101 protein-coding genes, 1 tRNA gene and 1 pseudogene (1 of these 103 cut by a window edge) are annotated in these 113,456 nt (G+C 70.7%); 44 read left to right on the top strand and 59 right to left on the bottom strand.

The genetic code is table 11. From position 1 onward, the window contains the following. The first annotated feature begins 320 nt into the window (after positions 1-320). Together RBJ65_RS27185 and RBJ65_RS27180 are read left to right on the top strand one after the other, a co-directional pair. Entirely contained in the window at positions 321-731 is a 411-nt protein-coding gene (locus tag RBJ65_RS27185; protein ID WP_372341408.1) for an ATP-binding protein, read from the top strand. Between the two features lie 97 nt (positions 732-828). Beyond that, positions 829-1,305: a hypothetical protein gene (locus RBJ65_RS27180; protein WP_306322534.1), complete on the top strand. Its 477-nt coding sequence runs from the start codon at positions 829-831 to the stop codon at positions 1,303-1,305. 7 nt (positions 1,306-1,312) lie between these two features. On the opposite strand, the gene RBJ65_RS27175 is transcribed toward RBJ65_RS27180, so the two are convergent. Beyond that, positions 1,313-1,519, bottom strand: coding sequence for a hypothetical protein (locus tag RBJ65_RS27175; protein WP_306322631.1), 207 nt, complete (start codon positions 1,517-1,519; stop codon positions 1,313-1,315). Between the two features lie 165 nt (positions 1,520-1,684). Further along, a complete protein-coding gene (locus RBJ65_RS27170; RefSeq protein WP_306322533.1) occupies positions 1,685-2,377 on the bottom strand; it encodes a DUF899 domain-containing protein in 693 nt (230 codons plus the stop codon). A 175-nt stretch (positions 2,378-2,552) separates the two neighbouring features. Here RBJ65_RS27170 and RBJ65_RS27165 point away from each other — a divergent pair, with 175 nt between their 5' ends. Beyond that, on the top strand, positions 2,553-3,521 hold the full coding sequence (locus RBJ65_RS27165) for an endonuclease/exonuclease/phosphatase family protein (protein ID WP_306322532.1): 969 nt from the start codon (positions 2,553-2,555) through the stop codon (positions 3,519-3,521). Between the two features lie 54 nt (positions 3,522-3,575). On the opposite strand, the gene RBJ65_RS27160 is transcribed toward RBJ65_RS27165, so the two are convergent. Then, positions 3,576-5,447: an FUSC family protein gene (locus RBJ65_RS27160; protein WP_306332175.1), complete on the bottom strand. Its 1,872-nt coding sequence runs from the start codon at positions 5,445-5,447 to the stop codon at positions 3,576-3,578. 175 nt (positions 5,448-5,622) lie between these two features. Here RBJ65_RS27160 and RBJ65_RS27155 point away from each other — a divergent pair, with 175 nt between their 5' ends. After that, positions 5,623-6,159, top strand: a complete 537-nt coding sequence (locus tag RBJ65_RS27155) for a 2'-5' RNA ligase family protein (RefSeq protein ID WP_306322286.1) — start codon at positions 5,623-5,625, stop codon at positions 6,157-6,159. Here the strand turns inward: RBJ65_RS27155 and RBJ65_RS27150 are convergent. Next, the gene (locus RBJ65_RS27150; protein ID WP_306322285.1) at positions 6,144-6,935 is read right to left on the bottom strand and encodes a nucleotidyltransferase domain-containing protein; all 792 of its coding nucleotides are present in this window, start codon (positions 6,933-6,935) and stop codon (positions 6,144-6,146) included. The genes RBJ65_RS27155 and RBJ65_RS27150 overlap by 16 nt on opposite strands. Before the next feature lie 9 nt (positions 6,936-6,944). Continuing rightward, a complete protein-coding gene (locus tag RBJ65_RS27145; protein ID WP_306322284.1) occupies positions 6,945-7,382 on the bottom strand; it encodes a hypothetical protein in 438 nt (145 codons plus the stop codon). Positions 7,383-7,864: 482 nt separating this feature from the next. Here RBJ65_RS27145 and RBJ65_RS27140 point away from each other — a divergent pair, with 482 nt between their 5' ends. The 4 genes from RBJ65_RS27140 (at position 7,865) to RBJ65_RS27125 (ending at position 11,883) form a co-directional block, all read left to right on the top strand. Then, positions 7,865-8,059 (top strand): hypothetical protein, encoded by a 195-nt coding sequence (locus tag RBJ65_RS27140; protein WP_306322283.1) that lies wholly within the window; start codon positions 7,865-7,867, stop codon positions 8,057-8,059. Between the two features lie 343 nt (positions 8,060-8,402). Beyond that, entirely contained in the window at positions 8,403-10,139 is a 1,737-nt protein-coding gene (locus tag RBJ65_RS27135) for a DNA/RNA helicase domain-containing protein (RefSeq protein WP_372341399.1), read from the top strand. Positions 10,140-10,219: 80 nt separating this feature from the next. Continuing rightward, positions 10,220-10,921 carry a hypothetical protein gene (locus RBJ65_RS27130; RefSeq protein ID WP_306322282.1) on the top strand — a complete coding sequence of 234 codons (702 nt, stop codon included), beginning with the start codon at positions 10,220-10,222 and terminating at the stop codon, positions 10,919-10,921. A 65-nt stretch (positions 10,922-10,986) separates the two neighbouring features. Next, complete coding sequence (locus tag RBJ65_RS27125; RefSeq protein ID WP_306322281.1) at positions 10,987-11,883, top strand: GNAT family N-acetyltransferase; 897 nt, start codon at positions 10,987-10,989, stop codon at positions 11,881-11,883. Positions 11,884-11,916: 33 nt separating this feature from the next. Here RBJ65_RS27125 and RBJ65_RS27120 read toward each other — a convergent pair whose 3' ends face one another. Next, complete coding sequence (locus RBJ65_RS27120; RefSeq protein WP_306322280.1) at positions 11,917-13,383, bottom strand: NCS1 family nucleobase:cation symporter-1; 1,467 nt, start codon at positions 13,381-13,383, stop codon at positions 11,917-11,919. Positions 13,384-13,579: 196 nt separating this feature from the next. Between RBJ65_RS27120 and RBJ65_RS27115 the strand changes: the two genes are divergently transcribed. Further along, positions 13,580-14,284, top strand: a complete 705-nt coding sequence (locus RBJ65_RS27115; RefSeq protein ID WP_306322279.1) for a GntR family transcriptional regulator — start codon at positions 13,580-13,582, stop codon at positions 14,282-14,284. A 31-nt stretch (positions 14,285-14,315) separates the two neighbouring features. Continuing rightward, a complete protein-coding gene (locus RBJ65_RS27110) occupies positions 14,316-14,732 on the top strand; it encodes a (2Fe-2S) ferredoxin domain-containing protein (protein ID WP_306322278.1) in 417 nt (138 codons plus the stop codon). On the opposite strand, the gene pip is transcribed toward RBJ65_RS27110, so the two are convergent. Genes pip through RBJ65_RS27085 form a run of 5 tightly spaced genes read right to left on the bottom strand, consistent with a single transcriptional unit; the run spans position 14,729 to position 20,658 of the window. Continuing rightward, a complete protein-coding gene (gene pip / locus RBJ65_RS27105; RefSeq protein WP_306322277.1) occupies positions 14,729-15,727 on the bottom strand; it encodes a prolyl aminopeptidase in 999 nt (332 codons plus the stop codon). The genes RBJ65_RS27110 and pip overlap by 4 nt on opposite strands. Positions 15,728-15,773: 46 nt before the next feature. Continuing rightward, positions 15,774-16,982 carry a NarK/NasA family nitrate transporter gene (locus tag RBJ65_RS27100; RefSeq protein ID WP_306322276.1) on the bottom strand — a complete coding sequence of 403 codons (1,209 nt, stop codon included), beginning with the start codon at positions 16,980-16,982 and terminating at the stop codon, positions 15,774-15,776. Positions 16,983-16,991: 9 nt separating this feature from the next. After that, positions 16,992-17,726, bottom strand: a complete 735-nt coding sequence (locus RBJ65_RS27095; protein WP_306322275.1) for a uracil-DNA glycosylase — start codon at positions 17,724-17,726, stop codon at positions 16,992-16,994. Between the two features lie 20 nt (positions 17,727-17,746). Then, a complete protein-coding gene (locus tag RBJ65_RS27090; protein ID WP_306322274.1) occupies positions 17,747-19,300 on the bottom strand; it encodes a YfcC family protein in 1,554 nt (517 codons plus the stop codon). Beyond that, the gene (locus RBJ65_RS27085; protein WP_306322273.1) at positions 19,297-20,658 is read right to left on the bottom strand and encodes a M20/M25/M40 family metallo-hydrolase; all 1,362 of its coding nucleotides are present in this window, start codon (positions 20,656-20,658) and stop codon (positions 19,297-19,299) included. Before RBJ65_RS27085 ends, RBJ65_RS27090 begins: the two co-directional genes overlap by 4 nt. A 148-nt stretch (positions 20,659-20,806) precedes the next feature. Between RBJ65_RS27085 and RBJ65_RS27080 the strand changes: the two genes are divergently transcribed. Next, positions 20,807-21,229, top strand: a complete 423-nt coding sequence (locus RBJ65_RS27080) for an RNA-binding S4 domain-containing protein (protein WP_306322272.1) — start codon at positions 20,807-20,809, stop codon at positions 21,227-21,229. Positions 21,230-21,313: 84 nt separating this feature from the next. Here RBJ65_RS27080 and RBJ65_RS27075 read toward each other — a convergent pair whose 3' ends face one another. Continuing rightward, entirely contained in the window at positions 21,314-22,009 is a 696-nt protein-coding gene (locus RBJ65_RS27075) for a bifunctional 2-polyprenyl-6-hydroxyphenol methylase/3-demethylubiquinol 3-O-methyltransferase UbiG (RefSeq protein ID WP_306322271.1), read from the bottom strand. Positions 22,010-22,117: 108 nt separating this feature from the next. Between RBJ65_RS27075 and RBJ65_RS27070 the strand changes: the two genes are divergently transcribed. Then, a complete protein-coding gene (locus RBJ65_RS27070) occupies positions 22,118-22,417 on the top strand; it encodes a DUF6343 family protein (protein WP_306322270.1) in 300 nt (99 codons plus the stop codon). A gap of 10 nt (positions 22,418-22,427) precedes the next feature. Here the strand turns inward: RBJ65_RS27070 and RBJ65_RS27065 are convergent, their stop codons facing one another. From RBJ65_RS27065 to rpsA, 6 genes are all read right to left on the bottom strand, one after another. Next, positions 22,428-22,790 carry a tetratricopeptide repeat protein gene (locus RBJ65_RS27065; RefSeq protein ID WP_306322269.1) on the bottom strand — a complete coding sequence of 121 codons (363 nt, stop codon included), beginning with the start codon at positions 22,788-22,790 and terminating at the stop codon, positions 22,428-22,430. A 97-nt stretch (positions 22,791-22,887) separates the two neighbouring features. Further along, positions 22,888-23,280 carry a DUF3592 domain-containing protein gene (locus tag RBJ65_RS27060; protein WP_306322268.1) on the bottom strand — a complete coding sequence of 131 codons (393 nt, stop codon included), beginning with the start codon at positions 23,278-23,280 and terminating at the stop codon, positions 22,888-22,890. Continuing rightward, on the bottom strand, positions 23,277-23,885 hold the full coding sequence (gene coaE / locus RBJ65_RS27055; protein ID WP_306322267.1) for a dephospho-CoA kinase: 609 nt from the start codon (positions 23,883-23,885) through the stop codon (positions 23,277-23,279). The genes RBJ65_RS27060 and coaE overlap by 4 nt, the downstream gene beginning before the upstream one ends. A 132-nt stretch (positions 23,886-24,017) precedes the next feature. Then, positions 24,018-24,953 (bottom strand): PAC2 family protein, encoded by a 936-nt coding sequence (locus RBJ65_RS27050; protein ID WP_306322266.1) that lies wholly within the window; start codon positions 24,951-24,953, stop codon positions 24,018-24,020. Between the two features lie 116 nt (positions 24,954-25,069). Continuing rightward, on the bottom strand, positions 25,070-26,596 hold the full coding sequence (locus tag RBJ65_RS27045; RefSeq protein WP_306322265.1) for an FAD-dependent oxidoreductase: 1,527 nt from the start codon (positions 26,594-26,596) through the stop codon (positions 25,070-25,072). Between the two features lie 312 nt (positions 26,597-26,908). After that, complete coding sequence (gene rpsA / locus RBJ65_RS27040; protein WP_306322264.1) at positions 26,909-28,423, bottom strand: 30S ribosomal protein S1; 1,515 nt, start codon at positions 28,421-28,423, stop codon at positions 26,909-26,911. Positions 28,424-28,798: 375 nt separating this feature from the next. Between rpsA and RBJ65_RS27035 the strand changes: the two genes are divergently transcribed. Next, the gene (locus RBJ65_RS27035) at positions 28,799-29,626 is read left to right on the top strand and encodes a class I SAM-dependent methyltransferase (RefSeq protein WP_306322263.1); all 828 of its coding nucleotides are present in this window, start codon (positions 28,799-28,801) and stop codon (positions 29,624-29,626) included. A 24-nt stretch (positions 29,627-29,650) separates the two neighbouring features. After that, on the top strand, positions 29,651-32,560 hold the full coding sequence (locus tag RBJ65_RS27030; protein WP_306322262.1) for an ATP-dependent RNA helicase: 2,910 nt from the start codon (positions 29,651-29,653) through the stop codon (positions 32,558-32,560). Here the strand turns inward: RBJ65_RS27030 and RBJ65_RS27025 are convergent. From RBJ65_RS27025 to RBJ65_RS27015, 3 genes are all read right to left on the bottom strand, one after another. Continuing rightward, entirely contained in the window at positions 32,550-33,554 is a 1,005-nt protein-coding gene (locus tag RBJ65_RS27025) for a DUF3068 domain-containing protein (protein WP_306322261.1), read from the bottom strand. The two genes, RBJ65_RS27030 and RBJ65_RS27025, sit on opposite strands and share 11 nt — an antisense overlap. A 41-nt stretch (positions 33,555-33,595) precedes the next feature. Beyond that, positions 33,596-33,730 carry an SPW_0924 family protein gene (locus RBJ65_RS27020; RefSeq protein WP_306322260.1) on the bottom strand — a complete coding sequence of 45 codons (135 nt, stop codon included), beginning with the start codon at positions 33,728-33,730 and terminating at the stop codon, positions 33,596-33,598. A 209-nt stretch (positions 33,731-33,939) separates the two neighbouring features. Further along, positions 33,940-35,667 (bottom strand): lytic transglycosylase domain-containing protein, encoded by a 1,728-nt coding sequence (locus RBJ65_RS27015; protein ID WP_306322259.1) that lies wholly within the window; start codon positions 35,665-35,667, stop codon positions 33,940-33,942. Positions 35,668-35,922: 255 nt separating this feature from the next. Here RBJ65_RS27015 and RBJ65_RS27010 point away from each other — a divergent pair, with 255 nt between their 5' ends. After that, a complete protein-coding gene (locus RBJ65_RS27010; RefSeq protein WP_306322258.1) occupies positions 35,923-36,735 on the top strand; it encodes a DUF4184 family protein in 813 nt (270 codons plus the stop codon). A gap of 457 nt (positions 36,736-37,192) precedes the next feature. Here RBJ65_RS27010 and polA read toward each other — a convergent pair whose 3' ends face one another. Continuing rightward, a complete protein-coding gene (polA, locus tag RBJ65_RS27005; protein ID WP_306322289.1) occupies positions 37,193-39,862 on the bottom strand; it encodes a DNA polymerase I in 2,670 nt (889 codons plus the stop codon). A 226-nt stretch (positions 39,863-40,088) separates the two neighbouring features. On the opposite strand from polA, the gene RBJ65_RS27000 reads away from it, so the two are divergent. Together RBJ65_RS27000 and RBJ65_RS26995 are read left to right on the top strand one after the other, a co-directional pair. Next, positions 40,089-42,377: an FdhF/YdeP family oxidoreductase gene (locus RBJ65_RS27000; RefSeq protein WP_306322257.1), complete on the top strand. Its 2,289-nt coding sequence runs from the start codon at positions 40,089-40,091 to the stop codon at positions 42,375-42,377. 62 nt (positions 42,378-42,439) lie between these two features. Next, positions 42,440-42,910, top strand: a complete 471-nt coding sequence (locus tag RBJ65_RS26995) for a hotdog fold thioesterase (protein ID WP_306322256.1) — start codon at positions 42,440-42,442, stop codon at positions 42,908-42,910. A 32-nt stretch (positions 42,911-42,942) separates the two neighbouring features. Here RBJ65_RS26995 and RBJ65_RS26990 read toward each other — a convergent pair whose 3' ends face one another. Continuing rightward, positions 42,943-44,883: a Xaa-Pro dipeptidyl-peptidase gene (locus RBJ65_RS26990; RefSeq protein ID WP_306322255.1), complete on the bottom strand. Its 1,941-nt coding sequence runs from the start codon at positions 44,881-44,883 to the stop codon at positions 42,943-42,945. Positions 44,884-45,116: 233 nt separating this feature from the next. On the opposite strand from RBJ65_RS26990, the gene RBJ65_RS26985 reads away from it, so the two are divergent. The 6 genes from RBJ65_RS26985 to RBJ65_RS26960 all read left to right on the top strand — a co-directional run bounded on the left by RBJ65_RS26985 (position 45,117) and on the right by RBJ65_RS26960 (position 51,735). Continuing rightward, positions 45,117-45,734: a hypothetical protein gene (locus tag RBJ65_RS26985; protein WP_306322254.1), complete on the top strand. Its 618-nt coding sequence runs from the start codon at positions 45,117-45,119 to the stop codon at positions 45,732-45,734. 342 nt (positions 45,735-46,076) lie between these two features. Beyond that, positions 46,077-47,303, top strand: a complete 1,227-nt coding sequence (locus RBJ65_RS26980; protein ID WP_306322253.1) for a branched-chain amino acid ABC transporter substrate-binding protein — start codon at positions 46,077-46,079, stop codon at positions 47,301-47,303. 136 nt (positions 47,304-47,439) lie between these two features. Next, positions 47,440-48,369, top strand: a complete 930-nt coding sequence (locus RBJ65_RS26975) for a branched-chain amino acid ABC transporter permease (protein ID WP_306322252.1) — start codon at positions 47,440-47,442, stop codon at positions 48,367-48,369. A 5-nt stretch (positions 48,370-48,374) separates the two neighbouring features. Then, entirely contained in the window at positions 48,375-50,177 is a 1,803-nt protein-coding gene (locus RBJ65_RS26970; protein ID WP_306322251.1) for a branched-chain amino acid ABC transporter permease, read from the top strand. Positions 50,178-50,182: 5 nt separating this feature from the next. Then, entirely contained in the window at positions 50,183-51,022 is an 840-nt protein-coding gene (locus RBJ65_RS26965) for an ABC transporter ATP-binding protein (protein ID WP_306322288.1), read from the top strand. Further along, positions 51,019-51,735 carry an ABC transporter ATP-binding protein gene (locus tag RBJ65_RS26960; protein ID WP_306322250.1) on the top strand — a complete coding sequence of 239 codons (717 nt, stop codon included), beginning with the start codon at positions 51,019-51,021 and terminating at the stop codon, positions 51,733-51,735. Before RBJ65_RS26965 ends, RBJ65_RS26960 begins: the two co-directional genes overlap by 4 nt. 77 nt (positions 51,736-51,812) lie before the next feature. Here the strand turns inward: RBJ65_RS26960 and RBJ65_RS26955 are convergent, their stop codons facing one another. Continuing rightward, complete coding sequence (locus RBJ65_RS26955) at positions 51,813-52,469, bottom strand: ANTAR domain-containing response regulator (protein WP_306322249.1); 657 nt, start codon at positions 52,467-52,469, stop codon at positions 51,813-51,815. A 98-nt stretch (positions 52,470-52,567) separates the two neighbouring features. Here RBJ65_RS26955 and RBJ65_RS26950 point away from each other — a divergent pair. The 3 genes from RBJ65_RS26950 to RBJ65_RS26940 all read left to right on the top strand — a co-directional run bounded on the left by RBJ65_RS26950 (position 52,568) and on the right by RBJ65_RS26940 (position 55,629). Beyond that, positions 52,568-52,650: transfer RNA gene (locus tag RBJ65_RS26950), tRNA-Leu, on the top strand. 84 nt (positions 52,651-52,734) lie between these two features. Beyond that, positions 52,735-53,523 carry a helix-turn-helix domain-containing protein gene (locus RBJ65_RS26945; RefSeq protein WP_306322248.1) on the top strand — a complete coding sequence of 263 codons (789 nt, stop codon included), beginning with the start codon at positions 52,735-52,737 and terminating at the stop codon, positions 53,521-53,523. Between the two features lie 132 nt (positions 53,524-53,655). Continuing rightward, positions 53,656-55,629, top strand: coding sequence for an alkyl/aryl-sulfatase (locus tag RBJ65_RS26940; protein ID WP_306322247.1), 1,974 nt, complete (start codon positions 53,656-53,658; stop codon positions 55,627-55,629). 84 nt (positions 55,630-55,713) lie between these two features. Here RBJ65_RS26940 and pyk read toward each other — a convergent pair whose 3' ends face one another. Together pyk and RBJ65_RS26930 are read right to left on the bottom strand one after the other, a co-directional pair. Further along, a complete protein-coding gene (pyk, locus tag RBJ65_RS26935) occupies positions 55,714-57,150 on the bottom strand; it encodes a pyruvate kinase (protein ID WP_306322246.1) in 1,437 nt (478 codons plus the stop codon). 134 nt (positions 57,151-57,284) lie between these two features. Beyond that, positions 57,285-57,980, bottom strand: coding sequence for an SIMPL domain-containing protein (locus tag RBJ65_RS26930; RefSeq protein ID WP_306322245.1), 696 nt, complete (start codon positions 57,978-57,980; stop codon positions 57,285-57,287). 124 nt (positions 57,981-58,104) lie between these two features. Here RBJ65_RS26930 and RBJ65_RS26925 point away from each other — a divergent pair, with 124 nt between their 5' ends. Then, the gene (locus tag RBJ65_RS26925) at positions 58,105-59,898 is read left to right on the top strand and encodes a 5'-nucleotidase C-terminal domain-containing protein (protein ID WP_306322244.1); all 1,794 of its coding nucleotides are present in this window, start codon (positions 58,105-58,107) and stop codon (positions 59,896-59,898) included. Between the two features lie 8 nt (positions 59,899-59,906). Here RBJ65_RS26925 and RBJ65_RS26920 read toward each other — a convergent pair whose 3' ends face one another. The 5 genes from RBJ65_RS26920 to RBJ65_RS26900 form a co-directional block, all read right to left on the bottom strand. Continuing rightward, positions 59,907-61,358, bottom strand: a complete 1,452-nt coding sequence (locus tag RBJ65_RS26920) for a lysine N(6)-hydroxylase/L-ornithine N(5)-oxygenase family protein (protein ID WP_306322243.1) — start codon at positions 61,356-61,358, stop codon at positions 59,907-59,909. Next, complete coding sequence (locus RBJ65_RS26915; protein ID WP_306322242.1) at positions 61,355-62,800, bottom strand: aminotransferase class V-fold PLP-dependent enzyme; 1,446 nt, start codon at positions 62,798-62,800, stop codon at positions 61,355-61,357. Before RBJ65_RS26915 ends, RBJ65_RS26920 begins: the two co-directional genes overlap by 4 nt. A 273-nt stretch (positions 62,801-63,073) precedes the next feature. Beyond that, a complete protein-coding gene (gene pepN / locus RBJ65_RS26910) occupies positions 63,074-65,563 on the bottom strand; it encodes an aminopeptidase N (RefSeq protein ID WP_306322241.1) in 2,490 nt (829 codons plus the stop codon). Positions 65,564-65,674: 111 nt separating this feature from the next. Further along, on the bottom strand, positions 65,675-66,142 hold the full coding sequence (locus RBJ65_RS26905; RefSeq protein WP_306322240.1) for an HIT family protein: 468 nt from the start codon (positions 66,140-66,142) through the stop codon (positions 65,675-65,677). A 32-nt stretch (positions 66,143-66,174) separates the two neighbouring features. Continuing rightward, positions 66,175-66,540 carry a chorismate mutase gene (locus RBJ65_RS26900; protein WP_306322239.1) on the bottom strand — a complete coding sequence of 122 codons (366 nt, stop codon included), beginning with the start codon at positions 66,538-66,540 and terminating at the stop codon, positions 66,175-66,177. Positions 66,541-66,674: 134 nt separating this feature from the next. Between RBJ65_RS26900 and RBJ65_RS26895 the strand changes: the two genes are divergently transcribed. Further along, positions 66,675-67,601, top strand: a complete 927-nt coding sequence (locus RBJ65_RS26895) for a hypothetical protein (RefSeq protein ID WP_306322238.1) — start codon at positions 66,675-66,677, stop codon at positions 67,599-67,601. Between the two features lie 59 nt (positions 67,602-67,660). On the opposite strand, the gene RBJ65_RS26890 is transcribed toward RBJ65_RS26895, so the two are convergent. Both RBJ65_RS26890 and RBJ65_RS26885 read right to left on the bottom strand, forming a co-directional pair. Beyond that, positions 67,661-68,605: an SDR family oxidoreductase gene (locus RBJ65_RS26890; protein ID WP_306322237.1), complete on the bottom strand. Its 945-nt coding sequence runs from the start codon at positions 68,603-68,605 to the stop codon at positions 67,661-67,663. Position 68,606: 1 nt separating this feature from the next. Then, positions 68,607-69,359: an SDR family oxidoreductase gene (locus RBJ65_RS26885; RefSeq protein WP_306322236.1), complete on the bottom strand. Its 753-nt coding sequence runs from the start codon at positions 69,357-69,359 to the stop codon at positions 68,607-68,609. Positions 69,360-69,454: 95 nt separating this feature from the next. Here RBJ65_RS26885 and RBJ65_RS26880 point away from each other — a divergent pair, with 95 nt between their 5' ends. Genes RBJ65_RS26880 through RBJ65_RS26860 form a run of 5 tightly spaced genes read left to right on the top strand, consistent with a single transcriptional unit; the run spans position 69,455 to position 73,883 of the window. Then, positions 69,455-70,225 (top strand): enoyl-CoA hydratase family protein, encoded by a 771-nt coding sequence (locus tag RBJ65_RS26880; protein WP_306322235.1) that lies wholly within the window; start codon positions 69,455-69,457, stop codon positions 70,223-70,225. Further along, positions 70,222-71,076, top strand: a complete 855-nt coding sequence (locus RBJ65_RS26875; protein ID WP_306322234.1) for a CoA transferase subunit A — start codon at positions 70,222-70,224, stop codon at positions 71,074-71,076. Before RBJ65_RS26880 ends, RBJ65_RS26875 begins: the two co-directional genes overlap by 4 nt. Continuing rightward, positions 71,073-71,837 (top strand): CoA-transferase subunit beta, encoded by a 765-nt coding sequence (locus RBJ65_RS26870; protein ID WP_306322233.1) that lies wholly within the window; start codon positions 71,073-71,075, stop codon positions 71,835-71,837. The genes RBJ65_RS26875 and RBJ65_RS26870 overlap by 4 nt, the downstream gene beginning before the upstream one ends. A 41-nt stretch (positions 71,838-71,878) precedes the next feature. Then, on the top strand, positions 71,879-72,928 hold the full coding sequence (locus RBJ65_RS26865; RefSeq protein WP_306322287.1) for a nitronate monooxygenase family protein: 1,050 nt from the start codon (positions 71,879-71,881) through the stop codon (positions 72,926-72,928). Between the two features lie 43 nt (positions 72,929-72,971). Continuing rightward, on the top strand, positions 72,972-73,883 hold the full coding sequence (locus RBJ65_RS26860; protein WP_306322232.1) for a tyrosine-protein phosphatase: 912 nt from the start codon (positions 72,972-72,974) through the stop codon (positions 73,881-73,883). Between the two features lie 206 nt (positions 73,884-74,089). Here RBJ65_RS26860 and RBJ65_RS26855 read toward each other — a convergent pair whose 3' ends face one another. The 7 genes from RBJ65_RS26855 to hsaA form a co-directional block, all read right to left on the bottom strand. After that, entirely contained in the window at positions 74,090-75,682 is a 1,593-nt protein-coding gene (locus RBJ65_RS26855; RefSeq protein WP_306322231.1) for a DEAD/DEAH box helicase, read from the bottom strand. Positions 75,683-75,815: 133 nt separating this feature from the next. Next, positions 75,816-76,019: a cold-shock protein gene (locus RBJ65_RS26850; RefSeq protein ID WP_306322230.1), complete on the bottom strand. Its 204-nt coding sequence runs from the start codon at positions 76,017-76,019 to the stop codon at positions 75,816-75,818. Positions 76,020-76,166: 147 nt separating this feature from the next. Next, complete coding sequence (locus RBJ65_RS26845) at positions 76,167-76,778, bottom strand: TetR/AcrR family transcriptional regulator (RefSeq protein WP_306322229.1); 612 nt, start codon at positions 76,776-76,778, stop codon at positions 76,167-76,169. A gap of 19 nt (positions 76,779-76,797) precedes the next feature. Continuing rightward, positions 76,798-77,355, bottom strand: coding sequence for a flavin reductase family protein (locus tag RBJ65_RS26840; protein WP_306322228.1), 558 nt, complete (start codon positions 77,353-77,355; stop codon positions 76,798-76,800). Beyond that, on the bottom strand, positions 77,343-78,257 hold the full coding sequence (locus RBJ65_RS26835; RefSeq protein ID WP_306322227.1) for a VOC family protein: 915 nt from the start codon (positions 78,255-78,257) through the stop codon (positions 77,343-77,345). The genes RBJ65_RS26840 and RBJ65_RS26835 overlap by 13 nt, the downstream gene beginning before the upstream one ends. 32 nt (positions 78,258-78,289) lie before the next feature. Next, positions 78,290-79,177 (bottom strand): 4,5:9,10-diseco-3-hydroxy-5,9,17-trioxoandrosta-1(10),2-diene-4-oate hydrolase, encoded by an 888-nt coding sequence (gene hsaD / locus RBJ65_RS26830; RefSeq protein ID WP_306322226.1) that lies wholly within the window; start codon positions 79,175-79,177, stop codon positions 78,290-78,292. Continuing rightward, positions 79,177-80,373, bottom strand: coding sequence for a 3-hydroxy-9,10-secoandrosta-1,3,5(10)-triene-9,17-dione monooxygenase oxygenase subunit (gene hsaA, locus RBJ65_RS26825; RefSeq protein ID WP_306322225.1), 1,197 nt, complete (start codon positions 80,371-80,373; stop codon positions 79,177-79,179). Before hsaA ends, hsaD begins: the two co-directional genes overlap by 1 nt. 221 nt (positions 80,374-80,594) lie before the next feature. Between hsaA and RBJ65_RS26820 the strand changes: the two genes are divergently transcribed. Next, complete coding sequence (locus tag RBJ65_RS26820) at positions 80,595-81,488, top strand: IclR family transcriptional regulator (protein WP_306322224.1); 894 nt, start codon at positions 80,595-80,597, stop codon at positions 81,486-81,488. Between the two features lie 4 nt (positions 81,489-81,492). Here RBJ65_RS26820 and RBJ65_RS26815 read toward each other — a convergent pair whose 3' ends face one another. The 7 genes from RBJ65_RS26815 to RBJ65_RS26785 form a co-directional block, all read right to left on the bottom strand. Further along, a complete protein-coding gene (locus RBJ65_RS26815; RefSeq protein WP_306322223.1) occupies positions 81,493-82,305 on the bottom strand; it encodes an SDR family oxidoreductase in 813 nt (270 codons plus the stop codon). A 97-nt stretch (positions 82,306-82,402) separates the two neighbouring features. After that, entirely contained in the window at positions 82,403-83,410 is a 1,008-nt protein-coding gene (locus RBJ65_RS26810; protein WP_306322222.1) for a ferredoxin--NADP reductase, read from the bottom strand. After that, a complete protein-coding gene (locus RBJ65_RS26805) occupies positions 83,397-83,600 on the bottom strand; it encodes a hypothetical protein (protein WP_306322221.1) in 204 nt (67 codons plus the stop codon). The genes RBJ65_RS26810 and RBJ65_RS26805 overlap by 14 nt, the downstream gene beginning before the upstream one ends. After that, the gene (locus RBJ65_RS26800; RefSeq protein ID WP_306322220.1) at positions 83,597-84,790 is read right to left on the bottom strand and encodes a Rieske 2Fe-2S domain-containing protein; all 1,194 of its coding nucleotides are present in this window, start codon (positions 84,788-84,790) and stop codon (positions 83,597-83,599) included. The genes RBJ65_RS26805 and RBJ65_RS26800 overlap by 4 nt, the downstream gene beginning before the upstream one ends. 7 nt (positions 84,791-84,797) lie before the next feature. Further along, positions 84,798-85,850, bottom strand: coding sequence for a 4-hydroxy-2-oxovalerate aldolase (dmpG, locus tag RBJ65_RS26795; protein WP_372341400.1), 1,053 nt, complete (start codon positions 85,848-85,850; stop codon positions 84,798-84,800). A 17-nt stretch (positions 85,851-85,867) separates the two neighbouring features. After that, positions 85,868-86,776 (bottom strand): acetaldehyde dehydrogenase (acetylating), encoded by a 909-nt coding sequence (locus RBJ65_RS26790; protein ID WP_306322218.1) that lies wholly within the window; start codon positions 86,774-86,776, stop codon positions 85,868-85,870. Between the two features lie 17 nt (positions 86,777-86,793). Continuing rightward, on the bottom strand, positions 86,794-87,582 hold the full coding sequence (locus tag RBJ65_RS26785) for a 2-keto-4-pentenoate hydratase (protein ID WP_306322217.1): 789 nt from the start codon (positions 87,580-87,582) through the stop codon (positions 86,794-86,796). A gap of 191 nt (positions 87,583-87,773) precedes the next feature. Here RBJ65_RS26785 and RBJ65_RS26780 point away from each other — a divergent pair, with 191 nt between their 5' ends. From RBJ65_RS26780 to RBJ65_RS26770, 3 genes are read left to right on the top strand one after another with little or no spacing between them, the layout of a single operon-like run. Continuing rightward, the gene (locus tag RBJ65_RS26780) at positions 87,774-89,384 is read left to right on the top strand and encodes a FadD3 family acyl-CoA ligase (protein WP_306322216.1); all 1,611 of its coding nucleotides are present in this window, start codon (positions 87,774-87,776) and stop codon (positions 89,382-89,384) included. Positions 89,385-89,398: 14 nt separating this feature from the next. Beyond that, positions 89,399-90,454 carry an acyl-CoA dehydrogenase family protein gene (locus RBJ65_RS26775; protein ID WP_306322215.1) on the top strand — a complete coding sequence of 352 codons (1,056 nt, stop codon included), beginning with the start codon at positions 89,399-89,401 and terminating at the stop codon, positions 90,452-90,454. Between the two features lie 32 nt (positions 90,455-90,486). Beyond that, positions 90,487-92,109 (top strand): NAD(P)/FAD-dependent oxidoreductase, encoded by a 1,623-nt coding sequence (locus tag RBJ65_RS26770; RefSeq protein WP_306322214.1) that lies wholly within the window; start codon positions 90,487-90,489, stop codon positions 92,107-92,109. On the opposite strand, the gene RBJ65_RS26765 is transcribed toward RBJ65_RS26770, so the two are convergent. The 7 genes from RBJ65_RS26765 to RBJ65_RS26735 form a co-directional block, all read right to left on the bottom strand. Then, entirely contained in the window at positions 92,099-93,103 is a 1,005-nt protein-coding gene (locus RBJ65_RS26765) for an alpha/beta hydrolase (protein WP_306322213.1), read from the bottom strand. The genes RBJ65_RS26770 and RBJ65_RS26765 overlap by 11 nt on opposite strands. Continuing rightward, positions 93,100-93,915 carry a glucose 1-dehydrogenase gene (locus RBJ65_RS26760; protein WP_306322212.1) on the bottom strand — a complete coding sequence of 272 codons (816 nt, stop codon included), beginning with the start codon at positions 93,913-93,915 and terminating at the stop codon, positions 93,100-93,102. The genes RBJ65_RS26765 and RBJ65_RS26760 overlap by 4 nt, the downstream gene beginning before the upstream one ends. Before the next feature lie 61 nt (positions 93,916-93,976). Further along, the gene (locus RBJ65_RS26755) at positions 93,977-95,563 is read right to left on the bottom strand and encodes an FAD-dependent oxidoreductase (protein WP_306322211.1); all 1,587 of its coding nucleotides are present in this window, start codon (positions 95,561-95,563) and stop codon (positions 93,977-93,979) included. A gap of 209 nt (positions 95,564-95,772) precedes the next feature. After that, entirely contained in the window at positions 95,773-96,930 is a 1,158-nt protein-coding gene (locus RBJ65_RS26750; protein WP_306322210.1) for an acetyl-CoA C-acetyltransferase, read from the bottom strand. A gap of 6 nt (positions 96,931-96,936) precedes the next feature. Beyond that, complete coding sequence (locus RBJ65_RS26745; RefSeq protein ID WP_306322209.1) at positions 96,937-97,569, bottom strand: TetR/AcrR family transcriptional regulator; 633 nt, start codon at positions 97,567-97,569, stop codon at positions 96,937-96,939. Beyond that, complete coding sequence (locus RBJ65_RS26740) at positions 97,566-98,357, bottom strand: SDR family oxidoreductase (protein ID WP_306322208.1); 792 nt, start codon at positions 98,355-98,357, stop codon at positions 97,566-97,568. The genes RBJ65_RS26745 and RBJ65_RS26740 overlap by 4 nt, the downstream gene beginning before the upstream one ends. Further along, entirely contained in the window at positions 98,354-99,496 is a 1,143-nt protein-coding gene (locus RBJ65_RS26735) for an acyl-CoA dehydrogenase family protein (RefSeq protein ID WP_306322207.1), read from the bottom strand. The genes RBJ65_RS26740 and RBJ65_RS26735 overlap by 4 nt, the downstream gene beginning before the upstream one ends. A gap of 47 nt (positions 99,497-99,543) precedes the next feature. Here RBJ65_RS26735 and RBJ65_RS26730 point away from each other — a divergent pair, with 47 nt between their 5' ends. From RBJ65_RS26730 to RBJ65_RS26720, 3 genes are read left to right on the top strand one after another with little or no spacing between them, the layout of a single operon-like run. Next, positions 99,544-100,404 carry an enoyl-CoA hydratase gene (locus tag RBJ65_RS26730; protein WP_306322206.1) on the top strand — a complete coding sequence of 287 codons (861 nt, stop codon included), beginning with the start codon at positions 99,544-99,546 and terminating at the stop codon, positions 100,402-100,404. Next, entirely contained in the window at positions 100,401-101,540 is a 1,140-nt protein-coding gene (locus tag RBJ65_RS26725) for an acyl-CoA dehydrogenase family protein (protein WP_306322205.1), read from the top strand. The genes RBJ65_RS26730 and RBJ65_RS26725 overlap by 4 nt, the downstream gene beginning before the upstream one ends. Continuing rightward, on the top strand, positions 101,540-102,484 hold the full coding sequence (locus RBJ65_RS26720) for an acyl-CoA dehydrogenase family protein (RefSeq protein ID WP_306322204.1): 945 nt from the start codon (positions 101,540-101,542) through the stop codon (positions 102,482-102,484). The genes RBJ65_RS26725 and RBJ65_RS26720 overlap by 1 nt, the downstream gene beginning before the upstream one ends. A 444-nt stretch (positions 102,485-102,928) precedes the next feature. On the opposite strand, the gene RBJ65_RS26715 is transcribed toward RBJ65_RS26720, so the two are convergent. The 3 genes and pseudogenes from RBJ65_RS26715 to RBJ65_RS26705 form a co-directional block, all read right to left on the bottom strand. Then, positions 102,929-103,501 (bottom strand): HutD family protein, encoded by a 573-nt coding sequence (locus RBJ65_RS26715; RefSeq protein ID WP_306322203.1) that lies wholly within the window; start codon positions 103,499-103,501, stop codon positions 102,929-102,931. An 11-nt stretch (positions 103,502-103,512) separates the two neighbouring features. Continuing rightward, positions 103,513-103,806, bottom strand: a complete 294-nt coding sequence (locus RBJ65_RS26710; protein ID WP_306322202.1) for a DUF397 domain-containing protein — start codon at positions 103,804-103,806, stop codon at positions 103,513-103,515. Continuing rightward, a pseudogene (locus RBJ65_RS26705) lies at positions 103,788-104,333 on the bottom strand (DUF5753 domain-containing protein); the annotation flags it as partial. The gene RBJ65_RS26710 and the pseudogene RBJ65_RS26705, both read right to left, overlap by 19 nt. A 303-nt stretch (positions 104,334-104,636) precedes the next feature. On the opposite strand from RBJ65_RS26705, the gene RBJ65_RS26700 reads away from it, so the two are divergent. The 4 genes from RBJ65_RS26700 to RBJ65_RS26685 all read left to right on the top strand — a co-directional run bounded on the left by RBJ65_RS26700 (position 104,637) and on the right by RBJ65_RS26685 (position 111,251). Then, a complete protein-coding gene (locus RBJ65_RS26700; protein ID WP_306322291.1) occupies positions 104,637-104,828 on the top strand; it encodes a hypothetical protein in 192 nt (63 codons plus the stop codon). 356 nt (positions 104,829-105,184) lie between these two features. Next, on the top strand, positions 105,185-110,452 hold the full coding sequence (locus tag RBJ65_RS26695) for a caspase family protein (protein ID WP_306322200.1): 5,268 nt from the start codon (positions 105,185-105,187) through the stop codon (positions 110,450-110,452). After that, positions 110,449-110,796 (top strand): hypothetical protein, encoded by a 348-nt coding sequence (locus RBJ65_RS26690; RefSeq protein WP_306322199.1) that lies wholly within the window; start codon positions 110,449-110,451, stop codon positions 110,794-110,796. The genes RBJ65_RS26695 and RBJ65_RS26690 overlap by 4 nt, the downstream gene beginning before the upstream one ends. 8 nt (positions 110,797-110,804) lie before the next feature. Continuing rightward, complete coding sequence (locus RBJ65_RS26685; RefSeq protein WP_306322198.1) at positions 110,805-111,251, top strand: hypothetical protein; 447 nt, start codon at positions 110,805-110,807, stop codon at positions 111,249-111,251. Between the two features lie 143 nt (positions 111,252-111,394). Here RBJ65_RS26685 and RBJ65_RS26680 read toward each other — a convergent pair whose 3' ends face one another. Together RBJ65_RS26680 and gltB are read right to left on the bottom strand one after the other, a co-directional pair. Next, positions 111,395-112,858 (bottom strand): glutamate synthase subunit beta, encoded by a 1,464-nt coding sequence (locus tag RBJ65_RS26680; RefSeq protein WP_306322197.1) that lies wholly within the window; start codon positions 112,856-112,858, stop codon positions 111,395-111,397. Beyond that, positions 112,851-113,456, bottom strand: the final stretch of a protein-coding gene (gltB, locus tag RBJ65_RS26675; protein ID WP_306322196.1) for a glutamate synthase large subunit. It continues 3,993 nt past the right edge of the window; only the last 606 of its 4,599 coding nucleotides appear in the window; its start codon lies off the right edge, out of view; it ends in the stop codon at positions 112,851-112,853. Before gltB ends, RBJ65_RS26680 begins: the two co-directional genes overlap by 8 nt.

Here is a 113,456-nt window from a genome sequence, read left to right as displayed (position 1 = left end):
GCCCGGGGAGGAGTCTCTCACCGGGCGTTTCCCTGCGATGAACCCCAAGGGGGGCCACGTGGCGCGCTGTTGCGAGCAGTCTGCCATGTCCGCTCCACAGGGCATACGCCACTCTGCACTTTTCAGAGTGACCCTTGCCAAGTGTTCATGACGGGGAGATAGTGGCAAGCGTGACTCCGTCTGCGCCTTTAGGAACAGAAGCCGGCGAAACTACGCTCGGTGACCGTTCGGGTACCCCGACAGGGGCCCACCCGGCGGCGGTCCGCCGCAGCAGTTTCGAACTGGCTCCCCATCCGGGCTCCGCCGCTCAGGCCCGGCGCATGACGCGTACCCACCTCAGTGCGTGGGGCGCGTGCGACGACACCTGTGACGCGGCGGCTCTCGTCGTGTCCGAACTGGTCACGAACGCGATCGTGCACACCGCGAGCCGGCGGATCCACTGCGAGCTGCGCGAGTTGCGCGACGACGCCGGTGACCGCCTGCGCATAGCGGTCCGCGACGAGGGCTGCATCCCCGGTGACAGCCGCCGCCGCGTCGCGCCCGAGGAGGAGCACGGCAGGGGGCTGCTCCTCGTGGCCGCGGTCGCGACGGCGTGGGGCGCCCAGGAGACCGGCTTCGGCCCCGGCCTCCTCGTCTGGGCCGAGCTGCCGCGCGACGGTCTGGGCGCGGAGCCGGTGGACCCGGCAGCCCAGGCCCCCGGCGCTTCGGACGGCGCCGGATGGGCCTGGTGAAACCCCGGACGGGCCTGGCGAGGCCTCGGACGGGCCTGGTGAAGCCCCGCCCCCGCCGGGCGGGCGGAGCGACGACGAACGTGCAAAGCGGGATCGGATGGGCGTGGTGACGACGGGCAAGCGGACGATGCACTTGAACTCGCTGGCCGGACTGGCGCGGCGACGCCGCGCCCGGCTTCCGGAGCGCCCGGACCCGTCGCGCCCCGGCCACACCCCGCCGACGCGGATCAGGGTGCCCGCGGGCATGACCGCTCCGCTCGGCTGCGACGCGGTCGCGGTGCCCGAGGAGTTCGGCCGGGCGATGGCGAAGCGGCTGCCGCGGATGGGCTGTGTGTACGCGGACGGGGCGCACTGGTGGTGGCTCGTGCCCGCGGACTCGGACGTGGCCCTGGAGTGGCCGGCGCCCGCCCGCTACACGGCGGGCGCCCTGGTGCTGGACGCGCCGCGGGCGCCCGTCCTGGTGCACTGCCCGGAGGGTTCGGTGCCGTACACGCCGCCGATCCCGCTGTACCTCGCGCTGTGCCGGGTCACGGGGACGACGCCGGAGTGGTCGCGGTCGGTGCGCGCTTCATGATGAGGCGTCAGCCCACCGGGGCGGCCACCGGAGCGGCAACTGGGGCGGCCACCGGCTCCCGCACGATCACGAGGAACGTGTCCGTCGCCAAGTCCATGACGACCTCGGCCGGTTGACCCTCCTGGCGGCGCAGGCTCGCGTACTCCTCCGCGGGCCAGGAGCCGCGGGGTCCGCCCGCCGGGAAGCGTTGCAGCACCACTCGTCCGTTGATCATCGTCGTCCCTGCCCCCGTGATCGTGCCGACGTACCAAGTACGTCGCGCGGCGCCCGGTGCGTCCGGGCGCTTCATGAGGGAGAACGCTGACAGGGGCCGTTCCGACTCGCAACGTGACAAGAATGACACCGAGTTGATACGAGGTCAGACCGCTCGCGCTCGGCCTCAGTCGACGTATTCGTCGTGATAGCGCACGCGCGCACTGCCCGCCGGAGCCCCGAGAGCCGATGCCCGTCCCTCCGGTTTCTCCCACTCCTCCTGGCGGCCGAGGGCGGTGAGGTCCAGGAGGTTCGGGGTGAACCCGATGTGGTCCATGCCGCGGGCGAAGGTCGAGTACGTGTGGAAGACCCGCTCGCCCTCGCGCAGGAAGCAGCTGATCGCGGGCCGCTCCTCCAGGCCGCCGTCCTCCCCGGCCACCGTGGCGCCGAAGTCCGTGTTGAAGTCGCTGAGATGGGAGGAGTACCAGGGCACCGTCCAGCCCATCCGCGCCTTGAACGGCAGGATCCTGGTGAACGGCGCGCGGGACACCGCCACGAACTCCGTGCCCCTGGCCCGCAGATGCGCCAAGTGCCCGATCTGGTCGAGGAATCCGGAGCAGCTGCGGCAGCCCGCTTCCCAGTCCGGGGCGAACATGAAGTGGTAGACGACGAGTTGGGCGCGCCCGTCGAACAGGTCGAGCAGCTCGGACTTGCCGTCGGAACCCTCGAACACGTACGACTTGTCGATCTCGACCATGGGCAGCTCGCGCCGCCGTGTGTTCAGCTCGTCCCGCGCCCGGGTCGCCGCCTTCTCCAGGGCGAGCAACTCCTCGCGGGCGGCGCGCCATTCGTCGCGCGTGACCACCTTCGGCAGCCCCATGGTTCCTCCTCCGGTCGGGTCTTACGCAGGGGTGACCGGCGGCCGGTACGGAACTCATCGCAGCGGCGGAAGTTTTTTACGGACGAGTCCTGGAGGAGTCCTGTCCTCCCCCGCGACGCCGCTGGCACGCTGGCCGCCCCGGCCCGTCCGGGCCGGCCCTAGGACGGAGCACGCCATGCTCGTCGGTACCTGGAACCTGGAGAACCTCTACCGCCCCGGCGGCCCCTACGGCCCGCGCGACAAGGCCACGTACGAGGCGAAACTGGCCGCGCTCGCCGCCACCGTGAACGCGCTGCGGCCCACCCTGCTCGGCGTGCAGGAGGTCGGTGACCCGGCGGCGCTCGACGATCTGGTGCAACTGCTCGACGGCCGCTACGAGGTGACGCTGTCCCAGTACCCGGACGAGCGCGGGATCCGGGTCGGCTTCCTCAGCGACGTCGTCGTGAACGTGGTCGCGGACACCGCCGCGTTCCCGGACGCGCTGCGCCCGGTGCAGGTCGACGACGGCGGCAGGACCGCGGACCGGGCGGGCCGCGGCGTGCTCGCCGTGCACTTCTCGACGCGGGCGACGTGGCTGACGGCCGCCGTCTGCCACCTCAAGTCGAAGCTGCTGAGCTATCCGGGCGGCCGGTTCGTGCCGCGCGACGAGGGGGAGCGGGCGCGCTACGCGGCGTACGCCCTGGAGCGGCGCGCGGCGGAGGCGGCGACCGTGCGGGCGCTCGCCGACACGCTCATCGGGGAGGACGGCCGGCGCGAACGGGTCGCCGTCCTGGGCGACTTCAACGACGAGGTGTCCGCCGCGACCACCCAGATCCTCCAGGGCCCGCCCGGCTCCGAGATCGGCACGCCGGGCTTCGACCACGCCGACAAGGGCGACGCGCACCGGCTGTGGAACGTGGCGCCGCTGATCCCCGAGGAGCAGCGGTACTCGCGGGTGTACGCGGGCCACCGCGAGCTGATCGACCACGTCTTCGTCTCGCACGAGCTGCTCGGCCACGTGGTGCGCGCCGGGACCGGGGTGCCGCAGGAGGAGGACGCCGTGCTCGAACCGCTGCCGACGGTGGGCGCGGACACGTCTCCGGAGGAGCGCCGGGACGCGCCGGCGTCGGACCACGCGCCGGTGTGGGTGGATCTGCGGCCGTAGCGGAGCCGTGGCAGAGCCCTGGCGGAGCCGTGAACGGGTACCGCGGAATCGGCTTTACGCGGCCAGCTCCGCGAGCAGTACGCCGATCCGCTCGGCGTGCTGCTCGGGCACCCGCCCGGTGTCGTCGACCTGCACGGCGCACGCGGTCGTCGCGTCGACGAGCCGTTCCAGTACGACGGTCTTGTGCCGCGAGCCGTCGGAGTGCCGCGCGAGCACCGGCAGTTCGGCGGCGGCCAGGTCGACGGCGGCGCGCGCCTGCGCGAGCGTCCGGTACGCCTCGCGCCGCAGCGCCCACCGCCCGTGCCGGTCGACGCCCTTGGCACCCGCCGTGCCCTTCACAGCCCTCGCGTCCCTCGCGTCCCTCACATCCCTCGCGTCCCCCGTGCCCCTCGTGTCCCCTCCGGACTCGCTGAGCACATGCCGTACGTAGGCGTGGGCGGCGTCGTGCGCGACGGCGAGCCGCACCCGTACCCCGCCGCCGCGGTGCCCGCCCGGCAGCGGCAGATGCCCGGCGACCAGCACGATCGCGCAGGCGAGCAGCGTTTCGGTGATCCGGCTCCAGGAGGCCTGCGGCTCCCCGCCCACCATCACAAGCGACAGCACGAGGACGGTGACGACGGCGGTCTGCGCGGCGAAGTGCCTGGTGGCGATGGGTATCAGCGCCCCGCACACGGCCACGAGCGCGACGAGCCCCAGCGGGTCGGGCAGTACGGCGGCGAGCCCGGCGAACAGCACGGCCCCGGCCACCGTCCCGGCGGCCCGGCACAGCGCGCGCGAGGCGAGCGGCCCGAGGTCCGGCTTCACGAGGAACACGGCGGTGGCGGGCAGCCAGTACCAGTGCAGCGGGTGCAGGGCCTGCGCGACGGCGGCGCTCGCCCCGAAGGACAGTCCGACCCGCACCCCGTACTCGCGCCCCGCGGGCCCGGCCACCCTCCGCAGCAGCTGGCCGGCGGACGCCCGCCGCCGCGCGGACGGCTCCTGGTCACCGGCCCCGTCGAACGCCTCGGCGGCCCGCAGCAGCGCCTCGTCGAGCGCGCGCAGCCCCGCGTCGGCGCGCACCGGAGCCGGGAGTGCGCCCGGCGCCTCCCCGGACCTGACGGCGGCGGCGAGCCGACGCGGCCCCTCCCCCGCCCGCGCGGGCACCGGCTCCCCGGCCCAGGCGAGCGCGGTGGCGGCCTCGGCGAGCGGGAGGGCGGCGGCGTACTGGCGGCGCAGTCGCCGGGTGGCCTCGGAGCGGCCGCGCCGCAGGGCGTCCTGCGCCTGGTCGAGCGCGGCGGTCAGGGCGACGCGCCGCGCCTGGGCCTCGGCCCCGCCGACGGCGTCGAGCAGCCCGGCCACGGCCTCGTACACGGAGGCGACCCCGGCGCGCTCACCGTCGTACAGATACCCGAGCCCCTTCGTCCGCACGGGAGACGGCAGCACCACCCGCAACAGAATCAGCCACCCGGCGCCTCCCGCGAACAGCAGCGCCCGCTGCCATCCCGGCTCCGGCAACGGCATCCCGGCCCCGATGGCGACGGTGACCAGGAACTGCGTCCCGGCGGACGACGCGACGGGCCCGACGGCACTGAAGGCACCACCCAAGAGCCCGAGCACCGCGAACACGCAGGCGACGAGCACACCGGTCGGCAGCGCACCGCCGACGAAACTCCCGAGGGCCATCCCCACCGCCCCCGCGAGCGCGGGCCCGCCGAGCCGCGAGACGGCGGCGAGCCGCGGTCCCGGCCGGTCGATGACCCCGGCGAGCAGCGTCCCGAGCGCGAGCAGCACCCCGCTGGACGGCCGCCCGGCGAGGACGGCGACGAGCAGCAGCGGCCCACCGGCCAGCGCGCCGCGCACGACACCGGGCCACGGCACGGGCGCGCGCTGGGCGCGCAGGGCGTGGCTCAGCCAGGGCGGAAGCGAGTGCGGGAGGCGGCGGCGCATGGGTCTGGTCGGACTCCTGTCGTACGAGCACGGGTCGAGCACGGGTCGGGCACGGGATTCGTGCACGGTGCGGCGGTGCCGGACGACATTGGCCAGCCTGGACTGGTGCTACCAGCGTAAGCGGAGTGGTTGGAGGGGAGGAAACGCCCAGGTTTCGCCAATGTGACACTTGACCGTGCCCACGACTCCTGCTTCAGATGCCGGCTGGCCTGACGCCCCCGGCGACACGGCCCTGACGATCCACATCCCGGAGGCGGACGCGCTGGTGCGCACGCCGTCGCGGGCGCATGTCACGGTCCTCTACCCGTTCCTCCCGCTGGACCGCGTGACGGACGCCACGGAGCGGGAGCTACGGACCCTGTTCGCGGCGACACCGGCATTCCCCCTCACCTTCGCCGCGATACGCCGCTGGCCGGGCGTCCTCTACCTCCCCCCGGCCCCCGACGACCCCCTCCGCGCGCTCACGAAGTCCCTACGGGAACGCTGGCCGGAGGCCGTCCCCTACCGCGGCGTCTTCGGCGACGAGGGCCTGGACCCGCATCTGACGCTGGCGAGCGGCTGGGGCACGGACGACATCCCGGAGTCGGAGTTCACGGGGGCGCTGCCGCTGTACGCGCGGGTCGAGTCGGTGCGCTTGATCGTGACGGAGGCGGCGGGCACGGGGTGGCGGGACATCCGCACGTACCCGCTGGGCCCTCAGCTCCCGGCCTGAGCGTCGGCGACGGCGCGCGCCATCAACTCCCGCGCACGGCCGACGAGTTCACCGAGCGGCAGCCCGGCGTTCGCGACAATCCCGTCGACGCCCCGCAACCCGGCCCGCTCCAACAACCGCTTCTCGTTGGTCACCCACTCCCCGCGCGCGGCGAGCACGGCATGCGCCGCCTCCATGGCGGCTACGGCCACGGCCCCGACGACCTCGGTACGCCCGCCGAGGGGCGCGTTGTTCGCCTTCGCGTAGTCGAGCGTGAGGGAGGCCCGCCCCCACCACGCTTCGGGCGCGGCTTTGCGCAGGGCGGCGGGGTAGCCGTCGGGCCTGGGGGTCTGCCCCCGCAGCACCCGGTTGACAGCCAGCTCAGCGACCACGAGATAACTCGGAATCCCGGCGAGATGAAACATCAACGGCTCGACCCGAACCCGCCCGGCCTCCGCCTCCCCCAACTCGTGCTCGACGACATCCAGATCCCGATAGTGCACGTCGACGCGCCGCCCATCGACGCTGAGCCAGGCCCCACCATTGAAGACCCCACCGCCCCAGCCCCCGATCTCGGAGACCTCGCCCTCCCACCCCACGTCCCGCAGGTGCCGCGGCGCGAAAACCCCCTCGCTCCCCCGGTAGTACACGGCGGTGTCCCAGTCGCTCGCCTCGGCGTGCGTCCCCTGCGCCCGCGACCCGCCCAGAGTCACGGCGTGCACCCCGGGCAGGGCATCGAGCCGGTCGGCGAGGCGGTCGAGAAAGGTGTCGTCGTCGGTGACGGGCGTACTGGCCATACGGCCACGTTAACCCTGCGGTGGCCGCCCGTTCTCGATCCGCCCCACGTGGCCGGCCTGGATGGTGAACTGGTGGGTGCCGCCGCTGATCTCGTTGTGCGTGTGGTAAGTCACCGACGGCTCCGCGAGCCCGCCACCGTCCAACTCCCGCAGAATCCGCCGCAGTTCCTCGGCCTGCTCGGGGTTCCTGCCCAAGGTCCGCCGCATCCGCGACCGCCACTCCGCCGCCACGTCATCGGCCGCCGCCTCGTCCCCGGCCTCCCGCGCGGCCAACAACTGCTCCCGCGCCTCATCCAACTCCCCAACAACCGCCTCTTCTTCACCACCGCCCCCACGCCCCAGCACCCGCGCGATCCGATCCCGCATCCGCGTCCAGGCGTCGGTGGTCATCTGCTGTACGAGGGTGGTGGCGACGGTGGTGGCGAGGGTGGTGAGTTCGGCGTCCATGGCCCCATACGGTATCGGCGCACCGATCGCCCGGTCACCCGATTCGGGCAGCACCGCCTCCCGAGACGGACACGAAGCGTCGAACTGGCCCTCGGCCGGGTACCGCCCGGCAGGCACAGGCCCCGAAAATTCGCAGCGCCAGATCCATGGCCACAGATTCCGGAATCCGTGCTAGTGTTCGGTCGCAGTTTTGTACGGACCGACAGGCATCCGCTCCAGGAAAGCCTCCCCCGTCTTCACATCAGGTCAGGAGACCTCGCATGTACGTTCTGCGCGCCTCAGCGCTCACCATGGCCATTCTTCGGCCCGATTCATACAACTCCCCCTCCGCCAGGGAAGACGACGACTTTTTCGCCGGCACTCTCATCGGCCGCGCCTCGGTCTGACCAGACCCCGCGCCAAGTCAGTCGACAACCGTGCCCGGCTCGAGGCGAATCGTTCCTTCGCCAATCGTCCGGCACCTCTTCCCCAAGGATGTGCTCGTGCCGACCCAACAGGCGACCGTCGTCGCCCTCGCTGTCGCGTTCACCGTCACCGCGTGCTTCACCCTCGCCTGCCTGACCAGCATCGCCAAGTCGGCGCTGAAGGGCAGTCGATCCGCTGATCGAGCGCGGATCCTCAACGAAGTCGCCACCATCCTGCGGCACTTGCCCGTATTCCGCCGTCGCCACAAGTAGGCGGCCCGGGGGGCGGGCCGACCACCACAAGCGGCCCGCCCCGCTCTGCACCACCTGACGAAAGACACAAAGGGAGCCTTTATGAATCCGGATATAGGCTTCAGAGAACCACTGATGCGGCCCACCGGGCTTCCGCTCCAGGACATGCCCTCACCCGCGCAAGCCATTTCGTGTTGCCCGGGAGCCAGTCTTGCTGCGTGAAACCGTTTCGGAGGCCCATGCCCAGGCCCACAGTGGGGCACTGTTCCTGCGGCTGTCCGAGGCTTTCGTCCACGATCACGGGCACCGGCCGAGCGCTTCGGAGGCCAGATCCTGGGAGAAGAGCCTGCCTGCGCTGCTGAGCGTGCTCACCGCGGCACGACTCGATGACGTCCACATGATCTTCGAGCACCAGCTGCCCCTCACCAGCAAGCGCACAGATGTCATCCTGGCCGGCGTCCACCCGAAAACCGGCGAACCCTCCTACGTCATCGTCGAGTTGAAGCAGTGGTCGCAGGCGGAGCCGGACCCGGAGAACGATCTGCTCTGCCGCGTCGACGCCTACTCACGGCCGGTCCTCAACCCGATCGAGCAGGTCCGCGGTTACTGCGACTATCTCGTCTCGTTCAATGGCGCACTGTCCGACCACCCCGAGCACGTCTGCGGTGTCGCCTACTTGCACAACGCCACGGAGTTCGGCGTCACCGGACTTTATGTCGTGGAGCAGGACGATCGAGGCCGGCTGTTCAGCGAAGAGCGACGCGGTGAGTTCACCCAGTTCCTCACCTCGCGACTCGCGCCGACATCCGGGGCTCTCGCCGCCGACGCGCTGCTCGCCGGAAAGCCCGGCCCGTCCAAGCAGTTGATGGCCGTGGCCGCGGAGGAGATCCGGGACCGTGAGCAGTTCGTTCTGCTCGACGAACAGCGCATCGCTTATGAGACCGTCGTGCGCGCGGTCCGCCGGTCACTGCGTTCGGACCACAAGGAAGTAGTGGTGATCACCGGAGGCCCTGGAACCGGCAAGAGCGTGATCGCGATGTCATTGCTGGGCGAGCTCTACCGGCAGGGTCGGCAGGCTCTGCACGCCACTGGGTCCAGCTCCTTCACCACCACCATGCGAAAGGTGGCGGGCTTCCGAAAGCCCCAGGTCCGCGACCTTTTCAAGTACTTCAACAGCTTCATGACGGCCGAACGCAACGGCCTCGACGTCCTGATCTGCGATGAAGCCCACCGTATGCGCGAGACGTCCGCGAATCGCTACACACCGGCCGCCAACCGCACCGGCAAGGCCCAAGTCGCCGAACTCATCGATGCCGCACGCGTCCCGGTGTTCCTCCTGGACGAGCACCAAGTGGTGCGCCCCGGAGAAATGGGCACCGTCGAACAGATCCGGGATCACGCGGCAGGCATGGGCCTTGTCTGTCATGTGGTTTCGCTGGACAGTCAGTTCCGCTGCGGCGGCAGTGACGCCTACTTGCAGTGGGTCGTCCGGCTGCTGGAACTCGAACCGGGCGGTCCCCTCGAATGGGAACCGGACGACAAGATGGAACTCCTGGTCGCGGACAGTCCGGAGGAAATGGAGAGCTTCCTGGACGAGCGTCGCGCCCAGGGTTACAGCGCCCGCATGTCGGCCGGCTACTGCTGGAAGTGGACCAAGAAGGTTCCGGCAGGACAAGCGCTGCCCACTGACGTCGTCATCGGGGACTGGGCGCGCCCATGGAACGTCTTCGGTGACCGGGCCGTCGCCGGCGCTCCCCCGGCCGCACTCTGGGCCACGGACCCCGCGGGCTTCGGCCAGGTCGGCTGTGTCTACACGGCTCAAGGCTTCGAGTACGACTGGAGCGGCGTCATCATCGGACCCGACCTGGTGTGGCGGGGCGACAAGTGGATCACCGACCGCACCGTGTCCAAGGATCCGGTCTTCAAGAAGTCGACGCCGGACGCCGATGTGGACCGGCTGATCCGCAACACGTACAAGGTACTTCTCACGCGCGGGATGATCGGCACGGTGGTGTACTCCACCGACGCGGAGACCCGGGAGAAGCTGCGCGAGTTGGCAGGACAGGCGGAATCCGCCCCGGCTGGTGCCCACGTCGGCTGAGACGACCACGCGGCCCGGCGCATTGTCAGTGCCCCGTGTTACTCATTGAGTCATCACTCAGAGTAATCACGGGGGCGGTCATGAAGGAGAACGACAGCAGCGACGCCAGTGGATCCGGCGCCGACGCGGCACCCGAAGCGCGGCCGACGCACCTCTCGCTCACCGCGCTGCGCGCCCGGGGCTGGACGAAGGGCATGGTGCGGGATCTGCTCGGGGAGCCCGACCGGCTCGGGGGCAATCCGGTGTTCCGGTCGGCGCCGCCCGCCAGGCTGTATGCGCTGGAGCGCGTTGAACTCGCCGAGCGGAGCGGCGAGTTCGCCCAGGCGGTACGCAAGGCGCGGACCCGAGTCGCCGCGGCTCGGGCGGCAGCCGAGCGGAATCGGCGGGAGACCATCGCGCGGATCGCCGCCGAGCCGATCGACGTGCCGCAATGGTCGGCGGGGCGACTGGCCGAGCGAGCCGTCGCGCACCGTAACCGGTTGGACGAGGAGCGGGTGTGGTGGCGGGCGGACCGTCCGCTCGACCGGGCCACCGTCGAGCGGGCCGCGGTCGACGGCTGCGATGCGAGCACGCTGCGGCGCTGGCAGGTCGACTTCCTGCGGCACCGGCTCATTCGCTACGACGAGCTGTTGGACGGGCTGTTCGGCCGTACGGGCCGAGCCGAGGCCGAACAACTACTGAGACGGCGCGTCTACGACGCCATCCGTACGACGTACCCCCATCTTGCACAGGAGTGCGAACGACAGCTGGGTGACCCTGAGTTGGATCCACCTCCACGGTGAATCACGGGTGGAGAGCGAGCTCTCGGGCCGCCCCCGACCCCGTGAGCGCTCTTAGGGTCCACCGCATGATCGACTCTGCCGCACTGCGCATCCACGAACGGCTCGCTCTACTCCCCGAGTTGCGCCCTGTGCGCCTCGGCGAAGGACGGCGGTTCGCCCTGTGGGACCTTGCGTCCACGGCCGAAGGAGCCCTGGGCGAAATCCTCGAACCCGATTCCTTGACCGTCTCCCTGGAGCGGCGGCTGCGGCTGCGGCTCGGCGCGTACGGGCGGGACCGCAGGATCGACGACAACCACGGGAGGCGGTACTGGATCACGGACGGGCACGGGACGGTGGGCACGATCGCCGTGGGGCTGTGGCCGACGGGTGGGGACGCGCTGCAGGTGTGGTCGCTGTACGTCCATCCCGTCGCCCGGCATCGTGGGATGGCGACGGCGGTACTGGACGCGGTGTACGCGGCATGCGTCGCGGAAGGGCTCGGCGGATACCGGCTCGATGCCTACTGGACCTGGCGCGACAGCGTGCGCTTCTACCTGGGGCGCGGGCTGTGGCTCACGTCCTGGAAGCGTGCGCTCGCGCTCGCGCGGCTGTCCTTCCTTCCCGAGTACGAGGTCCGGGAAGCGCCCGGTGGTGACCTGGAGTTCTGGGTCGCCGGCGACGGGCCGCTCCTCGTGGCCGGGCGCAGTCAGGACGGGAAGTGGCTCCGGCTGACGGAGAGCGAGGCGTACGCGCGGGTGACCGCCGCCCAGCCGCGCGCCGTCATGCCCGTGTACGCGCACGCGACGCTGGCGCTTCATCTGGCCGTGCGCGGACGGCCGTTGGTGCGCGAGGAGGAGGCGGAGTGGGTCCACCGGTGGTCCGGTGACACCGGAGGACCGGAGGGGCTGGCATACCGGATCGGCCGGTTCGAGCAAGCCGCGCGTCATGACGGGTGGCTGGTGCCCGGCGACGGCGGGGACTAGGGCCCGTACCGATGATGCGCCCCCCCTTCTCCCCTACGCCTCTGCCGCCACGTCCCGCCTCCGCTCCGCCCGGCACACCACCCCATAAACCCCCGCCCCCACCACCGTCCCCACGAACCACGAATACGCCGCCACCGACGCGAAGTACGGCACCAGCGCCAGCACCACAGCCAGCGTCGCCGACGGTACGAACGCCGCGAGGGCCTTCGGGTTCACGCCCCGCCGGTAGTAGTACCGGGACCCGGGCCGCGCGTCGAACAGGGCATCCGTGTCGACCCGCCCCCGCTTCACCCAGAAGTAGTCCAGCATCAGGATCCCGAACAGCGGGCCCAGGAAGGCGCCGAGGCCGCCCAGGAAGTAGTTGACGACGTCCGGGTTGGAGTACAGGTTCCATGGGGTGACCACCAGGGCGAGGACCGTGGAGATCGCGCCGCCGACCTTGAACGTGATCTTCTGGGGCCAGACGTTCGCCAAGTCGTACGCCGGGGAGACGAAGTTGGCGACGATGTTCACGCCCATCGTGGCGATCGCGAAGGTCAGCGCACCGAAGACGAGGACCCAGGTGTTGCCGATGCGCGCCACCAGCATCGCCGGGTCCGTGATCGCCTCGCCGAAGACCTCCACGCTGCCCGCCGTCACCACAACGGACAGCACCACAAAGGCGGTTGAGTTGATGGGCAGGCCCCAGAAGTTGCCGCGGCGCACGGTCCGGTAGTCCGGGGCGAAGCGGGAGAAGTCGCAGAAGTTGAGCATCAGGGTGCCGTACGTGGCGAGGATCAGGCCGATCGCGCCGAACCACTGGCGGAATTGTTCACCCGTCGACACCGGGTGGGGTGTGGAGGTGAGGGAGATCGTCCAGCCTGCCTTCGCCCAGATCCAGATCGCCAGGGCGATCATCACCACCCAGATCGCGGGGCCGCAGAAGTCCTGGAACTTGCGGACCGACTCCATGCCGCGCGTGATGATCAGCGACTGGACCAGCCACAGCAGGAGGAAGGAGGCCCAGCCGAGCGCGTGCAGGCCGAGGAAGGAGTGCTGCGTCCACGACTTCGTCTCCGGGAACGCCGCCAGCACCATCACGTTCACGGCCACCGAGGCCAGATAGGTCTGGATGCCGTACCACATGACGGCGATCACGGCCCGGACGAGCGCCGGGATGTTCGCGCCCCAGACGCCGAAACTGATCCGGCTGACGACCGGGAACGGGACGCCGTGGCGCTGGCCGATGCGGCCCATCGCGTTGCAGCCGACGTAGATCAGGACGAAGCCGATGAGCAGGGACGTGAAGACCTGCCAGGCGTTCAGGCCGAGCACCAACAGGCCTGCGGCGAACGTGTAGTTGCCGAGGTTGTGAACGTCCGACATCCACAGGGCGAAGAGGTCGTAGACCTTCCATTTGCGTTCGCGGGCCGGCGCCAGGTCCTCGTTCGTCAGGCGCGGATCCGGCGGGGCCGCCGCGCGGGCGCTGGACTGGGGGTGTACGGGTTCGGCCACGGACATGCGGGCCTCCGGCGAGGGGGGAGAGAGACGACAAGGTGCGGCGAGGCACTTGGTATACCAATCGCGCGATCGTCCCGCCGCCGACCACACCCGGCAATGTCCGTGCGGTTACATCTCCGTAAAGCCACCCCCGCCTCCCACGGCAAACCCACCCCACTCCCCCTGCCCGCCCCCCGCATCGACGAAGATGGAGAGCATGACGACGACGGAAGGATCGGTGGACCCCCGCGAGCCCTCCATGCCCCCCATGTCCCCGGAGCCCCTGGGCGCGGTGCGCGAGCGCGTGCTCGCCGCGCTGCGCGACGACATCATCGGCGGGCGCCGACGGCCCGGCGACCGGCTCGTGGAGCGGGAGCTCGCCGACCGGTTCGGGGTGTCCCGGGTGCCCGTCCGGGAGGCGATCCGGGCGCTGCTCGCCGAGGGCTTCGTGACGTACGAGACGCCGCGCAGGGCCGTCGTGCGCACCCTGACCCGCACCGACGTCGCCGAACTGTACGAGCTGCGCGAGGCCTTGGAGGTGTACGCCGCCGGGCTCGCGGCCGAGCGGGCCACCAAGGACGACCTGGCGGAGCTCGCGGGGCTCCTGGAGCGGGCCACGCGGGCGACGCGCGAGGGTGACGCCGAGACCAACACGGACGTCAACTCCCGTTTCCACGACCGGGTGTTGGCGATGGCGCGCAACGAACTCATCGTGTCCGTGATGCAGCCCGTCAGCGGGCGGCTGCGCTGGCTGACGCGGCGCGCCGAGGAGTGGTCCCAACAGCTCACGGAGCACCTGGAGTTGTACGACGCGCTGGCCGGCGGCGACGCCGAGCGGGCGCGGGCGGTGGCGCTCACCCACGTCCGCACCAACTACCACTTCACGTGGCGTCATCTCTTCGATGACGAGCCCACCCCGTAAGAACCCCGAAACAGCAGGAGCATCCGTCCCCGTGCCCACCCCCACCCTCATCGGCGCCGCCCGCACCCGTCCCTGCACGCTCGTCGTGTGCCGGGGCTGCTGCTGCGGCGATGCCCGCAAGTACCCCGGCTACGACCACGACTGGCAGTTGGAGCGGTGGCAGGCGGCGGCGCGGGCCTCGCGGGGGCGGTTCGCCGTGCGGGTCGTCGACTGTCTCGGCCCGTGCGACCAGGCGAACGTCGTCGTGCTCCAGCCCTCCGCCCGGGGCCGCGCCCGGGGCGGGAAGGCGGCGTGGATCGGCTGGACCATGGGCGACGACGTGACCGACGAGGTGCTGGCGTGGGCGGAGGCCGGCGGGCCCGGTCTCGCCGCCGCCCCGGCCGCCCTCGAGCTGCAGTTCATCGAGGCGCAGGGCGAGCGCGTCAGGCGCCGCCGCGCCCGCCGCTAGGGCGACGTCCCCTCAACGGCGTCGCGCCCGCTGAGCCGCCCCTGCCCGGCGAACCGGTCGAGCGCCGCGACCAGTTCGTCGGTGATGCCGGGCGCGCCCGCGTTGTGCCCGGCGTCGTCCACGACGACCAGCTCCGCGTCCGGCCAGGCCGCCGCGACCCGCCACGGGATGCCCAGCAGATTGCCCAGGTCCACCTTCCCCTGCACGATCACCGCCGGGAGCCCTGCCAGCAGCGGCAGGTCCCGCAGCACCGTGTCGGGCGCGTCCAGGAAGTGGCCCCGCGACCAGTAGTGCGTGACGGTGCGCGCGAAGCCGTAACGGAAGTCGGGGTCCTGGTAGCGGGGGACGGAGCGCTGCGGCTGCGAGGCGACCGCGGTCTCCCAGTCGGTCCAGGCCAGCGCCGCCCGCTCCCGCACGGCCGGGTCGGGGGACTCCAGGAGCCGGTTGTACGCGGCCGTGAGATCACCGTCCCGCTCCTCCGCGGGCACCCCGTCGGCGAACTCCGCGAACGCCTCCGGGAACACCTTCCCGAGCCCCCGCGCCATCAGGTCGACCTCCTCCTGACTCCCCGTCGCGAGCCCCGTCAGGACCAGTTCGGAGACGGCGTCCCGGTGCGTCTGCGCGTACCGCAGCGCCAGCACCGAGCCGAACGAGACGCCCCACACCAGCCACCGCTCGATGCCGAGGTGGGCGCGCAGCAGCTCCAGGTCGGCCAGCAGCTTCGGGAGCGTGTTCACGCTCATGTCGGTGTCGTACGCGCTCGCGGGCGGCGTCGACCGGCCGGCGCCACGCTGGTCGAGCAGCACGATCCGGTAGCGGTCCGGGTCGAAGAGGCGGCGGGTGAACGGCGAGGCCCCGGAGCCCGGCCCGCCGTGCAGCACGAGCGCGGGTTTGCCGTGCGGGTTTCCGCAGGTCTCCCAGTGGATCCGGTTGCCGTCGCCGACGTCGAGCAGGCCCTGGTCGTACGGTTCGACGGGCGGGTGCAGAGAAGACATCCGGCGAGCCTATGGCGCGCCCGCCGGGTGCCGCCTCAGAGTTCCGTCAGAGTTCCTGCGCCTTGATGCCGCGCATCCGCCCGTACGCGTACACACAGCCCGCGAGCGCCAGGTCGGACAGCAGCATGAAGCCGATGGAGTACGAGTCCTGCGCGCTGTAGATCGCGCCCATGACGAGCGGCGGGACGAAACCGCCGAGGCCGCCGATGGCACCGACGATGCCGGTGACCGAGCCGACCTGGGACGGTGGGGTGACCTGGGCGACGAGGGCGAAGACGCTGCCGCTCGCGGTGCCCAGGCCCGCCGCCATGACCAGCAGGTCGATCGTGCCGCCGGGGGCCAGGTGCGGGTTGAAGGCCTGCACGATGGCGAAGAGCGCGACGACGCCGAGCGCCCACGCCGTGACGACCGCCGGGTGGATCCGGTCGGAGAGCCAGCCGCCGAGCGGCCGGAAGATGACGGTGACGAGGGCGAACCCCGCGGCCTTCGTGCCCGCGTCGACGGGGTCGAGGTCGTACCAGGTCTTCAGGTACGTCGGCAGATACGTGCCGTACGCGACGATGCCGCCGAACCCGATCGCGTAGAGCGCCGAAAGCTCCCAGGTCACCCGCAGCTTCCCCGCCTCACCGAGGCGTTCGCCGAGCGAGGTGGTGGGGATGGTGCGGTCGGGGCGGTCGCTGAGGAGGAACCAGGCGAAGACGACGTACACGGCGAGCGCCAGCGCCACGATGAAGAACGGAAGGTTCTCGCCGTGCTTGGCGATGCGCGGCGTGAAGTACCCGGAGAGGGCCACGCCGCCCATGCCCATGCCGAAGATGCCGACGGCCGCGCCGCGCTTCTCGGGCGGGAACCAGGAGTTCACCAGCGGAACACCGATGGCGAACGTGGTGCCGCCGAGGCCCAGGAAGAAGCCGACGACGACCATCGCCAGGTACGAGTCGCGCGCCACCGTGATCAGCAGCACCGGGATGATCGTCGCGGCGGTGACCAGCGGGAACATCAGCTTGGCGCCGAACTTGTCGGTCAGGGCGCCGACCGGGATGCGGCCGACGGAGCCGACGATCACGGGCACGGCGACCAGGAAGGACTGCTCGAACGAGCTGAGCCCCAGGCTCTCGCCGAAGGCGCTGCCGAGGGGGGCGATGAGGTTCCAGGCCCAGAACGTGAGGGCGAAGCCCACCGTCGCCACGATGAGGTTGCGATACGCCGCCGCGGGCGGCTTGGACGTCGTCTCCTGCGCTGTCTGTGCTGCCACACCGCCACGCTAGGAAGCGGGAGCGTCCCCGGCCCGCCGAATTGAGCCAAACGGGTTCAGGCCCGCCGTGCGCGCCGCCTCCCGCAGGACTCCGCGCAGCATCTGAGGGGTGAGCCGGCCGGTGAAAGTGTTGCGCTGGCTCACGTGGAAGCAGCCGTAAACTGCCAACTCCCCCAGGTCGACGCGGGCGCCGTGCCCGAACACCGGGCGCGGGCGCGGCACCTCCCAGCCCGCCTCGGCGAACGCCGGCAGCGCCGCCTGCCAGCCGAACGCGCCGAGCACGACGACCGCGCGCAGCGTCGGCCGCAGCAGGTTCAGCTCCTGGACGAGCCACGGCCTGCAGGTGTCGCGCTCGGCCGGGGTCGGCTTGTTGGCGGGCGGCGCGCAGTGCACGGGTGAGGTGATCCGTACGCCGTCCAGGGTCAGCCCGTCGTCGGCGCTGACGGCGTCCGGCCGGGACGCGAGCCCGATGTCGTACAGGGCCTGGAAGAGGACGTCGCCGGAGCGGTCGCCCGTGAACATGCGGCCGGTGCGGTTGGCGCCGTGCGCGGCGGGGGCGAGGCCGACGATCAGGAGCGGGGCGTCGTGCGGGCCGAAGCCGGGCACCGGGCGCCCCCAGTACGTCCAGTCGGCGAAGGCCGCCCGCTTCGTGCGCGCGACCTCCTCCCGCCACTCGACGAGCCGCGGGCAGGCCCGGCACCCGCTGATCCGCTCGTCGAGTTCACCGAGACCGTCACCGTCCATGCCACCCGACGATAGGCGCGCTACGTGAACGCGGCCCCCAGCGCGACGAACACACAGATCAGCACGAACAGGATCGCCAGCAGCGGCCACACGAACCGCAGGTACTTGTCGTAGCCGACCTTCGCGAGGGCGACGCCGCCGATGGTGACGGCGGTCGTCGGCACCCACAGGTTCATCCAGCCGCTGGCCGCCTGCCACGCCGTCACGACGACCGCCCGCGAGACGCCCGCGAAGTCGGCGAGCGGCGCGAGGATCGGCATGGCGAGGGTGGCGTGCCCGGACGTGGACGGGATGAGGAAGGCGAGCGGCAGGTTCACGACGAAGACGATGATCGCGAAGATGCCGGAGGAGGTGCCCTTGACCACGCCCTCGATGGCGTGCAGCACCGTGTCCGTGATCTTCGAGTTGTTCATGATGACGGTGACGCCGCGGGCCAGCAGGATGACGAGCGCGGGCGACACGAAGTCGGCGGCGCCCTGAATGATCGTCGAGCTGAGCTTCTGCTCGCCCATCCGCGCGACGATCCCCACCAGCACGGCCGCGACCAGGAACAGCGCCGCCAACTGCGGGAACGACCAGTCGAGTTCCCAGCCGTACGGGGTGGCGTCGGCGTCCCCGGTCAGGGCGCTCGCCCAGGGCACCACCGAGAAGATCATGAAGGCGAAGACGAGCGCTGTCGCGACCAGAACTCCCTTGTGCAGCGCGGTCAGTTCGGGCACCTCGGCGGCCCCGTCCGCCCCGCTCGCCGTCTCGTCACGGTCCCGGTCCCCCGGCAGGAACCCGGACAGCGACCGCTCCGGGTCCCGCCGCACCCGCCTCGCGTACTGGATGACGTACGCGACGGTGACCCCGGTCAGCACGATCCACATCACGAACCGCAGCGCGATGCCGTCGCCGAGCGAGATGTCGGCGGCGGAGGACGCGACGCCGGTCGCGAACGGATTGACGGTGGAGCACAGCACACCGACACCAGCGCCCAGGATGATCGCCCCGACCGCCGTCATCCGGTCGTACCCGAGCGCCAGCATCAACGGCACGATCAGCCCGTAGAACCCGAGCGTCTCCTCGGCGAAGCCCTCGACCGTGCCGAGCACCGAGAAGACGACCATGACCCCCGCGATGAGCAGCGCCCCGCGCTCGCGCAGCCGGTGGGCGAGCCGCCCGATGCCGCGATCGAGCGCCCCGGTCGCGAACACGACGGTGATGAAGGCCCCAATGGCGAGCACGAACAGGAAAACCCCCGCGCTGCCGTACAGATCACCGGAGTTGTCGGGCGAGACGAGAGCGGTCTTCGGATCCTGGATGCCGTACAGGCCGTTGACCGGGGAGAGGAAGAGATCATTCAGCCGGTCGACGAAGGACTGCCCGGAGTCGACGCGCTGATACGTCCCCTCGACGGGCGCCCCCTCACCGTTCCTGTCGTACTCCCCCGACGGGATGAGGAACGCGAGCAGCCAGATCGCGATCGTGACGACGGCGAGGACGGTGAGGGCGCTGGGGAAGGTGAACTTCCGTTTCCCCGGCGGCTGTTCAGGGGTCTCGGTGGTGCCGGTGGTGCCACCGGCCGTGCTCATGATCCGCTCCGGAAGTCGGCCGCGTACTCCTTCACGAACGCACACATGGCGACGACCGTGGCGTGCAGCTCGGAGAAGAGGACGCGCTCGTTCGGGGCGTGCAGATTGCAGAGGTTGTCCTGGGCGCCGAAGAGCAGCACCTCGGCGCCGGGCGCGGCCTGCGCGAGCCCGTTGACCAGCGGGATCGAGCCGCCGGTCGCGACGTACGAGGCGTCCTTCCCCCACGCCTCCTTGAGCGCGGCGCGGGCGGCACGGTAGGCGGGGCCGCCGGTCGCCGCCTCGTAGCCGGGCCCGGTGTCGCCGGGGGTGACGGTGAGCGCGATGCCGAAGGGGCGCAGTGAGCGCAGCTGCCGTACGAGGAGTTCCTGGGCCTCGACCGGGTCCTGCTGGGGGTGGAAGCGGAGGTTCAACTTTGCGCGGGCGTACGGGACGACGGCCGACGCGGCGTTCTCCACGCTGGGCGCGTCGAGGCCGATGACGGTGATGGCGGGCCCGCTCCACAGCCGCTCGCCGAGCGTCCCACTGCCGATCAGCGGCAGCCCCTCCTCGACCCCGGCGAGCTCCCGGAACTCCTCGTCCGTGTATCCGGCACCACCGGTCCACTCCTCACGACGCAGCCCTTCGACGGCGACATCACCGTGGACGTCATGGAGCGTGGCCAACGCCTTCAGCAGAACGAGCAGCGCGTCGGGCGCGGCGCCCCCGAACTCCCCACTGTGACGCGCCTCTTGAAGGGTCCGGACCTCTACGGTCACCTCGGCGGCGCCGCGAAGCCCGGTGGTGAGGGTGGGGGTTCCGGGGCGGAGATTGCCGAGGTCGGCGATGACCATCGCGTCGCAGGCGAACCGCTCGGGATCGGTCGGCGGATAGGCGTCGAAGGGACTCCCGTACTCCTCCTGCCCCTCGAACACGATCTTGACGCCGACCGGTGGGCGCCCGCCGAAGGCCCGCAGCATCCCCAGGTGCGCGATGACATTCGACTTGTCGTCCGCGATACCTCGCGCCCGCAGCCCGCCCTCGATCTCGGTCGGCTCGAACGGCGGCGACTTCCACAGGCTCTCGTCGCCGGGCGGCTGCACGTCGTAGTGCGAGTAGAGCAGCACGGTGGGCGCGTCGGGCGTGGGCGGCGGGATCTCACCGAAGATCACGGGCGCGGTGTCGGGCAGTTCGAGCGTCTCGACGTGCTCGACACCGGCATCCCGCAGCAGCCCGACGAGCAGATCGTGCGCCTCGCGCACCGGCTCCTCCGGATAGCCGGGGAAGGCGACGGACGGAATCGCCGCGAGCCGCTCCAGGTCGCCCCGCAACCCCTCCATCAACCGGTCGACCGCCGCCCGCGACCCACTGTCCGTTCCCATGCCGTACGCACCCCTAGCTGTCGAATACCCGCCATACACGCGTTTCGCCCGGATTATCCGTGCTGAGCGGGGTCGGCCGGGCCGGGGCTCGCCGAGGGTTACGACAACGGGTTCGGGCCGCGGCACTCACCGGGCTAAGGTCGATGGCATGGCATCGGAGACGGACGGCGGGAGCGGCAGCGGCAGCGTACGGGTCGACAGCTGGATCTGGGCCGTACGCCTGGTCAAGACCCGCTCGGCGGGCGCCGCGGCCTGCAAGGGCGGACACGTCAAGGTCAACGGCACGAGCGTAAAACCGGCGTACGCGCTGCACATCGGCGACGAGGTACGGGTACGCCAGCCCGGCGGCCACGAGCGCCTGGTCAAGGTCGTACGCCTGATCCGCAAGCGGGTCGGCGCCCCGGTCGCCGCCGAGTGCTACATCGACAACTCCCCACCGCCACCCCCACGCCAGCCCATCGCCCCTCTCCCCGTCCGCGACCGCGGCACCGGCCGCCCCACAAAACGCGACCGCCGCGAACTGGACCGCCTCCGCGCCACCTTCGACCGTTCAAGCCCCTCCGGCGATTGAGGAGCGGGGTCCGGGGCAGAGCCCCGATCTTTTAAGCCCTTGCGGCGATTGAGCAACGGGGCCCGGGGCAGCGCCCCGAACCCGTCACGCCGGCACAGCCCGCACCCACCCGCTGTACTCGGTCAACACCCGGTCGACCTTCAAGTCCGCCTCCGCCAACGCCCGTTCAAACTCCACCGGACTCAACGGCCGCACCCGATACGTCTGCGTCCACACCGCATCCGGAAACTCGTACTCCACCTTCACCGACCGCACCCCACCCGCCCCCTCCACCGGCTCCGAGTACAACTTCCGAATCGTGAGCCCACCCGGCAACTCCACCTCCCGCGGCAAGTTCTCGTGCACCCCCGGCCGCTCCCGCTGAATCAACACACAGCCGTCGTCCGCGACATGACGCCGACACGCGTCCAGCATCCCGGCCCGCACCCGCGCGTCCCCGGTGTGCACGAGGATCGACCCGAGGATCACCGCGTCGAACTTCTCGCCGAGGTCGAGCTCCTCGATGGCCGCGCGCACGGTACGCGCCCCACGCACCCGCTCCAGCATCTCCGCCGACTCGTCCACCGCCGTCACCGTGAACCCGCGCTCGACCAGCGGATGCGTCACGCGCCCGACCCCGCACCCCAACTCCAGCAGCCTCGCCCCCGCGGGCACCGCGCCCGCGACGACATCCGGCTCGTCCTCGACCGCGAGCCGCGAATAGAGCTCCACGGCGCAGCCGTCGGGCGTGATCGCGCCCGGCCCCGTGCCCTCGTATCCCGTACGCATCTGAAGTCCCATGCCGGACCAACGAACCGCCCACCCGGGCCGTTCCCCGCACCCCGACCAACAGTGGCACCCTGGAAGAAGCACCTCTTGCCCGCCGTACGCGCCGAGAGGAGGCCACCCATGCACGGCACGCACCCGCATCCGCGCCCCCACCCGGGACACTTCGTCCGCACCGGTGACGAACCGGTCACCGCCCGCAGCCCCCTGCGCCTACGCCTCGGCCTCGCCCTGTTCGGGCTCGTCTGGACGGTCTTCGGCACCGTCGCGTTCCTGCTGGCGCACCGCCCGTGGTGGGCACTGGCCTGCGGAATCCTGTGGCTGATCACGACGGTCGACCTGTTCATGATCCTTCGGCACATCCGCCAGGGCCCGCACTACCAGCCGGGCCGCGACGTCCCTCCGTACCGCAGGCCCCACTAGCGACGGCCGCTCAGTCGTCGAAGCGGGCGGCGGCCACGTAGTCCGGCTGCGGATCAAGCGCGGCGGCCAGCCGAAAGTGCTTGCGCGCCTGCTGCGGCCGCGACCACCGCTCGTACGTCCTGGCCAGCGCGAAGTGCGCGAACGCGTTGTCCGGCTCGCGCTCAAGGACGATCGTGAACTCAAGCTCGGCGGCCCGCAGTTGCGCGGCGGCGAAGAACGCGCGGGCTCTCAGCAGCCGGGCCGCGGTGTTCTCGGGATACGCGGCGAGCACCTCGTCCAGAAGCTTCACCGCTCCGCGCGGATCGCGGGCGTCGAGCAGCTGCTCGGCGGCACGAAAGTCGATGACGTGCGTCTCCGGGGTCGCTTCAGGCACGACGAACCTCCTCCTCGCGTCGACCACGTGAAGGTCAACACCGCGAACCGTAAGGCCTATTCCTGCCCGCGCCCCGCCGTAGGGACACGCGGCGCCCTCACCGCGAGCGGCTCAGCCCCACCGCGAGCACCATGCCCACCAGCACCAGACAGGCCCCCGCGATCATGAACGCCCGGTCGACGCCGGGCCGTTCCGCGCCGAGCAGCACCGTCTCGCGCGGGTCCTCGGTGTCGTACGCGACGCTGACCGTGCCACCCGCCGGCAGTGGCCGCCGCTTGCTGGGCGGCACCGGCGAGACGACCTCGACGACCCGCCCGTCGTCCGTCTCGAACTGCAACAGCGGCCGCTCGGTGCCCGGCTGCGGCGGCTTGACCAGGGCTCGCGCGACATTCCCCGCGCTGCGCACCCGGCGCGCCCGCCGCAGCCCGTACGCGCCCGCGATCAGCGCCACAAGCCCGCCGAGCGCGGTGCACGCGGCGAGGACGATCACGCGGTCGCGGCACGCGCCCGGCGCGCCAGCTCCGCCCACACCTCGTCGACCCGCTCCCGCAATCGCTCCAGCGGTACGTCGTTGTCGATCACGATGTCCGCGATCTCCAGCCGCTTCTCGCGGGTGGCCTGCGCGGACATCCTGGCCCGCGCGTCCTCCTCGCTCATGCCGCGCAGCCTGGTGAGGCGGTCGAGCTGGGTCGCGGGGCTCACGTCGACGACGATCACCAGGTCGTAGAGCGGGGCGAGCCCGTTCTCCGCGAGCAGCGGCACGTCGTGGACGACGACGGAATCGGGGCCGGCCGCGGCCTCCAACTCGGCGGAGCGGGCGCCGACCAGCGGGTGCACGATCTTGTTGAGGGTGGCCAGCTTGTCGGCGTCGGCGAAGACGACCGAGCCGAGCTTCGGCCGGTCCAGGGCGCCGTCCGGGGCGAGCACCTCGTCACCGAACGCCTCGACGACGGCCGCGAGCCCCGGCGTACCGGGCTCGACGACCTCGCGTGCGATCTTGTCGGCGTCGATCAGGAGCGCGCCACGCTCCGTCAAGAGCCGCGACACCTCGCTCTTGCCCGCGCCGATTCCCCCGGTCAAGCCAACAGACAACAAGTCCGCGCCTCCCACTCGCGATCCACACCCCCGCATGGGCGGGGACGACCTTTCCGGCGCCGATCCCGCCGGTCAAGCCCACCGGATCAACCCCACCACAGTGGGGACTACGAGGCGCGGACGATCAACAGCCTAGTCGCCTTCGCGCTCGGCGAGGAACCTTTCGAACTCCTTGCCGATCTCGTCCGCCGACGGAATGTCGACCGGCTCCGCCAGCATGTTGCCCCGCTGGTCCGCCCCGGCGGCGGCGTCGTACTGGTGCTCAAGGCCCGTGACGAGCGAGACCAGTTCCTCGTCGCCCTCCTGGACCTGCCGGTCGATCTCCGTCTGCGTACGGTGCGCGTCCGTGCGCAGTCCGTGCGCGACGCCCGGCAGCACCAGGCCCGTCGCCGCCGTGATCGCCTCCAGGACGGTCAACGCGGCGTCCGGGTACGCCGAGCGCGCGATGTAGTGCGGGACGTGCGCGGCGACGCCGAGTACGTCGTGCCCGGCCTCCATCAGCCGGTACTCGACGAGGGCCGCGGCGCTGCCCGGCACCTGCGCCTCGTCGAACGGGCTGCTGTGCCCCGGCACCAGGTCCGTGCGGTTGCCGTGCGGGGTGAGGCCGACGGGGCGGGTGTGCGGGACGCCCATCGGGATCCCGTGGAAGTTCACGGCGAGGCGCACCCCGAGCCGCTCCACGATCTGCCGTACGGCGGCCGCGAACCGTTCCCACTCGACGTCCGGCTCGGGCCCGGCGAGCAGCAGGAACGGCGCCCCTGTGGCGTCCTGCACGAGCCGAACCTCAAGCACCGGCGTCTCGTACTCGGTCCACCGGTCGCGCCGGAACGTGAGCAGCGGGCGGCGTGCCCGGTAGTCCACGAGCCGGTCGTGGTCGAAGCGTGCGACCACCTGGTGCGGCAGCGAGTCGAGGAGCCGCTCGACGATCTGGTCGCCGGTCTCCCCCGCGTCGATGTATCCGTCGAAGTGGTAGAGCATGTCCAGACCGGCCGACTCCTGGGCCAGCGCCATGTCGACGGCGGCGAGCCCCTTCGGCTCCCATGAGTACAAATCCTGCGGATCTAGCACAGTGACCGCTCCTCCTCGTGTTCCACAACCCAGAACGCGCGGAGCGGGTGCGGGCATTCCCTCCCGCACCCATTCTCAGCAGCCTCTTACGTAGATAAGCACCGCATCAGTCCACGTCAATTGGCCATCACGCGCGCGTGCAGCTTGCCGACGGCCCGCCGCGCGGAGGTGAACGCCCCGTGCTGCCAGGCATCCGTGTAGCTGAGCCAGTCCCCGGCGAAGTACACACGCCCCGTCGGCTCGTTGAGCGGCTTGTAGCGGGGATCGTCGGGCCCGCCCGGGGTGTCGTGCCAGGCGGCCTCCAGGTGCGGCGTCTGCCGCCAGTGGTGCGAGAACGACGAGGCCAGCTCGCTCCGGTACTTCTCCCCGAAGATCTTCACGCCCTGCGCCACGGCCCGCGCCTCCCGCTTCGCGGGCGTGAGCTTCGCGTACGCGTCGGCATCGGCGTCGTAGTTGTAGTAGCCGATCATGAGCCCGCGCTCACCATGGAACCCGTACGACGGATGCCAGATGTGACTGAGATCCATGTCGGTCTCGGTGATCCCGCCGTAGATCCGGTGATCGGTCTCCCACCACCTGCTCCGGTACTCCAGGCCGATCTTCCCGGCGGACTGCGGCGTGATGGCCTCCAGGGCGCTCTGCACGCCGGAGCCGAGGTTGTGCGGGATCTTGGCGAGGATGTTCGGCGGCAGCGCCCCGACACAGAAGTCCGCCTCGACGACCCGCGTCCGACCGCCCTGCGTATACGTGACGGACACCCCGTCGCCCCGGTCGGTGATCTTCCCGACGACGGCCCCGGTACGCACCCGCTCCGCGCCTATCGCCCGCGTCAGCGCCTTCGGGATCCGATCCATCCCGCCCACCGGCTGGAACATCAACATCGCCTGGTCGAAGCCGAACTCGAAGGAGAAGTACCGCCCGACGCCACTGGCGAACACCTCGGATGCGGACGGTACGTCGCCGAGCACCACGCCCGGCGTCCCGGTGGCGGCGGGCACCGTGGAGTACCCGCGCCGGTCGCAGCCCTCGTACGCGAGCTTGTCCCCGAGCGACCCGAAGTCCTTCAGGAACTCGACGAGCCGCTCCTGGTCACCGGCGCTCAACTCCTTGTCCAGGGCCCCCTTGTCGGACGCCTTGGCGAGCAACTCGCTCACATACCCGTAGACGTCCGCCTTGGCGGTCCGGTAGCGCACAGGCTCGGTCATCCCGGCGCCCTCGTTGTAGATGTACGCGTCGGCGTTCGAGTTGGTGAACACCTCGATGGGCACGCCGAGTTCACGGCAGTAGTCGAGTGTCACCATCCACTGCGGAAGTCTTCCCGGGCCCGCGTTCATGTACTGCCCGTCGCTGAACCGCGCGGTCTGCCGGTTCCCGTACGTGTCGACGGTCGAGTCCCCGCCCCGCACCGTGAAGTTCCGCCCACCGGCCCGGTCCCTGGCCTCCAGGACCGTACAGTCGTAGCCGGCCTTGCCCAGCTCGTACGCGGTGGCGAGCCCGGCGATCCCGCCCCCCACGATCACGACCTTCGCGGCACCCCGCCCACTGAGCGTGAAGTCCCCCGACCGGGGCGCCCGATACGGCAGTTCACGCGCCGCGGCCTGCGCGGTCGGTGCGAGCCCGAGCGCCCCCATGGTCGCGAACATCGCCCCCGCACCCCCGCTGACCCCCACACTCCGCAAAAACGCCCGCCGACTACTCATACGCCTGGCTCCCCTCGGACCGCGATCGATCTTCAACGACCCGAGGAGCGTGGCACCGCCGTATTACGACGACCGTCTACTAGATGTATCCCGCAAGTTTCGGTAACCCAGGGGCGCGGGGAACTGCGCGCGCAACAACGCCACCGGCAACACAGCACCCACCCAAAACCACTGTGGCCCAAGGCAAAAACAACGGTGGGGGCCGCACCCAAAGGTGCGACCCCCACCGCTAACTACCTGCTAGCGCAGAGCGTTTCAGCTCTGGCCACCCGCCAGCTTCTCGCGAAGCGCGGCCAGCGCCTCGTCCGAGGCGAGCGCGCCGGAGTTGTCGGCCGTCTCCGAGGAGTACGAGCCGCCGCCGCCACCGGAGGCGGCCGGAGCCGCGCCACCGCCGGCGGGAGCCGCAGCGCCCTCGGCCTCGGCCTGGGCGTCCGCCTCGCGGGACTTGATGACCTGCGCCTGGTGCTGCTCGAAGCGCTGCTGCGCCTCGGCGTACTGGCCCTCCCAGGCCTCGCGCTGGGTCTCGTAGCCCTCGAGCCAGTCGTTGGTCTCGGGGTCGAATCCCTCGGGGTAGATGTAGTTGCCCTGGTCGTCGTAGGACGCGGCCATGCCGTACAGGGTCGGGTCGAACTCGACGGCCGACGGGTCGGCGCCGAAGGCCTCGTTGGCCTGCTTCAGCGAGAGGCTGATGCGGCGGCGCTCGAGGTCGATGTCGATGACCTTGACGAAGATCTCGTCGTTGACCTGGACGACCTGCTCCGGGATCTCCACGTGGCGCTCGGCCAGCTCGGAGATGTGGACCAGGCCCTCGATGCCCTCGTCGACGCGGACGAACGCACCGAACGGAACCAGCTTCGTGACCTTGCCGGGAACGACCTGGCCGATCTGGTGCGTGCGGGCGAACTGCTGCCACGGGTCTTCCTGCGTCGCCTTCAGCGACAGGGAGACACGCTCGCGGTCCATGTCGACGTCGAGGACCTCGACGGTGACTTCCTGGCCGACCTCGACAACCTCGGACGGGTGGTCGATGTGCTTCCAGGAGAGCTCGGAGACGTGGACGAGACCGTCGACGCCACCCAGGTCCACGAAGGCACCGAAGTTGACGATCGAGGAAACGACGCCGGAGCGGACCTGACCCTTCTGCAGGGTGGTGAGGAACGTCTGGCGAACCTCGGACTGGGTCTGCTCGAGCCAGGCACGGCGGGACAGGACCACGTTGTTGCGGTTCTTGTCCAGCTCGATGATCTTGGCCTCGAGCTCCTTGCCCACGTACGGCTGGAGGTCGCGGACACGACGCATCTCGACGAGGGAGGCCGGCAGGAAGCCACGGAGGCCGATGTCGAGGATGAGACCACCCTTGACGACCTCGATGACGGTACCGGTGACGATGCCGTCCTCTTCCTTGATCTTCTCGATCGTGCCCCAGGCACGCTCGTACTGAGCGCGCTTCTTGGACAGGATCAGACGGCCTTCCTTGTCCTCCTTCTGGAGAACCAGGGCCTCGATCTCGTCGCCGACGGCCACGACCTCGTTCGGGTCGACGTCGTGCTTGATCGAGAGCTCGCGGCTCGGGATGACACCTTCGGTCTTGTAACCGATGTCGAGGAGGACCTCGTCCCGGTCAACCTTGACGATGACGCCGTCGACGATGTCGCCATCGTTGAAGTACTTGATCGTCTCGTCGATGGCGGCGAGGAAAGCTTCCTCGTTACCGATGTCGTTGACCGCAACCTGCGGGGTGGTGGCGGTGGTCTCGGTGCTGCTCGTCATGTGGGAAAGGGCTCCGGCGGACATTGAAAGTCGGTGGGTACTGCTACGCCGGGAGCCCGTTTCGCATCGATGAAGCCGGACAGCCTTGGAAGCGCCGAATCCGGGCTTCCCTTGGGGAACCGGTGGCGCCTCGATAACCGAGGGGACATACAACAGATGCGAGCACAGCCTGCTATGTCCGAGGTGCGCAGGCCCGCAGCGCAACTTGTAGCATACGGGGGCAGCCCGACAGGGTCAATGCGCGAACGCGCACACCCGGGGCGGATCGCCGCATACCCGGCACAAAACCTGTCGCACGAGGCCACTGGCACCGCCGTGGCCTCGCGAGGCCCGCACACTATTACGAGGGAGCCGATCATCCAAGAGTCCGGACCAATGCAAGCGCACGAGTCCCCCTCGACGGTGGACGAGGACTCGACGGCGACCCGGCGTGACGCCAACACCACGGAGAGTTCGCGGGCCAACCGCGGCTGGTGGGACAGGAACGCGGACGAGTACCAGGTCGAGCACGGCACGTTCCTCGGAGACGACCGTTTCGTGTGGTGCCCCGAAGGGCTCGACGAGATGGAGGCCGAACTGCTCGGCCCGCTCGACGACCTCGCGGGCAAGGACATCCTGGAGATCGGCGCCGGCGCCGCGCAGTGCTCGCGCTGGCTGCTCGCGCAGGGCGCCCGCCCCGTCGCCCTCGACCTCTCGCACCGCCAGCTCCAGCACGCGCTGCGCATCGACGGCGGCAAGGTGCCGCTCGTGCAGGCGGACGCGGGCGTGCTCCCCTTCAAGGACGGCTCCTTCGACCTGGCGTGCTCCGCGTACGGGGCGCTCCCCTTTGTCGCGGACCAGGTGCAGGTGCTGCGCGAGGTGCACCGGGTGCTGCGCCCCGGCGGCCGTTTCGTCTTCTCGGTCACGCACCCGATCCGCTGGGCGTTCCCGGACGAGCCCGGCCCCGAGGGCCTCTCCGTCTCCGCCTCTTACTTCGATCGCACTCCTTACGTAGAGCAGGACGACGACGGACGTGCCGTCTACGTAGAGCACCATCGGACCCTCGGGGACCGGGTGCGGGACGTGGTGGCGGGCGGCTTCCGGCTCGTCGACCTCGTCGAGCCGGAGTGGCCGGAGTGGAACACCCAGGAGTGGGGCGGCTGGTCGCCGCTGCGCGGGAACCTGATCCCGGGGACGTCGATCTTCGTGTGCGAGCGGGATTAGAGAGCGGGATTAGAGACTGGGCGTGTGATCCGTTACGACGCTCTGCAGGACCTGCCCGTACGTTCCGCGCTGCCCGCGCTGCGCTCCGCCTTGGGCGGGCACGGGGTCGCGGTGCTCGTGGCGCCGCCCGGCACCGGTAAGACGACGCTGGTGCCGCTGGTGCTGGCCGGGCTGCTGGACGACGGGGACGTTCCCGTACGTCGTGTGGTCGTCGCCGAGCCGCGAAGGATCGCGGCGCGGGCGGCGGCGCGGCGGATGGCGTGGCTGCTCGGCGAGAAGGTCGGGGAGCGGGTCGGGTACACCGTGCGCGGGGAGCGCGTCGTCGGGCCGCGTACCTGCGTCGAGGTGGTGACGACCGGGGTGCTGCTGCAACGGCTGCAGCGGGACCAGGAGTTGGCCGGTGTCGACGCCGTGATGCTCGACGAGGTGCACGAGCGGCACCTCGACGCGGACACCGTGGCCGCGTTCCTGTGCGACGTACGAGCGGCGCTGCGGCCGGAGTTGGAACTGGTCGCGGCGTCCGCGACGACGGATGCCGAGGGGTGGGCCTCGCTGCTCGGGGGTGCGCCGGTCGTCGAGGCCGAGGGGGTCTCGTATCCGGTGGACGTGGTGTGGGCGCCGCCCGCGCGTCCGGTGCGGCCGCCGCACGGGATGCGGGTCGATCCGGCGCTGCTCACGCATGTGGCGGGTGTGGTGCGGCGGGCGCTCGGCGAGCGGGCGGGCGATGTGCTGTGTTTCCTGCCGGGGGTCGGCGAGATCGCGCGGGTGGCCGGGCAGTTGGGGGATCTCGGCGGGGACGTCGAGGTGCTTCAGGTGCACGGTCGGGCGCCTGCGGCTGTTCAGGACGCTGTGCTGTCGGCGGGGGCCGGGCGGCGGGTCGTCCTTGCCACCGCCGTCGCCGAGTCGTCGTTGACCGTGCCAGGGGTGCGGGTCGTCGTGGACGCGGGGCTCGCGCGGGAGCCGCGGGTGGACCACGCGCGCGGGTTGAGCGCGCTGACGACCGTACGGGCTTCGCGGGCGACCGGGACGCAACGTGCCGGGCGGGCCGGGCGGGAGGCGCCGGGTGTGGTGTACCGGTGCTGGGACGAGGCGGAGGACGGGCGGCTTGCGCGGTTCCCGTCGCCGGAGATCAAGGTGGCGGACCTGACGGCGTTCGCGTTGCAGGTGGCGTGCTGGGGGGATCCGGACGCGTCGGGGTTGGCGTTGCTGGATCCGCCTCCGGGTGGGGCGATGGCGGCGGCGCGGGCCGCTCTGGCCGCGGTGGGTGCGGTCGAGGCCGGCTCGGGGAGGGTCACCGCGCGGGGTGAGTGGTTGGCTCGGCTCGGGGTGCATCCGCGGCTCGGGCGGGCGTTGGTGGACGCGGCGCCGGTGGTGGGGGCGCGGCGGGCGGCGGAGGTGGTCGCGCTGCTGAGCGAGGAGCCGCCGCGGGCCTACGGGGATGATCTTGGCGGGGTGTTGAGGTCCGCTCGGCGTGGGGGCGACGCGTATGCCTCGCGGTGGGCCGGGGAGGTTCGGCGGCTGTCCGGTTTGGTGGGGGGTTCCGCGCCTGCGGCGCGGGGAGCGACCCTCCCACCCACCCGTGACACCGAACCGGACGCCCCGGCTGGCGGCACCGGGGCGGGCGGGGCCGACACCAACACCGGCGACGTCAGCGGCACCGGGGCGGGCGGGGCCGACACCAACACCGGCGACGTCAGCGGCACTGGGGCGGGCGGGGACAGCCGGGACGGTGGGGACGGCCGGGACGGTGGGGACGGCGGGCGCGGTAGTGGTAGGAGCGACAGGCACGGCACCGATCCGAGCGGCGGGGACGACAGGCGCGGTGGCGGTCGCAGCAGCGGGAGCGGTGGCGGGCGAGGGGGCGGGGACGGCAGCGGGCCGAGCGGCGGGCACGGTAGTGGTCCGAGCGGCGGGGACGGCGGGGGTCCGAGCGGCGGGCGCGGTGGGGGGCGAGGGGGTGGGGACGATCATGCTGTGGGGGTTGTTGCCGCGCTTGCCTTCCCGGAGCGGGTTGCGCGGCGCGGTGGTGGGTCGTTGCTCATGGTGTCCGGGACTCGTGCCGAGGTCCCGGACTCGTCGGGGTTGCGCAACGCCGAGTGGGTGGCGGTCGCCGTGGCCGATCGGCCCGTGGGGGCCGGGCACGCGCGCGTGCGGCTGGGGGCCGTCGTGGATGAGGAGGTCGCGCGGTGGGCCGCCGCGTCGATGTTCCGGGAGGCGGATGAAGTGGGGTGGGACGGTGGGGAGTTGGTGGCACGGCATGTCGTACGGCTGGGGGCTGTTGAGCTCGGCGTGCGGGCGCTCAAGGACCCCGACCCCGGCCTCGTACGGGAAGCGCTCATCGAGGGATTGCGGCGCGAGGGGCTCGGGCTGTTGCGGTGGGGGAAGGACGCCGTGGCGGTGCGGGAGCGGCTCGCGTTTCTGCGGCGGCACGTCGGGGAGCCGTGGCCGGACGTCAGCGATGAGGCGCTGCACGCGCGCGTGGACGAGTGGTTGGAGCCTGAGCTCAGCGCCGCGCGGCGGCGGGCGGACCTGGGGCGGATCGATGCCGGGGAGGCGTTGAGGCGGCTGATGCCGTGGGCGAGCGGGCAGGCCGGGTGCTTCGACGAGCTGGCCCCCGAGCGGGTGGAGGTGCCGAGTGGATCGCGGGTGCGGGTCGACTACTCCGATGCCGAACAACCCGTGCTCGCCGTGAAGTTGCAGGAGATGTTCGGGCTGCGCGAGACGCCGCGGGTGGCCGGGGTCCCCGTACTCGTACACCTGTTGTCGCCCGCCGGGCGGCCGGCCGCCGTCACCGCCGACCTCGCCTCGTTCTGGGCCGACGGCTACCGCTCCGTACGGGCGGAGCTGCGCGGGCGTTACCCGAAGCACCCGTGGCCCGAGGACCCGGCGAGCGCCGAGCCCACGCGGCACACGAACGCCCGCCTCAGACGGTGACCGGGTCCGGCTCCGGCTCGGCGGCCGGCGCCTCCTCCGGTTCGCCGGGGCGCCGGCTGCGCGCCTCAAGCCACAGCGACAGCGCGAGCAGCACCACACCGAGGCCGAGGAAGCCCCACGGCAGGTACGAGGTGAGGAGCAGGACCAGGACGCGCTGGGACTTCACGAGGTCGACCGTCGACTCGATGAAGTCGGGGCGCATCTTCACGTTGCCCGCGAACGCGGTGACCTTCTTGTCGGGGTCCCCGGCGAGCAGCGTGCCGCCGCGCATCTGCTCCTTGTGCCGCTCCGCGCCGTAGACGGGGGCTCCGGTCGTCGGGTCGACCAGGAAGGTGCGGACGGTCGAGTAGTACATCTTGGTGCCGGTCTTGGCGACGGACTCCGGGGTGATGCCCTTGACCGGGAGCTTCTTGGGGAAGGGGACCTGCGTCCACGGGATGGTCTGCTCGAAGCGGTAGATCTCCAGGCCGTGGAAGTTCTCGGTGCCCTTGTACTCGATGGGGCGGGTGACGCGGGCGCGCGCGTCGAAGTACTCGTAGTCGCGCGGCTCCGTCAGGAACGGCCACTTGAACTCGATGCCCTCGCGCTTGACCGGGTCGCCGTCGACCGACTCCCCCTTGGCGTGCACGGGCGCCGAGCTGTGGGCGTCGAAGATGTAGCGCTCGGGGATCTCGGTGACCATCTTGCCGTCGGGTCCCACGCCGTACGTCAGGCCGTCCCAGACGACGACGTCGCGCCCGGCGGTCTCCTCCACCTTGTTCGACGCCTCGACGTTGCCCTTGAGGGTCTGCACGATGCTGAGCTTGGGGACCGTCTTCTCCTTCATGGTCCCGTAGTCGATCAATGTCGCGTTCTTCGCCTCCAGGACCATCACCTGGTACTGGCTGGGCGGGATCTTCGCCAGGCGCGGGAACGCGTACCAGCGCATCAGCGGGGACATCGCCGTGAAGAACACGGCGAAGGCGAGCAGGATCAGGCTGGCCTTGCGGCGCATCGCGGCGGCCCTCCTCAACTACAGGCGTGTCACGGGTGTTTTTACGGGTGCTTGGGCACGGAGTGCAGCATCGGCTTCGGGGATGTCTCCCCCGGTGGTGCCCCGATCGCGGTCATGGTGAGGACCAGGGCGAATGCCGCGGCGAGTCCGATCGCCGCGGCGATGAGGGCACGCATGTCCGACCTCCCTTCAGCCGTGCGGCACACGGAGTCCGACGAGAATCTGATGAGGCGTCAGGCCTCTGGGTCGGTGCACCGTAGCAACGCGGGGCGGGAATGAGAACACGTTGTACGGGACGTAGTTGAGCCCCCGGCCGAAGCTCGGCCGGGGGCTCAACTGGGCGCTGTGCGGCGGTCGTTACGACTCGCTCGTTACGAGGCCGTCGTTACGAGGCCGTGGGCGCCGTCACCTTCAGCTCCACGTCGATCGTCGCGCCGCCCGTCGTGGTGACGCGCAGCAGGAACGTGCCGGTGGTGTCGTCCGCGTACAGCTTCGGCAGCGTGAGGTGCCCGTCGGCGCCGGCCGTGAGGCCCTTGAGGGTGCGGAGCTCATTGCCCTTCGCGTCCTTGAAGTAGGGGCCCTTGGCCGCCGTGGCCGGGGCGTCCTCGTCCTTGTCCTCGGCCTTGATGAGCGTCGCGCTCGCGACGACCCCGACGGCGGCCTCGTCCTTGTACGTGGCCGCCAGCACGATGTCCTTCTCGAAGGTGCCACCCGCGACGCAGCTCAGCTCGTCCTCGCCGACCCGTTCCACCGTGTCGGCGCGCGCGACGACCCTCGCCGTGTGGTTGAGGCCGACGGCGCTGTGGCCGACGACGGTGGCGCGGACCGTGAACGGCCCGGTCTTCGCACCCGACTTGAGGACCGGCGCGGTGGCCACGCCCTCGCGGTTCGTCGTGACGGTGGCGCTGGTGGCGCCGGAGAAGGTGGCGTCGGTGGCGCCGACGATCGCGAAGCGGATCTTCACGGAGCCGACGGCGGAGCCCGCCGCGTTCTTCGCCTTCACCTTGACCCGCTCGCTGAAGGAGGCGTCCTGCATGGCGGAGAGCGCGCCGGTGTCCGCGTCGACGAGTTTGGTGACGGTCTCGCCGGCGCTGGGCGGCGGAGTCGGGTCCGTGGTGGGCGGCGGGGTCGTCGAACCGCCGCCCGACGGGGGCTTGGACGGGCTCTTGGGCGGGTTCTTCGACGGGGACTCGGAGGGGTTCTTCGTGCTCGGCGAGTGCGAGGGGCGACTCGGGTTCCGGTCGGAGGGGCTCGGCGACGGGCTCGCGCCGCTGCCGCTGCCGCCGCCGTTGCTCGGGTTGCTGGGCAGCGGACCCGTGCCGTCGGGGATCTCGTGCGCGTTCTTGCGGAAGAACTCCAGCCACCTCAGGACGAGGGCCAGGTAGTCCGAGGAGTTGTTGTAGCTGAGGATCGCCTTGTTGAGGTGCACGGCGTTCGACAGGTCGCGGTTGTCGCGGCACAGGTAGTGGCCGGCGGCGAGGGCCGCGTCGTAGATGTTGTTCGGGTCCTTCTTGCCGTCGCCGTTGCCGTCCCGGCCCGCCCACTCCCAGGTGGAGGGTATGAACTGCATGGGGCCCACGGCCCGGTCGTGGACGGTGTCGCCGTCGTAGGCGCCGCCGTCGGTGTCGGTGATCTTCGCGAAGCCGTTGCCGTCCAGGGGCGGGCCCGTGATCGCCTTGATCGTGTTGCCGTCGTTGTCGACGTCGCCGCCGTTGGCCTGCCCGGACTCGACCTGCCCGATCGCGGCGAGCAGTTGCCAGTCCAGATTGCAGCCGGGCTTGGTGGTGTCGATCTCGGCGGCGGCCTTCTTGTACGCGTCGAGGACGGTCGCGGGTATGCCGCCTTCGGTGCCGCTTCTGTCGCCACCGGTCGGGCCACCGGTCGGGCCCTCGGTCGGGCTGTCCAGCGGGGGGATGGTGGTGTAGTAGTCCGGGCCCGTCGCCGACTCGGGCGGATTGTCGTCGGAGCGGTCCGCCGTGGACCTGCCGCCGTCCGCCGCGTGCGGCGTGCTCACGCCCGGTGCCTGGGACGCGGACAGGGCCGCCACCGCCGCCGCGGCCACCGCGGCCGTGATGACACCCCTGCGCAGTCGCCTGCCGAATACCGCCGCCATGCCGCGAGCCCTCCCCTTTGTCGCCTGTACCGATCCGTCGGTCCGGACCGATCCGCCGGTCCGGTCGGCCGCGGATCCCGGGGTTGCCGGGTCTCGGGCCAGTCGGACTCCTGCGCTCCCCAGCGCACGGATCCCGCCGACCCTACGACAACTTCCGCCGCACAGACACCCGTTCGTGCCCGGAATTGACCGAATGGCCAGGTGAAAGGTGTCGTACGATTCCACGCTCGCACGTACGGGACAACAGGGGGGAACGTGCCGTTCACCATCAGCCACGCCGCGGCGGTGCTGCCGCTCGTGCGGCGGGACGGTTCGGGGCGGGGGCCGTTCGTTCCCGCGCTGCTCGTCGCGGGGTCGTTCGCGCCCGATCTCACGTACTACGCGGCGGGCGTGGTGCCCGGGGCGATGCGATTCGGCGCGTTCACGCACTCGTTGGCGGGGGTCCTCACGGTGGACGTGGGGCTCGCGTTCCTGTTGGTGGCGTTGTGGCGGCTGGTCCGGGAGCCGGTGCGGGGGCTTTTGCCGGGGCGGGTGGCGTCGGCGCTGCGGCCTCGGTCGTCACGGCCGCGCACGCGCTGGTGGCCACTGTGGTGGTACGTGTCGGCGGCGCTCGGCGCCACGACCCACGTCGTCTGGGACGCGTTCACCCACCCCGACCGCTGGGGCACGCGCCTCTTCCCCGTCCTCGCCGAGCCGTTCGCCGGCTCCCCGCTCTACTGGTACGTCCAGTACGCCGGGTCGGCCGCGGCGCTCGTCGTCCTCGTCGTGTTCGCGTGGTGGTCGGTACGGGGCGCTGCCGCGGGTGCGGGCGGGCCGGGCGCGAGCGCCGGGGAGCGGTGGCTGGCGTGGGGCCTGATCCTGGCCTGCGCGTGCGTGGCGGGTGCGGTTCGGGCGGAGCGCTGGCTCTCCTACGTGGACGGTGCCGGCCTCACCTGGCACCCCTGGGAAATCCTCCCGTCCCTGTGCTTCGGCGCCGGCACGGGCCTCGCCCTCGGCCTCCTCCTGTACGCGACGACCTCCGCCACGGTGGACCGGGTCCGGGGCCGGACCACCGGTAACCGGGGCTGATGCCTCCCTTCCCCGTTACACGGCACCGTGCGCCGCCTTGCCCACCCTGCCGCCCCAGGCGGCAGACTGCCCAAGGCGGTGGCGGCCCACCGCCAGGGCGGGGAGCCGTGGTCGGCGACGGTTTGCCCCACCTCCGACGGCGACACCCCGTGGGGCTGACGCCCCCGGAGGGGGCGGGTGGTGGGAGATGAGCGGGGCGACGGCCCCGGGAGGCCAGGTTCTGGGAGATGGGCGGGGTGGCGGCCCCGAGGCGGCGTTCGGGTCACCACGGGTGGGCCCTTCAAGCCCCTGCGGCGATTGAGCAGCGGGGTCCGGGGCGGAGCCCCGAGACCGCAACGCCGGGGCCGGTCGATCAAACCCCGCAGCCGCAACACCGCAAGCCCCGCCGACGATTGAGGCGCGGGGTCCGGGGCAGAGCCCCGAGACCGCAACACCGGGGCCCGGGAGCCGCCGGAGGCTAGTGCGCGGCGGATTCCCAGTCCGTACCCAGCCCCACCGACACATCCAACGGCGCGCGGAGCGTCACCGCGTTCGCCATCTCCCGCCGCACCAACTCCTCCGCCTTCTTCGCCTCCCCAGGCGCGATCTCCAACACGATTTCATCGTGAACCTGAAGCAGCATCCGGGACTTGAGCCCCGCCTCCGTGAGCGCCCGCTCCACGTTCAGCATCGCCACCTTCACGATGTCCGCCGCCGTGCCCTGGATCGGCGCGTTGAGCGCCATCCGCTCCGCCATCTCACGCCGCTGCCGATTGTCCGAGTTCAGATCCGGCAGGTACCGGCGCCGCCCCAGCATCGTCTCCGTGTACCCGGTGGCCCGCGCCTCGTCGACGACGCGCCGCAGGTAGTCCCGCACCCCGCCGAACCGCTCGAAGTACGTGTCCATCAGGCCCCGCGCCTCACCCGGGTCGATGCCCAACTGCCCGGAGAGACCGAAGGCGGACAGCCCGTACGCGAGCCCGTACGACATCGCCTTGATCTTGCGGCGCATCTCGGGGTCGACCGCGTCCCGCTCGACGCCGAACACCTGCGAGGCGACCGTATTGTGCAGGTCCTCACCGGAGTTGAACGCCTCAAGGAGGCCCTCGTCCTCCGACAGGTGCGCCATGACGCGCAGTTCGATCTGGCTGTAGTCGGCCGTCATCAGCGACTCGTAGCCCTCACCCACCACGAACCCGCGCCGAATGGCCCGGCCCTCGTCCGTACGGACGGGAATGTTCTGCAGGTTCGGGTCCGTCGACGAAAGGCGGCCGGTCGCCGCCACCGTCTGGTTGAACGTCGTGTGGATGCGGCCGTCCGCCGCGATCGTCTTGATCAGGCCCTCTACGGTGACCCGCAGCTTCGCCTGCTCGCGGTGGCGCAGCATGATCACGGGAAGTTCGTGGTCGGTCTGCGTGGCCAGCCAGGCCAGCGCGTCGGCGTCCGTCGTGTAACCGGTCTTCGTCTTCTTCGTCTTCGGAAGGTCGAGCTCCTCGAAGAAGACGGCCTGGAGCTGCTTCGGGGAGCCGAGGTTGAACTCGTGCCCCACCGCGTCGTGCGCCTCCTTCACCGCCTGCTGCACGGCGCCCGCGAACATCTGCTCCATCGACTCCAGGTGCGCGCGGTCGGCGGCGATGCCGTGCCGCTCAAGGCGGGCGAGGAGCGTGGACGTCGGCAGCTCGATGTCGGTGAGCAGATCGGCGGCGCCGACCTCCTTCAGTCGCTCACCGAAGGCCTCGCCCAGGTCGAGGATCGCGCGGGCCTGCACCATGAGCGCGTCGGCCTCGGCCTGCTCGTCCTCCTCCGACCCGAACGCCAGCTGCCCGTCCGCCGCGCCCGCCGGGGCCAGTTCACGCCCCAGGTACTCCAAGGACAGCGCGTCCAGCGCGAAGGAGCGGCGCCCCGGCTTGACCAGGTACGCGGCGAGCGCCGTGTCCATGGTGATGCCGTCGACGCTCCAGCCGTGCTCGGCGAAGACTCGCATGACGGCCTTGGCGTTGTGCAGCACCTTCGGCTTCTTCGCGTCGGCGAGCCACTTGGCGAACGCCTTCTCGTCGGCCTCGTCGAGCGTCGACGGGTCGAACCAGGCGGCCTCTCCCCCGGCGGCGGCCAGCGCCACTTCGGTCACCGAACCCGTACCGAGCGACCAGGTGTCCACGGACGCCAGGCCGAGGATCGCCTTGCCGTGCTCGGCCAGCCACGGCGCGACCTCACCCGTGCCGAGCACCGTGCCGTCCAGCTCGACGCCCGGCTCCGCCGGAGCCTCCTCGGCCTCCGCGGCCCCCGGGTCGACGGCGAACAGGCGCTCGCGCAACGACGGGTTACGAATCTCCAGGGTGTCCAGGATCATCGCGATCGCCGTCCGGTCGTACGCCTCGCGGCCCAGGTCCGAGACCGTCTTCGGCAGCTCGACGTCGCGCACCATCTCGGTGAGCCGCCGGTTCAGCTTCACGGCCTCGATGTGGTCCCGGAAGTTCTGCCCCGCCTTGCCCTTGACCTCCTCGGCGCGCTCGACCAACTCCGCGAACGAACCGAACTGGTTGATCCACTTCGCGGCCGTCTTCTCGCCGACACCCGGAATGCCCGGCAGGTTGTCCGACGGGTCGCCGCGCAGCGCCGCGAAGTCCGGGTACTGGGCCGGGGTCAGCCCGTACTTCTCCTCGACCTTCTCCGGCGTGTACCGGGTCAGCTCGGAGACGCCCTTGGTGGGGTACAGCACCGTCACGTTCTCCGTGACCAGCTGGAACGAGTCCCGGTCGCCCGTCACGATCAGCACCTCGAAGCCCGCGGCCTCGGCCTGCGTCGCGAGCGTGGCGATCACGTCGTCGGCCTCGAAGCCGTCGACCGCGAAGCGCGGCGTGTGCATCGCGTCGAGCAGCTCGCCGATCAGCTCGACCTGCCCCTTGAACTCGTCCGGGGTCTTCGAACGGTTCGCCTTGTACTCGGTGAACTCCTCGGAGCGCCACGTCTTGCGCGACACGTCGAACGCCACCGCGAAGTGCGTCGGCTCCTCGTCACGCAGGGTGTTCGCCAGCATCGACGCGAAACCGTAGATCGCGTTCGTCGGCTGGCCCGTCGCCGTCGTGAAGTTCTCCGCGGGCAGCGCGAAGAACGCCCGGTACGCCAGCGAGTGCCCGTCCATGAGCATCAGGCGGGGGCGCCCGCCGGAGCTGCCGTCTGCTGCCTTCGCCACCGGATCCACCGTCTTCTTAGCCGTCTTCGCTGCTGCTTTCTCTGCCACGCCCACGATCCTGCCACGCCCCACTGACAGCGCGGCCCACCTCCGGCCGGAGCGGGCGTTGTCAGACCCCCGTGCGAAGATCGGAGACCTGGCGCACAGCACTGCGCAGGACCGCTCAAAGGGGAGCCGACCCATGGCAAGCAAGCCGCCCGCATCCGACCCGGTACAGGACGCGCCGCAGGTCGCCGCGCCTCAGCAGCATGCCGCCGGGCTCCCCGCCGTCAAGCACTCCCTCAAGATGGCCCGCGAGCAGATGGGCGTGAAGCGGACCGCGCTGACGCTGCTGCGCGTCAACCAGAAGGACGGCTTCGACTGCCCGGGCTGCGCCTGGCCGGAGCCGGAGCACCGGCACGCGGCGGAATTCTGCGAGAACGGCGCGAAGGCGGTCGCCGAGGAGGCCACCCTGCGCCGCGTGACGCCCGAGTTCTTCGCCGCGCACCCCGTCACCGACCTCGCGACGCGCTCCGGGTACTGGCTGGGCCAGCAGGGCCGCCTCACCCACCCCATGTACCTGGCGGAGGGCGGCACCCACTACGAGCCCGTCTCCTGGGAGCGCGCCTTCGACCTGATCGCGGACGAGCTGACCGCCCTCGCCTCCCCCGACGAGGCCGTCTTCTACACCTCGGGCCGCACCAGCAACGAAGCGGCGTTCCTCTACCAGCTCTTCGCCCGCGAGTTCGGCACGAACAACCTGCCCGACTGCTCGAACATGTGCCACGAGTCGTCCGGCTCCGCGCTCACGGAGACGATCGGCATCGGCAAGGGCAGCGTCCTGCTCGAAGACCTCTACAAGGCGGACCTGATCATCGTCGCCGGGCAGAACCCCGGCACGAACCACCCGCGCATGCTGTCCGCCCTGGAGAAGGCGAAGGCCGGCGGCGCGAAGATCATCTCCGTGAATCCGCTGCCGGAGGCCGGACTGGAGCGGTTCAAGAACCCGCAGACCCCCAAGGGCCTCACCAGGGGCGCAGCGCTGGGCGACCTGTTCCTCCAGATCCGCCTCGGCGGCGACCAGGCCCTCTTCCGCCTCCTCAACAAGCTGATCCTCGACACAGAGGGCGCCACCGACGACGCCTTCATCGCCGAACACACCCACGGCTACGAGGAGTTCACGAAGGCCGCCCGCGCCGCCGACTGGGACGAGACCCTCGCCGCGACCGGCCTGTCCCGCGCCGACATCGAGCGCACCCTGGAAATGGTCCTCGCCTCCAAGCGCACCGTCGTGTGCTGGGCCATGGGTCTCACCCAGCACAAGCACTCCGTGCCGACGATCCGCGAAGTGGTCAACTTCCTGCTGCTGCGCGGCAACATCGGCCGCCCCGGCGCGGGCGTGTGCCCGGTCCGCGGCCACTCGAACGTGCAGGGCGACCGCACCATGGGCATCTTCGAGCGCCCCGCCCCCGCGTTCCTCGACGCCCTGGAGAAGGAGTTCGGCTTCGCGCCACCGCGCGAGCACGGCTTCGACGTCGTCCGCGCGATACGCGCCCTGCGCGACGGACAGGCCAAGGTCTTCTTCGCCATGGGCGGCAACTTCGTGGCGGCCTCCCCCGACACCGACGTCACCGAGTCCGCGATGCGCCGCGCCCGCCTCACCGTGCACGTCTCCACGAAGCTGAACCGCTCGCACACCGTCACCGGCGCCCGCGCCCTGATCCTGCCCACCCTCGGCCGCACCGAGCGCGACCTCCAGGGCAGTGGCGAACAGTTCGTGACGGTCGAGGACTCCATGGGCATGGTGCACGCCTCCCGCGGCCGCCTCGACCCGGCCAGCCGCCACCTGCTGTCCGAGCCGGCCATCGTGGCCCGCCTCGCCCGCCGCGTCCTCGGCGCCGAATCGGCCACGCCCTGGGAGGAGTTCGAGAAGGACTACGCGACGGTCCGCGACCGTATATCGCGCGTGGTGCCCGGCTTCGAGGACTTCAACGACAAGGTCGCCGGCCCGAACGGCTTCGCGCTCCCGCACGCCCCGCGCGACGAGCGCCGCTTCCCCACCGCCACCGGAAAGGCCAACTTCACGGCCGCCCCCGTCGAGTACCCGCGCGTCCCCGAAGGCCGCCTCCTCCTCCAGACGCTGCGCTCCCACGACCAGTACAACACCACCATCTACGGCCTCGACGACCGCTACCGGGGCATAACCAACGGCCGCCGCGTCGTCCTCGTCAACGCCGACGACGCGCGCGACCTCGACCTCGCCGACGGCAGCTACGTAGACCTCGTGAGCGAGTGGGAGGACGGCGCGGACGGTATCGAGCGGCGCGCGCCCGGGTTCCGCGTCGTGCACTACCCGACGGCCCGCGGCTGCGCGGCCGCCTACTACCCGGAGACCAACGTCCTGGTGCCGCTCGACGCCACCGCCGACACCAGCAACACACCCGCGAGCAAGTCCGTCGTGGTCCGCCTGGAACAATCCAGGACCGACTGAGCGTTTGCTCAGCCACGTACACGACTCGATCGAGCTAGGCACGACGAACGGAGCCGGGCCCCATGGGCGAGCAGAACCACACGCAGTTCCCGCAAGAGGTCATCGACGAGTACGCCGCGCTCGGCATCGACCTCGTCGCCCTGTTCTCCGCCGGGCACCTCGGCACCCGCATGGGCATCGACGTGAAGGAGGCCTCGGCCGAGCGCGTCGTCGGCACCATGCCCGTCGAGGGCAACACCCAGCCCTACGGACTGCTGCACGGCGGCGCCTCCGCCGTGCTCGCCGAGACCCTCGGCTCCGTCGGCGCGATGCTGCACGGCGGCAGCGGCAAGATCGCCGTCGGCGTCGACCTGAACTGCACGCACCACCGCGGCGCCCGCTCCGGCCTCGTCACCGGCGTCGCCACGCCACTGCACCGCGGCCGCTCCACGGCGACGTACGAAGTGATCATCACCGACGAGCAGGACAGACGGGTCTGCTCGGCCCGCCTGACCTGCATGCTCAAGGAAGCGCCGAACGCCCCTACGACGTAGCCACCGTAGCCACCGCTACGACATAGCCGCCGCTACGACGTAGGCGCCACCGGCAGCGACACCGAACTGTCCCCGGCGCGCACGGTCATCCTCGTGCCCGCCGGGTAGCGCAGCGTGTAGTCGTAATCGGTCGAGATCAGGACGACGCCGAGCCGGTGCCCGGCCTTGAAGACGTAGTCCTCGGGCTGCATGTCCCACTTCAGCCGGTACTCGCGGCCCTCGACGACCTTCGACTGACGCTCGTACGACGTCCGGTTGCGGGCGTCCAGCCAGCCACGCGTCACGATCTTGAAGTCGGCGGTCTCGGTGCGGTGCTTCGTGCGGTACGCACAGCCCGTCTCGCCCGCGAGCCCCGGCACGCCCTCGCCGTAGCAGACCTGCTGCGAGGTGTCGGTGACCGTGCCCGACGTGGCGCGGGTGTCACGCCCGTAGTCGACGAGCAGCGCGGTCACGTACGGCGACGTACCGGCGAGGGACGCCCGCACGTCGACCTTGGGCACACCGTTCAGCCGGACGTCCTTGTCGAGTACGCCCGTCGTGTACGCGAGCCGGTTCCGGTCCGCCTCGTCCGGTGACGTCACCAGCTTCTCCGCGGCGATCGTCCGCCCCACGTCCGTCAGCGACTGGACGCGCGAGGGCCCCGCCTGCCGCCCCAGCGTGCCGTCGGCGCGCAGCCGAAGCGTCGTCGACCGGGTGCCAGGCGCCGGCCAGTCGCTCTGCCGCTTCCAGCTGAAGTCGGCCTGTTCGACGTCGACTTGGGGTTCCGCGGTGATGCCGTTGTCGATGCCGTAGAGGTAGTGGTCGAACCAGTGGTGGACCTGGCGCAGCCACTCCTCCATGCGCAGCGGCATCGGGTTGGAGTGCCCGGCCTGGTGCAGCCACAGCTTGCGCGGCACGTGGTTCTTCTTCAGCGCCTCCCACAGCCGGCCCGCGTTCTTCGTCTTCACGTTCCAGTCGTTGAGGCCGTGCACGACGAACGTCGCCGCCTTGATCCTTTCGGCGTCCTTCAGGTAGTCGCGCTCCTGCCAGTACGGCGACCAGTCCCCGGTCACCCGGTCCTGATCACGCTCCAGCGCGTCCAGGACCGGCTTGCAGATCTCCCGGTCCGCGCGCGAGTACACGTACCGCGCGAGCACGTCGGTGTCCTCGCCCTGGTACGTGCCGGGCGCCACGACGCCGCCGTTCGCGCGGTAGTAGTCGTACCAGGAGGAGATCCCGGAGATCGGCACGATCGCCTTCAGGCCCTCGACTCCCGTGCCGGCGACGGCGGTTGGCAGGGTGCCGTTGTACGAGATGCCCATCATGGCGGCGTCGCCGGTCGACCAGTCGGCGCGGATCGGATCGCCGGCCTCGTCCCAGCCCTTGGCGCGGCCGTTCAGCCAGTCGATCGCGGCCTTGGCGCCCAAGGTCTCGTTGCGGCCGCCCGAGGTCGGGCAGCCGGTGGAGCCGCCGGTGCCGAGGCTGTCGACCTCGGCGACGGCGTAGCCGCGCGGCAGGAAGTAGTTGTCGTAGTACCCGCCGTACGCCACGGCGGGTCCGGTCAACCCGGCTTGCCCCGGCGCCTGTTGGTAGCGCTTACCGGACTCCGGGAGGCCGTCCTCGTCCAGGTCGACGACGTGGTTCGGGACGTCGTTGCCGCCCGCCCAGTACGGGCTCGCCTCGACGATCGTGGCCACCTTCAGGCCCGCCGTCTCCGTCTCCTTGGGGCGCAGGATCCGCATCCGTACGGTGTCGCGCTTGCCGTCGCCGTCGCTGTCGGCCTCCGTCTGGATGTCGACCTTCTGCAGGACCGCGTCTGCGCGCGAGAAGACGGGTTGCGTCTCGCCTTCGGCGATCTTCAACGTGGCGGGGGCGGTGGGGGGTTGGGCGGCGTACGCGGACGGGGCGGTCAGCGCCGCCACCAGCGCGCACACCAACGGCAGACCGAAACGTCTCTTGCCGACGGGCCTGGTGGGTCTGGTGGATCTCGCCATCGTGCCTCCAAGGGCGCGGTCGGGGAGTTCACTCGTGGGACGGGAGGTGACGCGTGGCATTCCATCGCGTCACACCGCGCCAGGCCAGAGGGCCGCGCCCTGCGGATGGCCAAAACAGAGCCCCTGCGGCGATTGAGCAGCGGGGCCCGGGGCAGAGCCCCGCGACGTAGGCCACGCCACCCGGAACCACCCCCGTTATTGGCGGAGCCCCGTCCTCCGACCTACCGTCGAGCATGACCGGCATTGGGCCCGTCGAGCCGTATCGGGAAGCGGCCGACAGCCAACCCCTCCCGCCGCACCCCAGCGATGTCGTCGTCGGCACCGACTCCCCGCGCGCGTACGAACGTTGGGCCGCGCTGTCGTCGCGCAGGCGGCGTCTCCTCCTGGCCGGGCTGGGGGGCGCGGTCGCCGTCGCGGGCGCGCTCTGGTTCCCCCGGCCCGAACCGCCCGCCCCACCGGCGCCACCGCCCTGGCCCGCCCAGGTCACCCACCTGCGCTACGAAGGCGCCCACGGCGCCACCTTCCGGTTCGTCGCCCACGTCGACCGCGGCCCCACCGTGACGATCAGTCACATCCGGGCGGGAGACCCGCGATTGGCCGCCGCGGTCGCGCCCACAACCCCCGTCACCGTCACCCGGGGCACCCCGCGCCCCCTCACCGTACGGATCTCCGTACGCGACTGCGCCGCCCTGCCCCGCGCACTCGACATGGCCTATCTCGACGTCACCCTGCACAACCGGCGCGGCAAGGAACAGCACGGCTTCATCTTCGTCGACCGCTACCCGCACGACCTGTTCACGCTGCTGCACGCCCGCTGCACCGCCCCCCGCTCCGAACTCACACAGCGGTAACACTCGGTTACCTCTGCCGCAACGAAGCAATGCGAACGTCGCACCGCGTAGCACTGTCTTCACGAACGGGGAGCGAACCCCCCTGTCGATCTTGGTAACACCCCGCTCCACTACGGGACTTGAGGTGATCTTGGTCGGACCGTATCCGGCAGGACGCCCCGGCATAACAAGAACGTCACAGCCTCTCCCGCACCCGCGCTACAGTCCGCCACCTGCGCTTATAGTCACGGCCAGTCACCGCGCCGCCGGGCGCGTCACTTGCACGGCCCAGTACCACTCCGTACGGCCCGGCGAGACATACGTCCCCCACCCAATGGGACCGCGCCAGGGAGAGGAATGATCGTGCGACACCGTTCTCTGCTCATACTCACTTCCGTGCTCACCACCGGAGCACTCACGCTCTCCGCCTGCGGATCGCGCGACGAGGACAAGAAGTCCGGCGACGGCGAGAAGACCACCGTGGTCATCGGCGTCGACGCCCCGCTGAGCGGCGACCTCTCGGCCATCGGACTCGGCATCAAGAACTCCGTGGACCTCGCCGCCAAGGTCGCCAACAAGAACAAGGAAGTGCCCGGCGTCACCTTCAAGACCGAACCGCTCGACGACGTGGCCAACGCCTCCACCGGCGGCCAGAACGCCACCAAACTCGTCGGCATGAAGGACGTCCTCGGCGTCGTAGGACCCCTCAACTCCAACGTCGCCCAGTCGATGCAGAAGACATTCTCCGCCGCCAATCTCGTCCAGATCTCACCGGCGAACACCAACCCGACGCTGACCCAGGGCACCAAGTACCTCACGTCCAAGCAGCGCGAGTTCAAGACGTACTTCCGCACCGCCACCACCGACGCCCTCCAGGGCCCCTTCGCCGCCCAGTACGCCTACAACCAGCTCAAGCTGAAGAAGGTGTACGTCGTCGACAACAAGCTCACCTACGGCGCGGGACTCGCCCAGACCTTCCGCGACGAATTCAAGAAGCTCGGCGGAAAGGTCGTCGCCACCGACCACATCAACAAGGACGACCGCGACTTCGGAGCCATCTCCACCAAGATCAAGAACTCCGGCGCGGACTTCGTCTACTTCGGCGGCGAATACCCCAACGGCGCACCGCTCTCCAAGCAGATCAAGGACGCCGGCGCCAAGATCCCCCTCATCGGCGGCGACGCCCTCCAGAGCCTCGACTACGTCAAGCTCGCAGGCAAGGCCGCCAACGGCGACTTCGCCACCTCCGTCGGCGCCCCCGTCGACAAGCTCGACACCGCCAAGAAGTTCATCTCCGACTACCAGGCCGGCGGCTACAAGGAGCCCTACGAGACCTACGGCGGCCTCTCCTACGACGCCGCCTGGGCCATCATCCAAGCCGTCAAGCAGGTCGTGAACGACAACGACGGCAAGCTCCCCAGCGACGCCCGCCAGAAGATCACCGAAGCCACCCAGAAGGTCAGCTTCAACGGCGTCACCGGCCAGGTCGCCTTCGACCAGTACGGCGACACCACCAACAAGACCCTCACCGTCTACCAGGTCAAGAACGGCAAGCACACCCCCGTCAAGACCGGTGAGCTGGAGCAGTAACACCCCAGTAACACCCCAGGGGGAGCGCCCGGACCGACCCCGAGCGCTCCCCCAACCACCCCGGCCCACCACGCGGGGTCCACCACCAACACGCCCCCGCGACCGCCCACTTGACCCACACCACGGAGGCCCAGCGGTGCACGATCTGCCGCAACAGCTGGTCAACGGCCTGATCCTCGGAGCCCTGTACGGCCTCATAGCCGTCGGCTACACCATGGTCTACGGCATCATCCAGCTCATCAACTTCGCCCACGGCGAGATCTACATGATCGGCGGCTTCGGCGCCCTCACCATGTGGCTCTGGCTACCCACCGGCACCGCGCTCGCCGTCGCCCTGCCCCTGATGATCCTCATGGGCATCGCCTGCTCCGTCCTCATCGCCGTCGGCGCCGAACGGTTCGCCTACCGCCCCCTGCGCAACGCACCACGCCTCGCGCCCCTCATCACCGCCATCGGCCTGTCGATCACCCTCCAACAAGCCGTCTGGGCCTTCTACCCGCACGCCAAGTCCGACCGCACCTTCCCCCAGTTCGAGGGCGGCCCCATCGACCTCGGCGCCTTCTCCCTCCAACGCGGCGACCTCTTCCTCATCATCGCCGCCCCCATCTGCATGGCGATCCTCGCCTACTTCGTCGCCAAGACCCGCACCGGCCGCGCCATGCAAGCCACCTCCCAAGACCCCGACACCGCCCGCCTCATGGGCATCAACACCGACCGCATCGTCGTCACCGCCTTCGCCATCGGCGGCGCCTTCGCCGCCGTCGCAGCCGTCGCCTACGGCCTCAAATACGGCCAGATCGGCTTCAAGATGGGCTTCATCGCCGGCCTCAAAGCCTTCACCGCGGCCGTCCTCGGCGGCATCGGCAACATCTACGGCGCCATGATCGGCGGACTCACCCTCGGCGTCGCCGAAGCCCTCGCCACCGCCTACATCCAGGACATCCCCGGCATGGAACTCCTCGGCGGCGGATCCTGGAAGGACGTCTGGGCCTTCGTGCTGCTCATCCTCGTCCTCCTGCTCCGACCCCAAGGCCTGCTCGGCGAACGCGTCGCGGACAGGGCGTGATCACCATGACAGACACCACGACCACGACCACCACCAAGACGCCCCAAGCACTCATCCCCCTCCCCGAGAAGGCCGCCCGCTACGGCACCGCCACGGCCGCCCTCGCCACCGTCGCCAGCACCTTCCTCGCCTGGACCTGGACCGCCGAATTCCCCGGCGACCTCACCGTCACCGGCTACCCCGGCGGACTCCAAGTCCTCACCCTCATCGGCGGACTCCTCACCCTGCTCCTCGCCCTCTCCGGCCTCGGCACCCGCGGCCTGCACTGGCTCACCCCCGGCGGCAGCACCGCCCCCACCCTCCTCCTCGCACTCGGCACCCTCGGCACCACCGGCTACACCATGGGCGCCATCTCCGCGAAACTCGGCGGCGTCGTCAACCTCGAACCCGGCGCCTGGATCGCCGGCATCGCCGCCCTCGCCACCACCCTCTTCGCCCTCGGCCTCCCCACCGACGTCCCCGACCCCGAAGCCACCGGCGCCTGGGCCCGCTTCCGCACCACCCTCAAAGCCCCCACCGCACGCCCCAGCAGCGTCACACTCCCCGACTGGGTCGAAATCCTCATCATCGCCGTCACCTTCGGCCTCGCCCTCTACGTCTTCACGTACGGCATCGACACCGAATACGGCGAACTCTTCGTCGGCTACCTCATCATCGTCCTCTTCGGCGGCAGCGCCCTCACCAAGAGCGGCCTCATCGCCCGCATCACCGGCCTCACCAACAAACACCGCAACATCGCCCTCACCGCCGCCTTCGTAGCCGCAGCGGCCTTCCCCTTCACCCAGTCCAACGACACCTACACCAACGTCGCCGCCAACATCCTCGTCTTCGCCACCGTCGCCCTCGGCCTCAACGTCGTCGTCGGCCTCGCAGGCCTCCTCGACCTCGGCTACGTCGCCTTCCTCGGCGTCGGCGCCTACGCGGCCGCCCTCGTCTCCGGCTCCGCCGACTCCACCATCGGCGTCCACTTCCCCTTCTGGGCCGCCGTCCTCACCGGCGCCGGCGCCTCCCTCGTCTTCGGCGTCCTCATCGGCGCCCCCACCCTGCGGCTGCGCGGCGACTATCTCGCCATCGTCACCCTCGGCTTCGGCGAGATCTTCCGCATCGCCATGAGCAACATGGACGGCCAATCCGGCCCCGACGTCACCAACGGACCCAACGGCATCGCCAACATCCCCGACCTCGTCATCTTCGGGTTCGACTTCGGCGAAACCCACACCGTCCTCGGCGTCGACCTCGCCCGGTTCGCCAACTACTACCTCCTGATGCTCTTCTTCACGATCATCGTCGTGACCGTCTTCCGCCGCGCCGACGCCAGCCGCATCGGCCGCGCCTGGGTCGCCATCCGCGAAGACGAAACCGCCGCCCGCGCCATGGGCATCAACGCCTTCCGCCTCAAGCTCCTCGCCTTCGCCCTCGGCGCCACCCTCGCCGGCATGGCAGGAGCCGTCCAAGGCCACATCCAATACAGCGTTACCCCCGAGCAGTACGTCTTCGTCGAAAACGCACCACCCAACTCCGCCTTCCTCCTCGCCGCCGTCATCCTCGGCGGCATGGGCACCGTCAGCGGACCCCTCATCGGCGCGGCCCTGCTCTACCTCATCCCCGCCAAACTCCAATTCATCGGCGACTACCAACTCCTCCTCTTCGGCCTCGCCCTCGTCCTCCTCATGCGCTTCCGCCCCGAAGGACTCATCGCCGACCGCCGCAAGAAACTCGAATTCCACGACACCGGCCAACTCGACATCCCCGAACAAACGAGCCTGCCCGGCACCGCCACCACGGCAACGACCAAGGCAGGAGCGTGACCACCATGAACACCGTGCTCCAAGCAAGCGGCGTCACCATGCGCTTCGGCGGCCTCACCGCCGTACGAGGCGTCGACCTCAACGTCGACCAAGGCGAAATCGTCGGCCTCATCGGCCCCAACGGCGCCGGAAAAACCACCTTCTTCAACTGCCTCACCGGCCTCTACACCCCCACCGAAGGCAACGTCTCCTACCAAGGAAACGTCCTCCCACCCCAACCCCACCGCGTCACCCAAGCAGGCGTCGCCCGCACCTTCCAGAACATCCGCCTCTTCGCCAACATGACCGTCCTCGAAAACGTCCTCGTCGGCCGCCACACACGCACCAAAGAGGGCCTCTGGTCCGCCCTCCTCCGCGGCCCCGGCTTCAAAAAAGCCGAACGAGGCTCCGAAGAACGCGCCATGGAACTCCTCGAGTTCATCGGCCTCACCCACAAACGCGACCACCTCGCCCGCAACCTGTCCTACGGCGAACAACGCAAACTCGAAATCGCCCGCGCCATGGCCAGCGAACCGGGCCTGCTGCTGCTGGACGAACCAACCGCCGGCATGAACCCCCAAGAAACCCGCGCCACCGAAGAGTTGGTCGTCGCCATCCGCGACCAAGGCGTCGCCGTCCTCGTCATCGAGCACGACATGCGCTTCATCTTCAACCTCTGCGACCGCGTCGCCGTCCTCGTCCAAGGCGAAAAACTCGTCGAGGGCACCAGCGAAGTCGTCCAAGGCGACGAACGCGTCATCGCCGCCTACCTCGGAACCCCCTTCGAAGGCGCCCCCGAAGACACCGCCATCGAAGAAGTCCAGGCCGCCGAGCACCAGGCCACCGCAGAAGGGGACAGCAAGTGACCGCGCTACTGGAGGTCGAAGACCTCAAGGTCGCCTACGGCAAGATCGAAGCCGTCAAAGGCATCTCCTTCAGCGTGGAGGAGGGCCAGATCGTGACGTTGATCGGCACGAACGGTGCCGGCAAGACGACCACGCTCCGCACCCTCTCCGGACTGCTGAAACCTTCGGGCGGCAAGATCACCTTCGCCGGAGAACCCCTGGCCTCCGTCCCCGCACACAAAATCGTCGCCATGGGCCTCGCCCACTCCCCCGAAGGCCGCAGGATCTTCCCACGCCTCACCATCACCGAAAACCTGCAACTCGGCGCCTTCCTCCGCCGCGACCAAGCAGCCGTCGAAAAAGACATGCAGCGCGCCTACGAACTCTTCCCCATCCTCGGCGAACGCCGCCGCCAAGCAGCAGGCACGCTCTCCGGCGGCGAGCAGCAAATGCTGGCGATGGGCCGCGCGTTGATGTCCCAACCGAAACTGCTGATGCTCGACGAGCCATCGATGGGCCTCTCCCCCATCATGATGCAGAAGATCATGTCGACCATCTCGGAGCTGAAGGCCCAAGGCACGACGATTCTGCTGGTGGAGCAGAACGCGCAGGCGGCGCTGTCACTGGCCGACCAAGGACATGTGATGGAAGTCGGCTCCATCGTCCTGTCAGGGACCGGAGAGCACCTGATGCACGACGAATCCGTGCGGAAGGCGTACCTCGGCGAGGACTGAACACCTCCGTGCCGTACGCGAATGTGGCCCGTGCCCCTCGGAAAGGGACACGGGCCACATTGACTTGGCGCTGAACGTCAGCCCCTCGACGCCTTCTTCTCCTCGGCGTCCTGAATGACCGCCTCAGCGACCTGCTGCATGGACAGCCGCCGGTCCATCGACGTCTTCTGAATCCAACGGAACGCCGCCGGCTCCGTCAGCCCGTACTCCGTCTGCAACACCGACTTCGCCCGGTCCACCAGCTTCCGCGTCTCAAGGCGCTGGGTGAGATCCGCGACCTCGTTCTCCAACGTCTTCAACTCCGTGAAGCGCGACACCGCCATCTCGATCGCCGGGACGACGTCGCTCTTGCTGAAGGGCTTGACGAGGTACGCCATCGCACCGGCGTCCCGCGCGCGCTCCACGAGATCGCGCTGCGAGAACGCGGTGAGCATGAGTACGGGGGCGATCGACTCACCGGCGATCTTCTCCGCCGCGCTGATGCCGTCCATCTTCGGCATCTTCACGTCGAGGATCACCAGGTCGGGCTTGTGCTCACGGGCCAGCTCGACGGCCTGCTCGCCGTCGCCGGCCTCGCCGACGACCGTGTAGCCCTCTTCCTCGAGCATCTCTTTGAGGTCGAGGCGGATGAGGGCCTCGTCCTCGGCGATGACGACGCGGGTCGTCAGCGGCGGGACGTGCGACTTGTCGTCGTCGACTGCGTCTACGGGCTCGGGCGTCTCGGGGGCGGTCACGGGGGCGCTCCTTGTTCGGGCAGGCGGTGTGCTGCTGCCCTAAAGCCTACCTAGCTGCGGCTCCGGCTCATGAACCGGTACACTCAGCGCAGTGCCGAGCCGGGTTGGTGGAACGGTATACACGGAGGTCTCAAACACCTCTGCCTGAGAGGGCTTGCGGGTTCGAATCCCGCACCCGGCACAGAACAGGAAGCGGATGTTCACGTTCTCGTGAACATCCGCTTTTTGCTGCATGGCGTGACGTCCGGTCACGCACTGTGTTCGCATGAACCATCACGGCACAGAAGTACGGCAGCGGGCGCTCACACTCCTCAGGGACGGCGCGAGGAACGCAGACGTGGCGCGCGGCCTCGGCGTCCCTCTCGGGACCGTGTCGTATTGGCTCCACATGGACAGAGCCAAACGGGGCGAGTGTCCCGGCTCGCACGGTCCGACCTGCCCCCGCTGCGACGGTCGCCCGCTCGACGCGGCGGCCTACTCGTATCTGCTCGGCCAGTACCTCGGCGACGGCCACATCAGCCATTACTCAGGGCACCGTGTCCCCAACCTGATGATCACCTGCGCCGACGCCTGGCCGGGCATCGCGGACGAGACCGAACAGGCCATGCAGGCAGTGTTCCCCGACAACCGTGTCTGCCGCGTCCGACGCACGGGGTGCCACAACGTGAAGGTCTACTCGAAGCACCTGGCCTGCCTCTTCCCGCAGCACGCCCCCGGAAAGAAGCACGACCGCAAGATCACGCTCGAACCCTGGCAACAACAGATCGTCGACGCCTACCCGTGGGAGTTCATCCGCGGCCTCATCCACTCCGACGGATGCCGCATCACGAACTGGACGACCCGGCTCGTCGCCGGTGAGCGAAAACGCTACGAGTCCCCCCGGTACTTCTTCACCAACAAGTCCGACTGCATCCGGCAGCTCTATACCGACACCCTCGACAAGCTCGGCATCACCTGGACCCACTGCACGCGCCACGGCAACCCGTACAACATCTCGGTCGCCCGCAAAGCGGACGTCGCGCTCATGGACGCCCACGTAGGCCCCAAACACTGACCCGCAATATGACCGATCACACCACCCCCACCCGCCCCCTGGGACCCGCCCCAAATCCCCCGTGAACCCTTGACCGCCGTACCCCCTCCCGGGCCAAGTTGATCGAACCCGCCCACCCTCGGAGAGGTACGCATGAGCCCGATGAACCGGCGTCGTTTCATCGCCGCCGCAGCCGGCGCCGCCGCGGCTGCCACCGCCGTGAGTCCCGAGTCCGCGTTCGCCACGCCGAGAGCCGGTAACGGCGGGACCCAGGACAGCAGCGCGACGACGGAAACGGATGAGGGCACCTTGAACTTCGACGACAAGACCGACTTCGCCAACGCCGACAAGGGCTTCATCGCCGCCCTGACGCCCGGCGTCGTCAAGAACGCGAAGGGCAAGGTCGTCTGGGACAACGACGCGTATGACTTCCTGAAGGGCGAGGCGCCGGAGACCGTGAACGAGAGCCTGTGGCGGCAGGGGCGGCTCGCCGCCAAGCAGGGGCTCTACAAGGTGACGGACCGGATCTATCAGGTCCGCGGGCTCGACCTCTCCAACATGACGATCGTCGAGGGCGACACCGGCCTCATCGTCATCGACCCGCTGATCTCCGCCGAGACGGCCGCCGCCGCGCTGAAGCTGTACCGCGACCACAGTGAGCACCGTGACGCCGACGCCAAGAAGGTCACGGCGCTCATCTACACGCACCCGCACGTGGATCACTTCGGTGGCGCGTACGGAGTGCTGCCCGATGGCGCGCCGGACGGCGTTCCGGTGATCGCGCCGGAGGGGTTCCTGGGGCATGCCGTGTCCGAGAACGTGTATGCCGGTACGGCGATGACGCGGCGTTCCTCGTACATGTACGGCGCGCAGTTGCCCAAGTCGGCGAAGGGGCAGGTGGGTTGTGGGCTCGGGCAGAACGTGTCGCTCGGGACGGTCGGGTTGATCGCGCCGACGAAGGACATTACGAAGACGGGTCAGGTCGAGACGGTCGACGGGGTGCGGATCGAGTTTCAGATGACGCCGGGTACGGAGGCTCCGGCGGAGATGAACTTCCTCTTCCCTGACCTGCGTGCGGTGTGCATGGCGGAGAACGCGACGCACACGATGCACAACATCATTACGTTGCGTGGTGCGCAGGTGCGGGATGCGCGTGAGTGGGCGCATTACTTGAATGAGGCGATTGATCTCTTCGGCGGCCGCGTCGATGTGGCGTTCGCTTCGCATCATTGGCCTACGTGGGGTGGGGAGGACATCACCGAATTGCTTACGGAGCAGCGGGATCTGTACGCGTACATGCATGATCAGACGCTGCGGATGATCAATTTGGGGATGACGGGGCGGGAGATCGCTGAGGAGATCAAGTTGCCGCCGGCGTTGGAGGGTTGGGCGAATCGTGGGTATTACGGTTCGCTGAGTCACAACGTGAAGGGGATTTATCAGCGGTACATGGGGTGGTTCGATGCGAATCCGGCTCATTTGTGGGAGCACACGCCGGTTGATGAGGCGGAGCGGTATGTGAAGGCGTTGGGTGGCGCTGCGGCGACGGTCGCGAAGGCGAAGGGGTTTGTGAAGGGTGGGGATCTGCGGTTCGCGGCGACGTTGTTGAATCATGTCGTGTTCGCGGATCCGGATCACAGGGCGGCGAAGTCGGAACTCGCTTCTGTGTATACGAGGTTGGGGTATGCGGCGGAGAACGCTGTGTGGCGGAATTTCTATCTGACGGGGGCGATGGAGCTCACTGAGGGTGTGAAGTCGGGTGAGTCGACCACGGTGAGTCCGACGATGATGATGGCGTTGAGTGTCGATCAGCTCATTGATTCGGTGGCGGTGCGGATCAATGGTCCGAGGGCGTGGGATGTGAAGGTGCGGATGGACTGGAGTTTTCCGTCCATGGGTCGCGTCTATCACTTGACTTTGCAGAACGGTGTGTTGACGTATCGCAGTGATGACAAGGCGGACGGCACCGCAGGGGTCACGCTCACGATGACCAAGCCGCAGTTGCTCGCGTTGTTGGGTGGTAAGGGGCTCGGGGATATCAAGGTGGAGGGTGACGCGTCGTTGTTGCAGAAGGTGCTCGGTGTCGTGGATGCGCCGGACAAGAGTTTCGCGGTTGTGACCCCGTAGCTGCGTGATTCCGCAGTAGGCAGGGGCATGATTTGGGGCCGCATCCACGGGGGAGGTGCGGCCCCAACTGCTGTCACAATCCGTCTACTTCGGGCTGTCGTCCTCGCCGATGTGGTGGATGCGGACGAGGTTCGTCGAGCCGGGGACTCCGGGTGGGGAGCCGGCGGTGATGACGACGGTGTCGCCCTTTTTGCAGCGGCCGATCTTCAGGAGTTGTTCGTCGACCTGGGCGACCATGGCGTCGGTGGAGTCGACGTGCGGGCCGAGGAAGGTTTCGACGCCCCAGGTGAGGTTGAGCTGTGAGCGGGTCGCCGACTCGGGGGTGAAGGCGAGGAGGGGGATCGGGGAGCGGTACCTCGACAGTCGTCGTACGGTGTCGCCGGACTGGGTGAAGGCGACGAGGAACTTCGCGCCGAGGAAGTCGCCCATTTCGGCTGCCGCGCGGGCGACGGCGCCGCCCTGGGTGCGGGGTTTGCTGCGCTCGGTGAGGGGCGGGAGGCCCTTCGCGAGGATGTCTTCCTCGGCGGCGGCGACGATGCGGGACATCGTCTTGACGGTTTCGATGGGGAATTTTCCGACGCTGGTTTCACCGGAAAGCATGACGGCGTCGGTGCCGTCGATGACGGCGTTGGCGACGTCGCTGGCTTCGGCGCGCGTGGGGCGGGAGTTGTCGATCATCGAGTCGAGCATTTGGGTCGCGACGATGACCGGCTTCGCGTTGCGCTTGGCGAGTTTGATGGCGCGCTTTTGGACGATCGGGACCTGTTCCAGTGGCATTTCGACGCCGAGGTCGCCGCGGGCGACCATGATGCCGTCGAACGCGGCGACGATGTCCTCGATGTTGTCGACGGCCTGGGGTTTCTCGACCTTGGCGATGACCGGGAGGTGGCGGCCCTCTTCGCGCATGATGCGGTGGACGTCTTCGATGTCGCGGCCGCTGCGGACGAAGGAGAGCGCGATGACGTCGGCTCCGGTGCGCAGCGCCCAGCGGAGGTCGTCCTGGTCCTTTTCGGAGAGGGCGGGGACGGAGACGGCGACTCCGGGGAGGTTGAGGCCCTTGTGGTCGGAGACCATGCCGCCTTCGATGACGCGGGTGCGGACGCGGGGTCCTTCGACGCCGGTGACTTCGAGGGTGACCTTGCCGTCGTCGACGAGGATGCGTTCGCCGGTGGTGACGTCTTCGGCGAGGCCGTCGTAGGTGGTGCCGCAGGTTTGGCGGTCGCCTTGGATGCCGCTTTCGACGGTGATGGTGAACTCGTCGCCGCGTTCGAGTAGTACGGGTCCTTCGCTGAATCGGCCGAGTCGGATCTTCGGGCCTTGAAGGTCGGCGAGGATTCCGACGCTGCGGCCGGTCTCGTCGGAGGCCTTTCGCACGCGCTGGTAGCGCTCCTCGTGTTCGGCGTAGGTGCCGTGGCTGAGGTTGAAGCGGGCTACGTCCATTCCGGCTTCGACGAGTGCCTTGATCTGCTCGTACGAGTCGGTGGCGGGGCCCAGGGTGCAGACGATCTTTGCTCGGCGCATGTTTTCGAGCCTAGACCTTACCGGCGGGTAGGGAATTGGTCGGTCATGACTACTCAACAACCTTTGCGTGAAGGGCTATTGACAAGGCTTGAATTTGGGCGACACTGCGCTCTGATGAGCGGCCCGGGGTGTGGTCAGAGGGTCGGGGGGTGCATCGTAAAGCGGGCGTTGACCTGGGCTCGTACGCGCTGGCGTTGGGGTTCGAGGTCGAGGGCGGGGGCGGGTTCCGGTTCGGCGCCTGCGAAGGCGGCGGCGCGCATCATGCCGCGGGGCATGGCGTGGTCGGTGGTCGCCATGTCGTCGGCTCCGATGTCGGCGATGTCGATGAGCGCGGCGAGGGTGGTGTCGAGGGCCTCGGCGTATTCGCGGGCGCGCTTGACGGCTTCGCGGACGGCCTGCTGGCGTGCTTGGGCGTGGACGGGTGAGGTGGGGCGCAGGGACCACCAGGGGCCTTCGACGCTGGTGAGGTCGAGGTCGGCGAGGCGGGTGGTGAGTTCGCCGAGTGCGGTGAAGTCGGTGAGGTGGGCGGTGATGTGGACGCGGCCGTGGTAGGTGCGGATGCGTTCGCCGCGGCCGCGTTTGGTGAGTTCGGGGGTGATGGAGAGGGCGCCGGTGGCGATCTTGTCGATGGCGTCTCCGTAGCTCTTGATGAGGTCGAGTACGTGGGTGTTGCGGCGGGTGAGGTCGTCGAGGGCGCTGCGGCGGTCGGTGCCGCGGGCGGTGACGGTGATGCCGATGCGGGCGAGCTCGGGGTCGGCTTCGATGTGGGCTTCGCCGCGGACGGCGATGCGGGGCGCCTCCGGCGTGCCGTTCTGAGTGGTGGCGGTCATGGGCCCACCTTGTCACCCGCCGGGCGTCTTCGAGTTGAAACCTGTTGGGGCTGTTGCGCGTTGGGGTTTCTGCGCCAGAATCTACGCGCGTTGCTGTGACGCGGACGAGAGCAAGGAGACCTTGATGTCGTTGGACCGCAGATCGTTTCTGGCCACATCCGCCGCGACGGGTGCCGGTGTGGCGCTGACCGGTGGTGCGGCCGCTCCGGCCGTGGCGAAGGGCGGGAAGAGGAAGCGGTACTCGTTCACCGTCATGGGGACGACGGATCTGCACGGGCACGTCTTCAACTGGGACTACTTCAAGAACGCCGACTACTCGGACGCGGCGGGCAACGCGCAGGGGCTGGCCCGGATCTCGACGCTCGTCGACCAGGTGCGTGCGGAGAGGGGCCGCGGCAACACCCTCCTCATCGACGCCGGCGACACGATTCAGGGCACCCCGCTGACGTACTACTACGCGAAGGTCGATCCGATCACCGCGGTCGGCGGTCCTGTGCATCCGATGGCGCGGGCGATGAACGCGATCGGGTACGACGCGGTGGCGCTCGGCAACCACGAGTTCAACTACGGCATCGAGACGCTGCGGAAGTTCGAGTCGCAGTGCGCGTTCCCGCTGCTCGGGGCGAACGCGGTGGACGCGAGGACGGAGCAGCCGGCGTTTCCGCCGTACTTCATGAAGCGGCTGCGTACGCCGCACGGCAAGGATGTGACGGTGGCGGTCCTGGGTCTGACCAACCCGGGGATCGCGATCTGGGACAAGGCGTATGTGCAGGGTGTGTTGAAGTTCCCGGGGCTTGAGGAGCAGGCGGCGAAGTGGGTGCCGAAGCTGCGGTCGATGGGGGCGGACGTGGTCGTGGTGTCGGCGCATTCGGGGGCGTCGGGGCAGTCCTCGTACGGGGATCAGGTGCCGTACGTGGAGAACGCGGCGGCGAATGTGGCGAAGCAGGTGCCGGGGGTCGACGCGATTCTCGTGGGGCACGCGCATGTGGAGATCGAGCAGCAGCTGGTGGCGAACGAGGAGACGGGGAGGACGGTCGTCCTGTCGGAACCGCTGTGCTTTGCCGAGCGGTTGACGCTGTTCGACTTCGATCTGGTGTGGGAGAAGGGGCGTTGGGTCGTCGAGTCGGTGCGGGCGTCGCTGCGGAACACGAACGCGGTGGACGACGATCCGGAGATCTCGAAGCTGCTGCGGGAGCAGCACGAGGCGGTCGTCGGGTACGTCAATCAGGTCGTGGGGACGGCGAAGCAGGCGCTGACGACGGTGGAGGCCCGCTACAAGGACGCGCCGATCATCGATCTGATCAACAAGGTGCAGGCGGATGTGGTGACGAAGGCGCTGGCGTCGTCGGAGTACGCGTCGCTGCCGGTGTTGTCGCAGGCTTCGCCTTTCTCGCGGACGTCGGAGATTCCGGCGGGTGAGGTGACGATCCGGGATCTGTCGAGCCTGTATGTGTACGACAACACGCTGGTGGCGAAGTTGCTGACGGGTGCGCAGGTGCGGGCGTACCTGGAGTATTCGGCGGAGTATTTCGTGCGGACGGCGGTGGGCGCGGATGTCGACGTGGACAAGCTGACGAACGCGGGCAACCGGCCGGACTACAACTACGACTACGTGTCGGGGCTTACGTACGACATCGATATCGCGCAGGCGACGGGTTCGCGGATCAAGAACCTGAAGTTCGACGGCAAGGACCTGGACGACGCGGCGCGGTTCGTGTTCGCGGTGAACAACTATCGGGCCAATGGTGGTGGCGCGTTCCCGCATGTGGCGGACGCGAAGGAGCTGTGGTCGGAGTCGACGGAGATCCGGACGCGGATCGCGGAGTGGGTGACGGCGAAGGGCGTCCTCGACCCGGTGGACTTCGCTTCGGTGGATTGGAAGTTGACGCGGGAGGGGACGCCGGTGTTCGCGCAGTAGGCCGGTGGTCAGTCCTGGAGTTTGACCATGGTGCCGCGCTCCCCTGTCTGCTGTCCTGGCAGGGTGGCGCGGTGTGCGGGTGGTTCGGGTGGGGTGAGGCCGAAGGTGGTGAACGCGGTGCGCCGGGGCTGGGGGTAGGGCTCTTTGCCGGTGAGGGAGTTGAGGATGGTGGCGCTGCGCCAGGCGGCGAGGCCGAGGTCGGGGGCGCCGACGCCGTGGGTGTGGCGTTCGGCGTTCTGTACGTAGACGGAGCCTTGGACGCTGTCGTCGAGGACGAGGCGGAAGCGGTCGTCGATGCGGGGGCGTTCGGAGCGGTCGCGGCGCAGGTAGGGGTCGAGGCCTGCGAGCATGCCGCTGAGGGGGCGTTCCTTGTAGCCGGTGGCGAGGACGACGGCGTCGGTGGTGAGGCGGGAGCGGGTGCCTTGTTGGCGGTGTTCGAGGTGGAGTTCGATCTTGGTGGTGGCGACGCGGCCCGCGGTGCGGACGCTGACGCCGGGGGTGAGGGTGGCGTCGGGCCAGCCGCCGTTCAGGGTGCGTTGGTAGAGCTCTTCGTGGATGGCGGCGATGGTGTCGGCGTCGATGCCCTTGTGGAGTTGCCATTGGGCGGGGACGAGCCGGTCGCGTTCGGCTTCGGGGAGGTGGTGGAAGTAGTGGCTGTAGTCGGGGGTGAAGTGTTCGAGGCCGAGTTTGCTGTACTCCATGGGTGCGAACGCCTCGCTGCGGGCCAGCCAGTGGATTTTCTCTGCGCCGGTGGGGCGGGCGCGGAGCAGGTCGAGGAAGATTTCGGCGCCTGATTGGCCGCTGCCGATGACGGTGATGTGGTCGGCGGCGAGGAGCCGTTCGCGGTGGGTGAGGTAGTCGGCGGAGTGGATGACGGGCACGGTGGGTGCGTCGGCGAGGGGCTTGAGGGGTTCGGGGACGTAGGGGGCGGTGCCGACGCCGATGGCGACGTTCTTGGTGTAGGTGCGGCCGAGGGCCTCGGCTTCGCCTTCGGTGTCGAGTTGCGTGAAGTCGACTTCGAAGAGGGAGCGTTCGGGGTTCCAGCGGACGGCGTCGACCTGGTGGGAGAAGTGCAGGCCGGGGAGGTTTTCGCTGACCCAGCGGCAGTAGGCGTCGTATTCGGCGCGCTGGATGTGGAAGCGCTCGGCGAAGTAGAAGGGGAAGAGGCGTTCGCGGGTCTTGAGGTAGTTGAGGAAGGTCCAGTTGCTGGTGGGGTCGGCGAGGGTCACCAGGTCGGCGAGGAACGGGACTTGGAGGGTGGCGCCTTCGATGAGGAGGCCGGGGTGCCAGTGGAAGGCGGGGCGCTGTTCGTAGAAGGCGGTGTCGAGTTCGGTGAGGGGGTGGGCGAGGGCGGCGAGGGAGAGGTTGAAGGGGCCGATGCCGATGCCGACGAGGTCGCGGGGTGCTTCGGACGGTTGGGGGGTGGGCTGCGGGGCGGGCGCGGCTGACTCGGCTTTCATCGGGGGGTGTGTCCTTCCACCAGTTCCAGGAGTGCGGTGAGGTCTTCGGGGGTGGCGTGCGGGTTGAGCAGGGTGGCTTTGAGGTAGAGCCTTCCGTCCATGCGGGCGCGGCCGAGGACGGCGCGGCCTTCGGTGAGGAGGCTGCGGCGGATCGCGGCGATGGTCTCGTCGGTGGCGCCTGTGGGCCGGAACAGGACGGTGGTGAGGGTGGGGGTGTCGTACAGCTCGAAGCGCGGGTGTACGTCGATGAGGTGCGCCAAGTGGTGGGCGAGTGCGGTGACTTGGTCGATGAGGGCGGCGAGTCCGGTGCGGCCGAGGGCTTTGAGGGTGACGGCCGCTTTGAGGATGTCGGGGCGGCGGGTGGTGCGCAGGGAGCGGCCGAGGAGGTCGGGGAGGCCGGCTTCGGTGTCGTCGTCGGCGTTGAGGTAGTCGGCCTGGTGGTCGAGGGCGGTGGTTTCGGTGGTGTCGTGGACGGCGAGGAAGCCGGCGGCGACGGGTTGCCAGCCGAGTTTGTGGAGGTCGAGGGCGACGGTGTGGGCGCGGGCGAGGCCGTGGAGTTTGGGGGCTTCGCGGGGGCTGAAGAGGGCGCCTCCCCCGTAGGCGGCGTCGATGTGGAGGCGGGCGCCGTGCCGTTCGCAGATGTCGGCGATCTCGGGGAGCGGGTCGATGAGGCCCGCGTCGGTGGTGCCGGCGGTGGCGGCGACGAGTTTGGGGCCGGGGAGTGCGGTGAGTGCCTCGTCGAGGGCGGCCGGGTCGAGGGTGCCGGCGGGGGCGGGGATGGTGACGGGGTCGGGGAGGCCGAGGAGCCAGGCGGCGCGCGGGAGGGTGTGGTGGGCGTTGGCGCCGAGGAGGAGGTGAAGGGGTTCGGGGGCGACGGGTGCGGCCTGTTTGGCGTGGGTGGCGTAGGTGGCGTACGTGGCGTAGGCGGTATTCGTGGTTTCGCGGGCCAGGAGGACGGCGAGTTGGTTCGCTTCGGTGCCGCCTGTGGTGACGAGGGCGTCGGGGGTGGTGGCGGGTTCGGGGCCGTAGACCTCGTGGGCGAGGGTGGTGGTGACGAGGGCTTCGAGGGCGGAGGCGGCGGGGGCCTGGTCCCAGGAGTCCATGGAGGGGTTGAGGGCGCTCGCGGCGAGGTCGGCGGCGGTGGCGACGGCGAGCGGTGGGCAGTGCAGGTGGGCGGCGCAGAGGGGGTCGGCGGGGTCGGCGGCGCCTTCGGTGAGGGCGGTGACGAGGGTGCGCAGCGCGTCTTCGGGGCCGGTGCCGTGGGTGGGCAGCAACTCTCCTACGTGGTGGTGGAGTTGTGCCGCTACGGCCCCGGGGCCGCCGGCGGGGAGGGGGCCGGCGCGGTGGGCGGCCCCCTTGTGCAGGGCGTCGAGGACGGTGGCGAGCAGGGGCCGCAGGGCGTCGGGGCCGTGGGTGCCTCCGGCGAGGGGCGGCGTGCGCATGTGGGTCCTTTGCGGGTGTGTGGGTACGTGGGGCATCAGCCTGACGTTTTGTCCAGGGATGTGTACGGCGTACCTGGGAAGCGAACCCGAAAGGGGGATTGGTGGGTGGGTGGGGGGCGGGTGGGTGTGCTAGGGGGTTGGCGGGGGCGGGGTGGGGGCCTGCGTGTGCGGCCCGGTCACCCCGTCCTGCGTCTCGGGGCGCTGCCCCGGGCCCCGCTGCTCAAGCGCCGCAGGGGCTTGATTGTGGTCGTTCGCCGCAGGGGCTTGGGGTGGCTAGGTGCCACGTACCTTCAACGCCCGCCTCAGGTCGTCGAGTTGGTCGGTGAGTTTGCGGTGGAGGGCGGGGGTGGGGGGTGTGGTGGTGAGGTGGTGGGTGCCGGTGTGGAGGGTTTCCGGGTCGATGGCGTAGATGGGGAAGGCGTGGCGGCCGGCGGCTTCGGCGATGGCGGGGCCGCGGCGGGCGGCGAGGGCGGTGGCGTCGGTGAAGTAGCGGGGGACGTAGTGGCGCAGCAGGTCGGTCTGTTCGGGTTGCCAGAAGCCTTGGGCGGTGGCGGTGAAGAGGTAGTTGGAGAGGTCGTGGGCGGGGTCGGTGGTGAAGAGGGAGGCCCAGGCTTCGGCCTTGGTCTGGGGGTCGGGGAGGGCGGCGCGGCAGCGGGCGGCGCCTTCCTGTCCGGTGGCGCTGGGGTCGTGGGCGAGTTCGGCCTCGATGACGGCTTCGTCGACGGCGCCGAGGACGCTGAGTCGGCCGAGGATGCGCCAGCGCAGTTCGGGGTCGGTCTCGGGGCCGCCGGAGACGGCGCCGGAGTCGTACCAGTCGCGGATGACGTCGGCGTGCCGGGCGGCGTCGATGAGGTGTCGTACGGCGGTGAGGCGGAGGCCGGGGTGGCTGCCGTCCTCGGTGCGGCGGATGAAGTCCTCGCAGAGGGCGGTGATGAGGTCGAGGGCTTCGGGCCGGTCGGCGGGGTCGGTGTAGCGGTCGGCGACCTGGGTGCGGGCGAAGGCGAGGACGCCTTGGACGAGGGCGAGGTCGTACTCGGTGGGGAGGTGGGTGGCGACGGTCTCCAGGTAGGTGGCGGGGGCGAGTTCGCCGTCGCGGACCATGTCGCGCAGCGCGTTCCATACGACGGTGCGGGTGATGGGGTCGGGGAGGCCGGAGAGGCCGCGCAGGGCGGCTTCGTGGGAGGTGGCGTCGAGGCGGACCTTGGCGTAGGTGAGGTCCTGGTCGTTGGGGACGATCAGGGCGGGGCGGTGGCCGGGGAAGGTCAACTGGGCGTTGTTGTCCGCGACTTCTACATCGAGGCGTTCGCGTAGGACGTATCCGTGGGCGGCGGAGTGGTCGTACAGGCCGAGGGCGATGCGGTGGGGGCGGCTGCCGTCGCGGTCGACGGTGAGGCTCCAGGAGGTGTCGCTCTCGGTCACGGTGGTGGTGAGGGTGTCGACTCCGGTGGTGCGCAGCCAGGCGTCGGCCCAGGCGTGGACGTCGCGGTTGGTGCCGGAGGCGAGGGAGTCGATGAAGTCGGCGAGGGTGGCGACGGCGAACTTGTGGCGTTTGAAGTGGGTGTTGATGCCGGTGAGGAAGTCCTTTTCGCCGAGCCAGGTGACGAGTTGGCGGAGCGCGGAGGCGCCCTTGGCGTAGGAGATGCCGTCGAAGTTGAGGAGTGCGGAGGCCGTGTCGGGCACGGATTCGGGGGCGACGGGGTGGGTGGAGGGGCGTTGGTCGGCGTCGTATCCCCAGGTTTTGCGGGAGACGCCGAAGTCGATCCAGGTGTTGGTGTAGGCGGTGGCTTCGGTGAGGGTCTGGTAGCCCATGTATTCGGCGAAGGACTCGTTGAGCCAGATGTCGTCCCACCACTTGAGGGTGACGAGGTCGCCGAACCACATGTGGGCCATTTCGTGGGCGATGACCATGGCGCGGGTCTGGCGTTCGGTGTCGGTGACGGCGGAGCGGTAGACGAATTCGTCGCGGAAGGTGACGAGTCCGGGGTTCTCCATGGCGCCGGCGTTGAATTCGGGGACGAACGCCTGGTCGTAGGAGTCGAAGGGGTAGGGCTCCTCGAACTTCTCGTGGTAGCGGTCGAAGCAGGCGCGTGTGATGTCGAGGATTTCCTCGGCGTCGGCGTCGAGGTGGGGTGCGAGGGAGCGGCGGCAGTGCAGGCCGAAGGGGAGTCCGCGGTGTTCGGTGCGGACGGAGTGCCAGGGGCCCGCGGCGACGGCGATCAGGTAGGTGGACAGCGGTGGTGTGGTGGTGGCGCGCCAGCGGCCCTCCCCCACGTGTTCGGTGGCGCCGTTGGCGAGGACGGTCCAGCCTTCGGGGGCGGTGACGGTGAGGTCGAAGGTGGCCTTGAGGTCGGGCTGGTCGAAGGCGGCGAAGACGCGCTGCACGTCTTCCATGAAGAGCTGGGTGTACGTGTAGGTCTCGCCGTCGGTGGGGTCGGTGAAGCGGTGCATGCCCTCGCCGGTGTGCGAGTAGCGCATGGTGGTGTCGATGCGCAGCTCGTGCTCGCCCTCGGTGAGGTCGGGGAGGGGGAGGCGGTTGTCGGTGAGGGTGGTGGGGTCGAGGGGGTGCCCGTCGAGGGTGGCGGAGCGCAGGGTGGCGGGCTTGAGCTCGACGAAGGTGCCTCCGGCGGTGCGGGTGGTGAAGTGGATCACGGTGTGGGAGGCGAAGGTGTCGTCTCCGACGGTGAGGTCGAGGTCGACGGTGTAGCGGTGGACTTCGAGGAGTTGGGCTCGGGTCTGTGCTTCGTTGCGTGTCAGTACGGGCATGGGGTCATGCTGCCGTACGCCTCCGGCGGAGGGTGGGTGGTTTGTTTCGGTGGGGCGGGGTTGAGGTCCGGCGGGATTGCGGTCACGGGGCTCCGCCCCGGCCCCCGCACCTCAATCGCCGGCGGGGCTCCCCTGTCCGCTGAGGGCGGCGCGTATGCGGGTGGCGTAGGTGCGGCGGGTGGGGGCCGGGAGGGGGGTGGGGTGTGGGGGTGTGGCGTAGAAGTCGTCGTCGGGGTAGCGGGGGAAGAGGTGCTGGTGGAAGTGCCAGACGGTTTGGCCGCCCGCGGGCTCGTTCTGCTGGCGGGTGGTGACGCCCGCGCAGTCGTAGGCGGTGCGCATGGCGCGCGCGAGGCGTTGGGTGACGTCGAAGACGGCGTGGCCGTCGGCGGCGGGGAGGTTGTAGATGTTCTCGTGGTGGGCGTTGGGGATGATCAGGAGGTGGCCGGGGTTCCTGGGCCACCACCGGGGGCAGACGGTCGCGAAGACCCGGTCGTCGCGGTAGACCACCTCGGGCTCGCGGTCCGGGTCGAAGTCGCAGAAGGGGCAGTCGTAGTCGGCGGGTTCGTGGGTGTGCGCCATGCGGCTCGGCACTGCCTCTCGGGGTTCGGCCGTCAGCCCTGGGGGGTGTCCTGCGTCGGGGCCGGGCCCGAGTCCGCCGCGATCTGTTCGTGGTGGCGGATGACCTCGCTGATGATGAAGTTGAGGAACTTCTCGGCGAACGCGGGGTCGAGTTTCGCGTTCTCGGCGAGTTCGCGCAGGCGCTCGATCTGGCGGGCCTCGCGGGACGGATCGGCGGGCGGCAGGTCGTGGGCGGCCTTGAGGTGGCCGACCTGCTGGGTGCATTTGAAGCGCTCGGCGAGCATGTGGACGACGGCGGCGTCGATGTTGTCGATGCTGTCGCGCAGCCGGCCGAGTTCGGCGCGCACGGCCGGGTCGGTCTGCGGGGCCGGCTGGTCCTGGGGCGTGCTGGTGGTCATGACGGATCAGCCTACGTGCCGGGCGGGCGGGCCGGTGGGGTGGCTCTGGCGTGGTGGTTGCGGGGCGGGGCCCGGCCGTACTCTGGAGTGGCCGGGTCCGGGTGCGGGCTCCGGGGGCGTCAGGGGGTGCGCGCGTGGTGGACGGCGGACCGGTGGTGCACGGCTATCCGCATCTGGAGACGGTGCGGACGGCGATCACGGCGCTGTACAAGCGGCTCTCGTACGACACGGTGCGTACGTTCGCGTCGAGTGTGGCGCCTGCCGATGTCGCGTTCAGCGACGTCGATGATCTTTATCTGGGTGCGCAGCGGGTGGCGCGGGAGCTGGTGCGGCACTATCGGTTGCCGGACGCGCGGATGATCGTGAGTTTCCGGGAGATGCGGCATGCGGCGAGTGTCGAACTGGCGGCGGGTCCTGAGTACTTCATCGAGCTGAACGACCGGTTCCGTACGCATCGCAGGGACATCGGTGCGGCGCTCGCGCACGAGATCATGCATGTGTATCTGCATCGCCTGGATCTGTCGCTGCCGGGGACGCGGGACAACGAGATCCTGACGGACACGGCGGCTACGTATTTGGGGGCGGGGTGGCTGTTGCTGGACGCGTTTCGGGAGGACGGGGCGTCGTCGCAGAAGCTGGGCTATCTGACGCCGGAGGAGTTCGGGTACGTGCTGGCGAAGCGGTCGCTGGCGTTCGGTGAGGGGCCGGAGACCTGGTTCACGAGTCCGCAGGCGTACGCGGCGTATACGAAGGGGCTGGCGCAGGCGCGGCGTGACGAGCAGCAGCCGCCGCTGACCGCCGCCGGGTGGGCGGGCCGGCGGCGGTACGCGAAGGACCGGCGGTATGCGCGGGATCATGGTGCGCGGGGGCTGGATCCGGTGAGTCCGTACGCGTTCTCGGTGGCCCGCACGCCCGGTGGCGGCGGTGGCGGTGACGGTGGCGGTGGGCTGCGGGTCGCGTTTCCGTGCCCGACCTGTCATCAGCGGATCCGGGTGCCCGTACGGGGTCGGGTGCGGGCGCGGTGTGCGTTGTGCGGGTCGGTGTTGGAGTGCGACACGTAGGGGCGTCGCGGAGCCCGTTGCGTGGGCCGCCGTTGCGTGGGCCGCTGTTGCGTGGGGTGTTACGACGCCCCGTATACCGCTCCGGGTATCTCCGCCCGCGCGAGCAGTTCGCGGGCCGCGTCGCCCGCGCCTGCCGGGGTCCATCGCTCCTCCTTGTCGACGGTCGGGCCCTGGCGCCAGCCCTCCATGACGGTGATGCGGCCCGCCTCCACCTCGAAGACCCGCCCGGTCACCCCGTCCGCCGCGGCGCCGGAGCCGAGCCAGACGACCAGCGGTGACACGTTCTCCGGTGCCATCGCGTCGAAGGCGTCCGCGCCGGGGGCCGCCATGGTCTCGGCGAACGTGGCCTCGGTCATCCGGGTGCGGGCGGCCGGCGCTATCGCGTTGACCTGTATTCCGTAGCGGCCCATTTCGGCGGCGGCGACCAGGGTCAGGCCGAGGATTCCGGCCTTGGCCGCGCTGTAGTTGCCCTGCCCGACCGAGCCCAACAGGCCGGCCCCGGACGAGGTGTTGACGACCCGGGCCGTCGGCGTCCGGCCGGCCTTCGACTCCGCCCGCCAGTACGCGGCGGCGTGCTTGAGCGGCAGGAAGTGGCCCTTGAGGTGGACGCGCATCACGGCGTCCCAGTCGTCCTCTTCGAGGTTGACCAGCATGCGGTCGCGCAGGAATCCGGCGTTGTTGACCAGGGTGTCGAGCCGGCCGAAGGTGTCGACGGCCGCCGCGACGAGGGAGGCGGCGCCTTCGGATGTGGCTATGTCGCCGCCGTGCGCCACGGCCTCGCCGCCCGACGCGCGAATGTCCGCGACGACTTGGGCCGCCGGACTGTCCGGGGCGGGGGCGCCGTCGAGGCCCACCCCCAGGTCGTTCACGACGACCTTCGCGCCCTCGGCCGCGTACGCGAGCGCGTGCGCGCGGCCGAGTCCGCGGCCTGCTCCGGTGACGGCGACCACGCGCCCCGCGCACAGTCCCTCGCCGCTGTTCGTCGTCGACTTCTCGTTCGCCATCTCAGGCCTCCTTGTTGACAGTTGCCGCGTCCAGGAACGCGGGTTTCTCGCCGCCGCCGTGCATGAGCAGGCTCGCGCCGGTGATGTACGAGGCGGCGTCCGACGCCAGGAACACGGCCGCGTCGCCGATCTCGCGCGGCTCGGCGAGGCGGCCCATGGGGACGGTCGCGCCGACGGCGGCGATGCCTTCCTCGTCGCCGTAGTGCAGTGCGCTCAGTTCGGTGCGGACCATGCCGAGCACCAGCGTGTTCACCCGTATCTCCGGTGCCCATTCCACGGCCATGGACCGCGCCAGGTGCTCAAGGCCCGCCTTCGCCGCTCCGTATGCGGCGCTGCCCGGTGAGGGGCGGCTGCCGCTGACGCTGCCGATCATGATGATGGAGCCGCGGGCGGCGGCGAGTTTCTCGCGGGCCGCCAGGGACGCGGTGAGCGCCGACGTCAGGTTCAGTTCGAGCACGCGCGCGTGCCGCGCCGCGTCCGCCTCCGCGAGCGGCCGGTACGGGGTGCCGCCCGCGTTGTTCACCAGTACGTCCACCCGGTCGAGGCCCGCGAACAGGTCCTCGACGGCCTTCGCGTCCCGCAGGTCGACCGGTATGAACTCGCAGCCGTCGACCGGGACTTCGGGCGGGCGGCGGGCGCAGATGATCACCCGAGCCCCGGCCCGCGCGAAGGCTCTGGCGATTCCGGCGCCCACTCCCCTCGTGCCGCCCGTGACGACGGCGACGCGTCCGCTCAGATCCGCCCCGATTCCCATCCCTGCCTCTTCCTGACCCATTCCGCTGCCCCTCGCCGCCTGCTACCGTCATCGACGTACCAAACAAACGTTAGGTGGAAAGGTAGCTGAACGCCATGGGTGTCTCCACCTCCTCACCCGAAAAGGGCATCGCCGTCGTCACGGTCGACTTCCCGCCCGTCAACGCGCTGCCGGTGCAGGGCTGGTACGACCTGGCGGACGCGGTGCGCGCCGCGGGCCGCGATCCCGATGTGCGCTGCGTCGTGCTGACCGCTGCCGAGACCTCCCGCGGGTTCAACGCGGGGGTGGACATCAAGGAGATGCAGCGCGAGACGGCCTCGCCCGGCGGCGGGCACAGCGCCCTGGTCGGCGCCAACCGCGGCTGCTACGAAGCGTTTTCGGCGGTGTACCAGTGCGAGGTCCCGGTGGTCGCGGCGGTCGCCGGGTTCTGTCTGGGCGGCGGCATCGGGCTCGTGGGGAACGCGGACGCGATCGTGGCGAGCGACGACGCGACGTTCGGCCTGCCCGAGCTGGACCGGGGCGCGCTCGGCGCGGCCACGCACCTGGCCCGGCTCGTCCCGCAGCATCTGATGCGCGCGCTGTTCTTCACGTCCCGGACGGCCACGGCCGCCGAGCTGCACGCGCACGGGTCGGTGTGGCGGGTCGTGCCAAGACCTGAACTGCGGGAAGCCGCACTGGAGTTGGCGCGGGACATCGCCCGCAAGGACGGCTATCTGCTCCGCCTCGCCAAGTCCGCGCTGAACGGGATCGACCCGGTCGACGTGCACCGCAGCTACCGCTTCGAGCAGGGCTTCACCTTCGAGGCGAACCTCAGCGGGGTCGCCGACCGGGTCCGCGACACCTTCGGACAGGAGAACGACCGATGACCACACCGGACAAGACCATGACGCCGGACGACGTGGTGGGGCAGCTGCGCAGCGGCATGACGATCGGGATCGGCGGCTGGGGCTCGCGCCGCAAACCCATGGCGCTCGTACGGGCGTTGCTGCGCAGTGACCTCACGGACCTCACCGTCGTCTCGTACGGGGGCCCGGACGTCGGGCTGCTCGCGGCGGCCGGGAAGATCCGCAAGCTGGTCACGGCGTTCGTGACGCTCGACTCCATCCCCCTCGAACCGAACTTCAGGGCGGCGCGCCAGAAGGGCGCGCTGGAGCTGATGGAGATCGACGAGGCGATGTTCATGTGGGGGCTGCACGCGGCGGCGAACCGGCTGCCGTTCATCCCTGTACGCGCGGGCATCGGCTCGGACGTCATGCGCGTGAACCCGGAGCTGCGGACGGTGACGTCGCCGTACGAGGACGGGGAGACGCTCGTCGCGATGCCGGCGCTGCGCATGGACGCCGCGCTGGTGCACGTGAACCGCGCGGACCGGGCCGGCAATGGTCAGTTCCTGGGCCCGGACCCGTACTTCGACGACCTGTTCTGCGAGGCGGCGGACCGTGCGTACGTGTCGTGCGAGCGGCTGGTCGACGGCTTCGGGGCGGCCACAGTGGCGCAGTCGCTGCTGGTCAAGCGGCATTCGGTGACGGGTGTCGTGGAGACGCCGAACGGGGCGCACTTCACGTCCTGTGTGCCGGACTACGACCGTGACGAGGCGTTCCAGAAGCTCTACGCGTCCACGCCCTGGGCCGAGTTCGCCGAGCGGTTCCTGCCGCCCGGCGGCGACGAGAAGCAGTACCAGTCCGCCGTACAGGCCTGGCACGAGGAGCAGAAGTGACCGCCACACAGACAGTTGAAGCAGCGACCCGGGCCGAGTACTGCGTGATCGCGTGCGCCGAGGCGTGGCGGGACAACGGGGAGGTGCTCGCGAGCCCGATGGGCGGCATGGTTCCCGTGATCGCGTCCCGGCTCGCCAAGCGCACCTTCTCCCCCGAGCTGATGCTGACCGACGGCGAAGCGATGCTGGTGGGGCTCGACGGGCAGCCGGAGGGCTGGCTCCCGTACCGGCAGCACCTGGCCCTGACCACGGGCGGCAAGCGGCACATCATGATGGGCGCGAGCCAGCTCGACCGGTTCGGCAACATGAACATTTCCTGCATCGGCGACTGGGAGCGGCCGGACCGGCAGCTCATCGGGGTGCGCGGCGCGCCGGTCAACACGCTGAACAACGCGGTGAGTTACTGGGTCGCGAAGCACAGCCCCCGGGTCTTCGTCGAGAAGGTCGACATGATCAGCGGGGTGGGTTACGACAGCGCGGCCGCGGCGGGTCCCGCGGCGACGCGGTTCCATCGTCTCCCGCGCGTGGTGACCAATCTGGCGGTGCTCGACTTCGACACCGACGACCACTCGATGCGGCTCGTCTCCGTGCACCCGGGGGTCACGGTGGCGGAGGTCCAGGAGGCGACCGGGTTCGCGCTGGCGCTGCCGGAGGGCGGCGAGGTGCCGTGCACGCGGGAGCCGACGGCCGAGGAGCTGCGGCTGGTCCGGGAGGTCATCGACCCCGACGCCAAGCGGGATCGGGAGGTCAAGCCGGTATGACACCGACTTCCGGTCCCACCCCTGCCGCCGACGGGTTCACCATCCCGACGGCGCTGACCAAGCTCACCGGGGTGCGGCATCCGATCGTGCAGACCGGGATGGGGTGGGTCGCGGGTCCGCGCCTCGTGTCGGCGGCGGCGAACGCGGGGGCGCTCGGCATCCTCGCGTCCGCCACCATGACGCTCGACCAACTGCGCTCCGCCGTACGGGAGGTGAAGGCGCGCACGGATCAGCCGTTCGGCGTGAACCTGCGGGCCGACGCAGGGGACGCGCGGGAGCGGGTCAAGGTGATCGTGGAGGAGGGCGTGAAGGTCGCCTCGTTCGCGCTGGCCCCCTCGCGGGAGCTGATCGCCGAGCTGAAGGACGCGGGCGCCGTCGTGATCCCGTCGATCGGGGCGCGCCGGCACGCGGAGAAGGTCGCGGCGTGGGGCGCCGACGCGGTGATCGTGCAGGGCGGCGAGGGCGGCGGGCACACCGGCGAGGTGGCGACGTCCGTGCTGTTGCCGCAGGTCGTGGACGCCGTCGACATTCCGGTGGTCGGGGCGGGCGGCTTCCGGGACGGGCGGGGCCTGGTCGCCGCGCTCGCCTACGGGGCGGCCGGGATCGCCATGGGCACCCGGTTCCTGCTGACGTCGGACTCGACGGTGCCGGACGCGGTGAAGGCGAAGTACCTGGCGGCGAGCGTCAAGGACGTCACGGTGACGACGGCCGTGGACGGGCTGCCGCACCGCATGCTGCGTACCGAGCTGGTCGATTCGCTGGAGGGTGTGGGGCGTACGCGCGCGTTGGCGCAGGCGGTGCGGCGCGCGGCCGGGTTCCGCAGGCTGTCCGGGCTGTCCTGGCCGCAGTTGGTGCGGGACGGGCTCGCCATGAAGCACGGCAAGGACCTCACGTGGGGCCAGGTGCTGCTGGCCGCGAACACTCCGATGTTGTTGAAGGCGTCCATGGTCGAGGGCCGTACGGACCTCGGCGTGATGGCCTCGGGCCAGGTCGCGGGGCTCATCGACGACCTGCCCAGTTGCGCGGAGCTCGTCGACCGCGTGATGGCCGAGGCCCGGCACACGCTCGGCACCCTGCCGACACCAGGGTGATTCCCAGGCCGTCAACCGGCCGCTTCCGCGAGGGAGTTCAGGTATGCCAGGAACGAACAGAGCGATCCTTTCGCGGCGCCGGGTGCTGGGTGCCGCCGTCGGTGGGGCGGCGGGTGTGGCGCTCGCGGCGCCACGTGCCGGTGCCGATGGCGGCGGTGCCGGTGGCGTCCGGCAGGTGCCTCTTGAGGGCGCGGTGAACGTCCGGGACGTCGGCGGGTATCGGGCGCTCGGGCGCGGGCGGGTCCGGTACGGGCTCGTGTACCGGGCCGACGCGCTGTGCGATCTGACCGATGCGGATGTCGAGCGGGTCGCCGGGCTGCGGCTGGGCCAAGTGGTCGACTTCCGGGTGCCGTTCGAGGTGCGTACGGACGGTGCGGACCGGCTGCCCGCGGGGCTCGCGGCCGACTCTCGGTCCGTCTCCGACGGTGGGCAGTACGAGAAGTTGATGGCGGCGATCGGGTCCAAGGATCCGGTGGCGCAGCAGGAGGCGCTCGGGGACGGCAAGGGGGCCGCCGAGATGCGGGCCACGTACCGGATGTTCGTGAACGACGCGGACAACCGTGCCCGGTTCGGGGAGACGTTGCGGGATGTGGCGCGGGGCAGGTCCGGGGCGGTGCTCTACCACTGCACGTCGGGCAAGGACCGTACGGGGTGGATGACGTACGTGCTGCTGCGGCTGCTCGGCGTCGACGAACGGGACGCGGTGGGCGACTACTTGGCGTCGAATTCGTTCCGGGCCGAGCATGACGCGCAGGTGCGTGAAGGGTTGCGGCAGGCGGGGCTCATGCAGCATCCGGAGTTGCTGATACCCGTGCAGGAGGTGCGGATGGAGTATCTGGACGCGGCGCGGGCGGAGGTTCGGCGGGAGTTCGGGAGCTTGCAGCGGTACGTGACCGAGGGGCTCGGCGTGGATCGGCGTGCGGTGGGGGTGCTGCGGGGCCGGTTGGTGGCGTGAAGGTCCCCTCCGGGAGTGCGGTGGCACGGGGCGCAGGTCGCGGGGCTCCGCCCCGGGCCCCGCGCCTCAAGCGCCGGCGGGGCTTGAAAGTGGGCTGGCCCGACGTGACGGCCGGCCCAAGAGAAGCAGAGGTCTCGAGGCTCCGCCCCGGACCCCGCGCCTCAAACGCCGGCGGGGCTTGATCTGCCGGCCTCGACCACCGGAGGCTACGCCGCCTGGCGAGGGCCCCGGGGGCCCTGGCCGCCGCGGTTGTTGCCGCCGCGGCGGCGGTTGCCGCCCGAGCGCTGGCCCTCGGTGGCCGTGGCGCGGCCGGCACCGTTGCCCGCCGGGCGGCCGCCGCCGTTGCCCGAGCCGCCGCGGGAGCGGCGGGAGCGGCGGGGCTTGGGGGTGGTGGTGGAGGGGGTCGGTTCCGGGACCGCGATGGTCACGGCCACGCCCGACGGTTCGCGGGCGCCGGTGATCTGCGTCAGCTCGTCGTCCGTGGAGCGGACCTGGGTGGTGCGCGGCTTGATCTTCGCGTCGCGCATCAGTCGCTGCACGTCGCGCTTCTGCTCCGGCAGGACGAGCGTGACGACGCTGCCGGACTCGCCGGCGCGGGCGGTGCGGCCGCCGCGGTGCAGGTAGTCCTTGTGCTCGGTGGGCGGGTCCACGTTGACGACGAGGTCGAGGTCGTCGACGTGGATGCCGCGCGCCGCGACGTTCGTGGCGACGAGGGCGGTGACCCGGCCGTCCTTGAACTGCTCCAGGGTGCGGTTGCGCTGCGGCTGGCTGCGGCCGCCGTGCAGCGGGGCCGCGTACACGCCGGTGGCGAGGAGCCGCTTGGCGAGGCGGTCGGCGGAGCGCTTGGTGTCGACGAAGAGGATGACGCGGCCGTCGCGGGCGGCGATGCGGGCCGTGACGGCCTTCTTGTCGGTCTCGTCGGCGATGTGCAGGACGTGGTGTTCCATCGTCGTGACGGCGCCCGCGGAGGGGTCGACGGAGTGGACGACGGGGTCGTTGAGGAACTGCTTGACCAAACGGTCCACGTTCTTGTCGAGCGTCGCCGAGAAGAGCATGGTCTGGCCGCCCGCCTCGACCTGCTTCAGGAGCGCGGTGACCTGCGGCATGAAGCCCATGTCGGCCATCTGGTCGGCCTCGTCGAGCACCGTCGTGCGCACGGAGCCGAGCTCGACGTCGCCGCGCTCGATGAGGTCCTTGAGGCGGCCCGGGGTGGCGACGACGACCTCGGCGCCGCGGCGCAGCTGGCCGGCCTGGCGGGAGATCGACATGCCGCCGACGACGGTCGCGAGCCGCAGCTTGAGCGCGGTGGCGTACGGGGTGAGGGCGTCGGTGACCTGCTGGGCCAGCTCACGCGTGGGCACGAGGACGAGCGCGAGGGGGGCCTTCGGCTCGGCCTTGGCGCCGAAGGTGTGCGTGAGCAGCGGGAGGCCGAAGGCGAGGGTCTTGCCGGAGCCGGTGCGGCCGCGGCCGAGGAGGTCGCGTCCCGCGAGGGAGTTGGGGAGCGTCGCCGCCTGGATGGGGAACGGCTCGGTGACGCCCTGCTCGCCCAGCGTCTTCAGGAGCGCTTCGGGCATGTCCAGGTCCGCGAAGTCGGCGACCGGCGGCAGCGCGGGCGAGGTGTTCTCCGGCAGGGTGAACTCGCTCGGCGGCGCGGGCTGTTGCCTCCGGCGCTGCTCGGGAGCGCGGCGCTGCCCGGCGGCCGCGGGGCGGGAGCCACGGCGGCGGTCCGCACGGGGCTGCGACGCGGAGCGTCCCGACGAGGCGCGGCGGTCGGACGACGGGCGGGGAGAACTGGCCATGCGGCGATGCCTTCCGGGACGGGACAGCAGGAACCGGGGCCCGCACCGTCGCGGTGCGGGCCCCGGCCCGGTGATGCTCGATCCGATGCCTGCCGGGTGGGACCGGCGGCGTCGGGTGATCTTCGAGCGGAGATTAGGCGGGGACGATGTTCTCCGCCTGCGGGCCCTTCTGGCCCTGCGTGACGTCGAACGTCACCTTCTGGCCCTCCTGGAGCTCACGGAAGCCAGAGGCGTTGATGTTCGAGTAGTGGGCGAAGACGTCGGCGCCGCCGCCGTCCTGCTCGATGAAGCCGAAGCCCTTTTCCGAGTTGAACCACTTAACGGTACCGGTGGCCATGTTGTTCTCCTTGAACAGGTAGCAGCTCCCATTCCGAGAACACCTCGGTAAAACAATAATGCGCCTGAAGCGGAACATTCCCGTCAGGCGCACATAAAGTCTATGGGTACCAAAACTGCAACGCGATCGACTCTAGCACGTCGAGTATCAGCGTGCGGCGATGCCGTCGAGGACCATCGACAGGTACTGCCTGGCGATCTCCTCGGCGCTGTGCTGGCCGCCGGGCCGGTACCAGGACGCGGCGACCCACACGGTGTCGCGGACGAAGCGGTAGGTGAGCCGGATGTCGAGGTCGGCGCGGAAGACGCCGTCGGCGACGCCCCGCTCCAGGGTGGTCAGCCAGGTCTTCTCGAAGCGGCGCTGGGACTCGGCGAGGAAGTCGAAGCGCTCCTGGCCGACGAGCGCCTTGGCCTCCCGCTGGTAGATGGCGACGGCGGGGCGGTGCCGGTCGATCTCCCGGAAGGACTCGGTGACCAGTGCCTCCAGGGTTTCGCGGGGGCCCAGGTCGTCGTCGAGCACGGTGTCGTAGCCGGACCACAGCTCGTCGAGGAAGGTCCGCAGGATCTCCTCCAGCATCGATTCCTTGGAGTCGAAGTGGTAGTAGAGGCTGCCGGCGAGCATGCCCGCGTGGTCGGCGATCTTACGGACCGTGGTGGCGTTGTAGCCCTGCTCGGCGAAGACCTCGGCCGCGGTGTGGAGCAGTTCGCTGCGGCGTTCCGGCGCCGCGGCGCTCTCCTGGGGTTTCTTCTTGGTAGGCACCGCCCCATTGTCGCGGGCGTCACAGCCACTGGGCGAAGTGGTCCACCGTTTCCTGGCCCGCGGGGAAGCGTCCGGTGCCGAAGGCGGAGCGGAAGAAGAGGAGGGGGCGGCCGTCGGCACGGGGGGTGGTGAGGCTGGTGACGCGGCCGATGACGATCTTGTGGTCGCCGCCGTCGACGGTGCGTTCCAGGGTGCATTCCAGGTGGGCGAGGGCGTCTGCGAGAAGGACGCTGCCGCCGTCCCGGCCGGTGTGCCAGTCGATGTCGGTGAACTTGTCGGGGCGGCGGGAGCCGAGGGTGCGGCACAGGGTGCGCTGGTCCTCGGCGAGTACGGAGATCCCGAAGCGGCCTGTGGGGGCGATGCGGGCCCAGCTCGTCGACGTACGGGCGACGCAGACGAGGACGAGGGGCGGGTCGAGGGAGAGGGAGGTGAAGGACTGGCAGGCGAGGCCCGCCGGGGCGCCGGCCTCGTCGAGACCGGCGACGACGGTGACGCCGGAGGCGAACCGGGACAGGGTGTCCCGGTACTCCCCCGGGTCGATGCCTTCCAGGGTGCCGGTGGCGCTCAGCCGTTCCACTCGTGGCCCCACAGGGAGTCGGCGGTGATCTCCTTCGTGACCCAGGTCGCCGGGTCGACGATCAGGCCGTCCCAGCCGTACTCGACCTGGAAGCCGCCGGGTGCCTGGGCGTAGAAGGACACCATGTGGTCGTTGGAGTGCCGGCCGAGGGTGGAGGCGATGGGGTAGCCCGCCTTCTTCATGCGGTCGAGGCCGTGGCCGACGTCGTCCAGCTCCTCCAGCTCCACCATGAAGTGGACGATGCCGGGGGGCAGGGCGCCCGGGTAGAGGCCGAGGCTGTGGTGGCGGCGGTTCGGGGAGAGGAAGTACATGCGGTACGCGTCCTGGCCCGGCTTGCCGGTGGGGACGGCGGCGGGCGGGAGTCGCATGGAGTCGCGCTGCTGGAAGCCGAGGAGGTTCTCGTAGAAGTCGACGGCCTCGTCGATCTCGACGGCCGGGAGGACGACGTGGCCGAGGCCGAGGTCGCCCGTGGACGGCTTGGTCGTGCCGGTGACGAAGCGGTTTCCGTAGGGGGTGGCGAGCGGGGTGTGGTCCTGGGCCTGGCCCCAGTAGAGCTCCAGCGGGTTGCCCGCCGGGTCGCTGACGTGGATCAGGCCCTGGACGCGGCGGTCGGCGAGGGTCGCGGCGTCGGCCTCCTTCACGGCGTGTCCGGCCGCCTCCAACTCCCGTGCCGCTACGTCGAGTTCGCGGGCGTTGGCGACCTCGAAACCGGCGGCCGCGAGGCGGTCCTGGGTGCCGGTGACGAACTGGAGGCGGTGGATGCGGTCGTCGATGCGGACGTTGAGCTGCGTGTCCGTGGTGCCCTGAGCCTCGGTCATGCCGAGGATGTCGAGGACGTATGTGCGCCAGGCGGCGAGGTCGGCCGTCTCTGTGCGCAGATAGCCGAGTGCGCGGATGTCCATCGTAACTCCCCTGATACGTAGGTCAGTTGGGGTCAGTTGGTGAAGAAGTCGATCGCGAGGCGGTTGAACTCGTCGGCCTTCTCGGTCTGCGCCCAGTGGCCGCACTTCGGGAAGACGTGCAGGCGGGCGTTGGGCATCGCCTTGAGGGCGACGAACGCGCCGTCGATGGGGTTGACGCGGTCCTCGCGGCCCCAGGTCAGCAGCGTCTCGTGCGGGATCTTCCCGGCGTCGCGCCAGATCTGGGTGCGCTCGGCCCACTCGGGGTTGGCGAAGGAGGCGCCCATGCGGGCGGTGCCGAGGCGGACGTCGGGGTCGATGGCGCGCTGGTAGCGCTCCTCGACGAAGGCGTCCGTGACGATCGATTTGTCGTACGCGAGGGTGGTGAGGAAGGCCCGCATCTGTTCGCGGGTCGGTTCGGCGGCGGTGTTGAACTCGAAGAGCTGCCGGATGCCTTCGGTGGGGTCGGCGTGGAAGAGGTTCAGGAAGATGCCGCCGGGGCCCATCAGGAGGAGCTTGCGGGCGCGGTCGGGGAAGTCGATGGCGAGGCGGGCCGCGGTGCCGCCGCCGAGCGAGTTCCCGACGAAGTCGGCCTGCTGGATGCCGAGTTCGTCCATGAGGGCGACGGTGCAGCGGGCGGACGCGGTCCAGTAGTCGGCGTCGAGTTCCGGCTTGTCGCTGGCGCCGAAGCAGACCTGGTCGAGGAGGAGCGTACGGAAGCCGACTTCGGCGAAGACCGGGAGGTTGGCGCCGAAGTTGGACCAGCCGGAGGCTCCCGGGCCGCCGCCGTGGAGGAAGATCACGGCGGGTCCGTCGGCGGGGCCCGCCTCGTGGTAGGCGAGTTGGATGCCGGCGGCCTTCACGAAGCGCTGGGTGCTCTGCGCGGTGTGCTGCGTGGTGTGCTGGGCGGTGTGCTGCGTCATCAGAGCATCACGTCCTGGATCTCCAGGCCGAGGGCGTCCTGGCCGTAGATGAGCAGGGCCCGCTCGGGGTCGTTCGCGGCGTGGCCGCGTCCCGTGTGGACGTCGCGCCAGGCGCGCTGGACGCCGGCGGGGCCCGCGCCGGTGCGCATCGCGTTGCCGCCCGCGTTCTCCATCAGCAGGTCGACGGCGGCCGCGGCGCGTTCCGTGGCGAGTACCTGGTCGCGGCGGGCGCGGGCGCGCAGCTCGACCGTCAACGGGGCGCCCGCGCAGGCCAGTTCGTACATCTCGGCGATGTTGCCGCGCAGCTGTCGCCAGGCCGCGTCGATGTCGCTTGCGGCGCGGGCGAGACGGATCTGCGCGAACGGGTCCTCGGCGACCTTCTGACCGTAGGAGACGCGGATGCGTTCGCGGGTCGCGGCGACGAAACCGCTCCAGGCGCCCTGCGCGATGCCGACGATCGGCGTCGAGATGGTGGTGGTGAAGACGGAGGCGTACGGCAGCTTGTACAGCGGGTCGGGGTTGACCTCGGCGCCGGGCGGGGTGAGCGCGGTGACCGGACCGAAGGACAGGGCGCGGTGCTCGGGGACGAAGACGTCCTCGACGACGACGTCGTTGGAGCCGGTGCCGCGCAGGCCGACCGTGTCCCACACGTCCTTGATCTCGTAGTCGGCGCGCGGCAGCAGGAAGGAGCGCATGTCGACGAGGTTGCCGTCGGCGTCCGGCACGAGGGCGCCGAGGATCACCCACTGGGTGTGGTCGCAGCCGGACGAGAAGTGCCAGCGGCCCGACAGCCGGAAGCCGCCGTCGACCGGGGTGACCTTGCCGGTCGGGGCGTACGAGGAGGAGATGCGGGTGTCGGCGCGCTCGCCGCTGACACCCCACACCTCGTCCTGCGCCCGCTTCTCGTAGAGGCCGACGTGCCAGGGGTGGACGCCGACGACGGAGGCGACCCAGCCGGTGGAGCCGCAGGCCTGGGCGATCTCCTTGACGGCGTCGTAGAAGACGGTGGGGTCGGCGGCGTAGCCGCCGTAGCGCTTGGGCTGGAGGAGGCGGAAGAAGCCGGTGTCGGTCAGCTCTTTGATGGTGGTTTCGGGGACCTTGCGGAGGTCTTCGGCCTCTGCGGCGCGGTCCGCGATGGCGGGGAGGAGGGCGCGGACGGAGGCGAGTACGCCGGCGGTGGTGGTGGTTTCGGTCATGGTCGGGACGTTAGGTAGGGGTCTTTGGGGATGGACAGGTGAGGTTCCCGGTGAGTGGGAAGGGGGTGGGGAGGGAGCGGGACGGGAGCTTCCTCCTGCGTCGCGGGGCGCTGCCCCGGACCCCGCTGCTCAATCGCCGCAGGGGCTAGATATGCCGGGGTGGGGCGTGGCAAGGTCCACTCAGCGTTGGAGCGTTTCTACCGTTTCTACGGGGGTGTGCTGTGCTCGGAACGGCCCTGGAGGCCGGCGGCGGTCCGCTGTCGCTCCTGGAGAAGGCGGAGAAGGTTCTCGCGGCCTTCGACGGTGGACGTGGGCGGTTGTCGTTGACCGAGATCATCCAGCGTTCGGGGCTGTCCAGATCCTCCGCGCACCGGATCCTCGACCAGTTGGTGCGGCTGCGCTGGCTGGACCGGGAGGGGCGGGACTATCGGCTCGGGCTGCGGATGCTGGAGCACGGTGGGCTCGCCGCGCACCACAACCGGCTGATCCGCGCCGCGATCCCGCATCTCGACGCGCTGCACGAGGCCACCGGCAAGCTCGTGCAGCTGTATGTGCTCGACGGGGTGACCGATGTCGTGTGTCTGGAGCGGGCGGGTTCGCTGCCGCACTCGGCGGGGGATGCCACGGACCGGGCGTATCCCGTGCGGATCGGGGCGCGGCTGCCCGCGCATGCCACGGCGGCCGGCAAGGCGATGCTGGCGTTCGGTGGCAAGGACGACATCGAGCGGGTCGTCGCGGCGGGGCTCAAGCCGCGGACCGCGCGGACGGTGACGCGGGCCGACGTGTTCTGCTCGGAGCTGTCGCGGGTGCGTACGGCGCAGATCGCGTACGACCGCGGGGAGACGTTCGACGGGCTCGTGTGCTCGGCGGTGCCGTTGCGCGGCGCGGGGCGGGCGGTGGCCGCCGTGTCGCTCGGATCGCTCGGGGGGCTGCGGCCGTTGGAGCTCGCGGCGCCGCTGCTGCAGGGGGCGGCGCGGGCGATCTGGCGGGATCTGAACGGTCCCGGGCGGGCGGCACGGCATGCGCCCGCCCCGGACGTCACGCCGGAGAACGCCTCAGTGGACCGCACGATTCCGAATCTGTTGGGGTGGGTGCGGGCCGATTCATGGATGTGACGGGCTACCGGGTCCGCGGGTGCCAGACCTTCGGCCAGTCCGTGGCGCGCAGCCCGGCGTCGAGGCCGCCGTCCGCGTAGAAGACGGAGCCGACGCAGTACGAGGACTTCGGTGAGAGCAGGAATTCCACCAGTTCGGCGATCTCTTCGGCCGTTCCCGCCCGGCCGGCCGGGATCGAGGCGAGGAACTGTTTGATGCCCTCGGCGGTCGCCGGGTCCTCGGCGGCGGCGCGGGTCATCGGGGTGTCGATGTAGCCGGGCGCGACCGCGTTGAGGCGGATGCCGTCGGCCTGGTACTCGGCGGCGCGGGTGCGCGCGTACCAGGCGAGGGCGGCCTTGGTCGCCGGGTAGGCGCCGATGCCGCCGTCGTCCGCGCCCGCCTCGTCGGCGGTCCTGCGGGCCTCGGCCTCGTCGCCCGCGAGGCAGGCGGTGGCGACCCGTTCCGGCCAGTCGGGCTGCGTGGTCGTCGAGTTGGAGGAGGCGAACACGACGGAGGCGTTCCCCGTGGCGGCGAGTGCCGGGCGCAGGCCCTCCACCAGGCGTATCGCGCCGAAGTAGTTGACGGACACGAGCAGGCTCGACGGTCGGCCCGCGCCGCCCGTGATCCCGGCGAACGGCAGGAACCCGTCGAGTCTGCCGCCGCTGATCCGGGTGATCTCGGCGACGGCGTGGGCGCGGCCCTCGGGGGTGCCGAGGTCGGCGGTGACGTCGGCGTTCTTGAGGTCGACGCCGATGACGGTGTGGCCCTGTGCGCGCAGCCGCTCGGTGAGCGTGGCGCCCATGCCGGAACCGGCTCCGGTGACGGCGATCGTGGACATGTGATCCTCCAGCTCTTCATTGAGTCCGGATCTCCCCGAAGGGGAAGGCCCGCCTCCAGCATGCGGCCGTCCGGCAGGGTTTCGACCGGGACTTTCGTCAGTACTCGACCCGTATGCGGTCCGTCACCGGTACCGCCTGGCAGGCGAGGGTGTAGCCCTCGGCGAGGTCCTCGGCGTCGAGGACCTCGTTGTGCCGCAGGGTCACCTCGCCCTCCACCACTCGGCACGTACAGGCCGCGCACGCACCCTCCCGGCACGAGTACGGTGCCGGGACTCCCGCCGCGAGGAGGGCGTCGAGGAGTGGGGTGGACTCGTCGCCGGCCGCCTCGTGGGTCTGGCCGTACAGTTCGGCGGTGACCGTGACGGTCGATCCCACGGGGGCGGGCGCGTCGAACACGTCGCCGGACAGCGAGAAGTACCGCTCCCGGTGCACGGCCGCCGCGCCCGCCGCGCGCAGGATGTCCTCCGCGCCGTCCATCAGGGGCTGCGGGCCGCACAGGTAGGCGGTGCGGGCCGCCGCGAGCGGGCGGAGGAGGGCGGCGAGCGCGTCGCGCGTGGGCAGCCCTTGCAGCGTCTCCAGCCAGTGCACCACCGCGAACCGGTCCGGGTACTCCGCCGCAAGGCCCCGCAGCGCGTCCCGGAAGATCACCGAGTCCTGGTCGCGGTTGGCGTAGACGAGGGTGACCGTGCCGGTGCCCGCGGCGAGGACGGAGCGGGCGATGGACAGGCACGGGGTGATGCCGCTGCCGCCCGCCACCAGCAGCACGTCCTCGTCGAGGGACGCGGGCGTGAACGTGCCGGCTGGCGGCAGGCATTCGAGTACGTCACCGGCCGCGACCTGCTCGCACACCCACCCGGAGCCCGCCCCGCCCGGCACCTTCTTCACGGTGACGCGGGGCGCCTCCCCGGTGTACGGGGAGGAGGCGAGGGAGTAGCAGCGGGCGCCGCCGCCGGGGATGCGGAGGGTGAGGAACTGGCCGGGCAGGTATGGGAGTTCGGGGGCGTCGAGGACGAGGGACACGGCGTCTGCGGTCTCGCGGACGACGTCGGCGACGCGCAGCGTGAGCACGCCCGTGGCCGGTTCGGCGAGGTCAGCGCTGCTCACGCCGCGTCACCTCCAACCGGCCGTCCGCGACCGCCCGGTCGATGGAGACGCGCAGCTCAGGGCAGCCTTGCCCGCCGAGGTGCGGGCAGGCCGCCGACGCGGCCCGCGTCCACTGGATCTGCAGGTGGTACGGGCTGTACTTCTCGCAGAGCACGTGGCCGCCGCAGGTGCCGCAGCCGACGGGGGTCATGCGTCGCCTCCGGTTCCCCCGGTGATGTACGACGTCACGCCGCCCGCCTTGAGGTTCTGCTCGGCCTCGGCGCGCCAGTTGTCATTGGCGTGCCGGGTGTCGAGCTCGAACTCGAAGCGGTCCGTCATCTCGTCCTTGACGTCGGCCACGTCGACGTAGAACTGCTCGTACCAGCGGCGGAGTTGGTAGACCGGGCCGTCCTCCTCGGTGAGCAGCGGGTTGTCGATGCGGGTCTTGTTCTTCCAGATCTCGACGTCCTGCTCGAAGCCGACGGCCAGGCCCTCGCTGGTGACGCGGGCGGCTTCGGCGGCCTCGGCGTCGCTCATGCCGGGCAGCTTCTTGACCATGGCGCCGTACATGAGGACGAAGCGGTCCGGGCCCACCGGGTAGTGGCAGTTGATGAGGACCGTCTCCATCTCGACGCCGGGCGCCACCTCCGCGTACAGCCAGTCGACCATGTAGGAGGGGCCGAAGTAGGAGGCCTCGGAGCGCAGGCCGCCGGAGGCGGAGAGGGTGCCGAGGTCGACGTCGGGGCGCGGCTCGGACTTCATGTACTGGGTGGCGACGTGGCCCTCGAAGACGTTCTTGAAGAACACCGGGAACGAGTAGTGCACGTAGTAGAAGTGCGCCATGTCGACGACGTTGTCGACGATCTCGCGGCAGTTGGTGTCGATGGTCGTGGTGTTCCACTGCCAGTCCGACCAGAGGTCCCGTTCCTCCTGCGGGCCGTGGATTCCGGCGAGTTCGGGGATGTCCTGGTCGGCCGGTGGCGGCTTGCCCTCGGGGTCGTGCCAGACGAAGAGCTGCTTGTTGCGCTCCAGGGCGTGCCAGGTGCGGGTCTTGGCGCGCGGCGGGACGCGGCGGGCGTAGGGGATCTCGCGGCAGCGGCCGTTGCCGCCCCAGCGCCAGTCGTGGAAGGGGCAGGCGAGGGTGTCGCCCTTGACGGTGCCGTGCGCGAGGTTGCCGCCCATGTGCGGGCAGAAGGCGTTGAGGACGTGGAGCTGGTGGTCCTCGGCGCCTTCGAAGACGACGAGGGTGGTGCCGAACGCCTCGATCTCGTGCGGCTTTCCGTCGCGGAAGTCGGCGGCGAGGCCGATGCAGTGCCAGCCGCGGGCGAAGCGGGTGGGGGCGGCGCCCGCGTCGATCACACGGGCTTGACTGTCGCGGGTTTCGTTGTCGCGGGTCGTCATGGCTCCATCAGGCTTTCTGCGAGAGGGCGACGGCGATGTCGATGAGCTGGTCCTCCTGGCCGCCGACGAGCTTGCGGTCGCCGGCTTCGAGGAGGATGTCGGTGGCGCTGACGCCGTAGTGGGCGGCCTGGCGTTCGGCGTGCTTGAGGAACGAGGAGTAGAGGCCCGCGTAGCCGATGAGCAGCGAGTTCCGGTCGAGCAGGCACTCGTCGGCCATGATCGGGCGGATGTCGTCCTCGGCCGCGTCGATCAGCTTCAGTACGTCGATGCCGGTGCGCCAGCCGGACCGCTCGGCGACCGCGGCCCACGCCTCGGTCGGCGTATTGCCTGCGCCCGCGCCGAAGCGGCGGGTGGAGGCGTCGATCTGGCGGGCGCCCGCGCGGACGGCGGCGATGGAGTTGCCGACGCCGAGGCCGAGGTTCTCGTGGCCGTGGAAGCCGACCTGCGCGTCGTCGCCCAGCTCGGCGACGAGCGCGGAGACCCGGTCGGTGACGCCGTCCATGAGGAGGGCGCCCGCCGAGTCGACGACGTACACGCACTGGCAGCCCGCGTCGGCCATGATGCGGGCCTGCTTGGCGAGGTTCTCCGGGGTGGTGGAGTGGGCCATCATCAGGAAACCGACGGTCTCCAGGCCCATTTCGCGGGCGAGTTGGAAGTGCTGCTCGCTGACGTCGGCCTCGGTGCAGTGGGTGGCGACGCGGCAGATCCGCGCGCCGTTGCCGCGGGCCTCGCGGATGTCGTCCTTGGTGCCGAGGCCGGGGAGCATCAGGAACGCGATCTTCGCGTGGGTCGCGGTGGCGACGGCCGTCCTGATGAGTTCCTGCTCGGGGGTGTGCGAGAAGCCGTAGTTGAAGGAGGAGCCGCCGAGGCCGTCGCCGTGGGTGACCTCGATGACGGGGACTCCGGCGGCGTCGAGGGCGCCGACCACCGTGCGCACCTGCTCGGTGGTGAACTGGTGGCGGTGGGCGTGGGAGCCGTCGCGGCAGAAGGAGTCGGTGACGCGGATGTCGAGGTCGGCCGAGTAGGGGCGTTCGAGGCCGGCCGAGTGGGGGCTGTCCAACGTACGGTCAGGGCTGGTCACTTGGTGGTCCCCTTCAGCTGCTGCTTCGCGAACTCCTCGCCGACCTTCGTCGCGGCGGCGGTCATGATGTCGAGGTTTCCTGCGTACGGCGGCAGGAAGTCGCCCGCGCCCTCGACCTCCAGGAAGAGGGCGACGCGGGCCATCCCGCCGTTCTCGGGGCGGGCGTCGTCGAACTGCGGCTCGGCGCGCAGCCGGTAGCCGGGCACATACGTCGCGACCTGCTCCGCGACCTCCTTGACCGACTGGGCGATGGCGTCGCGGTCGGCATCGTCGGGGATGGCGCAGAAAACGGTGTCGCGCATGATGACGGGCGGGTCGGCCGGGTTGAGGATGATGATCGCCTTGCCTCGCCGGGCGCCACCGATCTCCTCGATGCCGCGCGAGGTGGTGCGGGTGAACTCGTCGATGTTCTGGCGGGTGCCGGGCCCGGCGGAGCGGGAGGACACCGAGGCGACGATCTCCGCGTACGGGACGGGGACGACGCGCGAGACGGCGTACACCATGGGGATGGTGGCCTGGCCGCCGCAGGTGACCATGTTGACGTTGTCGGCCTCGAGGTGCGCGGTGAGGTTGGCGGGCGGGACGACGCCGGGGCCGACGGCGGCCGGGGTGAGGTCGATCGCCTTGATGCCCGCCTCCTTGTAGCGGGGCGCGTTGGCGGCGTGCACGTACGCGCTGGTCGCCTCGAAGACGAGGTCCGGGAGCTCGTCCTGCGCGAGGAGGTGGTCGACGCCCTCGGGGCTGGCGTCGAGTCCCGCGGCGCGGGCCTTGGCGAGGCCCTCGCTGGCCGGGTCGACGCCGATCATCCAGCGGGGCTCGATGAGTTCGGAGCGTTGGAGTTTGTACAGGAGGTCGGTTCCGATGTTGCCGGAGCCGACGATGGCGGCGGTCGCCTTCTTCGTCATACGGGACCTCACTTGGCTCAGTGGGTGAACGTCAGGGACACCGGGCCGAGCCCGGTGAAGTCGGCGGTGTACGTGCGGCCCGGTGCGACGTCGACGGCCCGCGTGCACGAGCCGGGCAGGATCAGGTGCCCGGCCTCCAGGCGCACCCCGAACCGGGCGACGGTCCTGGCCAGCCATGCGACGGACTCGGCGGGGTCGCCGAGCACCGCGTCGCCGCGGCCGGTGGCGAGCAACTCACCCGTGTCGTCGGTGAGTTGTGCCTGTACGTCCCTCAGGACGAGGTCGCCGATGGGGCGGCCGGCGCCGATCACATATCCGGCCGACGAGGCGTTGTCGGCGATGGTGTCGGCGATCGCGATGCGCCAGTCCACGATCCGGGAGTCGATCAACTCCAGGGCGGGCACGACGCGTTCGGTGGCGGCGCGCACGTCGTCGACGGTGCACTCCTCGCCGGGCAGTGGCGCGCCGAGCACGAAGCCGATCTCGACCTCGACGCGCGGCACGCAGTACAGGCCGACCGGCACCGGAACGTCCTCGGACAGTTCCATCGTGGACAGCAGGTGGCCGTAGTCGGGCTCGTCGACGCCCATCATCTGCTGCATCACGGGGGACGACAGGCCGACCTTGTGGCCGCGGACCCGCTCCCCCGCCGCGATCCGGTTCCGGATGCCGACGAGTTGGATCTCGTACGCGTCGACGGCGGTGATGCCCTCGAAGGTCTCGGTCAACGGCGGGATCGGCGAGCGCGCCGACTCCGCCGCGGCCAGCGCCTCGGCGGCCTTGCGCCGCTCGTGCTCGGTGAGCATCGGGGCCGCTCCTTCCATGGGGGGCTTGGGGACCAGCAGGGATTCGCTCGGTCAGGTGCGGCGAACGTAGGTGCCGCGCGAGGCGGGCGGCGACGGCGTATTCCCGGTGAGCGGGAAGCCGTGGCTGACCGGGTGGTGGTGGCGTGCGAGCCTCCCGGCGTGACCGAGTCCCCATGGAAGGAGCACCCCGGATGGACGACGGGCCGCTGACGATCGCCGGCCTCGCGGACTGGGCGGCCGACGCCTGGGGCGGGGAGGAGGCGCTGGTGCACGGGGGCGGAGACGAGGCCCTTGCGTACGGGCGCGGACCAGAGACCCCTGCGTACGGGCGCGGGAGCTGGACGTTCGAGGCGCTGCGCGACGCCGTGGACGAGGCGGCGCGGGCACTGATGGCGCACGGTCTCGCGCCGGGCGACCGGGTCGGGGTGTGGGCGGTCAACAGCGGGCGCTGGGTGGTCGCGGCGCTCGGCGCGCTGGCCGCCGGGGGCGTGCTGGTGCCGGTGAACACCCGGTACCGGGGCGGGGAGGCGGCGGACATCCTGCGCCGGGCGCGCTGCCGGTTCCTCTTCACCGAGCACGACTTCCTCGGCACGGACTACCGGCGGATGCTCGACGACTCCGGCCGGCCACTGCCCGACCTGGAGCGGGTCGTCGCACTGCACGACGACGAGGACTGGACCGCCTTCACCGGGCGCGCCGCGCGGGTGACGGCCGAGGCCCGGCGCGCCCGGACGGACTCCGTGCGCCCCGAGGACGACGCCGACATCCTCTTCACGTCCGGAACGACCGGCCGCCCCAAGGGAGTCGTCACGACGCACGGGCAGACGGTGCGGCTGTACGCGGCGTGGGCCCGGGAGGTGACGCTGACGCGCGGCGACCGGTATCTGCTGGTCAACCCGTTCTTCCACACGTTCGGCTACAAGGCGGGCATCGTGGCCTGCCTGCTGGTGGGCGCGGCGATGCTGCCGGAGCCGGTCTTCGACGCGGACCGGGCGCTGCGCCGCGTCGCCGACGACCGGGTGAGCGTCCTGACGGGCGCGCCCACGCTGTTCATGACGCTGCTGCGGCACCCGGACCGGGCGTCGTACGACCTGTCGTCGCTGCGGATGACGGGCACGGGCGCCTCGAACATTCCCACCCGACTCATCGAGGAGATACGGGAGAAGCTCGGCGTCGACCTCGTCTACACGGCGTACGGCCTCACCGAGTCGGACGGCACGGTGACGATCTGCCCGCCCACCGAGCCCGCGCACACCCTCGCCCGCACCGCGGGCCGCGCCCTGCCCGGGACCGAGGTGCGGATCGACGCGTCGAGCGGCGAGATCCTCACCCGCGGCTATCACGTGATGCGCGGCTACCTCGACGACCCGGCGGCGACGGCCGAGGCGGTCGACGCGGACGGCTGGCTGCACACGGGGGACGTGGGCGTGCTCGACGAGCGGGGTTTCCTGACCGTCACGGACCGGCTGAAGGACATGTTCGTGGTCGGCGGGTTCAACGCGTACCCCGCCGAGATCGAGCAGGCGCTGCGCGCCCATCCGGGGATCGCGGACGTGTCGGTGGTCGGCGCGCCGGACGCGCGGCTCGGGGAGGTGGGGGTGGCGTTCTACGTACCGTCACCCGACCGTGAAGCTCCTGCGGACCACGCGCAGTTGGTGTCGTGGGCGCGGGAGCGGCTCGCGAACTTCAAGGTGCCGCGCCGGTTCGAACCGGTGCCGGAGCTGCCGCACAACGCGGCGGGCAAGGTCGACAAGACGGCGCTGCGGGCGCGTGCTGCTGCTGGGGAGGCGATGGCCGGATGAGCCGGGTGAGTCGGATGAGCGACACGTACGCCATGTACAGCGCGGAGCAGGAGGAGTTGCGGGCGGCGGTGCGCCAGGTGCTGGCCGCCCACGAGGGCGCGGCGGCCTGGGCGCCCCTCGCGGGGCAGGTCGGGGTGGCGGGGCTCGCGGTCCCGGAGCAGTACGGGGGCTTCGGGGCCGGGGACGCCGAACTAGCGGTCGTAGCGGAGGAGTTGGGCCGGTCGCTGAGTCCCGTCCCGTTCCTGGACAGCGCGGTGCTCGTGCCGCGGGCGCTGGTGGCGAGCGGGGACCGGGAGGCGTGTGCGCGGCTGCTGCCGGGGCTCGCGGAGGGGACGCGGACGGCGTCGTCGGCGTGGGCGGAGGGCGGCGGCGTGGAGTGGGAGCCGGGGCGGGTGCGGGCGCACGCGGTCCTCGACCACGGCGAGTGGCGGGTGGCCGGGACGAAGGAGCATCTGCTGGCGCCCGGCGACGACCTGCTCGTGGTGGCGCGCACGGAGCGGCACGGCCCGAGCCTGTTCCACGTACCGGCGACGGCGGACGACGTACGCCTCACGCCCGTGCCCACCATGGACGACACCCGCCCCCAGTGGCGCGCCGAGCTGCTGCGCGCGCCCGCCACTCCGGTCGGCGAACTCGGCGACGCGGAACGGGTGTTGGAGGAGGCGATGGCGGCGGGCTGCCTGGCCCTGGCGGCCGACGCGGTCGGCGGAGCGGGCGCGGTCTTCGAGCTGACGCTGCGCTATGCCAAGGACCGCGAGCAGTTCGGCCGCCCCATCGGCTCGTTCCAGGCGGTGAAGCACCGGCTCGCCGACCTGTTCACGGAGCTGGAGTCGGCGCGCTCCCTGCTGCTGGCCGCCGTGCACGGCGAGATCCCGGCGGGCGCCGCGAAGGCCGCGTGCTGCGAGACGTACGAGCACGTCGCGGGCGAGGCGATCCAGCTGCACGGCGGCATCGCCATCACCTGGGAGCACCCCGCGCACCGCTACTTCAAGCGCGCCCACTCGGCGGCGCGGCTGTTGGGCTCGCCGGCCTGGCACCGCCGGCGCCTCCCTCTTCCCTCTCTTACGTGACCTCTTTCGTGACCTTCGTGAAAGGACCCGCCATGCCCGAACAGGTGGATGTCGTCATCGTCGGCGCCGGATTCTCCGGCCTGTACGCCGCGTACCGGATGCGTGAACTCGGCCTGAGCGTCGCCGGGTTCGAGCGCGGCGAGGACGTCGGCGGGGTCTGGTACTGGAACCGGTACCCGGGGGCCCGCTGCGACGTGGAGTCCGTCGACTACTCGTACTCCTTCGACAAGGACCTGGAGCAGGAGTGGGACTGGTCGGAGAAGTACGCGACGCAGCCGGAGATCCTGCGGTACGTGGAACACGTCGCCGAACGGCACGATCTGCGGCGGCACTTCACCTTCGGCACGTCCGTCGTCTCGGCCGAGCTTGACGAGGAGCGGCTGCGCTGGACGGTGCGCACGGACGACGGACGCGGCGGTCACGGCGGCCGGACGGTCGAGGCGCGGTATGTGCTGTTCGGGGTCGGCTGCCTGTCCTCCACCCACCTCCCCGAGATCGAGGGCATCGCCGACTTCGCCGGGGCCTCGTACCACACGGGTGAATGGCCGCACGAGGGCGTGGACTTCACGGGCCTGCGGGTCGGCGTGATCGGAACGGGCTCGTCCGGCATCCAGTCGATCCCGGAAATCGCCCACCAGGCAGCCGAGTTGACGGTATTTCAGCGCAGCGCCAACTACTCGATCCCGGCGGGCAACAAGCCGCTGAGCGACGCGGACCGCGCCGCGCAGAAGGCGGACTACGCGGAGCGGCGCCGTCTCGCCCGCCTCTCCGGGGGCGGCTCCCCGCACATGGCGCACCCGCTCAAGACGTTCGAGGCGGCCCCCGCCGAGCGCCGGGCGGCCTTCGAGGAGCGCTGGGAGCTGGGCGGCGTCCTGTACTCGAAGACGTTCCCCGACCAGTTGACCGACCGGGCGGCGAACGACGAGGCCCGCCGGTTCTGGGAGGAGAAGGTACGGGCGGAGATCACCGACCCCGCCGTCGCCGAGCAGCTGATCCCGGCCGACCACCCCATCGGCAGCAAGCGCATCGTCACGGACGACGGCTACTTCGCGACGTACAACCGCGACAACGTACGCCTGGTGAACCTCCGCGCCACCCCCATCGAGCGGGTGGAGGCCGGCGGCATCCGGCTCGCGGACGGCGGCGGCCTCGTCGAACTCGACGTGATCGTGTACGCGACCGGCTTCGACGCGATGACCGGGTCCCTGGACCGGATCTCCGTGACCGGGCGCGGCGGGCGGACGCTGAAGGAGGCGTGGGCGGCGGGCCCGCGCACCTACCTCGGGCTCGGCGTGGACGGCTTCCCGAACCTCTTCAACCTCGCGGGCCCCGGCTCGCCCTCCGTCCTCGCCAACATGATCCTCTGCGGCGAGCAGCACACCGACTGGATCGCCGCCCTGCTGACGCGGCTGCGGGAGGGCGGTTACGCGGGTGTGGAGGCGCGCGCCGAGGCCGTCGACGGGTGGGTGGCCGAGTGCCGGGAGCGGGCGGACGGCACGCTGATGACGGCGGCGAACTCCTGGTACCTCGGCGCCAACATCCCCGGCAAACCACGGGTGTTCATGCCGTTCGTGGGTGGCTTCGGGGTGTACGGCGACATCATCGAGAAGGTCGCGGCGGACGGGTACCAGGGGTTCGAGCTTCTTACCGGGTGACGCCGGTGACGCTGGTGATGCTCCGCAGGTGGGCGAAGGCGGCCGCGCGGGCGGCCTTCGCCTCGGGCAGGGCGGCGTCCCCGACCATCGTCAGGAACCCGTGGAACGCCTCGTCGTAGCAGTGGTACTCGGCGGTCACCCCGGCGGCGGCCAGCAGCTCCGCGTACCGGCGCCCCTCGTCGCGCAGCGGGTCGAGCCCGGCAGTGACGACGAACGCCGGTGGCAGGCCGCCGAGTTCGGCCGCGGCGAACGGGGTCGCGCGCGGGTCGCGGGCGTCTTGCTCGGGGCGGGGCAGGTACTGCTGCCAGTACCAGCGCATGTGGTCGGCGGTGACGAAGTTGCCGTGCGCGTTCTCCTCGTACGAGGCCGAGGACCGGTCCGGGTCCAGCATCGGGTAGTAGAGGTGCTGGGCGGCGAGGTCCGGCCCGCCGCGCTCCCGGGCGCGCAGCGCGGTGACGGCGGCGAGGTTGCCGCCGGCGCTGTCCCCGGCGACGACGAGGGGCCGCCCGGGGTGGTTGCGGGCGGCCCACAGGAGCGCGGTGTACGCGTCGTCGGGGGCGGCGGGGAACGGGTGCTCGGGCGCGAGCCGGTAGTCGACGGACACGACCAACGCCCCGGTGTCGGCGGCCAGTTCGCGGCAGAACGCGTCGTGCGAGTCGAGGGAGCACAGCACCATTCCGCCGCCGTGGAAGAAGACGACGACGGGTGTGACGTCGTCCTGGGGCGCCTCCGCCGGGTCGTAGACGCGGACCGGGACCCCGTCCGCGTCCAGGTCGGTCACCCGGTGCAGGGCGGGGAGCCGGGGCGGGGGCGGGGCGGTGCGGGCGCGCTCCGCGAAGAAGGCGCGTACGTCTTTGATGTCGGTGAACTCGGTGCCGAGGGCGGGGAAGTTGGCGGTGCAGGCGTCGATGAGGGCCTGTACGTCGGAGCGGGGGCCGGGAGGTGTCGGGCCGGGGGGCGTCGGGTCGGGGCGTGTCGGGTCGGGGGGTGTCACTTGGCATCGTCCTCTCCCTTGCCGCTACCGCTGCTGCCGCTGCCGCCGCCGTTGCCGCGCTGTGCGAACACCGGCATCCGGCCGGCCGAGGCCCCGCCGTCGGCGGCGACCTCCGCGCCGGTGAGGTAGGAGGCGTCGTCGGAGGCGAGGAAGGCCACGAGCCGCGCGACCTCTTCGGGTCGGCCGATGCGGCCGAGTGCGGCGGCGGGGTGTTCGGTGGTGCCGAGGTGGGCGGTCATCGCCGTGTCGATGGCGCCGGGGAAGACGGCGTTGACGCGGATACCGTCGCCGCCGAGTTCGAGCGCGGCGGTCCGGCTCAGGCCGCGCAGTCCCCATTTCGCGGCGCCGTACGAGCCGTGTGCCCAGATGCCCTGGAGGCCGGCCTGGGAGGAGATGTTGACGATGGCGCCGCCGCGCTCGCCCGCCCGCATGGCGGGCACGACGGCCTGGAGCCCGAGGAACGGGCCGACGAGGTCGACCTTCAGGATCCGCTCCAGCTGCGCCGGGTCCTCGTCGACGAGGGGGGACGTGGTGTAGATGGCGGCGTTGTTGACGAGGATGTCGAGTCGTCCGTAGGTCTCGCGGGCGAGGTCGACAGCGGCGGCCCAGGAGGCGGCCTCCGTGACGTCGAGCCGCTGAAACCGGGCCGCGTCCCCCAGGTCATCGGCGACCTTCTCCCCTTCCTTCACGAGGACGTCGCCGAGTACGACACGCGCTCCGCGCGCCACCAGTTCGCGGGCGATGGCCTCGCCCATGCCGCGGGCCGCGCCGCTCACCAGGGCGACCTTCCCGGCCAGTTGTCCCTCACGCATATCCGTATCCCTCCACTCGTCCGTCCCCCACGCCCCGGGGCTCCGCCCCGGACCCCGCTGCTCAATCGCCGCAGGTGCTTGACGTGTTCGCCATCCGCCCCGCCGCCCGATACCCGAACACCATGCCCGTGCCGATGGGCGCGCCCGGACCCGGATACACCGGACCCGTCACATTCGCCGCCGTGTTCCCCACCGCGTACAACCCCTCGATCACGGACCCGTCCTCCCGCAGCACGCGCGCGTCCACATCGGTCACGAGTCCACCCTTCGTCCCGAGGTCGCCGAGCACCATCCGCACCGCGTGGAACGACCCGGACGACAGGGGCAACAGGCAGGGGTTGGGGGCGCCCTCCTCCCCCTCGCCCGCGAAGAACCGGTCGTAGGGGTCGTCGCCGCGCCCGAAGTCGGGGTCGTGGCCGTTCTCGGCGTACTTGTTGAATGTCGCGACCGTCGCCGCGAGGCCCTCCCCCGGCACCCCGATCGCCTCGGCCAGCTCCTCGACCGAGGACGCGCTGTGCCACACCCCGCCCGCCTCGAAGGACTCCCGGTCGACCGGGACGAGGACGATGCCGGGCGGCTCCTCGCCGTGCCGCGCGTCCCAGACCCACCACACGGGGCGGTCCGCCGCGTCCCCTGCGCCCGCCGCGATCATCGCCCGGCCCATCCGGTCGTAGGACAGGCACTCGTTGGCAAACCTGCGCCCCTCGGCGTCGACGAAGATCCCGCCGCGGAAGCCGAGCGCGAACGCGGCGCCGCCGTCGGGGAACAGCACGGACGGGCACCACCAGCTCTCGCCGAGCAGCGACGTCGCCGCGCCGAGCCCCCGCGCGGCCCGCAGCGCGTCCCCCGTGCCGCCGCCCGCCGGACCCATCGTCCAGTCGGCGCCGGGGCCGTTGCCCCACTCCCGTCGCAGTTCGGCGTCCCGCTCGTAGCCACCGGCGGCGAGCAGCACACCGCGCCGGGCCCGGATCCGTACGGTCCGGCCGTCGGCATCGCGCACCTCCGCGCCCACGATCCGCCCGTCCTCGTCCTGTACGAGGCCGGTGAACGCGGTGCGCGTACGCGCCCGTCCGCCGGCCGCGTCCAGCGCGAGCAGCAGCCGGCCGATCAGCGCGCGGCCGTCCTCCAACGGCCCTTCGGGCGTGGGCAGTCCGAGCCGTTCGCTCGACACCGGTGGCCGTACGGCGTCGAGCAGCGCCCGCGACCGTTCGTCCTCGGGGCGCTCCAGGGTGACCGGGAAGACGCCGCGTCCGGCGTCGAAGCGGCCGGGGCCCGGGTAGTAGTCGGGGAACGGCCGGTACTCGAACCGGACGGACTCGCTGCGCTCCAGGAACTCGACGGTGGGGCCCGCCCCGTCGAGATACGCGTCCTGCATCGCGTGCGGTGTCGAGTCCCCGACGAGGGAACGGAAGTAGGCGCGGGCCAGGTCGGCGCTGTCCTCGACGCCTGCGCGGGCCTGCGCCTGGTTGCCGGGCAGCCACAGGCAGGCCCCGGCGTACGCGGTCGTCCCGCCGAAGTATTCGGTCTTCTCGACGACCAGGGTGTCGAGGCCGCGCGCGGCGGCGCTGTACGCGCCGGTCAGCGCGGCGCCGCCCGACCCGACGGCCAGCACGTCGACCGTCTCGTCCCACTCGATCGTCTCAGCCACATCAGTCGCCTCAGCCACACCACTCACAGGGCCTCGCTCCTCTCGTACCACTGGGGAAAGACCCTCCGGGCGGCGACGAGGCGTCGGCCGGTGAACGGTGTCCGGTGTGCGGACGCACTCGTACGGGTCATGCCCACACCTTGTCCGTGCCGCACCCGGCGCTCCACCGCCGCTTCCCGCTCAGTGGGAGGCGAATCCGCTGGGCCGGCTCACAGCCGCTCGAGGATCGTGACGTTGGCCTGGCCGCCGCCCTCGCACATGGTCTGGAGGCCGAACCGGCCGCCGGTGCGCTCCAGTTCGTGCAGCAGCGTCGTCATCAGCCTGGTGCCGGTGGCGCCGAGGGGGTGGCCGAGGGCTATCGCGCCGCCGTTGACGTTGACCTTCGCGGGGTCGGTGCCGGTCTCCTTGAGCCAGGCGAGGACGACCGGGGCGAATGCCTCGTTGATCTCGACGAGGTCGATGTCGTCCATGGTGAGGCCGGTCTTCTTGAGTGCGTAGGCGGTCGCCGGGATGGGCGCGGAGAGCATCCGGATGGGGTCCTCGCCGCGTACGGAGAGGTGGTGGATGCGGGCGCGGGGCGTCAATCCGTGTTCGCGGACGGCCTGTTCGGAGGCGAGGAGCATGGCGGCGGCGCCGTCCGAGACCTGCGAGGAGCAGGCGGCGGTGATGGTGCCGCCCTCGACGACCGGGTTGAGGCCCGCCATCTTCTCCAGGTTCGTGTCGCGGCGCGGGCCCTCGTCGACGGCCACGTCCCCGTAGGCGACGGTCTCCTTCTTGAAGCGGCCCTCGTCGATGGCGGTGAGGGCCCGCTGGTGGGAGCGGAGCGCCCACTCCTCCTGGTCGCGCCGGGTGATGCCCCACTTCTCGGCGATGAGTTCGGCGCCGTGGAACTGGTTGACGGGCGCGTCGCCGTAGCGGGCGCGCCAGCCCTCGCTGCCCAGGTAGGGGCCTTCGGTGAGGCCGAGGGGTTCGGCGGCCTGCCGGGAGGCGAAGGCGATCGGGATCATCGACATGTTCTGGGTGCCGCCCGCGACGACGAGGTCCTGGGTGCCGGAGAGCACGCCCTGCGCCGCGAAGTGGACGGCCTGCTGGGAGGAGCCGCACTGCCGGTCCACGGTGACGCCGGGCACCTCCTCGGGGAGTCCTGCGGCGAGCCAGCAGGTGCGGGCGATGTCGCCGGCCTGCGGTCCGACGGTGTCGAGGCAGCCGAAGACGACGTCCTCGACGGCGGCCGGGTCGATCCCGGTGCGTCCGACGAGTTCCTTCAGGACGTGGGCGCCCAGGTCGGCGGGGTGGACGGCGCTGAGCCCGCCCTTGCGCCGCCCGACGGGCGTACGGATCGCGTCGACGATGTAGGCCTCGGCCATGACACTTCAACTCCTGTCTTGTTGAGCGTGGTTGGGAACATGGGTGGGAGCATGGGTGGGTTGCGCTATTCCGTCGAGCACCATCGCCAGGTACTCGCGGGCGATCTCCTCGGGGCTGTGTCTGCCGTCCGGCCGGTACCAGGACGCGGCGACCCACACGGTGTCGCGGACGAACCGGTAGGTGAGCCGGATGTCGAGGTCGGCGCGGAACGCCCCGGCGGCCACGCCTTCCTGGAGGGTGGTCAGCCAGGTCTGCTCGAACTTGCGCTGCGACGCGGCGAGGAACCCGAACCGCTCCCTGGCCGCGAGCGCCTTCGACTCCTTCTGGTAGATGGCGACGGCGGGCCCGTGCCGGTCGATCTCGCGGAACGACTCGGTGACGAGGGCGCGCATCGTCTCGCGCGGGTCGTGTCCGGCGGCGAGCACGGTGTCGTAGCGGCCCCACAGCTCGTCGAGGAAGCCGCGCAGTATCTCCTCGACGATGGAGTCCTTGGAGTCGAAGTGGTAGTAGAGGCTGCCCGCGAGCATCCCCGCGGCGTCGGCGATCCGGCGCACGGTGGTGGCGTCGTAGCCGTGCGCCGCGAACACCTCGGCCGCCGTGGCGAGGAGTTCGCGGCGCCGCTCGGGCGAGGGGCTCATGCGCGCTGGCTGCTGACGGAGACGGTTTCGCCGGTCATGTACGAGGAGTAGCCGGAGGCGAGGAAGACCATTACGTTGGCCACCTCCCAGGGCTCCGCGTACCGCCCGAACGCCTCCTTCTCGGTGAGCTCGGCGAGCAGTTCGTCGGATGTGACCTTGGCGAGGTGGGGGTGCATGGCGAGGCTCGGCGCCACCGCGTTGACCCGCACTCCGTACTCGGCGGCCTCGATGCCCGCGGTCCTGGTCAGCGCCATCACGCCGGCCTTGGCGGCGGCGTAGTGCGCCTGTCCTGCCTGGGCACGCCAGCCGATGACGGACGCGTTGTTGACGATCACGCCGGTGCGGCCGGTGTCGCGGAAGGCGCGCAGGGCGGCGCGCGTGCACCGGAAGGTGCCGTTGAGCGTCACGTCCAGGACACGGGTCCACTGCTCGTCGGCCATGTCGACGATCGCCGAAGTCCCGCCGAGACCCGCGTTGTTGACGACTATGTCGAGCCCGCCGTGCCGCTCCGCGACATGCGCGAACAGGGCCTGCACCTGCTCCTCGTCGGTCACGTCGCAGGCGAGCGCGGAGATCCGGTCGGCCCCGAACTCGGCGGCGAGCGCCTCCTCGCTCTCCTTCAGGCGCCGCGCGTGCGCGTCACTGATGACGACTCGGGCCCCCTCTTCGAGGAAGCGGCGCGCGGTGGCGCCGCCGATCCCGGCTCCGGCGGCGGCCGTGATGACGGCGGTGCGCCCGTCGAGCAGCCGGTGCCCGGGGACGTACTCGGGAGCCACGGACTTCGTCATACGCGCACCTCTTTCGGCAGGCCGAGCAGCCGCTCGGCGATGATGTTGCGCTGGATCTCGTCCGAACCGGCGTAGATCGTGTCGGCGCGGGAGAAGAGGAACAGCCGCTGCCACTGGTCGAGTTCGTACGGCTCGCCCTCGGCGACGGTGGCGGCGGCCCCGCACACGTCCATGGCCAGCTCGCCGAGGCCGCGGTGCCAGGCCGCCCAGTACAGCTTGGCGACGGAGGGGTCGACGCCGCGCCGCGCGTTGCCCGCCATCGCCTGAAGCCCCGTCCAGGCACGGGCGAGCCGGTCGCGCAGGAGCGGATCGTCGAGCGCGCCGTTCCGCTCGGCGAGCGCGACGAGCTCGCTCAACTCCCGCCGGAACCCGATCTGTTGCCCGACGGTGGAGATGCCGCGCTCGAAGCCGAGGGTAGCCATGGCGATCCGCCATCCGTCCCCGATGTCCCCCACGACGTACGAGGCCGGGGTGCGGGCGCCGTCGAAGAACACCTCGTTGAACTCGCTCGTCCCGGTGAGCTGCACGATGGGCCGCACCTCGACGCCCGGCTGGTCCAGCGGTACGAGCAGGTACGAGAGCCCGGAGTGCCGCCGCGAGCCGGGCTCGGTGCGGGCGAGGACGAAGCACCACTGCGCCTCGTGCGCGAGCGACGTCCAGGTCTTCTGGCCGTCGACGATCCACTCCGTGCCGTCGCCACTGAGCCGCGCCCGGGTGCGTACGCCCGCGAGGTCGGAGCCCGCTCCGGGCTCGCTGTACCCCTGGCACCACAGCTCCTCGACGCGCCGAATGGGCTCCAGGAAGCGGGACTTGTGCTCCTCGGTGCCGAACGCGATGAGCGTGGGTCCGAGCAGCTGCTCCCCTATGTGATTTACGCGGGCGGGCGCGTCCGCGAGCGCGTACTCCTCATGAAAGGCGATCTGGAGCTCAAGGCTCGCGCCCCGGCCGCCGAACTCCTCGGGCCAGCCGACGCACGTCCAGCCGTGGGCCGCCATGTGCCGCTCCCAGGCGAGCCGCTCGGCGAACGCCTCGTGCTCGCGCCCCGGCCCACCTCTGCCCTTCAACCCGGCGTACTCGCCCGAGAGTTCCCGCTCCAGCCAGTCACGGAAGCCCGCCCGGAAGTCCTCGACGCTGTCCATGCACATAAGCTAACCTACCAAACACTTGTTAGGGAAGGATGATTCCGATGCCCGCAGAAGAACCGACTGCCGATCAGCCCGTCCGCTACGAGGTCAAGGGCTCGGTCGCGCATGTGACGATGAACCGGCCGAAGTACCGCAACGCACAGAATTCGGCGATGACGTACGCCCTCGACTCCGCCTTCTACCGGGCCGCGGAGGACGAGGACGTGAAGGTCGTCGTGCTCGCGGGGGCGGGCGAGCACTTCTCGGCGGGGCACGACATCGGGACGCCGGAGCGGGACGCGCATCTGCCGTTCGAGCGGCGGGCCGGGCTGTGGTGGGACCACTCGGACAAGCGGGGCGCCGAGTCCCGGTTCGCGCGCGAGTCCGAGGTGTACCTCGGCATGTGCCGCCGCTGGCGCGAGCTGCCGAAGCCGGTGATCGCGTCCGTTCAAGGGGCGTGCGTGGCGGGCGGATTGATGCTGGCGTGGGTCTGCGACCTGATCGTCGCGAGCGAGGACGCCTTCTTCGCGGACCCCGTCGTACGGATGGGGATACCGGGCGTCGAGTACTTCGCGCACCCGTGGGTGATGCCGCCGCGGATCGCGAAGGAGTTCCTGTTCACGGGCGAGCGGATGAGCGCGCGCAGGGCGTACGAGGTGGGGATGGTGAACCGAGTGGTGCCGCGCGCCGAACTGACTGCCGCCACCCGTGACTTGGCGGACCGGGTCGGCGAGATGCCGCGCCTGGGCCTCGCCCTCACCAAGCGCGCGGTGAACCAGGCGGAGGACCTCCAGGGCCTGCACGCAGGTATGGACTCGGTCTTCGGCCTGCACCACCTGGCGCACGCGCACAACGCGGAGACGGCGGCGGACTCGCTCGGTGGCATGGACGTACGCGCGATGAAGGAGGCGGGCACGCGATGAACCTGGACTTCACGCCGGAGGAGGACGCGTTCCGGGAGGAGGCACGGGAGTGGCTGGCCGCGCATGTGCCTGCTGATCCGCTGCCGTCGTTGGAGACCGCCGGGGGCTTCGCCGCGCACCGCGCGTGGGAGGCGGAGATGTCCGCGGACCGCTGGTCGGTGGTGTCCTGGCCGGAGGAGTTCGGGGGCCGGGGCGTCGACATCTTCAAGTGGCTGATCTTCGAGGAGGAGTACTACGCGGCGGGGGCCCCGGGCCGCGTCTCCCAGAACGGCATCAACCTCCTGGCCCCCACCCTCTTCGACCACGCCACGGACGAGCAGCGGGCGCGGGTGCTGCCGTCGATGGCGAGCGGCGAGGTGATCTGGGCGCAGGCATGGTCGGAGCCGGAGGCGGGCTCGGACCTGGCGTCGCTGCGCTCGCACGCGATACGCACGGACGGCGGCTGGCTGCTGCGCGGCCAGAAGACCTGGTCGTCGCGGGCGGCGTTCGCGGACCGCGCCTTCGGCATCTTCCGCACGGACCCGGAGGCGGCGAAACCGCACCACGGGCTCACGTACCTGATGTTCGATCTGCACGCGCCGGGCGTAACGGTTCGGCCGATCGGCCGCATCGACGGCAAGCCGGCCTTCGCTGAACTCTTCCTGGACGACGTGTTCGTGCCGGACGAGGACGTGATCGGCGAGGTCGGCAACGGCTGGCGCATCGCCATGTCGACGACGGGGAACGAGCGGGGGTTGATGCTCCGCTCCCCCGGCCGCTTCCTCGCCTCGTCGCGGCGACTCCTTGGCCTGTGGCGGGAGCACGGCGCGGATCCGGCGCTACGGGACCGGGTGGCGGACGCCGTGATCGGAGCACGCGCGTACCAACTGTTCACGTACGGCAACGCGTCACGGTTCGCGGCGGGCGAGCAGATCGGAGCGGAGTCCAGCCTGAACAAGATCTTCTGGTCGGAGTACGACATAGCGCTGCACGAGACGGCGCTGGAACTGCTGGGCTCGGACGGGGAGTTGACGGACAGCGAGTGGGCGGAGGGGTACGTCTTCTCGCTGGCGGGACCCATTTACGCCGGTACGAATGAGATCCAGCGCGACATCATCGCCGAGCGCCTGCTCGGCCTGCCGAAGGGACGCCGCTGATGAGGTTCCTCCTGGACGCGGAGCAGGCCGAGTTCGGCCGCACGCTCGACCGGATGCTGGGCGCGGCGGACACGCCGTCGGCGATACGCGCGTGGGCGGGTGGCGACGCGGGCCCCGGGCGGGCGCTGTGGGGTCGGCTCGCGGAGGCCGGGGTGTTCGGGCTTTCGGTGTCGGAGGCGTACGAGGGGCTTGGCCCGCTGCCGGTGGAACTGGCGGTGTCGTACGTGGAGTTGGGGCGGCACGCGGTGCCAGGGCCGGTGGTCGAGACGGCGGCGGTGGCGACGGCGCTGGACGGTTCGGAGGCCGGGAAGGAGTGGCTGCCGAGGATCGCGGCGGGCGAGGTGCTGGTGACGCTGGCGCCGTCGGGGTCGTATGCGCTGGACGCGGACGCGGCGGACGCGGTGTTCCTGATGGACGGCGAGGAGATACGTGTCGCCGCTGGGCACGGCCCGTTGCGTGAGTCGGCGGACCCGGCACGCCGCCTTTTCCTGCCCGCCGAGGGCGGGGAGGTCGTGGCACGCGGCGCCAAGGTCCGGGAGGCCGTGGACATGGCGGCGTTCCTGACGGCGGCGCAATCGCTCGGCGTCGGGCTGGAACTGCTGCGCCGCACGGTCGACTACGTACGCCAGCGTAAACAGTTCGGCGTCCCGGTCGGCTCCTTCCAGGCGGTGAAGCACCGGCTCGCGGACGCGCTGGTGGGCCTTGAGTTCGCGCGTCCGTTGCTGTTCGGGGCGGCGCTGACGATGACGTCTTCGGATGTCGCGGCGGCGAAGGTCGCCTCCGGCGAGGCGGCGTACGCGGCGGCGCGGGCAGCGCTCCAGTTGCACGGTGCGGTGGGCTATACGGAGGAGTTGGACCTGTCGTTGTGGTTGAGGAAGGCACGACCATTGCGGGATGCGTGGGGGGCGCCTGGGGTGTGGCGGGGGCGGGTGGTGGGCGGGTAGCCCGGGGTCAGGCCGCGATCCAGAATCAGGGCAAGTCGTGTCATATGAGGTCCGCGAAGCAGGTTCGACGCCCCCACGGTCAAGGACTTGACCGACACCACCCCGTACATCATCACGCGCGCCACCGCCCCATCGGACCGGCTGCTGCCCGCGGGTGACCTCGCAGCGCCCCGGCCGGAATGCCGACTGGCGTTTCGACGAAGCGACCAACTGACCCGTACTCGGTCAGGACCGGGCGGCCATGTGCGCCGCACCGAGGGCCGCCTTGTCCGCCCTGCCGCCCGAGGCGGGTGCCTGCTCGTGAGAATGTCGCAGTCATACGCTTGTCTGCGACATTCCCACGGGCACACCACCTGTCCTGCGCCCTGAAATCGGATTCGCCAACAGCGTCCGCTTGAGCAGCGGGGTCCGGGGCAGAGCCCCGTGGCCGTAACGCCGGTTCGGCTAAAGGCCGGTGACCACACCCACGGGCCCCCGCGCCCACACGTCCACGTCGCCCCCGGCCAGGGACACCGCGTCATAGTGGCCCAATTCCCGACCCGCGACCTCCGCCCCCTCCGCGCCGAGCGCCACGAGCAACGCGGTGCCGGGCAGACGGATCCGGCCTCGCAGCACAGTCACGGACGGCGGAGCCGACACCGCGCCGCGGCGCCACATGACGTTGAAGTTGACGACGGGGGCGCCGAGTAGGCGGCAGTCCGTGGGGACGTCGCCGGGGAAGTCCCGTGGCACGTACGGGGTGTCGACGACCACGTCACGGCCACCCACGGTCAACCGCATCCCGTCCCCCTCGACCATCGTGAGCGTCCGGTCGACCTCGGGAAACGCGGAGAACGGCCCGTCGGCCCCCACCTCCGCCAGACTCACCCGCCACGAGAAGTCCGCCATCCCCGCACCGCCCGGGAACCCCGCCACCTCCCGCGTGACACCCCCACCGTTCTTCCAGGCGACGGCGGCACGGTCGGCGGCGGGCAGGAAACGTACGGCGGACGGCACGTGGCGCGCGGGATCGTTCATAAACGCCGACGCTACCGCCCCAGGCGGCCACCCTTGAGGGCGGAGACGAAGGACGACCATTCCGTGGCGGCGAAGGTGAGTACCGGGCCACCGGGGTCCTTGCTGTCGCGAACGGGAACGACGGCGTCGAGGCCGTCGCGAACCTCGACGCACTCGCCGCCGTCCGAGTTGCTGTACGAACTCTTGCGCCACGGCGACGCGCCGAGCGACAGGAGGTCGTCGGAGACCTCGACGCACGCGCCGCCGTCCGAGTTGCTGTAGGAACTCTTGCGCCACGCGAGGGCGCTCAGGTCGATGGATCGCACGGTTCTTCTTCCTCCAACATGCGCAGGATGAGCTTCCTCGACTCGGCCGCAGACAGCGCCAGGTCGCGCAGTGCATCGTAAGCACGTTGCAACCGCTCAACTGCCACGTTCTTCTCGATGAGTTCACCCTCGTACGCGTTCTCGACGTATGCGACGGTACGCCCATCAGGGAGCCGCAGGAACATCACGTCAGTGCTGTTCAGGCCGTGCAACCCAGCACTGAACGGCAGCACTTGCAGCGTCACGTTCGACCACTCGGCCACCTCGGCCAAGTGCCGCAACTGCTCCTTCCACTCCGCCTTGTCCCTCAGCTCGGTGCGCAGCACCGCCTCCGACACGATCGACCGGAACGGCGGCGCGTCCTCACCCTCGATCAGCTCCCGGCGTCCGATGCGGGCCTTGACCTGCTTCTCCAGCTCCTCCCCGCGATGCCCACCGGCGGCAAGCAACTCCCTTGCATATCCCGGCGTTTGCAGCAGACCGTGCATCACGCTCACCCCGAAGTGCCACAGGCTGATCGCCTCAGCCCGCGCTGAGTCCGCAACGAATGGGCCTCTTCGGCGAACCGCTCGCGCGGCGTGCGACTGCGAACCGTGACCACTCGACGTTGAGGCACGTCCGCCACCTCCTTGTGGCTCGTGGCTTGTGGAATTTGTGGAACGAACTCCCCGCGCCAGGGAGGAACCGCCGGTAACCGGCGTCGGCGGCCCACCCCTCGGACATCCTCGTAACGCAACACCCGCACTACACAAAGTAGTTGGGCGGCTACGACATAGCCTGAGAAATCAAGAATTACGCGGAAACATCCCGAGAGCATGCGCACACGCCCCATGAAGAAGACCCAAGAGGCCACCGAAGCCCGCGACGCCCTCGTCCACCTCGGCGTCTGCTCCGCACCCGTCGCCCACGAACTCGCAGCCGTGATCACGAGAGGCGCCGCTCCGAAACAGGACGCGGACACCCTCAGCGCCCGCGTCGCCGAAGCCAACGCGCTGAGCCGCAAGGCGCACACCCACCGCTGACACCCGCCCACGCGACACAAGTGGTGCGGTCGAGCATGTCGGGCACGCCGGCCTAAGAGCGCGGCGCCGCCCTGCTCGCGCAGGCGGCGCCCTCGGCGGCGGGCACAGCCCCGAGGCCCGGCTCTCCCGCCAGTGCATCCGCCAGGACACCGACCTCGCCCCCCAACGCACGCAATGCGTCCGGCGATTGCGCTCCCAGCTCCCGTTCGAGACGTGCCTGCGTTTCGTCGCTCACCAGTCCTCCACGGAGATGCGGGAAGCACTGCACCCAACTCCGTGATGTCGTCAAACACTTCGGGGACAATGCGAAGCCGGAGCGACGAAGAGCGACCACGGCGACGACCGGGAGGCAGTGCGTGGCGGGCGAACCGGGCGGCGAGCAGGGTGGCGGCGGACGGCGACGGGCGCTGCTGATCGGCGTACAGAACACCCCGTACCTGGCGCAGGATCCCGAACTCGCGGACATCTACCGACCGTTGGACTGCGTCGCACAGGACGTCGCGATGCTCGCCACCGCGCTTGAGCAGTCCGACTACGAGACGAAGACGCTGTACGAGGGCGCCGGGGTCAGCCCGGTCATCGCCGAGATCACGCGCTTCCTCACGGCGTGCGGGCCCGGCGACACCGCGCTGCTGTACTTCACCGGGCACGGCGTCACCGTCAACGGCCGTGACCATCTGGTCCTCCAGGACAGCCAGCCCGCGCCCCGCGCCACGCAGGACCGGCCCCCGTCCCTGCTGCCGCGCACGCTGCTGCGCGCCGACCCGTCCGAGCTGCTGTCCGCGCTCCCCCAGGGCGTCACGGCGGTCGTCTGCCTCGACATCTGCCGCGACGGCGACGACGCCCTGAACGCGGACGACCCCGACGGCGCGTGGAGTGAGCCGCACGACGCGTACTGGCTCTACAGCTGCGGTCCGGGGCAGCGTTCCTACGCGAGTCCGGAGACGGGCAGCCTGTTCGCGCGGGCCCTCATGGCGGCGCTGTCGCGGGTCAATCCGCCGACCACGTTCCGTGCCGTCGCCGACTACGCCCAGAGCGAGTTGATCCGGCTGGCGGAACGTCACCCGCAGCTGCCCGCGCCCACCGTGGGCAAGCTGCTGCCGGTGCCCGCGCAGGGCGGCGAGCACCGGGATCCCGTGGTGTGCGAGGGGGCCGAGCAGTCCCTCGCCTGGTCCCGCACCGTGCGCGAGTCCGGCCTGTGGCAGCACACGTCGGGCAGCCCCGAGACGCACGAGCGGGTCAAGGAGCGGCTGACGGAGCTGGTGCACTGCGTCGTGGAGAGCAGTTCCCAGGCCCGCGCGCACCGGGACGACCCGTGGGCGGATCCGCTGTACCCGCAGCGGGTGGAGGCGCGCCTCGCCGAGCTGGTCTCGCGCGCCCGACTGCGGGGTGACGAACGGCTCTCCCCCGCCGAGACGGCTGCGCTCCTGGCGGGCGCGGTCGTCCATGAGGGCATCGTGACGATCGCCCTGGACGAGCTGCGCCGGCTCCTGCCGGAGAAGTTCGATCCGGGCCCGCGCGAGCCCGACGAAGGCGCTCCCGACGATCACGGGGAGCTCGTCCGGGACGCCGCACGCGATGTCTGCCGGGCCCACTCCCTCGTCGTCCGTACGACAGAGACGCTGCGCGGGCGCGGCCTCGACCAGGCGGCCACGGCCGCCGACCACTGGCTGCGCCACCGTTTCATCGCCGACTGGGACGACCTGTGGACGCCGGGCGGATACGGGGCCGTGGACGAGGTGATCTCCCTGGTGGTGGACGCCGTCGAGGCCGCCGCGGAGCAGCCACTGCCCGGCCCCCGCCGCTCGTCGGAGGAGCGGCAGGAGATCGACAGCCAGGTACGCCAAGTCCTCGCGCACCTCACCGTGCGGCCCGCGCGCGGGCCGCGCCTGAGCGACGCGCGGCACAGCGAGGAGTGGATCGAGGCCAGGCCGGTGCGCGGCAACCAGTGGCGCGCCCGTCACCTGGCCCAACTCCTGTGGACAGCAGCGATGTTGGCCGCCGATCCGCGCCGCCTCCCGAGCGTCGTCGTCGACCACCTCGGCGCCCACGAACCGCTCCGCGCCGACGAGGTGATCGCGGCCCTCGCCGCTCTCGACTACGACGACGCGGACGGCCGCACTGCGGGCGGGCACGGCATCGCGGTACGGCTGCGCTGCCCGCACCCCGCGTTGCACGCCGCCTTGGAGGAGGTGGTGGGCGCGGCCGACACGGCGGTGCGCGCGTGCGCGGACGACTCCCCTGGGCCACCACCGCTGCTGCGCGGCCTCCCCGACCGTGTGACCACGGCAGAGCTCCGCCCGCTGCCCGGCCGCTACAAGGCCCCGCTGGAACGCTTCCGGCTCGCCGAGGACGAGATACGCCCGCTGCTCATGGGTAAGCAGCTGTACGGCGACCGCATGCTGGCGGTGCGCGAGCTGTACCAGAACGCCCTCGACGCCTGCCGCTACCGGGACATGCGGCGCCGCTACGGCCGCACCCGCGCTCCGTGGAGCGGCGAGATCACCTTCACTCAGGGCTGGGACGGCAACCGGCCGTACATCGAGTGCCTCGACAACGGCAGCGGCATGACGCGCTCCCGCCTGACGTCCATGTTCGCCCGCGCGGGCAAGCGCTACGAGCAGGACCCCGAGTTCGTCCAGGAGCGCCGCGAGTGGCGCCGGGCGGGGCTCACCGTCCAGCCCTTCAATTCCCGTTTCGGCATCGGTGTGTTCAGTTACTTCATGCTGGCGGACGAGGTCGTGGTGTGGACCCGTCCTGTGGACTCGTCAGGGCGGGCCGACGGGTCGGTGGCGCTGCGGGTGGACATCCGGTCGGGGTCGGGCCTGTTGCGGATCAACTCCACCCGGGACGCGGAGGTGCCCGAGAACGGGGGGACGCGGGTTCGGCTTTATCTGGCGGAGACTCCGGAGGGCGAACCGGCCCCCTCGCTCGCGGTGGCCCTGAGCAAACAGCTCTGGGTCACCGATCACGAGGTGACGGCGCGGGAGATGAGCGGAAGCGGCGAAGTGATCCGCAAGGTCTCCTGGGAGCCGGGCCGCCTCACGGTGCCTCCCGAGGCCGGGATCGACGGCACCCCGGTCCCGCTCGGCGAGGAGGGGCAGGCCGACGCGTGGCTGGTGCAGGGGGACGGGCAGCTCCTCCTGGACGGCGTGTTCATCGGCCCCTTCCAACCGGTGACCGGATTCGTGGCCAACCTGCGGGAGCGCCACTCACCTGTGCCGAGCGTGGACCGCAACCAGCTCCTGAGCCTCGACGCGGAGCTGCTGATGCGGGAGATCCTCGCCCATGTCCCGGCCGCCGCGGGCCGGATCAAGGAGGTGTCGCTCGACTTCCTGTGGGAACTGACCCGGTCCTCGCCCCAGTTGGCGGTGGAGCTGTTGGACGCCTTCCCGCAGGGCACCACGGCCCGGCGCATGGAGAAGTACAGCAACCGGTTGTCGGGCGGCCGGGTGGACCTGGGCGAGGCGGGCTGCCTGCCGATCGACGAGTTCCCGACCGGATTCCTCGGCGAGTTGCCGACCAGCGGCGCCCGGTTCCACGAGTACGAGATCTACAAGCGGTGGCGCACCAGCCTCCTTCACTCGGACCGGGTCCTGGAGTCCTTCGTACCCGCCGGGTACCCGCGGCCGACCGGATTCGACACCCTCCTCTTCCAGGGCCACACGGCCCATCCGTGGGAGGGCGTACTCAAGTCGGCGCTCGGCGGACGCCGGTCGCCGCGTCGGGCCCTGCGGGCACTGCGTCGCTACGCCGTCACGGGCGTCGAGGTGCCCGACCCGCCCGACCTCGACGCCCTGGATGACGTACCGGTATCGCGACGGTCGCTGAACCTCTACCACGCCTACAAGACCCGGAACTTGTCCGCACTGCGCCATACTCCGCCCGTGCCCATGACCCCGGCGTCCATGGAGCCGGGCAGGCACTCGCCCGCTCCGCACACTCCCTTGGTCGTCGTGTCGGCGCTCCACGAGTGCACGCTCGGCGAGGCGGGCGAGATCCTGCGGGGGCTCCGGCACATGGATCCGGCGCTGCCGTCGCCTCCGAAGCTGGCTCCCGCGCTCCGCGACACCCGCGTCAGCCGCGGCGAGGCGACCCTCCTGGCCTCCGATCGCATGGACCTGGCGCATGAATTCGACGTCTCACCCCCTACGTTCGGCCGTGCGCGGGTGCGGTACCAGGAGTTTCCGAACTGGAGACCCGGAACGATCGGCCCCGTCGACCTTCTCCGGCGGTCCGCCTCGGCGTTCGCACCTGTCCCCGAAGTGGCGCAGCTCGTGGAGAGGTTCGGTCCGCTGGGCTTCACCCTGGATCCCGCACCGACCCCGCAGACCCTGGAGGGACACCAGCCGACGCTCGACCAGCAGCTACTGCTCTCCATCGGCCGGGACCGCAAGCCGCCCTGGCACGAAGGCGACCTGTCGGTACGGCAGTTGATCGAAATCGCCGCCCGGCATCACTGCCCTCTTGGCGATGCCGCTCAGTGCGTCAACGATTCCACGCCGTTCACGGCCGTTCGTACGCCCGCGATCCCCGACGAGGCGGTCGACTGGTACCCGCCGGGCACCTTCTCCAGCCTCTACGCCTTGCGGCCCGCGGGCACCGAGGACGCCCCCGTCTCCCTGTGGGAACTGGTCGGCGCCTTCGCGCACATGGCCGAGGAGGTGCGCAGCGAACTGCACACGGCAGTCGGGGCGCTGCGAGCCCTGGGCGTGCTCGACGTGGACGACGCGTCCCTCGCGCTCCTGGAACGACAGACGGCAGCGCCCCATGGCCTCCTGGCCCCCGCCCCCGGCCCCGGTTTTCAGCCGGGCAGACTCAGTGCCCGGTTCGGCGAAGCCGGCGCCGACATCTGCTACATCATGGCCGTGTCACAGCACCTCGGCGAGCGACTCGGCGCCGTGGAAGAGAAGTTGAAGGCCTTGGAAACCGCACTCCCCCTGACCGTGGCGGACGTACCGGAAGCGGTACGGGGGCTGCGGGTCACGGCAACCGACCTCGACGCACTGACCGAACCAGGAGACGCCAGTACGTACGTGCACAGCCCCGCGCCGGAGCTCTCCCGGCTGGGTCTCCTGACCCACGCCCGGCACTCCAAACTCCCCCTCTCCGCCTCCCGCTCCCACCTCTCCCTCCTCGCCACCGCGACCGGCACCACCCTCCCCGGCCCCTTCGAAGGCCCCGACGCCGACGCCCTCGCCGACTTCACCCCCGACGAGTTCGACCTCGCCGCCTTCGACCACGGCCTCCTCGGCCCCGGCACCCTCGGCCCCCTCGAACTCGTCCGCGTGGCGGGCCGGTTCGGGTGGGATCTGGGGCGGACGTACGAGCGCTACGCCCCCTTCGCCTGCCTCGGCCTGGACGTCACGACGCCGGCCCCCGAAGGCGACGAGTGCGAGCTGGTCCCCGACTGGCGGGACGTGATCGTGCTGACGGAGCGGCTCACCGGCCGGGCCCCGGCCGTCACCGGCACCGTCCCCGAGGAGCACATCGCGCTGTGCGCCGAGGAGACGGACCTCGACACAGACGGCGTACGAGAACGCCTCCAGGCCTACGCCCGCCTGTTCGGCCTCACCGTGAGTCACACCCGACAGACACCACCGCAGGAGCCCACCCGCCCATGACCTCCGCCACCCCCTACCGGCTCACCCGCCACCCCGACACCCTCACCTTCCAGTGGACCGTCCAAGAGGCCGATGGTGAACGGGAGTTGACCGCCACGGGCACCTGCCCCACCTGCGGCTGCCCCACCACCCGCTCCTTCGGCCCGATCCAGCCCCTGATCGCCAAGGGCGGATTCCTGAACCGGCGGCAGGAGCCGGACGAAGCCGAATCGCTCCCCTGGAACACCTCCTGCCAGTGCGAGGGCTACCACCAGCCGCGCCCCGCCGACCGCGGCGGCTGCGGCGCCCTGCTCACCCTCGCCCCGCCGCCCGCCGCAGCCCTCCACGGGCTCCAAGGAAGCTGAGCCACCAAGTGCCGTTCACCGACGACCAGTTGCGGAACGCCGAGGACCGGGCCGCCGCGCTCCGCGACCCGCACCAACAGCTCCGCCTCGCCCAGCACCAGGCCGAGGGCTACCGCACGTACCTCTCCTCCCTCACCGGGCTGCTCGCCGCGGTCTTCGTGCTCAAGGGGCAGGAGAATCTGAGCAAGCTGCCCGACGGGGCGCGCTGGACCGTCGTCCCGCTGCTCGGCCTCGGGTTCCTGGCGCTGGTCGCCGCCTCCTGGCTGAGCGTCGCCGCCGTGCACGGCCGCCCCGGCGAGGAGGTCTACAGCGAACCGAACCGGCTCCTGGCGTACGAGCGTCAACGCACCCGCACCATCTGGAAGTTGATCGAGGCCGCCCGCTGGCTCGGCCTGCTCGGCGTCCTGGCCGTGGCCGCCGCCATCATCACCACCTGGGTCGCCCCGACGAAGTGACACGGCGAAGCGACACGGCCAAGTGACCGCCGGAGGCAGACGCACCGCGACGCCCGCCCAGCGTCCGGTCGGGGACTTCAATAGGGCGAGCGTCGCGCTCAGTTCCGTACGCCGTTGTACGGGACGTTCTCAGCGGCGGACCGTCACACGGCCAGCGCGCGGTCCGTCGGGCGGATCGGAGCCGGCAGCTCCGACGCCCCGGTCAGGAAGCGGTCCACACCGCGAGCCGCGGAGCGGCCCTCGGCGATGGCCCAGACGATCAGCGACTGGCCACGACCCGCGTCACCGGCCACGAACACACCCGGAACGTTCGTCTGGAACTCGTCGTCGCGGGCGACGTTGCCGCGCGCGTCGAGGTCCAGGCCGAACTGGTCCACCAGGCCGTTGGACTGGTCCGTGCCCGTGAAGCCCATGGCAAGCGTGACCAGCTGGGCCGGGATCTTGCGCTCGGTGCCGGGCTTGTTGACGAGCTTGCCGTCGACGAACTCGACCTCGGCGAGGTGCAGCCACTGTACGTTGCCGTCCTCGTCGCCCTCGAAGTGGGTGGTGCCCGCCGAGTAGATGCGCTCGCCGCCCTCCTCGTGCGCGGAGGTGACCTTGTAGAGCATCGGGAACGTGGGCCACGGCTGGGTGGTCGTGTTCCGCTCGTCGTTCGGACGCGGCATGATCTCCAGCTGCGTCACCGAGGCGGCGCCCTGGCGGTGCGCGGTGCCCACGCAGTCGGCGCCGGTGTCACCGCCGCCGATCACGACGACGTGCTTGCCCTCGGCGGTGATGGGCGGCTGGACGTAGTCGCCCTCCTGCACCTTGTTGGAGAGCGGCAGATACTCCATCGCGTAGTGGATGCCGTTCAGCTCGCGCCCCGGGACCGGGAGATCACGCGACACAGTCGCGCCCGCCGCCACGACCACGGCGTCGTAGCGCTTGCGCAGCTTCGCGGCGTCGATGTCCTGGCCGATCTCCACACCCGTGCGGAACTTGGTGCCCTCCGCGCGCATCTGCTCGATGCGGCGGTTGATGTGGCGCTTCTCCATCTTGAACTCGGGGATGCCGTAGCGGAGCAGGCCGCCGATGCGGTCCGCGCGCTCGTACACCGCGACCGTGTGACCGGCCCGCGTCAGCTGCTGGGCGGCGGCCAGACCGGCCGGGCCCGAGCCGATGACCGCGACGGTCTTGCCGGACAGGCGCTCCGGGACCTGCGGGGCGACGTCGCCCGTGTCCCACGCCTTGTCGATGATCGAGACCTCGACGTTCTTGATGGTCACGGCCGGCTGGTTGATGCCGAGGACGCACGCCGACTCGCACGGGGCCGGGCACAGGCGGCCCGTGAACTCCGGGAAGTTGTTCGTGGCGTGCAGACGCTCGGAGGCCGCCGACCAGTCCTCGCGGTACGCGTAGTCGTTCCACTCGGGGATCAGGTTCCCCAGCGGGCAGCCGTTGTGGCAGAACGGGATGCCGCAGTCCATGCAGCGGGACGCCTGCTTGCTGATGATGGGGAGCAGGGAGCCCGGAACGTAGACCTCGTTCCAGTCCTTGACGCGCTCCTCGACGGGGCGGGTCTCGGCGACCTCGCGCCCGTGGTTCAGAAAGCCCTTGGGATCAGCCATTGGTCGCCGCCTCCATCATCTTCTCGGTGATCTCGGTCTCGGAGAGACCGGCTCGCTCGGCGGCGTCCTTGGCGGCGAGCACTGCCTTGTACGTGCTGGGGATGATCTTCGTGAACCGGGCAAGCGAGGCGTCCCAGTTCGCGAGGAGCTTCTCGGCGACGGTGGAGCCGGTCTCCTCCTGGTGGCGGCGCACCACGTCGTGCAGCCACTGCTTGTCGGTGTCGTCGAGGGGCTCGACGGCCGACTTGTTCCCGGCGTTGAGGTTGTCCGGGTCCATGTCGATGACGTACGCGATGCCGCCCGACATGCCGGCCGCGAAGTTGCGGCCCGTCTCGCCGAGGATCACCGCGTGGCCGCCGGTCATGTACTCGCAGCCGTGGTCGCCCACGCCCTCCGAGACCACCGTCGCGCCGGAGTTGCGGACGCAGAAGCGTTCGCCGGTGCGGCCGCGCAGGAACAGTTCGCCGCCCGTCGCGCCGTACGCGATGGTGTTGCCGGCGATCGTCGAGTACTCGGCGAGGTGGTCGGCGCCGCGGTCCGGGCGGACGACGACGCGGCCGCCGGAGAGGCCCTTGCCGACGTAGTCGTTGGCGTCGCC

Source organism: Streptomyces sp. KL109B (genome assembly GCF_030766935.1).
Taxonomy (GTDB): Bacteria; Actinomycetota; Actinomycetes; order Streptomycetales; family Streptomycetaceae; genus Streptomyces.
Note: the sequence above shows the minus strand (reverse complement) of the source record. Positions and strands in the feature narration are given on the sequence as shown.

Bases quoted from the DNA above. Each gene is read 5' to 3' on its own strand.
- RBJ65_RS27185 (WP_372341408.1), top strand. From the start codon at position 321: ATGACGCGTACCCACCTCAGTGCGTGGGGCGCGTGCGACGACACCTGT.
- RBJ65_RS27180 (WP_306322534.1), top strand. From the start codon at position 829: ATGGGCGTGGTGACGACGGGCAAGCGGACGATGCACTTGAACTCGCTG.
- RBJ65_RS27175 (WP_306322631.1), bottom strand. From the start codon at position 1,519: ATGATCAACGGACGAGTGGTGCTGCAACGCTTCCCGGCGGGCGGACCC.
- RBJ65_RS27170 (WP_306322533.1), bottom strand. From the start codon at position 2,377: ATGGGGCTGCCGAAGGTGGTCACGCGCGACGAATGGCGCGCCGCCCGC.
- RBJ65_RS27165 (WP_306322532.1), top strand. From the start codon at position 2,553: ATGCTCGTCGGTACCTGGAACCTGGAGAACCTCTACCGCCCCGGCGGC.
- RBJ65_RS27160 (WP_306332175.1), bottom strand. From the start codon at position 5,447: ATGCGCCGCCGCCTCCCGCACTCGCTTCCGCCCTGGCTGAGCCACGCC.
- RBJ65_RS27150 (WP_306322285.1), bottom strand. From the start codon at position 6,935: ATGGCCAGTACGCCCGTCACCGACGACGACACCTTTCTCGACCGCCTC.
- RBJ65_RS27145 (WP_306322284.1), bottom strand. From the start codon at position 7,382: ATGGACGCCGAACTCACCACCCTCGCCACCACCGTCGCCACCACCCTC.
- RBJ65_RS27130 (WP_306322282.1), top strand. From the start codon at position 10,220: ATGAAGGAGAACGACAGCAGCGACGCCAGTGGATCCGGCGCCGACGCG.
- RBJ65_RS27125 (WP_306322281.1), top strand. From the start codon at position 10,987: ATGATCGACTCTGCCGCACTGCGCATCCACGAACGGCTCGCTCTACTC.
- RBJ65_RS27120 (WP_306322280.1), bottom strand. From the start codon at position 13,383: ATGTCCGTGGCCGAACCCGTACACCCCCAGTCCAGCGCCCGCGCGGCG.
- RBJ65_RS27115 (WP_306322279.1), top strand. From the start codon at position 13,580: ATGACGACGACGGAAGGATCGGTGGACCCCCGCGAGCCCTCCATGCCC.
- pip (WP_306322277.1), bottom strand. From the start codon at position 15,727: ATGTCTTCTCTGCACCCGCCCGTCGAACCGTACGACCAGGGCCTGCTC.
- RBJ65_RS27095 (WP_306322275.1), bottom strand. From the start codon at position 17,726: ATGGACGGTGACGGTCTCGGTGAACTCGACGAGCGGATCAGCGGGTGC.
- RBJ65_RS27090 (WP_306322274.1), bottom strand. From the start codon at position 19,300: ATGAGCACGGCCGGTGGCACCACCGGCACCACCGAGACCCCTGAACAG.
- RBJ65_RS27085 (WP_306322273.1), bottom strand. From the start codon at position 20,658: ATGGGAACGGACAGTGGGTCGCGGGCGGCGGTCGACCGGTTGATGGAG.
- RBJ65_RS27080 (WP_306322272.1), top strand. From the start codon at position 20,807: ATGGCATCGGAGACGGACGGCGGGAGCGGCAGCGGCAGCGTACGGGTC.
- RBJ65_RS27075 (WP_306322271.1), bottom strand. From the start codon at position 22,009: ATGGGACTTCAGATGCGTACGGGATACGAGGGCACGGGGCCGGGCGCG.
- RBJ65_RS27070 (WP_306322270.1), top strand. From the start codon at position 22,118: ATGCACGGCACGCACCCGCATCCGCGCCCCCACCCGGGACACTTCGTC.
- RBJ65_RS27045 (WP_306322265.1), bottom strand. From the start codon at position 26,596: ATGTTCGCGACCATGGGGGCGCTCGGGCTCGCACCGACCGCGCAGGCC.
- rpsA (WP_306322264.1), bottom strand. From the start codon at position 28,423: ATGACGAGCAGCACCGAGACCACCGCCACCACCCCGCAGGTTGCGGTC.
- RBJ65_RS27035 (WP_306322263.1), top strand. From the start codon at position 28,799: ATGCAAGCGCACGAGTCCCCCTCGACGGTGGACGAGGACTCGACGGCG.
- RBJ65_RS27025 (WP_306322261.1), bottom strand. From the start codon at position 33,554: ATGCGCCGCAAGGCCAGCCTGATCCTGCTCGCCTTCGCCGTGTTCTTC.
- RBJ65_RS27020 (WP_306322260.1), bottom strand. From the start codon at position 33,730: ATGCGTGCCCTCATCGCCGCGGCGATCGGACTCGCCGCGGCATTCGCC.
- RBJ65_RS27015 (WP_306322259.1), bottom strand. From the start codon at position 35,667: ATGGCGGCGGTATTCGGCAGGCGACTGCGCAGGGGTGTCATCACGGCC.
- polA (WP_306322289.1), bottom strand. From the start codon at position 39,862: ATGCTCATGGACGGGCACTCGCTGGCGTACCGGGCGTTCTTCGCGCTG.
- RBJ65_RS27000 (WP_306322257.1), top strand. From the start codon at position 40,089: ATGGCAAGCAAGCCGCCCGCATCCGACCCGGTACAGGACGCGCCGCAG.
- RBJ65_RS26995 (WP_306322256.1), top strand. From the start codon at position 42,440: ATGGGCGAGCAGAACCACACGCAGTTCCCGCAAGAGGTCATCGACGAG.
- RBJ65_RS26990 (WP_306322255.1), bottom strand. From the start codon at position 44,883: ATGGCGAGATCCACCAGACCCACCAGGCCCGTCGGCAAGAGACGTTTC.
- RBJ65_RS26985 (WP_306322254.1), top strand. From the start codon at position 45,117: ATGACCGGCATTGGGCCCGTCGAGCCGTATCGGGAAGCGGCCGACAGC.
- RBJ65_RS26970 (WP_306322251.1), top strand. From the start codon at position 48,375: ATGACAGACACCACGACCACGACCACCACCAAGACGCCCCAAGCACTC.
- RBJ65_RS26965 (WP_306322288.1), top strand. From the start codon at position 50,183: ATGAACACCGTGCTCCAAGCAAGCGGCGTCACCATGCGCTTCGGCGGC.
- RBJ65_RS26945 (WP_306322248.1), top strand. From the start codon at position 52,735: ATGAACCATCACGGCACAGAAGTACGGCAGCGGGCGCTCACACTCCTC.
- RBJ65_RS26940 (WP_306322247.1), top strand. From the start codon at position 53,656: ATGAGCCCGATGAACCGGCGTCGTTTCATCGCCGCCGCAGCCGGCGCC.
- pyk (WP_306322246.1), bottom strand. From the start codon at position 57,150: ATGCGCCGAGCAAAGATCGTCTGCACCCTGGGCCCCGCCACCGACTCG.
- RBJ65_RS26930 (WP_306322245.1), bottom strand. From the start codon at position 57,980: ATGACCGCCACCACTCAGAACGGCACGCCGGAGGCGCCCCGCATCGCC.
- RBJ65_RS26925 (WP_306322244.1), top strand. From the start codon at position 58,105: ATGTCGTTGGACCGCAGATCGTTTCTGGCCACATCCGCCGCGACGGGT.
- RBJ65_RS26920 (WP_306322243.1), bottom strand. From the start codon at position 61,358: ATGAAAGCCGAGTCAGCCGCGCCCGCCCCGCAGCCCACCCCCCAACCG.
- RBJ65_RS26915 (WP_306322242.1), bottom strand. From the start codon at position 62,800: ATGCGCACGCCGCCCCTCGCCGGAGGCACCCACGGCCCCGACGCCCTG.
- pepN (WP_306322241.1), bottom strand. From the start codon at position 65,563: ATGCCCGTACTGACACGCAACGAAGCACAGACCCGAGCCCAACTCCTC.
- RBJ65_RS26905 (WP_306322240.1), bottom strand. From the start codon at position 66,142: ATGGCGCACACCCACGAACCCGCCGACTACGACTGCCCCTTCTGCGAC.
- RBJ65_RS26900 (WP_306322239.1), bottom strand. From the start codon at position 66,540: ATGACCACCAGCACGCCCCAGGACCAGCCGGCCCCGCAGACCGACCCG.
- RBJ65_RS26890 (WP_306322237.1), bottom strand. From the start codon at position 68,605: ATGGCGAACGAGAAGTCGACGACGAACAGCGGCGAGGGACTGTGCGCG.
- RBJ65_RS26885 (WP_306322236.1), bottom strand. From the start codon at position 69,359: ATGGGAATCGGGGCGGATCTGAGCGGACGCGTCGCCGTCGTCACGGGC.
- RBJ65_RS26880 (WP_306322235.1), top strand. From the start codon at position 69,455: ATGGGTGTCTCCACCTCCTCACCCGAAAAGGGCATCGCCGTCGTCACG.
- RBJ65_RS26875 (WP_306322234.1), top strand. From the start codon at position 70,222: ATGACCACACCGGACAAGACCATGACGCCGGACGACGTGGTGGGGCAG.
- RBJ65_RS26860 (WP_306322232.1), top strand. From the start codon at position 72,972: ATGCCAGGAACGAACAGAGCGATCCTTTCGCGGCGCCGGGTGCTGGGT.
- RBJ65_RS26855 (WP_306322231.1), bottom strand. From the start codon at position 75,682: ATGGCCAGTTCTCCCCGCCCGTCGTCCGACCGCCGCGCCTCGTCGGGA.
- RBJ65_RS26850 (WP_306322230.1), bottom strand. From the start codon at position 76,019: ATGGCCACCGGTACCGTTAAGTGGTTCAACTCGGAAAAGGGCTTCGGC.
- RBJ65_RS26835 (WP_306322227.1), bottom strand. From the start codon at position 78,257: ATGGACATCCGCGCACTCGGCTATCTGCGCACAGAGACGGCCGACCTC.
- hsaD (WP_306322226.1), bottom strand. From the start codon at position 79,177: ATGACGCAGCACACCGCCCAGCACACCACGCAGCACACCGCGCAGAGC.
- hsaA (WP_306322225.1), bottom strand. From the start codon at position 80,373: ATGACCGAAACCACCACCACCGCCGGCGTACTCGCCTCCGTCCGCGCC.
- RBJ65_RS26815 (WP_306322223.1), bottom strand. From the start codon at position 82,305: ATGTCCACGATCGCCGTCACCGGAGCCGGTTCCGGCATGGGCGCCACG.
- RBJ65_RS26805 (WP_306322221.1), bottom strand. From the start codon at position 83,600: ATGACCCCCGTCGGCTGCGGCACCTGCGGCGGCCACGTGCTCTGCGAG.
- RBJ65_RS26800 (WP_306322220.1), bottom strand. From the start codon at position 84,790: ATGACGACCCGCGACAACGAAACCCGCGACAGTCAAGCCCGTGTGATC.
- RBJ65_RS26790 (WP_306322218.1), bottom strand. From the start codon at position 86,776: ATGACGAAGAAGGCGACCGCCGCCATCGTCGGCTCCGGCAACATCGGA.
- RBJ65_RS26785 (WP_306322217.1), bottom strand. From the start codon at position 87,582: ATGCTCACCGAGCACGAGCGGCGCAAGGCCGCCGAGGCGCTGGCCGCG.
- RBJ65_RS26780 (WP_306322216.1), top strand. From the start codon at position 87,774: ATGGACGACGGGCCGCTGACGATCGCCGGCCTCGCGGACTGGGCGGCC.
- RBJ65_RS26775 (WP_306322215.1), top strand. From the start codon at position 89,399: ATGAGCGACACGTACGCCATGTACAGCGCGGAGCAGGAGGAGTTGCGG.
- RBJ65_RS26770 (WP_306322214.1), top strand. From the start codon at position 90,487: ATGCCCGAACAGGTGGATGTCGTCATCGTCGGCGCCGGATTCTCCGGC.
- RBJ65_RS26760 (WP_306322212.1), bottom strand. From the start codon at position 93,915: ATGCGTGAGGGACAACTGGCCGGGAAGGTCGCCCTGGTGAGCGGCGCG.
- RBJ65_RS26750 (WP_306322210.1), bottom strand. From the start codon at position 96,930: ATGGCCGAGGCCTACATCGTCGACGCGATCCGTACGCCCGTCGGGCGG.
- RBJ65_RS26745 (WP_306322209.1), bottom strand. From the start codon at position 97,569: ATGAGCCCCTCGCCCGAGCGGCGCCGCGAACTCCTCGCCACGGCGGCC.
- RBJ65_RS26740 (WP_306322208.1), bottom strand. From the start codon at position 98,357: ATGACGAAGTCCGTGGCTCCCGAGTACGTCCCCGGGCACCGGCTGCTC.
- RBJ65_RS26735 (WP_306322207.1), bottom strand. From the start codon at position 99,496: ATGGACAGCGTCGAGGACTTCCGGGCGGGCTTCCGTGACTGGCTGGAG.
- RBJ65_RS26730 (WP_306322206.1), top strand. From the start codon at position 99,544: ATGCCCGCAGAAGAACCGACTGCCGATCAGCCCGTCCGCTACGAGGTC.
- RBJ65_RS26725 (WP_306322205.1), top strand. From the start codon at position 100,401: ATGAACCTGGACTTCACGCCGGAGGAGGACGCGTTCCGGGAGGAGGCA.
- RBJ65_RS26720 (WP_306322204.1), top strand. From the start codon at position 101,540: ATGAGGTTCCTCCTGGACGCGGAGCAGGCCGAGTTCGGCCGCACGCTC.
- RBJ65_RS26715 (WP_306322203.1), bottom strand. From the start codon at position 103,501: ATGAACGATCCCGCGCGCCACGTGCCGTCCGCCGTACGTTTCCTGCCC.
- RBJ65_RS26700 (WP_306322291.1), top strand. From the start codon at position 104,637: ATGAAGAAGACCCAAGAGGCCACCGAAGCCCGCGACGCCCTCGTCCAC.
- RBJ65_RS26690 (WP_306322199.1), top strand. From the start codon at position 110,449: ATGACCTCCGCCACCCCCTACCGGCTCACCCGCCACCCCGACACCCTC.
- RBJ65_RS26680 (WP_306322197.1), bottom strand. From the start codon at position 112,858: ATGGCTGATCCCAAGGGCTTTCTGAACCACGGGCGCGAGGTCGCCGAG.